Genomic DNA, 111,014 nt, shown 5'->3' on the forward strand with positions numbered 1-111,014 from the left:
GTGCCGTGCCAGGTGCGGAAGTCCTTGGCGGAGGCGTCCGGACCCACGACATCCTTGAGGTAGGTGTTGAGGTCGTCGCTGCCGACGTCGCGCCAGCGCCCGCCGTCGCGGTAGGCCAGCAGTTCCTCGCCGCCGCTGCGGCGACGGCGCAGAGTGCCTACCGCGTCGAGGATCTCGGCGTCCGTGAGCACCATCGTGCGCCGGTTGCCCGATTTGGCGGGGAAGTCGAAGGCGAGGGTGTCGCGGTCCAGCTGCACGTGCTCCTTGCGCAGGGTCGCGAGCCCGTAGCTGCCGTGCTCCTCCGCGTACTGCTCGCCGCCGATCCGGAACAGGCCCCGGTCCAGGAGCCGGAAGCCCACCGCCAGCGCGCGTTCCCGCGGCATGCCGGGCCGCGCCAGGTGGTCGCGCACCGTCCGGCGGGCGGCGGGCAGCCGGCGCGCGAATCCCAGCACCCGCTCATGCTTCTTCGTCGCCCGCTGCTCGCTCCAGGCCGGGTGGTAGAGGTACTGCCGTCGACCCGCCGCGTCCGTGCCGACCGCCTGCAGGTGCCCGTTCGGGAACGGGCACAACCAGACGTCCTGCCAGGCCGGTGGGATGACGAGATCACCCAGCCGGTCGAGGATCTCGGCGTCCTTGATCCGCCGGCCGTCGCCGTCGAGATAGATGAACCCGCGCCCGGCCCGGCGGCGCGTCCACCCGGGCTGGCTCGGCGAGGTACGGCGCAGCCTGGGCATCAGACGACCTCCGGTTCCACGCTAGGCAGGTCGTTCAGCAGGTCTCCCAACCCACCCTGGGCCCGGGCTCGGCATCGGGCACTGGTGCGCACCACGACGTCCACGACGCGGCGCACCGGCCATCCCCCGTCCTCCAGCAGCCCCAACAGCGCGTGCTCCTCGCCCACCCGCACGACCGGCCAGCCACCGACGGCGAGGTAGGCGTCGGAGCGGACAGCGAGGTTGGCGGCGTAGGCGTGCCCGTGGCTCACGCCGTGGATCCCGGCCGCCACCAGGTCGTCATAGACGTGGAGTGCCTGCGGCGACAGACCCGGCCGATCGTCGAGCTCGGTCAACCCGGCCACGGCGGCCACGCCGTCGTGGGCGTGCCCGAGAAGGCGCAGCGCCCAGTCGGCCGGCACGGTGGTGTCGGCGTCCGTGGACAGCAGCAGCACGGCGCCGTCGACCGGCAGCCGGCGCAGCGCCTCGGCCACCCCCCGGTGGCGCACGGCCCCCACCCGCTCGGCGTCGTCCTGCACGACGATTCCCCGGCGTTCGAGCACTCCGAGGGCCAGCAGCGCGGTGGCGTCCGTGCACCGGTTGGCGACCACGACGACGAGCGAGGGCAGGGACACCCGGTCAAGGGCCGCGAGCACCGAATGCAGGCACGGCACGATCAGCTCCTCCTCGTCCCGGGCCGGGACGACGACGGCCAGCGCCTCGATCATCTGCGGGTCAGGACGTCGAGCACGAAGTCCGCCTCCTCGTGCCGGACGACGGGTGCCCAGCCCGGCCGGTGCCGCACCTGGTCGTTCACGGTCTCCCCTGCGGCCCAGGCATCCTCGGGGTGATGCCGCCAATGGACGACGACCAGGTCACCACCGGGCTCGACCGCCGCCTCGGCGCGCTGCAGCGTCGCGTCCCGGTCGGACTCGTCGAGGTAGTAGAGGACCTCGGACAGCACCACGAGGTCATAGGAGGCGCCCGGCGGGCACGTGGGCAGTGCCGCTTGCTCGACCCGGACGTTGGGCAGGTCGGCCGTGCGCTGCCGCGCCGCGAACACCGCCGCCCGGCTGATGTCGCAGGCGTCGACGCGTTCGGCCCGCGCCGCCAGCAGCACGGTGAGTTCCCCGATGGAGCAGCCGGGTTCCCACACCGCCCGGTAGGCGGGTCTTGGCAGGCAGCTGACCGTGATCGCGTACTTGCGGCGCTCGTACCAGGAGTCCCGGTACCGCCAGGGGTCGGGCTCGACGTCGTACTTCGCGTCGAAATGCGCAGCGAGGTTCGAGAGTTCAACCATCGAGCGCCGCCCGCCCCAGCGCCGCCAGATCGCGTTCGGCGTGCTGCTGACGCACGTACACCTGCAGGTCGGCCAGGCGGTGCGCGAAGTCACCGTCGCGACACAGCGGGGTCGGCCCGGTCAGTCTCGGTGCGCGGGTGAGGACTTCGGTCACTGCGGCGTCGACGGCGGCCCGGCACAGGAGCGCCGCCGTCGCCGGATCTCCCGGCTCGTCCGCGGCGCGGGCCAGCACGGCGTCGGCCTGGGCGACGGCGACCGTCAGCGCTCCGAGGTGCGCGAGCTGGTGCGGGTCCGGCTCGAAGCGGCGCAGGCCGGCGGTGACGGCGTCGAGCACGCCGGCCGCCCCGCCCAGCCAGACGGCGGCGACACCTATCCCGCCGAGCGGGAAACCGGGCCGGTCGAGATAGAACCCCGGGCTGCCGACCCCATCGGCAAGGGACGCCGCTACGTCGACCTCGACGTCGAGGCTGTCGCTGAGGTCCATGCCGACGGCGCGCCACGTGCCGTCGAGCGGCTCCCAACCCTCGCCCACGGCGAGGTCGAGGAGCAGGACCTGAGCGGACGGCGTCCGTGCGGTCACGAGGACCCGATCGACCCAGCGGGCGCCGGTCGCGTAGCGCAGGGTGCCCGACACGTGGAAACCGCCGGCCACCGGTTCGGCGGTCAGGCCCGTCCCCCCGGAACCGGACGCCCAGACGCCGTAGACCGCGCCGGGGAACGGTTTCCGCCCCGCCTCGGCGAGGATTCCCACCGCGTCGACGTGCCCCTCGACCAGCCGGGCGAGCACCAGGTCGCGGCGGCCCAGGGCGGCCAGGTAGGCCCAGGTGGCCCGCCGTTCGTCACGCGGCCCGTCGAAACCCAACGCCTCCGACCGCGCCGCCGAGTGCACGCGCTCACGGTCGCCCATCGTCCCGCGGGCGAAACCCTCCGCAGTGTGCGGATCTTCGAGGAGGACCGACGTGGCGCCGAGAACGGTCAGGGGGTCGCCGAACGGGGTGAGCGCCATGCTCGACAAGAAATCACGACCTGTGAACCACGCAACTTCGCGGCCACCGTGGTCACAGACCGTCGCTCTCCTTGACGTGGCTGTCATCGCGCAGCTCGATGTACGGCTCCTGGTCGGCGGGGTGCCCGCGCAGGATCGCCCGGCCGCGTTCGAGTTCCGCGTTCAGCTCCGCCCCCAGCAGCAGGGCGATGTTCGAGATCCAGAGCCAGACCAGGAAGACGATGACCGCGGCCAGCGACCCGTAGGTCTTGTTGTACGACGCGAAATTGGCCACGTAGACGGCGAACCCGATCGAGGCGACCACCCACAGCAGGACGCCGACCACGCCGCCCGGGCTGACCCACCGGAACCCCTGCCGGGCGTTGGGCGAGGCCCAGTACAGCAGGGCGAACATGAAGGAGACGACCAGCAGGAGCACCGGCCACTTGGCGATGTTCCAGGCCGTGACGGCCGCGTCGCCCAGCCCGAGGAGGTCGCCGATGCGCTGGGCCAGGGAGCCGGTCACGACGACGGCCAGGGCACACGCCGCCAGCAGCACCATGATCAGCGCGGTCAGGCCGACGCGGATCGGCAACGTCTTCCAGATCGGGCGACCCTCGGGGACGTCGTAGATGGCGTTGGAGGCGCGCATGAACGCGGAGATGTAGCCCGACGCCGACCACAGCGCGGCCAGCAGCCCGACGATCGCCAGGAGGCCGGCCGACTGGCTGCTGTCCTGCAGGTTCTGGATCCCGGTGACGAGTACGGGCCGCAGGCTGCTCGGCGCGAGCCCGTTCACGTTCGAGATGAGGGTCTGGCTCGCGTCCTGGCCGAGCAGGCCGATGAGCGACAGGAGGACCAGCAGCGCCGGGAAGATGGACAGCACGCCGTAGTACGTGAGGGCCGCGGCCCAGTCGGTGAGGCCGTCGATGCTGAACTCCTTGACCGCGCGGCGCACCGCCCCGAACCAGGCCCGGGCCGGCAACCGGGTGGGCACCTCGGGGGCGGAGTCGGGCTCGACCCGCTCGTCGCGGCGAGCCTCATCGCGCCGGGCTTCCTCGCGCCGGGCTTCCTCGCGCCGGGCTTCCTCGCCCCGGGCTTCCTCGCGCCGGGCTTTGGGGTGGAGGAGACGGTCTCGCAGAGTGCTCATGAGCAGCGCCTTCCAGGCACGAGGGGCTGGGGCCGGCCGCCTTCTCGACGCCCTTCGACGCTAGGCGCGCGTCCCTCGGGCGCCAGTCCAGATGACCCCTCCGATGTGGCATGAACAACTTCTGAACAATTCGGCAGGCACGGTACGCAAACGGGATTTACCGTCCTCTCAGAACGAGCGAACCACCGGGTCACCCCGGTCGAGGCGGAGGAGAGTGCCATGACGATTCCCGCGAAGATCGGCAAGCTGATCTCACTCCCGTACCGCGCCGACGCGGCCCAGTCCGCGGCCGACGCCGCCGCGATGATGCGTTGCGACACCTGCGACCTGGTCGGTGGGCCCTTCGAACCGGCCGAGGCCAAGCACCTGCTCGGCATCCACAACCAGCTGCACCACGGGATCGCCGGCGCCGCCTGAGCATCTGAGATCGGCGACGCTGCCGCGTTTCAGTGAGTCTCGCTGGGCCGAATCCGGCGATGACGCCGATCTTCGGGTGGGTGTCACTCGACTCGACCGATCGGTCTCGGCGGCGACACTTCTGGCATGGCGTCGTACGAGGTCAACCCGAGAGGTGTCGAGCACGCCCGGCACCTGATCGCCCGACGGCAGTACGTGCTCGACAGCGACTGGGGGCAGGTCCAGCCGAACGCCGCCGCCCAGAACGCCTTTCTCGAGAAGCACGACTGGGACGAGTACTCCGGGTGGCACCTGGGCCTCACGGTGGGCGCGAACGACGGCACCAAGGCCCGGTACGCATTCGGGTACGGGGACTTCCGCCGCGTCCACCGCTCCGGGCTGATCGCCTGCGTGTACCGGGCGGCCGAGTGGCGGCACAAGGCCGTCGAGCGAGCCGCCTACGACCTGCTCCAGGCCCTGGACGAGCGAGCCGGCATCAGCTGAACGTCACCGGCGACCCTCGAGCAGGTATGCGAGCCGGTCCAGCGCCTCCTCGTTGCGCGGCACGATCCCGAGCTGCCGAAGCGGTTGGGGTACAAGCGTTCCCGGCCCACTCACGGCGTCCTCCTGCATCGTGATCACCGAACCGCCGCGCCCGTCGTCCTGGATCTCCAGGATCACGTGCGCCTCGCCGAACGGCCAGGCTCGCGCCTTCAGTTTCAGCAACCGCGGCCGGTGCGACTCCAGCACCTCGGTGGTGTCGTCGAGCAGCAACGGCCACGCGCCCACCGAGTGGTGCAGCCGGGTCCCGACCGCCGGCCACCCGTCGTCCACCTCCCGCATGCGCGACGCGCCTACCACCCACATCGGGTAGAGCCAGCCGTCGGACAGCACGTCGAAGACCTGCTGCGCCGAGACGTCCACGTGACGGGTCAATGCCTTCATCCGGCCATCCTGGGCCCGTCCGCCCGGCGTGCACCTCGAAGCGCCCCGGCCTACGGTGCGCACACCCGACAGCCAGGAGGTCACCATGTACGTCGTCGTCGCATCCGCCACCGCCCGCCCCGAGTCCCGGGCCGAGCTGGCGCAGCTCCTCGCGGGCGCGGCGGAGGCCTCACGGTCCGAGGACGGCTGCCTGAGCTACCACTTCACCGGTGACCTGGAAAACCCGGACGCCTTCTCCAGCTTCGAGATCTGGCGCGACCAGGCCGCCCTGCAGACTCACCTCGCCGGCCCGGGCGTCGCCGGGTTGTTGGCGAAGATCGGGCCCCTCGTCGCGGCGCCCCCGACCATCGTCGGCTACCAGGTCGAGGGCGTCCCCGACCAGCTCGCCTGAGGGCGGTCGCACCACCCGAAGTGCACCCCGCCCCGGGTCGCTCGACCATGGGCGCATGGCGGACGACGACGCGCTGGTCGAGGCGCTCGGTGCCCTCTCGGAGGCGCTCGAGAAGACCGAACGGGCCCGGGGGCACCTGTACGAGTTCCACCAGCTGACCGGCTCGGCCGACGGGTCGCTCGACGCGGTGATGGACGGACTGCGGAAAGCCGGCCACGCCGAGGCGGCCGACCGGCTGCAGCGCGAACTGGTCGGCCTGGACGTGCTCGAGGGCCGGTGGACCTACCAGGTGATCGAGGAGTACGACGACGGCTACTACGCCACCTTCAAGCGCCTGGAACGCGAGCTGCGCGACGAGCTCGGCGTCCCGCGGCACGAACACGAGCGACGGATGAAGCGCGACCGTCAGTCCTGACTTTCGGCAGTACCGCCAGGACGCCGGCCTCCGGCAGCCTGAGCGCATGATCCGGATGGAGCACCTGACCAAGCGCCACGGTGACGTCGTGGCCCTCGACGACCTGACGCTGACGATCCGCCCCGGCGCCGTGACCGGCCTGATCGGCCCCAACGGCGCCGGCAAGACCACGACCCTGCGCCTCATCGTCGGCCTCGACACACCCACCGGTGGCGCGGTCACCGTGGACGGCGTCCGGTACGCCGACCTTCCGCACCCGGCGCAGACTCTCGGCGCCCACCTCGACGTCCGCTCCGCCCACCCCGGCCGGACGGCCCGCAGCCACCTCCTCGGCCTGGCCCGGCACCTCGGCGTGGAACCCGAACGGGTGACCGAGGTGCTGGCCCGCACCGGCCTGGCCGGGGTCGCCCGACGACGGGTGGGCACCTTCTCCCTCGGCATGACCCAACGCCTGGGCATCGCGGGCGGCCTGCTCGGCGACCCCGAGGTGCTGGTGCTGGACGAACCGGTGAACGGCCTCGACACCGAAGGGGTCCGGTGGATCCGCGGCCTGCTGCGCGCGCTGGCCGCCGAGGGGCGGACCGTCCTCGTGTGCAGCCACCTGCTGGCGGAGCTCGAGCGCATCGCGGACCACGTCGTCGTCCTCGGCCGCGGCCGGCTGCTGGCCGACGCCCCGCTCGCCGCCTTCCTCCAGAACGGCACTCTCGAAGACGGTTACGTGCGCCTGGTGACGGGCCACGAAGAGTTCCGGACCGTGGCGTGAGCGCGCTCGGCGCCGAGTGGGGCAAGCTCTGGTCGGTGCCGGCGCCGGCCGCGGCGCTGCTCGGCGCGGGCGCGGTCGCGCTCGTCACCACGGCCTCGCTGGCCTCGGACTTCGTGGTGGACGTCGGGCGCGGCACCGTGCCGGCGAACGCACAGCTGCCGCTCGCCGACGCGCTCACCCCCGCGGTCCAGACGGCTCTGACCCTGGTTGCCACGTTCGCCCTGCTCCCGGTGACGGCCGAGTTCGCCAGCGGCAGCATCCGCAGCACGCTGTGGGCCCAGCCGCGCCGCGTCCGGGTCCTGAACGCGAAGGCGGCGGTCGTCGTGGCGACCGTCGTGCCGGCGGGGCTGCTCGCCGCCCTGACCTGCCGCGCGGCCGCCGTCGTCCTGCTCGCCGGGCATGTCTCCGGGGCCGAGCTGCGGCCGGCCGCCTGGGTACTCGACGCGCTCCGGACGACGGTCCTCTTCGCGGCAGCCGCTCTCCTCACGCTCGGGCTGGCGGCGCTGTTGCGCAGCACGGCGGGCACGCTGGGCGCGGCGGCCGGGCTGCTGATCGCGCCGGTGCTGCTGCCGGACGGTGCGTCGCGGTGGACCCCCGGTGGGGCGGGCGCGCAGTTCGTAGCCTGGTCGGGCCCCGACCCGACACTGTGCGGGGTGGTGCTGCTGGGCTGGGCCGCCGCGACGTACGCGGCGGGTCGGTGGTGGTTCGCGCACCGGGACGTGTGAGGAGGCGCCGTCGTGCTCGCGGAACTGACGTTCGTCGCGCTGGCTGTCGTCGTGCTCGCGGCGGGGGCCGCGCTCACGATCGGCTGGACGGTGCTACGCCGCCGCTACGTAGACGAGATCGCTGATCGGGCAGCCTCTTTCGAGCGCGCGCGGCTCGCCGAGGACCTGCACGACCTGATCGGCCACGACCTGGCGCTGATCGCGGTGCAGGCCGGGGCGCTGGAGGTGGGCGGGAACGGGGGCGCCGCGCAGATCAGGGCGGCCGCCCACCGGGCGACCCTCTCGTTGCGTGAGGTCACCGACGTCCTGGGCGCATCCGACGCGCGCCTGGACGTCGCCGGCGCCGGGGTCCAGGAGGTCGTGGCCGCGGCACGCGCCGCGGGGATGGAGGTGGAGGCGCGGATCGCGGATCTGACCGGTGCCACACTGCCGGTCCAGCTGACCGTCGCCGGCCTGGTGCGCGAGGCACTGACCAACGCGGCCCGGCACGCGCCGGGAGCCCCGGTGAGCGTGACCGTCGCAGCGGACGACCGGGTACGGGCCGAGCTGAGCAACCCGGCGGCCGCCGCCCCGCGACGGCCGGGCAGCGGCCTGGCGAGCCTGCGCCGACGGGTCGAACTCCTCGGCGGCTCGTTCGAGGCGACGCAGGAGGCGGGCGTCTTCACGGTGCGGGCCGAGCTGCCGACCGCTCCCCGGGTGCGGGCCACGACCGAGCCGCGGCACCCGCCGTCCCCGACCGTCCAGCTCGCCCGGCGGGCCTGGCCGGCCGCGACCGCGGCCACCGTCGTCGTCCTGGCGTTCTACACCTGGGCGACGTACGGCGCGACGCTGGAACCCGGGCCTCGCCGGCTGCTCTCGGTGGGTCAGCCCGAGGCGCAGGCCGGCGCCCTGCTGCCCCGACGGCAGGCGCCCGTGCGGCTGTACGCAGCCCCCGCCGTCCCGGCGGCCTGGTCGTGCCGGTCCTACACGGAGGGCAACTTCCCGCTCGGTCTGGCCACCGTCCGCGTCTGTTTCGACGAGGGGAAAGTCGTTGCGGTACAAGATCTCACGGTGAACGCACGATGATCCGGGTCCTGGTGGTGGACGACGAACCGCAGGTCCGCACGGCCCTGAGGGAGATCCTCGCCTCCGCCCCCGACCTGCGCGCCGAGGACGAGGCGGGCGACGGCGACGAGGCGGTCCGGGTGGCGATCGCGACGCGGCCCGACGTGGTGCTGATGGACGTGCGGATGCCTCGTCGGGACGGGTTGTGGGCGGCGGCGGAACTGCTGCGCCGGCCGCAGCCACCGGCCGTCGTCATGCTCACCACCTTCGGCGAACGGGCGTACGTCGACGTCGCCGTGGCGGCCGGGGTGAGCGGGTTCCTGCTGAAGACCGGCGGACCGGACGAGCTGATCGCCGCCGTGCGCTCGGTCGCTGCGGGCGGCGCCTGCCTCGACCCCGCGATCGCGGCCGACCTGCTGAGCGAGGTCCGGACCGCCCGGTCACGCGGTGCCGCCGCGCGCCGCGCTCGCGCAGGGCTGACCCCGCGCGAGCAGGAGATCCTGACCCTCCTGGCCGAGGGGTTGACCAACGCCGAACTCGCGCAGCGCCTGCACCTGAGCGAGGGCACCGTGAAGGGCTACGTGAGCACCCTGTTGGCCCGGCTCGGCGTGCGGAACCGGGTCGAGGCGGCAATCCTCGGACAGCAGGCTCAGGGCTGAGCTACAGATCGACGCCCCGGAAGCCGATCTGACGCGCGGACCATGTCGGACGCACGGCGCCGAGCCCCGGTGTAACCGGTGGATGAACACGAGATTCGCGCCTGTCCCGACGGGCGCGAGAGGTGGGATGATCGAGACCGTGACGGACCTGCCTGCACAGACGATCTCGTACCCGGCGGCCGGGGCGCGCGCCGGCCGTGGCGCCCCCGACGTGATCTCCCCACACGTCATCACCCTGTTCGGGGCGACCGGCGACCTCTCGCGGCGCAAGCTGCTGCCGGGTATGGCGCACCTGGCGTCATCGGCGCTGGCGCCGTCGATCCGGGTGGTCGCCACGTCTCTGGAGGACATGGACAGCGACGCGTTCCGCGCGTTCGCCAAACAGGCCGTGACCGAGTTCGGCCAGCACGCGCTGTCGACCGAGCAGCTCGAGGCGTTCGCCGAGAAGATCGTGTACGTACCGAGCAGCGCCGGCCCCGAGGCCCTGGCGGCCGCGGTCGCCGACGCCGAGGAGCAGCTCGGGCCCGAGGTGCGCCGGCTGCACTACCTGAGCGTCCCGCCCAAGGCCGCGCTCGCCGTCATCACGATGCTGCGCGACGCGAAGCTGGTCGAGAAGTCGCGCGTGGTCATGGAGAAGCCGTTCGGCACCGACCTGGCCAGCGCGATCGTGCTGAACGACCAGGTCCACGAGACGTTCCACGAGAGCCAGATCTTCCGCATCGACCACTTCCTGGGGAAGGAGGCCGCGCAGAACATCCTGGCGTTCCGGTTCGCGAACGGCCTCTTCGAGCCGATCTGGAACCGTAACTTCATCGACCACATCCAGATCGACATCCCCGAGACCCTCGGGCTGGACAAGCGGGCGTCGTTCTACGAGGCGACGGGGGCCTACAAGGACATGGTGGTCACCCACCTGCTCCAGGTGCTCGCGTTCGTCGCGATGGAACCGCCGACCGCCCTGGAACCGCGGGCCATCAGCGAGGAGAAGAACAAGGTCTTCCGTTCGATGCTGCCGATCGACCCGCGCGACGTCGTGCGCGGCCAGTACACGGGCTACCTCGACGAGGAGGGCGTGGCCCGCGACTCCGACACCGAGACGTTCATCGCGATGCGGGTCGGCCTGGACAACTGGCGCTGGGCCGGCGTCCCGTTCTACCTGCGGACTGGCAAGAAGATGGCCGAGGGCATGCGCATCATCTCGATCGCCTTCAAGGAGGCGCCGCGCACGATGTTCCCCGCCAACTCCGGCGTCGGGGCGAGCGGTCCGGACCATCTGACCTTCGACCTCGCCGAGGACTCGAAGGTCTCGCTGTCGTTCTACGGCAAGCGGCCAGGGCCGGGGATGAAGCTCGACAAGCTGTCGATGCAGTTCTCGACGCACGAGACCGAGCGCGCCGGAGACGTTCTCGAGGCCTATGAGCGGCTGATCCTCGACGCGATGCGGGGCGACCACACGCTGTTCACGACGGCCGAGGGCATCGAGTCCCTGTGGGAGCGCTCGGCGCCGCTGCTGGAGGACCCACCGCCGGTGAAGCCGTACGCACCCGGTACGTGGGGGCCGAACGCGATCCACCAGCTGATCGCGCCGCACGCCTGGCGACTGCCGTTCGAGCGGGTCTGGCGGCAGAAGAAGTAGCTGCTCGATTTGCGGTGATCGGTTCCGGGGCTAGTTTTCTGATCATGACTGACGTCGACCCGACCGTCCCGGTCGAACCCTCGCCGCCCGCCAGCGTGCGGGAAGCCGTTGCGGTGCAACGGGAGTCGTTCGGCGGCCTGCGCTGGGGCTGCGCCTTCTTCGGCTGGCTGTCGGCCAACGGGCTCGCCGTTCTGCTGGTCGCGGTGCTGTCCGTCGCGGGCGTTGCGATCGGCCTGACCCAGGGGGTCAGCAGCGCGACGATCCAGCGGCGGGCGTCACTGGCCGCCGACGGCAGCCTCGACCCGATCAGCGTCGCGGGTGCGTTGGCCCTCCTCGTCGCCCTCTTCGTCTCGTACTACGCCGGTGGCTACGTGGCCGGCCGGATGGCCCGTTTCGACGGCGCCCGGCAGGGCACCGGAGTGTGGCTGATCGGGCTGGCGGTGGTCGTCGTCCTCGCGGTGCTGGGCGCGGTGTTCGGCGCGCAGTACAACCTGTTCAACCAGCTCGACCTGCCGCGCATCCCGGTCGACGAGGGGCAGGCGACCGTCGGCGGCGTCACCGCCCTGGCCGCCGTCCTCGTCGTGACGTGGGTCGGTGCGGTGGTCGGCGGCAAGGCCGGGGAACACTTCCACCGGCGGGTCGACCGGCTCGCCTTCCGGCCGGTCCCGGCCCCGGAAGCCGTCGAACCCGTCGAACCGGTCGAACCGACGCGCTGAATCCGGATGTATCAGCGGGGCAGGGGCTAACCCCCACCCCGGAACGAGGGGCAGCACGGTAGGCCGCGGCGTCGCGCGTTCGTACGCTGGCGATCATGGATGCCCCGCGGTCGGTCATGGTCTTCCGGTCGTTGTTGGGCAACCGCCCGCTGACCCGCGTGGCCCTCGCGTACACGATCTTCATCCTCACCGAGTACGCCGTGTGGATCGCGATGATCGTCTACGCCTACCAGCGCGGCGGGGTGGGTGTGGCCGGCGCCGTGGTGCTGGCCCAGCTGATCCCGGCGGCCCTGTTCGCCCCGCTGGCCGCGGGCATCGCCGACCGCCGCTCACCGGTGCTGCTGCTGGGCGGCGGCTACGTCGTCCAGGCCCTCGGCACCGGGGCGACCGCGGCGGCCATGGCCGCCGACCTGCCCTGGGTGGCGTACGCGGCGGCGGCGGTGGCGTCGACCGCCGTCACCACCACCCGGCCGGCCCAGGCCGCGCTGCTGCCCGCGCTGGCCCGCACCCCCCAGCAGCTGACCGCCGCCAACGTCGCGCTGGGGTGGCTGGAGTCGGGGGCCCAGGTGCTGGCCGGAGTGCTGTGCGGGGTGCTGATCGGACTGACCGGTCCGGCCGGCGTGTTCGTCGCCTGCGCGGCCCTGCTCGCCCTGGGTCCACTGCTGGTCGGCACCCTGCGGCCCGTCGTCACCGGCGGGGAGTCGGACGCCGGGCAGCTGGCCGACCTGCTCGCCTCGGCGAGGCTCGTGACCGGCAATGCCGCGGTACGCCTGCTGGTCAGCCTGATCACCGCGGTCGGCGTCATCATCGGGGCCGTCGACCTGCTCTACGTGGTGGTCGCCGTGGACGTGCTCGGCCGGGGCGAGGAGTGGGCGGGCTACCTGAACACCGCGTTCGGCGTCGGGTCGATGCTGGCCGGGGTGGTCACGGCCCTCCTGGTCGGCCGCCGGCTCGGGCGGCCGATCGTGCTCGCGGCCCTGGTCGTCACCGCGGCCGTCGCGAGCCTGGGCGCGCACACCGGCCTGGTGCCGACCGTCGCCTACTTCGGGCTGATCGGCGGCGGGCTGGCCGTGCTGAACGTGACGGCGCGGACGCTGCTGCAGCGCACCGTGCCGGTGCACGAGACCGCGCGCGTGTTCGGCCTGCTGGAGGGCCTGTTCATGGCCGGGCTGGCCGTCGGCACCGCGCTCGTGTCGGGGTTGCAGACGGCGTTCGGGACGACGGGCACCTTCGTCGGTCTCGCCCTGCTGCTGCCGCTGGCCGGCCTGGCCGGAGGACGCGCCCTGTTCCGGCTGGACTCCGAGGCGCGGGTGCCCGTCGTCGAGATCGCCCTGCTGCGCTCCTTGCCCCTGTTCGCCGAACTGCCGCTGCCGACGGTGGAAGGGCTGGCCCAGACCGTGCGGGAGGAGCGGTTGAGCGCCGGCACGATCCTGCTGCGGGAGGGCGACGTGGGCGACGCCTACTACGCGATCGCGGACGGCGAGCTCGAGGTGTCCAAGCACGGCGTGGTGCTGCGGCACTGCCGGCGCGGCGACGGGGTCGGCGAGATCGGCCTGCTGCACGCCGTCCCCCGGACGGCGACCGTGACCGCCACGACCCCGAGCACGGTCTACGCGCTGGCCGCCGAGCCGTTCCTGGCGGCGGTGACCGGGCACGTGGCCACGGGCCGGCTGGCTCTCGAGATCGCGCAGAAGCGCCTGGAGACGGAGCCCTAGGACGCCGGGGCTCAGGCTCGGCGTCAGGCGCGACCGCGGGCCAGGTCGATCAGGCGGTCGAGCACCCGGGCCCCGTCGGCCCGGATCGCGTTGTGCAGGTACTCGTTGGTCAGCCAGGGCCGCAGGCCCCGGACCAGGCCGGCCGTCGCCATCGAGTGCTCCGCCAGGACGTACGGGTCGTCCGCGTACACCGCTGCGGCGCATGGGATCTCGTTGGAGCGCAGGACGTCCTCGTCGTACAGGCGGGGCCATTCCCGCCCGGCCAGCAGGTCGGCCGTCTCGCGCAGCGGGGCCAGCGCGCCGTAGTCGGTGAAGGCCCACGGGAAGAGGTGTTCGCCGAAGAACAGGGTGACGTCGTCGGCGTAGTCGGACGGCATCACCCGCTCGCTCGCCCATCCGGTCACGCCGCCGTCGGCGTAGGAGGCCTCGTGCACGAGCGCGTAGAGCGGGTTGCGCGCGAAGCCCATCCCGGCCTGCACGTCGTGCCGGAAAGCCGGTGAGGTGATGGGGAGTTCGAGCAGGTAGTGCAGCTGGTCGGGCCCGTCGCTCATCCCGAACCCGTGGCCGGCGGAGCGGAACCGGCGTGAGGTGAGCCGGTCACCGGTCGGCAGCAGCAGCGGTTCGGCGTCCAGGGCGGCGTGGATCCGGCGCACCCGGTCCCGGTCGCCCGGATAGCGGGCGTAGTAGCGCTCGTTGCGCTCGCGCTGCTTGGCGAACGTGGCCGAGTAGATGTCGTCGACGGGCATCCCCACGGGCGGGACGCCCCCCGTGAAGAACGCCTCGCGCAGGCTGTCCGGCGCCGTGGACAGATAGTGCAGCGTGCAGAACCCGCCGAACGACTGGCCCAGGACGCTCCACCGCGTGACCCCGAGCGCCTCCCGGACCAGTTCGGCGTCCCGCACGATCGAGTCGGCGCGGAAGTGGGACAGGTAGTCGGCCTGCTGCTGGGGGGTCAGCCCGGACGACGCGAGCTCGGGGCCGACCGGCGTGGAGCGTCCGGTGCCGCGCTGGTCGAGCAGGAGCACCCGGTAATCCTGCAGGGCCCGGCCGAGCCAGCCCGGGCCGAGCGGGTCACCCGTGGGCCGGGCCGCCTCGAACCCCGGCCCGCCCTGGAGGAAGAGCAGGTAGGGACGGTCGCGGCGGTCGGGGTCGGACACCTCGCGGGCGAACACCGTGATCGTGGCCCCGCCCGGGTCGGCGTGGTCGAGCGGGACCTCCACCTCGTGCTCGACGACGTACAGGCCGGGGGTGCGCACCGTGACCGCCATACGAGCACCCTGCCACGCGACCAGTCGTTGGGCCGGACGAGCGACGGGCTGCGCCGGGCGGGCGACCCTGCTAGTGCACTGGGTAGTGGATCTCTCACTCTGGGTGTTCCGCGACCGAGGAGAGAGTTCGTGACCCTTCGTGCTGCCCGCATCCGCCGCATCGTGTTCACCGGCCTCGCCGGCGTCTGCGCTGCGACCGCCCCGATCGCCCAGGCCGGCCTGAGCCAGGCCGCGGCCGACCCGACGGTGACGCTCGGCGCCTCGAGCGCGCGTCCCGGCGTCCCCTTCACCGTCTCCTCGTCGACGGGATGCCCGAGCGACATCGGAGTGCAGGACGTGGAGATCGGCTTCACCGACAAGACGGACACGTTCTACCTGCTCGCCTCGCTGACCACGGACGAGGACGGCGCGTGGGACGCCGCCTCCGTGAGCCTGCCGGTGGCCGGGGTCGACGAGGACGGCGGCTGGGCGGGTGACGCGGTCGCCCCCGGCCCGGGCGTCGTGCAGGTCACCTGCTCGGTGTCCGACGACTCGGGCGACGACTCGGGTGACGACTCGGGCGACGAGTTCGAGAACTCCTCGGTGAACGACAACGGCAACGACTTCGGTGACGACACCGGGGACGACACCGGGGACGACACCGGGGACGACGAGGAGGAGCCCGGCGACGACTCGGGCAGCTCGATGACCACGCAGACGTACGCCGACCAGGCGCTGACGGTGAGCGGCAAGGCCCCGCAGCTGAACCTGGACCCGGCGAGCGTCGTCCCGGGCACGACCCTCACCGTCACCCCGGCCGAGGCCTGCGTGAGCGGAGCCACGGGCGCCGAGCTCACGCTCGTCGACCTGACCACCGGCGACGTCCTCGACGAGACCAGCGCCACCGGCGCCGACTGGGCCTCGGCCTCGCTGACGCTGCCGGCCGATGTCGACCCGACCGACTACGCCGTGACCGCCACCTGCGTGAACGGCGACGGCGACACGGTCAGCAGCTACGACGGGGAACCGTTCGCGGCCGGCACCGTGACCCTGGGCGCCCCGACCTGCACGGCCGACTCGACGACGTTGCTCGGCGGCACGTACACCGGCGAGGTCGCCGCCACGGTCGGCAAGAAGGACGTCGAGCCGAACGGCAAGGGCAGGCTGCGCCTGACCGGTGACGGCCCCTGGAGGGTCACGGTCTCCTCGGCCACGACCGGGATCACGCTGGTCAGCAAGACCCTGACCTGCCCGCCGCAGAAGTACGACCTGGACGTGCCCCGGACCGGCCTGACCGGTGGCGGCAAGCCGCAGGTCAAGGTCTGCAACAGCGGCACGCGCAGCGCGCAGGCCCTGCTCCAGTTCGCCACCGGCAAGAAGTTCCGGACGGCGGACGACGAGAAGCTCGCCTCGGGCGACTGCACCACCCTGACCGGCGACCGGCTGGGCAAGGGTGACTCGGTCCGGGGCCGGGTGCTCCTCAACGCCCCGGGCCGCGGCGACGACGAGGTGAGCGCGTCCTTCACCCTGAAGCGACCGCGGCACTGAGTTCACGGAACGCCCCGCTCGCTGTGACTTGAGTCACAACGAGCGGGGCGTTCCTCATCCCGGACGCGGGTTCACCCGATAGAGGGCACAGCACCTCCCCGCCCTGCAGCAGCCAGGGCTGCCCCGTCGTCCGTGAAGCCCGAGGTGAACCGCATGCCAGGCAAGGCCCGCCTCGCCGGACCGGTCTGGTGGACCGCCGCCGGCGCGAGCGCCGTCCTGGTCGCGACGGTGCTGGCCATGCTGGCGCTGAAAGACGTCTACCCGCGGGGCTCGGTGATCGTCGACGACCTCGGCGAGACCGGCGCCGCGGCCTGGGGAGCCCTCGGCTGCGCCTGGGGGGCCTGGTTCTCGCGCGGCCGACACCGGGTGGCACTGGCCTTCCTGGCCGCCGCGGCCGCGTCGTGGGCCTGCGGACAGGCGGTTTGGTCCCTCTACGAGGTGGTGCTGAACCGGGCGTCACCGTTCCCGTCGATGGCCGACGTGGGTTACCTGCTCTTCCTCCCCCTGGCCGTGGTCGGCGTATGGCTGCTGCCCTCCCCCGCCCCGCTCCACCTGCGTCGCCGGCAGATGCTGGACGCCGCCATGGTGGCCGTCGCCGTCACCCTGCTGTCCTCGTCCACGACGCTGGGCGCCGTCATCCACGCGGGGGCCGACTCGCCGCTGGCCTTCGGCATCTCCATCGCCTACCCGATCGGCGACATCCTGCTGATCTCCGCGACGGTGCTCGCCCTGGGCTCGAGCACGACCCGGCGCCTGCAGCTCGGCATGGTCACGGGCGCGATGATCTCGATGACCCTGGCGGACAGCGCGTTCGCCTACCTCACCGCCACGTCCGACTACGGCACCGGCAGCCTGGTGGACGTCGGGTGGTGCGTCGCGTTCTGCACGCTGGGACTGGCCGGGATCACGGCCGAACCGGAGACGTCCGAGGCGCCCGACACCCCCGCGCGTCGCCTCACCACGGACCTCCTGCCCTACGCCCTGGCCGCCCTCGCCGGGGCGGGCGTGCTGTACCAGTACTTCAGCGACGCCGAGGTGAACACCGCCTCCGTGCTCCTGGCGACCGCGCAGATCTCCCTCGTGCTGTTCCGCCAGTACCTCGCGCTGGTCGACAACATGAAGCTGAACGAGGCGGTCGCCGAACGCGAGGAACAGTTGCGGCACCTGGCCTTCCACGACGACCTGACCGGGCTGGCCAACCGGCCGCTGTTCGTCGAACGGGTCACCGAGGCCCTCGCCCGGCATGCGGCCGACGAGGCGCCCAGCGTCGCCTTCATCGATCTTGACGGCTTCAAGTGGGTGAACGACACCCTCGGCCACGCGCACGGCGACGAACTGCTGGTCAGCGTGGCCCGGCGGCTGCAGGGCGCCCTGCAGCCGGGCGACACCCTGGCCCGACTGGGCGGTGACGAGTTCGCCGTCCTGTTCACGGGTTTCCACGAGCCCGAGATCTCCGCCGCGCAGCTGGTCGACGCCCTCCGCACACCGTTCCACGTCGCCGGCCAGCGGATGCGGGTCTCCGCCAGCGTCGGCGTGGCCCGGCTCGAGGAGGCCCACGACGGCGAACGCCCCGGCGCCGCCGAGGCGGGCACCCTGCTGCAGCGCGCCGACATCGCGATGTTCATGGTGAAACGCGCGGGCAAGAACAACTTCCAGCAGTACAGCCCCGGCATGGGGCTGGAGGCCGTCGACGACCTGACCCTGCAGCACGCCCTCACCCGGGCCATCGACGCGGGCGAGATCAGCGTCGCCTACCAGCCCGTGATGGACCTGGCCTCGGGCCGCCTGCACGGTCTCGAGGCCCTGGCCCGGTGGCAGTACGAGGGGATGGACGTCGCCCCCGACGTGTTCGTGCCGACCGCCGAACGGATCGGCCGGGCCGGCCAGCTCACCGCGCTCGTGCTGGACCAGGCCTGCTCCCAGATGGCCGTCTGGAACGGCCTTCTCGGGCACCGCAACCTCACGGTGGCGGTGAACATCAGCCCGGCCGAGCTGGCCGACCCGACCCTGCCCGCCCGGGTCGGCGCGACGTTGCACCGGCACGGCGTCGACGGGCGACAGCTCACGCTCGAGGTGACCGAGGCCGGTCTGCTCGGCGACCGGAAGTCGATCCACGACGTGCTGGCCACCCTGCGCGGCCTGAACGTGTCGCTGGCCCTCGACGACTTCGGTACCGGCTACAACACGCTCGCCCAGCTGCTCACCGTGCAACTGGACACCGTGAAGATCGACCGGCTCTTCGTGCAGGACATCGACCGCGACCCGCAGCGGCGGGCGTTCCTCGAGGCCATGTTCAGCCTGCTGTCCCGGCTCGGGGTGGTCACGGTCGCGGAGGGCGTGGAACGTCCGGAGCAGATCGAGGTGCTGCGCTCGATGGGCTGCACCATGGCCCAGGGTTTCCTGCTCGGCCGTCCCTACAGCGGCGAGGACATGACGCCGCTGGTCGTCGACATCGGCGCGCAGACCCCGCCGCGTCCGGCCCCGCAGCGGCTCGACGACGGCGCCGACGCCGAACGGGACAGGAACGCGGACGCGGACTCCCGCGAACGGGCCCTACCCGGCCAGCGCACCACCTGACGATCCGTGTGAGGATCGCGCGGTGACTGACGACCCGGTACGACTCTCCACCCCCGCCGGCCGTTGGGTGCTCCTCGCCGCGGTGCTCGGCAGCGGCGTGGTCAGCCTCGACGCGACCGTGGTGAACGTGGCCCTGCCCACCGTGGGCGTCGAGCTCGGCGCCGACCTGGCCGGGCTGACCTGGGTGGTGAACGGGTACGCGCTCACGCTCGCCGCGCTCATCCTGCTCGGCGGGTCGCTGGGCGACCGGTTCGGCCGGCGCCGCGTCTTCGTCGTGGGCGTGACCTGGTTCGGGGTCGCGTCGCTGCTGTGCGGGGTGGCACCGAACCTGACCCTGCTGACGGCCGGACGGGCGCTGCAGGGAGTCGGCGGGGCCCTGCTGACCCCCGGTTCGCTGGCCATGATCTCCGCGTCGTTCCACCCCGACGACCGGGCCCGGGCGATCGGCGCCTGGTCGGGGCTGGGCGGCATCGCCGGGGCGATCGGCCCCCTGGTCGGTGGGCTGCTGCTGAAGCTCGACTGGCGCCTGGTGTTCCTGGTCAACCTGCCGCTGTGCGCCGTGGTCGTGGCGATCGCGGTGCGGCACGTACCCGAGACACGCGACCCGCAGGCGGCCCGGAAGCTGGACGTCGGGGGGTCGCTCGCCGCCGCCGTCGGTCTCGCGGGGGTGACCTACGCGCTGATCGAGGCGCCGGCGCGGGGGCTCGGCGGCGTGCTGCCCGCCCTGGTCGTCGGGGTGCTGGCGCTGGCCGCGTTCGTCGAGGTCGAACGGCGCAGCTCACACCCGCTGGTGCCGCTGGACATCTTCACCAACCGGCAGTTCACCGCGGCCAACCTGGTCACGCTGGCGCTGTACGCCGCGCTCGGCGCGGTGTTCTTCATGCTCGCCCTGACCCTGCAGGTGGCGGTCGGGTTCAGCCCGCTGGCCGCGGGCGCGGCCCTGCTGCCGATCACCGCGATCATGCTGCTGCTGTCGGCCCGGGCCGGGGCCCTGGCCGGCCGGATCGGGCCGCGCCGGCCGATGACGTTCGGACCGCTCATCGTCACCTGCGCACTGCTGCTGATGCTGCGGATCGGGCCCGGCTCCGGCTACTGGACGGACGTGCTGCCCGTCATCGTCATCCTCGGGCTCGGTCTCTCGCTGACCGTGGCGCCCCTGACCGCGACGGTGCTGGCCGCGGTCGAGGACCGGCACGCGGGGGTGGCCTCGGGAGTGAACAACGCGGTGGCCCGGACGGCGGGGCTGCTGGCCGTCGCGGCCATTCCGGTGCTCACCGGGCTGAGCGGTGAGATGTACCGGCAGCCGGGCGAACTCGCCCACGGCTTCCACGTGGCGATGGCCTGGGCGGCCGGGCTGGTGGCCGTCTCCGCGGTGATCGCCTGGTTCGCCATCTCCGACCCGGCCCCGGATGCGCCCGTCGCGGAGGAGGCCGAGGAGCCCTGCTACAACTGTCCGGTCACGGTGCCCCCGCCGAGTGTCCGGCAGTCACTGGGCGCCCGCTAGAGCCGAAGCCCCGAAGCCCCGAACAACCGTTTACGAGTGACCTTCGGTTGGAAATAGCACGCGAGATTCACTCGTCGACGATTGTCCCGCCGCTGTCGAACGGGTCAGATCGGGACAGCCGCGCCGGTCACCCGGACGCGGGAGTCGCCGGGGGTCAGCTCCACCGCCAGCCGCGACGGCCGGCCCAGCTCGTCGCCCTGGCGCAGCAGCAGTCGGGCCTCGTCGCCGACCTTGCCCAGCGCCCGCAGGTAGGCGCCGAAGGCGGCGGCCGCCGCGCCCGTCGCCGGGTCCTCGACGACCCCGCCGACCGGGAACGGGTTGCGGACCCGGAACGTGGTCGGGTCCGACGGCCAGGCCAGAGTGACGGTGGTCAGGTCCGCCCCGCGCATGATGCGGGCCAGCCGGTCGAAGTCGTAGGCCAGCGCGGTGAGCCGCTCCCGGGTGCGCGTGACGAGCACCAGGTGCCGGGCCCCGGCGTAGGCGATGCGGGGCGGGTAGGCCGGATGCAGTTCGGAGCCTGACCAGCGCAGGGCGGCCAGGGTCTCGGCCAGGACGGCGGGCGCCGCCTCCTCGACGTAGGGCTCGACGCTGGTGAGGGTCACCAGCACCAGCTCCCCCTCGGCCTGGGTCTCGACCCGGACGTCCCCGGAGAGGGTGTGAAAGGTGAAGCGGCCCGGACCGATCCGCCGGGCCAGCGCGGCGGCGGTGGCCACGGTGGCGTGCCCGCAGAAGGGCACCTCGGCCACCGGCGAGAAGTAGCGCACCGTGTAGCCGCCCGGGGCCGCCAGGTCGGGCCCCTCGGGCACCTCCGTGGTGACGAACGCGCTCTCGGAGTAGCCCACGGCGGTGGCCACGCGCTGCATCTGGTCGTCGCTGAGGCCCGCCGCGTCGAGCACCACCCCGGCCGGGTTGCCGCCGAGCGGGTCGGCGCTGAAGGCGGTGTATCGCTGGAGCGTCGGCGCGGCCATGGGGACATTCTGCCGCGTGCGTCAGAAGGGCGCGAGGACGGGGAGCACGACGTTCCGGTCGGTGGTCAAACCGGCTGCCCCGGAGTCGAACCCGTGCCAGAAGACATTGCCGGCCAGCTCCCGGTGCAGCCCGGCCAGGTCGGCGGGCGTGTAGGCCGGCCCGTCGGCGGGCACGACCTCGCCCTCGTGGTCGAGCATCGTGCACGCGATGTGCAGCAGCCCGTCGCCCGCGTCGAGGAACTCGACCAGCCGGGCCTGACAGGGCCAGTCCATGATCGCGCACGTGGTGACCTCCCAGAACCCGCGGCCGGGGGCCCCGGGGCGCGGGTGCGCGCGGATGCCGTTCACGTGCGTGTGGCCGTTGAGCCACAGCACCACGTTGCCGAACCGGTGCAGCAGCCGCTCGAGTTCGGGGCCGCCGAACACCGGGTCGCCGTGCTCGTCGACCCAGCCGTCGCGGGTGTTGGTCAGCGTCGCCATCCCGTGGTGCGAGAACAGCACCACCAGGCGGTCCTCGTGCGTGGTGCGCTGCACCGACCCGTCCGCCGCCTCGTAGGTGGCATGCACCTCGATCAACCGGTCCGTCAGCCAGCGCAGCTGGTCGGCGTCCAGACAGCCGTCGGAGGCGCCCGCGTTCGCGGTGGTGTCCAGCCCGATGAACCGGACCGGCCCGTGATCGTAGGCGTAGTAGGCGGTTCCGTCGCGCCGGTTGACCTCGGTGAACCCGTGACCGAGCGGTGCGCCCCCGGCGAAGTGCGCGGCCACGAACTCGGCCCGACCGACCGGCCGGCGGTCGGCGTCGGCAGTGACCGTGACGTCGTCGCCGCCGAAGAACAGGTGCGCCTGCGCCGTGAAGACCTCGAGCGCGACATCCGGGTCGGCGTACTCGGCGCGCAGTGAGGTGGGCTTGCGAGCCCCGGTCATGGCCCGCGCCAGTTCCGGCGTCACCACACCGACGCCCTGCACCAGCGCCTCGTGGTTGCCGTAGCAGGCCAACCAGGGCACGTCGAGCGGCGCCGCCTCGAAGTCGGCCAGGGCGGCCTCGAGCAGGCCGGGGCGGTGACCGAAACCGCAGTCGTCGCACCAGAGGTCGGCCGGGTGGACGACCGACGGGCCGTCGGGGCACCAGAACACCCCGTCGGGCCAGGACGGCGACTGCACCCCCTCGTAGGCGGGGCCGCCCGAGCCGGGCCGCACCCGGCCGCCGTCCAGTAGTGCGAACCAGTTCTGGAGCTCGTTCCACTGCGCGTTGTCGATGGCGTCGCCCGTGGTCACGACCAGATCGAGCGGCAGCCCGGTCACCGGGGCCCCGGCGGCGTGCACGCGGTTCAGGGTGGCGACCATCGCCTGCATGGCCCGTGCCGTCAGGCTCTCCTGAGGCCGTTGCACCGGAACGAGTTTCGCGAATCGCGGGTCGGACAGCTCGCGGTTGAAGAACTCGAACCGCGCGGGCGACTGGACGTCGGGCAGCTGGAGGTCGGTCACGTGAGCGAAGGCGAACAGCGGCTTCGCACCGCCCCGCGCCGAGGCGAGACCCGCCGTCCCGCCGAGCAGTTCGTGCCGCACGACGTGCGGTTCGCCGTCCAGCAGGCCCATCCGCCGGTACGGGCGCACGGAGCCGCGCCGCAGCACCGGCCCCGGCCCGAGCCGGCGGTGGGTCGTCAGGACGGGGTGGTGACCGCTCACCGGGTGACGAGGACCGGATCCGGCCGCAGGCCGATCCGGGCCGCGCTGCCGATCGGGTACGCCGCCGCTTCGGACGTGGGGAGCTGCACGAGAACCGGCCCGGCGTCCCCGAGGTCGACGGTGATCCGGCTGATCGCGCCGAGGAAGGCGGTGGCCACGACCTGCCCGTCGAGCGGGGTCGTCGCCGCGCCCTCCGGGGTCGTCGTGATCGTGACCGCCTCGGGCCGGACCAGCGCCACGGCCTCGCCGTCGGCGGTCGTGGGGTCGACCAGCGGCAGCCGCACGCCGAGCACGTCGGCCTGGGCGCCGGACACGACGGCCGGGAGCTTGTTGCTGAGACCCACGAACTCGGCGACGAAGGGCGTGGCGGGCCGGTGGTAGACGTCGGCGGGCGGGGCCAGCTGCTCCAGCCGGCCGGCGTTCATCACCCCGACCCGGTCGGCGATGGCCAGCGCCTCCTCCTGGTCGTGCGTGACGAACAGCGTGGTGATGCCGACCTCCAGCTGCACGCGCCGGATCTCGTCGCGCAGCGCGGCCCGGACCTTCGCGTCCAGGGCCGACAGCGGTTCGTCCAGGAGGAGGACGGTGGGCTGGATGGCCAGGGCCCGGGCCAGCGCCACGCGCTGCTGCTGCCCGCCGGACATCTGGTGGGCGAACCGGTCGACCTGCTTGGAGAGACCGACCAGATCGAGCATCTCGGCCGCCTTGGCGTCCCGCTTCGCGGCGTCCACGCCGCGCAGCCGCAGGCCGAAGGCCACGTTCTGCCGGGCGGTCATGTTCGGGAACAGCGAGTAGGCCTGGAAGACCATGCCCATGTCACGCTTGTTGGTGGGCAGCCGGGTGACGTCCTTGCCGTCGACGACCACGCGCCCGCCGTCGGCGTCCTCCAGGCCGGCCAGCAGCCGCAGCGCGGTGGTCTTGCCGCAGCCGGAAGGGCCCAGCAGGGCGACGAACTCGCCCTTGTGCAGCGTGAGGTCGAGGCCGTCGAGCGCCGTCACGGCGCCGTAGCGACGGGTCAGGTTCTCGAGGCGCACCTCGACCCCGGCGCGGGCGGCGGCCTCGGTGGCAGCGGTGGTTTCCGTCATGGGACTCAGTCCTCCTCGACCCCGCCGCGGCGGCGACGTCCGACGAACGACAGGGCGAACAGCAGGAAGAACACCACGGCCAGCGACGCGGAGGCGACCGCCTCCGAGACGCCGGCCTGCGACTGGGCCACCTGGAACATGGCCACCTGGACGTTCACGTAGTTCAGCAGCGACGCGACCGTGTACTCGCCGAGCACCAGCGAGACACCCAGCAGCGAGGCGTTCAGCACCGCCGAGGCGATGTTGGGCACCACCACCCGGAACATCACCGTGAACCAGCCGGCCCCGAGGCTGCGGGCGGCCTCGGTCAGCGTCTGCACGTCGATGCCCTGCAGCCCGGCGTCCAGCGCCCGGTACATGTACGGCAGCACCAGGATCACGTAGGCGAAAGCCAGCGCCAGCGGCGAGGTCTGGTACTGCTCGGGGGTGAAGTAGTTGACCCACAGGTAGATCGGCGCCCAGCCCACCACGAGGACGATGGCCGGGATGGTCAGCGGCAGCAGGCACAGCCACTCGATCAGCCGGCCGAGCTTCGGCAGCCTCAGCCGGACCCAGACCATCGTGGGGACCAGCAGCAGCAACGAGACGACCGACGTGACCACGGCCAGTTCCGCCGACGCCCGGATCGCGTCGAGCAGGCCGGGCGCGTCGCCGATCGCCTTCCAGTAGTCGAGCGTGTGCCCACCGCTGAAATCCGAGGTCTTGCGGGTGCTGAACTCGACCAGCCCGATCAGCGGGACGACGAAGTAGACGGCGAACAGCAGGAGCAGCAGCCAGCGCCCCACCTGTCGGCGGCGGGCCGTGCGGGCCCGCAGCCCCAGGCCGCCGGAGCCGGACGGCCCACCCGGCTCGGTCAGTTCGGTGCTCACCGCAGCCATCGGGACGCCCTCCGTTGCAGCAGGGTGTAGGCACTCATCGCGATCGCCACCACGACGATCATGCCGAGGGCGAGCGCCTTGCCGACGTTCTCCTGCCCGGCCACGGTCTCACTGGTCAACGCGGTGCGGATCTGCAGCGGGATGATGATGCCGCCCTGGCTGATCAGCGCGGCCGCCGTGGCGTAGGCCGCGAAGGCGTTGGCGAACAGCAGCAGGACGCCACCCCAGAAGGGCGCGTTCAGCAGCGGGATGCCGATGTGGCGCCAGTACTGCCAACTGGTGCCGCCCAGGCTCTCGGACGCCTCCCGCCACTGTGGCTTGATCCCGTCCAGCGCCGGCAGGAAGACCAGCACCATGAGTGGGATCTGGAAGTAGGTGTAGACGACGATCAGGCCGGTCAGCTCCTGCAGCCAGGCGCCGCTGCTGTCCTGGAACAGCCCCAGGTGCTGCAGCAGGACGGTCACGATGCCGGTGCCGCCGACGCTGGACAGGAACGCGAAGGCCAGCGTGACGCCGCCGAACTGGGCCAGCACGCCGGAGGCGGAGGTGACCACCCGGCGGACCGCGCCGTCCGGGCGGCCGAGCACCACGACATAGGCGAGCACCGCCCCGAGCGCGCCGCCCAGCAGGGCGCTGACCGCGGAGAGCACGATGCTGTTGCGGAACGCCTCGAGGACGTTCGCCTCGCCCAGGGCGCGCACGTTGGCCAGGGTCGGCACCCCCTGCGGGGTGACGAACGCACCGACGACCACGATGCCGGTGGGCAGCAGCAGGAAGACGCCGACGTAGACCAGGAAGGGCAGGACGCCGAGCCAGTGGGTCGGCAGCCGACGGCCGGTCCGTCCGGACCGGCCGTCGACCGTCGCAGGGGTGTCACTCATGCGGTGCTCAGGTGACGACGAGGCCGACCGGGGTCAGCCGATCGCCTTCGCCCAGTTGGCGGCCAGGTACTCACTGGCCTTGGTCACCTGGGCCTGGGTCTGGAAGACCGGGGTGCCCTCGACCTTCGGGAGCTTGGCCACGGCGTCCTTGTCGATGGTTCCGGCCGTGGTCATGGCCTCCTGGCGGACCGGGTGCGCGCCCCCGGCGAGCCACAGGTTCTGTCCCTCGTCCGAGAAGAGGAACTCCTCCCAGAGCCGGGCGGCGGCCGGGTGCGGCGCGTTCTTGTTGATGGCCTGGTTGTAGTACCCGCCCAGGACCGCGTTCTCGGGGATGAAGACCTTCCACGCCTTCACGTCGGCCTGGTGCCCGACCTGCAGGTAGTCCCAGTCGAAGACGACGGGCGTCGACCCGCTCTTGACCGTGGCCGAGGTGGCCTGCGTCTTGCTGAAGTTCTTCAGGCCGTTGAGCTTCTTGAACCACTCGACGCCCTTGCTGATGTCGTCGAGCGAGCCACCCGTGGCCAGCGAGGCCATCTCGACCCCGTTGAGCGCCGCGTTGGCCTGCGTCGGGTCACCGTTCAGCGCGACCTTGCCCTTGAAGGCGGGCTTCTCGAGGTCGGTGATGGAGGTGACCGCCGGCAGCTTGGCGCTGTCGTAGCCGATGGACATGTAGCCGCCGTAGTCGTTCACCCAGAGGCCGGTGGCCTCCTTCTGGCTGTCCGGGATGTCGGCCCACGTCTGCACCTTGTACGGCGCGTAGAGGCTCTGGTTGGCGACCGTCACGGCGCCGCCCATGTCGAGCACGTCGGGGGCGCGGTTGGTCTTGCCCTGCTGCTTGACGGCGTTGATCTCGTCCTGGCTCGAGCCGTCGGGAGTGGCCGAGTTGATCTTGATCCCGTACTTGGCCGTGAACGCCTTGATGATGTTGCCGTAGTTGGCCCAGTCCGGCGGCAGCGCGATGACGTTCAGCTGGCCTTCCTTCTTGGCGGCGGCCACCAGACCGTCGAGGCCCCCGAAGTCGGCGACCGACGTGGCCGTGGCCGACGTGTCGGTGCCGCTGTCGCCACCCCCGTCGGACGGCGGCGCGCACGCGGCCGTCACGAGCATCGCCCCGATGACCAGCACGCCACCGATCCCGCGCAAGCTTGTCTTCACGTCCCGAGCCCTTCTCTCGACCCCATGAGTTGGGGAGCGAGACGGATGCTAAGGCTCTCAGACACCGTTGGCGGTTACTGTTTGAGGACAGTTCGGCAACCAGCAACTGTTGCGTGCTGAACCAGGGGTTGCGACAGGCGCAACAGCAGGCTTCCGGGCCCGTCCGGTCAGTGGCGGGCCGGAGCGGGCTGCGTCGTCATCAGCATCCCGAAGAACTCGTCGCGGTGCTCGCGCGCCCCCGAGGGGTAGTCCCCGGCCTCGTCCCAGAACCGGTCGACGAGTTCGCGCGCCGCCTCGGCCAGACGCTCCCCCTCGACGGTGTCGAGGTGGTCGCCGTAGGCGGCGACGGCCTCGGTCAGGCCCAGGAACATCTCGATCAGCGTGTCACTCGGATTCATGCTGGAACGGTCGGCGCCTGAAGGGCCCTACTTGACCGGCGATCTCCCAACTCTTCCCGGACGGCCGGTCTCGGCGCGGCTGGCGCCGGCCGACTGCATCGCCCGGCCGATCACCCGCAGCTGGTCGAGCTGCTCGGGCGTGAGGGCGTCGATCAACCCCGCCCGGACGGCGGCCACGTGCCCCGGAGCGGCGGCCGCCAGAGCCGCGCGCCCGGCGTCCGTCAGTTCGGCGTTCATCCCCCGGCGGTCGTCCTCGCACTCGACCCGGCGCACCCAGCCGGCCCGCTCGGCGCGGGTCACGGCCCGGGTCACCCCGGAGCGGGTGGCGAGCGTGGCGTCGGCCAGCTCACGCATCCGCAACCGGTTCTCGGGGGCCTCGGACAGTCGGACCAGCAGTTCGTAGTCGGTGAGCGTCAGGTCGGACTCGGTGGCCAGCTGCCGCTCGAGGGCGGTCAACAGCGTGCGGGTGCCGTCCAGCCAGGCCCGCCAGGCGGCCTGCTCGTCGGTACTGAGCCACTCGGTCATGCCATCCACGCTAGCAGGAATAGTTGACAGAGCAACGATATTCCTGAGAAGGTAGTTGCCGACGCAACGAAAGGAGCGGGCCGATGCCTGCCGTGACCGTCGAGAACATCCTGACCCTGCCGAAGGTCGCCCCGCCGCTGTCCGGGGCCGCCCGCGAGGTCGTCTCCGTGACCACCGCGCCGCGCGGTTTCGAGGGCGAGGGCTTCCCCGTCCGCCGGGCCTTCGCAGGGGTCGACCTGCGCGCCCTCGACCCCTTCATCCACATGGACCAGATGGGCGAGGTCGACTACCCGCCGGGCGAGCCGAAGGGCACGCCGTGGCACCCGCACCGCGGCTTCGAGACCGTCACCTACATGATCGACGGCGAGATGCGGCACCAGGACAGCAACGGTGGCGGCGGCCTCATCACCAACGGCGACACCCAGTGGATGACCGCCGGCGCCGGCATCCTGCACATCGAGACCCCGCCCGAACACCTGGTGGTCAGCGGCGGCCTCTTCCACGGCGTCCAGCTGTGGGTGAACCTGCCCAAGGCGCAGAAGTTCGCCGCCCCGCGCTACCAGGACATCACCTCGGGTCGGGTGGCCCTGCTGTCGAGCCCGGACGGCGGCGCGCTCGTGCGCGTCATCGCCGGCGAGGTCGCCGGTCACCACGGGCCCGGGGACACGTACACGCCGATCACGCTGGTCCACGCGACGCTCGCCCCGGGCGCGAGCCTGACCCTGCCCTGGCGGCCTGATTTCAACGCCCTCGCCTACGCGCTCGGCGGGTCCGGGACGGTGGGCGCCCCGGGGGGCAACGCCTTCCAGGCCGGGACGTCGGCCCGCCCGTTCGAGTCGGGCCAGCTGGCGGTCTTCGGGCCGGGTGACTCGATCACGCTGTCGGCGTCGAAGCGGCAGGACTCGCGCTCGGAGTCGCTGGAGGTCTTCATCCTCGGCGGCCGGCCGATCCGGGAGCCGGTGGCGATGTACGGGCCGTTCGTGATGAACACGAAGGCCGAGGTCCAGCAGGCGTTCGACGACTTCCAGGCCGGGCGCCTGGGATCCATCCCTGCCGCGCACGGTGGCGTCCAGGCGTCCACCGACGACGCCTGACCCGCTCAAGATCACCGCCAGGCGCGCATTCCTCCGGGTCCGACCCCGAGGATTGACGACCTGGCGGTGATCTTGGAGGGGCGACGTACCATCGCGCCGTGACATCGGTCTGCGTGGTCGGGGCGGGAGCGGTCGGCGGCACGATCGGCGCGCGCCTCGCCGCCGCCGGCCTTCCGACGTCGGCGCTGGCGCGCGGGGCCACCCTCACCGCCCTGCGCGAGCACGGCTGGCGGCTGCGCTCGGCCGACGGCGAGCTGGTCGCGCCCGTGCGGGCGTCGTCGGACCCGGATCAGCTCGGCGAGCACGACGTCGTCGTGATCGCCGTCAAGGGACAGTCCCTGGATGGGCTGGCCCCGACGCTCGGCCCGCTCGTCGGCCCGGACACCACCGTGCTGGCCGCGCTGAACGGAATCCCGTGGTGGTTCTTCGCCGGGATCGGCGATGCGGCACAGGGCATCTCGCTGCCGGCGGTCGACCCGACGGGTGCGATCGCCCAGGTGCTGCCGCCGGAGCGAACGGTCGGCGGCGTCGTCCATTTCTCCGCCTCGACCCCCGACCCCGGGGTGGCGGTGCTGAACGCGGGCAACCGACTGGTGGTCGGCGACGCCGTACCGGGCGGCGACCGGGCGGCGTCACTCGGGAGTCTGCTCGGCACGGCCGGTTTCGACACCGAGGTGGTGCCCCGCATCCACGACGCGGCCTGGTTCAAGTTGTGGGGCAACCTGACCATGAACCCGCTGTCGGTCATCACGGGCGCCACCTCCGACCGGATTCTCGACGACGAGCTCGTCGCGCAGTTCGTCCGTTCGGCGATGACCGAGGCGATGGCGATCGGGGACGCGATCGGGTGCCCCGTCGACCAGACCGTCGACGAGAGGTTCGCGGTCACCCGGCAACTGGGCGCCATGCGGACGTCGATGCTGCAGGACGCCGCGGCCGGTCGTTCGATCGAGCTCGACCCGCTGGTCACCGCCGTCGCCCAGCTCGGCCGCCGGATGAACGTGCCGACCCCGACGATCGACGCGTTGCTGGGCCTGGCCCGGCTCTGGGGCCGCGTGCACGGCGCCTACCCCGACTGACGCTTCCTCAGCTGCCCGAGTCGCCGGACGATGAGCCAGACGACGATCGCGATGGAGAAGGCCGTTCCGGGCCACGCCCGAAAGCCTTCTAGGCCGCGAGCTTTCGCGGAGTCAGGACGACCGGCAGGTGGTCGTAGCCACGCAGGGTGCGGGTCGGGCGCAGCACCGGTTCACCCGCCAGCTCCAGGTCGGGGAAGCGGTCGAACAGCGTCTGCAGACCGATGCGCCCCTCGGTGCGGGCCAGCGAGGCACCGATGCAGTAGTGGACGCCCGCCGAGAAGGCCAGGTGGTCGCGGGCGTTGGGCCGGGCCACGTCGAACCGCTCCGGGTCCTCGAACACGCCTCCGTCGCGGTTCGCGGCCGCGATCATCACGTTCACGAACGTGCCCTTCGCGATCTTCACACCGGCGATCTCGGTGTCGACGGCGGCCAGCCGGGCGGTCTGCTGCACCGGCGACTCGTAGCGCAGCAACTCGTCGACCGCGTTGGCCCACAGCGTGGGGTCCTCGCGCAGGACGGCCAGCTGGTCCGGGTTTTCGAGCAGCACCTTCGTACCGCTGCCGAGCAGGTTCACCGTCGTCTCGAAACCGGCGGCCATCAGGAGCCCGGCGGTGGCCACCAGCTCCAGGTCGGTCAGGCGGCCCTGGTCGTCCTCGACGGCGATCAGCTGGGAGAGCAGGTCCTCACCCGGGTCGCGGCGCAGGCGTTCGATGTGCGCGTACATCCACTCGTTGAAGTCGTAGATGCCCTGCTCGCAGGCCACCCAGTCGCGATAGCTGAGCCCGATGTCCAGGCTCGGGGCGGCGGCATGGCCCCAGCGCAGGAAGTCGTCGCGCGCCGACGCCGGGACACCCAGGATCTCCGCGATCACGGTGACCGGCAGCAGGCCCGCGTACTCGACCGCGATGTCGACGGTCTCCCCGGCCGCGGCCCGGGTCTCGAGGTCGTCCAGCAGTTCGTCGGCGACCGCCTGGACGCGCGGCTCGAGCGCGGCGATGGCCCGCGGGGTGAACACCTTGGCCACCAGTTTGCGGTAGCGGGTGTGGTCGGGTGGGTTGAGCGCCAACAGGGACGGCGGGTCGATCGGGCCGATGATCCGGCCGTCGCTGCGCATCAGCGCCCCGCGCATCAGCCGCGGCACCGCCTCGACGTCCAGCCCCACCTTGAAGGCGTCGCTGCGCAGGATGGCCGAGACCGAGGCGTGGTGGGGAGCGACCTTGGCCAGCCGGCCCTGCCAGACCGGGCCCTGCTCACGGCACCAGGCGTAGATCCGGTACGGGTTCTTACGGGCCCGCTCGTCGGCCGACAGCCGCGCTATCACCTCGCCACGCCAGGCGGCGTAGTGCAACACCCCCCGGATGATCCCGTGGCGGACCAGCCATTTCACGCGGCTCCGGGTGGCAGGCATGAGCCGACCCTACGCCCGAGTAGCAGAAGGGGGTACTGCTCGGGCGCGGGCCGGCTCACAGGGTGGTGACGACCGCGTCTCAGGCGAGGGCGGCGTCCAGGGTGATCTTCGTGCCCGCGAGCGCCTTGCCCACGGGGCACGTGTCCTTCGCCGTCTGGGCCAGCTCGGCGAAGCGGTCGGCGTCGACGCCGGGCAGCGCGGCCCGCACGATCAGCTCGATCCCGCTGATCGAGGCCCCGTCGGCGCCGACGCTGAACGTCGCCTCGGCGCTCACGTCGATGGACTCGGCCGTCAGGCCCTCGCGCTGCAACGTCCCCGAGAGGTTCATCGCCATGCACGAGGACAGCGCCGCGGCGAGCAGCTCCTCGGGACTGGTCTGCCCCTCCGGGTCACCCGTCCGGCGGGGGAACGACACCTGGAACTCCCCGAGACCCGAGGAGTCGAGGCTGACGGTCCCACTTCCGGAGTTGAGGTCGCCGGTCCAGCGAGTGGTCGCTTCGCGAGTGGTCATCGGTTCCGAACCTTCCCGGCTCAGTGCTTGAAGGCGTCCTTGATGTTCTCGCCGGCCTTCTTGACGTCGGCCTTGACCTGGTCACCCTTGCCCTGGGCCTCGAGCTCGTGGTCGTCCGTGCCCTTGCCGACCGCCTCCTTCAGCTTGCCCTTGGCGTCCTCGGTGGCGTTGTCGATCTTGTCGCCCGTGCTCATGGCCGGTCTCCTTCCGGTGACGAATGTTCCTGCACTCCCCACCTTCGCCGAGCTGGCCGGGCTCGCACGCCGAGATGCGCCCACCGTGGTGACCCGCGGGTAGCCGGTATCGGCCGCACGGTGGAGATGACGGCTCGATCGCAGGTCAGCGCGGTTCGGGCGAATTGCCCATTCTGTGCGCAGAGTCTCCACGGACCGCTGGCCACCGACGTAACGTCACTATCTGTCAGCAAGTCACCACGGGGTTTTCAGGATGAGGAGGGCCATGACCACGCACTGGCGCCTGAACCCCCCGCCGAACTGGCCGGTCCCGGCGGACGCCGAACTGGCCCTGGACTGGCGCCCGGACCCCGCGTGGGGCCCACCCCCCGTCGGCTGGCAGCTCTGGAAGCGCCGGCGCCACCTGCCGCTGCCCCGGCTGCCGCACCTACCCAGCCTGGGGGCAGCCGTGACCACCGGCCTGCTGGCCACCGCGATGCTGGGCGCCGCCGCCTACGGGGCCGAGCCCTCGCAGCACCGGGCGGACCCGACCACGCAGATCAGCCCTGTCGACGTGAGCCGACCCGCGCACCGCTGAGGGCGCCGACAGCCCCGCCCGCCGAGTGTGATGCCTGGGCACCGCACTCGGCGTCCTGGGCGGGAATCCGGTGCACCGAGCCGACACTCGGCGAATCAGGTGGACTGACCGGGGCTGCCGAAGCCGCCCGGACCACCGAAGCCCGGCCCACCGCCGGAGCCGTCGCCGCCCCGCCCCGGGAAGCCCTGGCCCGGCTGGAACTGGCCGGTGCCCGGCTGCCCGCTGTCCGCCGTCCCGCGGCCGACCGCGAAGCCGGCGCCGAACACGGCCCCGGCGACCACGACACCGCCGGCCACCGCGATCACCGCCGGGCCCCGGAACCGTTCCATCAGAGAGGGTTTCACCGACGGGGGCGGCGCGGCCGAGCCGCCCGCCACCTCGAAACCGGCGGTCGCGGGCCCGAGTTGGGGCGCGGTCGGGCCGGACGGCGGATAGCCGGGCCCGGCCTGCGCCTCGGGCGGCGCGTCCGGCCGGGACACGGTGGACGACGGGGGGTCCTGGACGGCGGTCGCCGCACCTCCTGAGGCGGTCGGCGCCGGCGAACCGGCGGGGACGGCCCACGGAGTCGGCTGCGCGCCGGCGGGAGCGACGGGCGGCTGGGGCGGCACCGGTGCCGCGCTGCGGTCGTTGTCTGTCATGGTTAGCAGCGTGCGGTCGCCAGATGCGGGCAGGCTGCGGTAGTCCTGTTAACTTCCTGAGGGTCCCGTGCCCACCGTCGAACCCGAGGAGGTCGGATGAGCCAGCAGCAGCCGGTCATCGACCTGTCCCCGGCCAGCCTGGTGGAACTCGTGGTCTCGCGGCTGCGCGGGGAGATCCTCGGTGGGGACCTGGAACCGGGCGAACGGCTCGTCGAGGAGCAGGTCACGCGCCGGTTCGGGATCAGCCGGGCCCCGCTGCGCGAGGCGATGCGGCTGCTGGCCCAGCAGGGCCTGGTCGAGCACCTGCCCCGGCGCGGCGCCCGCGTCGCCACGCTGTCGGACCAGGACGCGGACGAGCTGTTCGAGATCCGGGACGTGCTGGAGCGGTTCGCCATGCAGCGGGCCCTCCCCCTGACCGACGCCGACCTGGGCCCGATGCGCGAGGAGCTGGCCGCGATGCGGCGGGCCGCCGTGAAGGGCGACCAGCTGGAGCTGGCCGATGCCCACCGCCGGTTCCACATCGCACTGGTGGCCACCGCCGGGCACCGCCAGCTGATCGAGGCCTACGAACCGATCCTGCTGAAGCTGCAGATGCACATGGCGCTGAACCTGCGCCGCGAGAAGGAGCGGGCCGCCCCGCTCGACGGGGTGCGCCGCCACGCGGTCCTGCTCGACGCCGTCGCGACCAACGACCTGGAGACGGTTCTGGCGGCGCTGTCGGCGCACGGCACGCACGCCTACCTCCGCTAGGACGAGGGAGCGTCACGCGCCGCCGGGGTCGCCGGCCGGGAAACCGGCTGGAAACTTTGCGGCAGACCGGTCGACACACATTCGGTCGACAATCGACAACATGACGTCCCCAGAGCCCGGGACAGCACTGTCCCGACTACGGTCGGCCTACGCGCAGGCAAAGACAACCCCTGCCGCCGAGGCCGAGCGCTCGCTCGCCGCGATCGAGGCCACCTCTCGTAACCACGCATTCATCACCGTGGCGACGCCGGAGCAGGTCGAGCGCAGCCTGGAGAACCTCGACAAGCTGGCCACCAGGGCCGGCGGCCCGCAGTCGCTGCCGTTGTACGGCGTGCCGATGGCGGTCAAGGACAACATCGACGTCCAGGGCTTTCCCACCACCAACGCCTGCCCCGCGTTCGCCTACGAGCCCGAGGAGTCGGCCCACGCGGTCGAGCAGATCGTCGAGGCCGGGGCGATCGTGATGGGCAAGACCAACCTGGACCAGTTCGCCACCGGCCTGGTGGGAGTCCGCTCCCCGTACGGCTTCTCCGAGAGTGTCTACGGGCAGGGCATCGTGTCCGGCGGGTCCAGCTCGGGCTCGGCGCTCGCGGTGGCGACCGGTGTCGTGCCCGTCGCGCTGGCCACCGACACCGCCGGGTCCGGCCGGGTCCCGGCCGCGCTGAACGGGATCGTCGGCATCAAGCCGACCCTCGGCCTGGTCAGCACGCGCGGGCTGCTGCCCGCCTGCCGCAGCATCGACGGCATCACCGTGATGTCCACGTCCGTCGAGGACGGCCTGACCGTGCTGCGCACGATCGTCGGCCCCGACCCGCGCAACCCCTGGGGCCGCACGCCGGCCCAGCTCGCGCCGTCCCAGCTGGACGCCGGGTGGCGGGCGCCGCGCATCGGCCTCCCGGCCGAGTCCGCGCTGGAGTTCTTCGGGGACGACGCGATGCGCGCCGCGCACCTGGCCGCCCGCGGCAGCGCCGTCGAGACCCTCTCGGCGACAACGGTTCCCGTCGACCTGGAGCCCTTCCTGGAGGCCGGCGCACTGCTCTACGCGGGCGCCTGGGTGGCCGAGCGGCTGGCCGACATGGGCGAGTTCTTCGCGGCCCACGCCGACGAGGTGCACCCCGTCGTCCGGGAGATCATCGAGGGCGGCGCGCAGTACTCGGCCGCCGACGGTTTCCGCACCCAGCACAAGCTCCGCAGCCTGCGGCACGCGGTGCGACCGGTGTGGGACGACGTGGACGCGCTGCTGATCCCGACCATCGGCACCACGGTCACGATGGATGAGATCGCCGCCGAACCGTTCGCGAAGAACGCGACGCTGGGCCACTACACGCACTTCGGCAACCTGCTCGACCTCGCCGCGATCGCCATCCCCGCGGGCACGACCAGCGACGGGCGGCCCTGCTCGTTGATGCTCGTCGGCCCGCCCTACTCCGACCTCACCCTTGCGTCCATCGCCGCACGCCTGATGCCCGCCAACTGAATCCCGCTCCGCGAAATCACCTACGGGAGAGCCGATGTCCGAGACCATCACCGTCCCCGCGAAGCCGTATCCCTTCGAGTTCTCGATCGACCAGACCGCCCTGGTCATCATCGACATGCAGCGCGACTTCGTCGAACCCGGTGGGTTCGGCGAGACGTTGGGCAACGACGTCGAGGAACTGCGCGGCGTCATCCCCGTCCTGGCCGACTTCCTCGCCGTGGCCCGCTCCGTGGGCATGACCGTCATCCACACCCGCGAGGGCCATCTGCCCGACCTGTCGGACTGCCCGCCCGCCAAGCTGAACCGCGGGGCGCCGTCCATGCGGATCGGGGACCCCGGGCCCAACGGCCGCATCCTGATCCGCGGCGAGAAGGGCCACGACATCATCGAAGAGCTCTACCCGATCGAGGGTGAGCCGGTCGTCGACAAGCCCGGCAAGGGCGCCTTCTACGCCACCGAGTTCGGCGACCTGCTCGTCGGCCGGGGCATCACCAAGCTGCTGGTCGCGGGCGTCACCACCGAGGTCTGCGTGCACACCACCGTGCGCGAGGCCAACGACCGCGGCTACGAGTGCCTCGTGCTGTCCGACTGCGTCGGCTCCTACTTCCCGAAGTTCCAGGAGGTCGGGCTGGAGATGGTGTCCGCCCAGGGCGGCATCTTCGGCTGGACCGCCCCCTCCACCGCCATCACCCCGCTGCTCACCGAGGCGGCCGCGGCGACGCCCGCCTGAGCCGGCTCCAGCGTCCATCGAAAGTCCTTTCCTTACCACTGCTTTGCCAAAACTGAGGAGTCCCCATGTCCACTGCAACGCCTGAGGCGCCGGTCGAGCCGACGCAGCCCGGCGCCAGACTGCCCTTCTGGGTCGCCGGCGACACCAACGCCTTCTTCGGCCTCGGCTTCAACGTCCTGGTCAACGTGCTCGTGCTGGTCGGCCTGCTGATCGGGGTCGTGAACATCCCGGCCGCCGACGTGTTCGGCATCGTCCTGCCGGCGCTCGGCATCGCCCTGGTGATCGGCAACGTCTACTACACCTACCTCGGGCGGCGGTTGGCCGCGAAGACCGGCCGGGACGACGTCACGGCCATGCCGTACGGCCCGAGCGTGCCGCACATGTTCATCGTCGTCTTCGTCATCATGCTGCCGATCTACCTGAAGACGAAGGACCCCGTGCAGGCCTGGCAGGCCGGTCTGGCCTGGGCGTTCATCATCGGCGTGATCATCCTGATCGGCGCCTTCGTCGGCCCGTACATCCGCAAGTACACGCCCCGGGCCGCCCTGCTCGGTGCCCTGGCCGGTGTCTCCATCGCGTTCATCTCGATGCGTCCGGCGGGCCAGATGTTCGAGGCGGCGTGGATCGCGCTGCCGGTCTTCCTGCTGATCATGGTCGGGTTCATGGCCGGCGTGAAGCTGCCGTACAACATCCCGATGGGCCTGGCCGCGCTGCTGCTCGGCACGGCGATCGGCTGGATCGGCGGCTACATGCACCCGGCCGACGTCTCGGCGGCCGCCGGCGACATCGCGTTCGCGTTCCCGCACCTGAAGCTGGACCTGCTGATCAACGGCCTGAAGGACATCTCGCCGCTGCTGGCCACCGCGATCCCGCTGGGCGTCTACAACTTCACCGAGGCGATGACCAACGTCGAGTCGGCCGCCGCGGCCGGTGACGAGTACAACCTGCGCGCGGTGCTGCTGGCCGACGGATTCGGGGCGATCATCGGCTCGGCCCTCGGTTCGCCGTTCCCGCCCGCCGTCTACATCGGCCAGCCCGGCTGGAAGAAGGCCGGCGGTCGCACCGGCTACTCGATGGCCACCGGCGTCGTGATCGCCGTCCTGTGCTTCTCCGGCGTCTTCGGCCTGATCGCGGCCCTGCTGCCGACCCCGGCCATCGTGCCGATCCTGCTGTTCATCGGCCTGAGCATCGGCGCGCAGGCGTTCCAGGTGTCGCCGAAGCTGCACTACGCGGCGATCGTGGCCGCCCTGCTGCCGAACGTCGCCAACTGGGCCCAGGGGTTGATGGACAACGTGCTGTCGGCCGCCGGGACCAGTGCGACCGAGGTCGGCTACGACAAGATCGCCCAGGCCGGCGTCGTCTACGAGGGCCTGAAGACCTTCGGGGAGGGCGCGATCCTGGCCGGTCTGGTGCTCGGCGCCATCGTGGCGTTCGTCCTCAACCGCGACTTCTTCCAGGCCGGCATCTTCGCGGCCGTCGGCTCGGCACTGTCGTGGATCGGGCTGATCCACGGCGAGAAGATCGAATGGGGTGCGAACGGCCAGGTGGCGCTCGGCTACCTGTTCGTGGCCGTCATGTGCTTCGGGCTGATGACCCTGAAGCTGCCGGTCATCGAGCCTGAAATGCCCAGCGAACTCGAAGAAGACGCAGTGGTCGAGCCGAAGGCTCCGGCCATCGTCGACTGAGAGTCGCCGGTGGTCGTGATCATGGAAAGTTCTACTGGAGGCGCCCCGGCGCCGTAAGTAGAAGTTTCCATGATCACGACCAGTTCTACTTCACTTCGCGCTTCAGCGTACGCACGAGCCCGAGCACCCCCGGCAGGACGACCCAGAACGCCACGCTCGCGACGACGTGGCCGTAGGGGGCCGACTGGTCGGAGTTCAGCAGCTGGCTGGCGTTCCCGTTCAGGTCGATCCAGGCCAGCGCCGACCCCACCGTGTCGAAGTTCTGCTTCAGGACCCCGAAGATGATGGGCAGGACGAAGTACAGGACGAGGTAGGCGACGATCGCCAGGGGCGAGTTCTGGAACAGCATCCCGAAGGCGATCCCGACCAGGATGAAGATCAGCTCGTAGGCCGCGCTGGCCAGGAGCACCTCAGGCGACAGGCTCCAGTCCACCGGGTGGGCCCGGTCGAGGAGCACGGCGACGCCGTAGCCGACCGCCGCCAGGGCCAGGCCCAGGAGCACCGACAGAATGGTGTAACCCACCCCGGCCAGGACCTTCGCGGCCGCGACCCGGCCCCGCTGCGGCACCAGGGTGAAGGTCGACATCACCGTGCGCTGCGACCACTCGGTGGTGACCATCAGGATGCCGAGCAGCGGGAGAAACACGGAGGCGGGTATGACGGTGAACTGGAAGATGCCCTCGTAGGCGAAGTTGGCGTCCGGGCCGAGGATCACGGCGAGCGCGACCCCACCCACGGTGATCAGGGCGATGACCAGGAGCAGCCAGAACCCCGACCGGGTGTCGACCATCTTGCGCATCTCGAGGCGGGTCAGCGTGAGCAGACCGGGCCGGTACATCGTCGAACGGTCCCGCGCGGTGCGAGACCTCACGGACGCGGTCGTGGCGCTCATCGGGTCACCGCCGGGGCACTCGTGATCTTGAAGAACAGGTCCTCGAGGCCGGCGTCCCCCGGCCTCAGCTCCGTGAGCACCAGCCCGGCGGCCGCCGCGGCCCGCCCGACGACGAGGGGTTCGGCGTCGACCCGGAAGTGGTCGGTGGTGGGCGTGACGACCAGCCCCGCCGCGCGCAAACCCTCGCCGAGCGCGACCGGATCCTCGCCCTTGACGATCGAGCCACTGCCCTTGAGCAGGTCGTGCTTGGCGCCGTCGGCGGCGATCCGCCCGTTGCCGATCATCACCAGGTGGTCGGCGACGGCCTGCACCTCGTGCAGCAGGTGCGACGAGAGCAGCACCGTGCCGCCCTCGGCCGCGAAGCCGGCCAGCAGGGTGCGCATCCAGGCGATGCCCTCGGGGTCGAGGCCGTTGGCGGGTTCGTCGAGCACGAGCACGCTCGGGTCGCCGAGCAGGGCCTGCCCGATGCCGAGCCGCTGCCGCATGCCGAGCGAGTAGTTGCCGACCCGCTTCTTCTCGGCCCCGGCCAGGCCGACCCGCTCGAGCATCGCGGTGACCTTGGACTTGCTCACCCCGAGGGTGCCCGCGGCCAGGCCGAGGACCTCGCGGCCCGTGCGGCCGGGGTGCTGGGCCGAGGCGTCGAGCAGGACGCCGACCTCCAGCCCGGGGTTCGGCAGCTTCGCGAAGGGCACCCCGTTCACGGTGGCCCGCCCGGACGTCGGCGCGGTCAGCCCGCACAGCACCCGCATGGTCGTGGACTTTCCGGCCCCGTTCGGGCCGAGGAAGCCGGTCACGGTGCCCGGCTCACAGGTGAAGCTCACGTCGTCGACGGCGACCTGGCCGCCGTAGCGCTTGGTGACATGTTCGACGGTGATCACGTCGCCCACCCTTCCGCTATTGCCCCGCTTCGGCCAACTTTCGCCCGGCTTTCGGCGTGGCCACTGCGGAGAGCACGTTCTTCGTCACTCGGACGGCGAAGCGCTGCGCCTGAGCCGGCACGCCGCCCGAACACGTCCGGTTCACCGTGCACGCCCAGGCGCCGGTCCCGGCGCTGAACACCACCGCGCCCGAGCCGAGCACGCTGTACGTCGCGGCCTGGGTCGAGGCCTGGGCGCCGCAGCCGACCCAGGTGCCGGCGACCGTGGTCCGCTGTCGAGCACTGCCCGCCGCGATCGCAGCTCGGTCGCTGCCGCCGGCGACCAACCCCGGCACCAGGAGGCCGGGATAGACGGTGAGCCCCTGGTAGCCCCACCACCCGGCGTCACGCACCACCCAGTCGGCCCGCACGGACGACGTCGGCCGGCAGGCGGGGGACTGTCCGGTCAGGCGGGTGGTCGCCCCGTCGCCGGTGCCCGCACCGAAGAAGGCGAGGTTCGTGCCCGTGCGGGCGGCGGCCCGCACGGCGGCCGCCAGACCCGCGGGCCAGTCCCGGCTGCTGCCGGTGACCACGGCGGCGGCCCCCTTGAGGAGCGCGGGGTGCGCGGCGACGTCCGCCTCCGTCGCGTACGCCAGCGGCGCGCCGTACCGCTCGGCGACCTGGACGACGCCGAGCTCACCGCGCAGGAAGCCGCCGGGGGTGCGCCAGGTGGCCGGGGAACTCATCACCAGGACCCGGCCGCGGGCGTCGGCGCTGCGCACGGCGAGGGTCCCGTACCGGGTGGCCGGGCCGGAGTCGGCGCGGATCAGGTAGGTGCCGGCGGGCCAGCCGGTGGTGTCGATCCGGCCGCTCGGCGGGGACGTCCCCCGCCAGACCTCCCGGGCGCCCGCGCCGCCGTACCAGCCGATCCGCAGCGCGCTCAGGGTCACCGGCTGCTCGCTCGCGGCGGTGACGGCGAAACCCTCACCCGGCGCGACGGACGTCGCGGCGACGGTCAACCTCAGGCCCGCGGCCGAGGTGCGGGCCGCCGGGACGCGCCAGCCCGCGAACCCGGGGCGCGCGTTCTCGGCCGCGACGTCGAGGGGCTGGGCCGGGACGCTCGAGGCGACCGGCGTGGACGAGGGGGTGGCCGCGGCCGCCGCGCTCCCGTCGTCCGGCTGCGTGGCCGCCGCGCCGATGCCTGCGGTCACGGCGCCGAGCCCTGCCAGCAGCAGGACGGCGGTGAGGCGGGCACGGGGCACGGTGACCGATTCTGTCGTCCGTGCGGACGGAGGCGAAATCCAACCCGCCGCCCGCGAGGCATGCGTCACGCGGGCCGGCGGACGACGCAGGGTCGGGGCGGCGGCTCACGACCGGGCCGGCCCGGGTGGAGTCCGAAGCGGGCCAGGCCCCGCTGAGCCGAGCGGGCGCATGACCCCTGTCTGACCTGCATGATCTTGGATTTTGCAGAAAGTTGAGGCGTCTGCACTTGCGCAACCTACGGGGACGTAAGTTATGGTTTCGGAACCGTAACCTACGAGACCGTAGGTTGAGCAACGTATGACCAACTTCACCTCCCGGCCGAACTCCCTGACGCCGACCACGGAAGGACCTGGTCCATGACCGCAACCACCAACACCGCCGCCGAGCTCGGCGACGAGGCGCCGCGCCGGCCGAAGCCGAAGCGCGAGATCGCCCCTCTGACCTACGGCCGCAAGGGCAACATCGAGATCTTCTTCCTCTGGGTGTTCGTCCTCGCCCCCTGGGTGGCGCTGGCCGCCGGCATCTACCTGACCGCCAACACCCCGTGGGCGATGAACTGGACGCAGGCTGCGCTGTTCGTCGTCTTCTACGTCTTCACCGGCCTCGGGATCACGATCGGCTTCCACCGCTACCTGACCCACGGCGCGTTCAAGGCCAAGCGCCCGCTGAAGATCATGCTGACGCTGGCCGGCACGATGGCCATCGAGGGTGGGCCGATCCGCTGGGTCGCCGACCACCGGCGGCACCACCAGTTCTCCGACGAGGAGAACGACCCGCACTCGCCGTGGCGTTTCGGCCACAGCCTGGGCGGCCTGACCAAGGGCCTGATCTGGGCCCACACCGGCTGGCTGTTCACCCGTGAGAACACGAACTCGCGACGGTTCGCCCCCGACCTGATCGCCGACCCGGACATCCGGTTCTTCCAGAAGAAGTTCGTCTACGTGCTGCTGTTCAGCCTGCTCCTGCCGACCGCCCTCGGCGGCCTGCTGACCTGGTCGTGGCAGGGTGCGGTGGCCGGGTACATCTGGGCCGGTCTGGTCCGCATCGCGCTGGTGCACCACGTGACCTGGTCCGTGAACTCGGTCTGCCACGTGTTCGGCGAGCGGCCGTTCACCACCACCGACAAGGCCTCGAACGTGTGGTGGCTGGCCATCCTGAGCTTCGGCGAGTCGTGGCACAACCTGCACCACGCCGACCCGACCTCGGCCCGGCACGGTGTCGACAAGGGCCAGATCGACATCTCGGCCCGCACCATCTGGCTGTTCGAGAAGGCCGGCTGGGCGTACAACGTGCGCTGGCCGAAGGCCTCCCGTCTCGACGCCAAGCGCAAGGACCAGGCGCTCGCCGCCTGACGCCCTGTAGCGGGAGGGGCCCGTCACCGGCAACGGTGGCGGGCCCTTCTGCGTGCCCTCAGGCGGGCTTGCCGTCGGGGGTGATGGCCGCGAAACCCGCATAGGGAACGAGCTTCTCGGGTAGCACGATCGAGCCGTCGGCCCGCTGCCCCTGCTCGAGCACCGCGGCGAGGGTGCGGCCGATCGGCAGCCCCGAACCGTTCAACGTGGCCACGAACGTCCGCTTGCCCCCCGCATCCTTCGTCCGGATGTTCGCCCGCCGGGCCTGGAACGTGCCGAAGTCGGAGCAGGACGAGATCTCCCGGTACTTGCCCTGACCCGGCAGCCACACCTCGATGTCGTAGGTCTTCTGGGCGCTGAACCCGGTGTCCCCGGCGGCCAGCACGACCACGCGGTACGCGAGACCCAGCTCCTGGAGCGCCTTCTCGGCATGCCCGACGAGCTCCTCCAGCTGCGCCGCCGACTCCTCCGCCGGGCAGAACCGGACCAGTTCGACCTTGGCGAACTGGTGCACGCGGATCAGCCCGCGGGTGTCGCGACCGTAGGAACCCGCCTCCGAGCGGAAGCACGGCGTCCACGCGGTGTAGGCCAGCGGCAGCTGCGCCGGTTCGAGCACCTCGTCGGCGTGCAGGTTCGTCAGCGGCACCTCGGCGGTCGGGATCAGGTACAGATCACGCGTCCCCGTCCCCGTCTTGAACAGGTCCTCCTCGAACTTGGGCAGCTGCCCGGTGCCGACCAGCGCGGTCGGCTGCACGAGGTACGGCACGGAGAACTCGGTGTAGCCGTTCTCGCCCGTGTGCAGGTCGAGCAGGAAGCCGGCCAGGGCCCGTTCGAGCCGGGCGCCCAGCCCCTTGCTGACCACGAACCGCGGGCCGGAAAGCTTGGTGGCGCGGGCGAAGTCGAAGATCCCGGTGCGCTCGCCGAGGTCGACGTGGTCGAGCGGTTCGAAGTCGAAGTCCTGCGGGGTGCCCCACCGGCGCAGCTCGACCGCGTCGTCCTCCCCGCCGTCCGGCAGGTCGTCGAGCGGCAGGTTGGGGACGGCGAGCATCAGGTCGCGCAGCTCCTGCGCGGCGGCGTCGTGCTCGAGTTCGGCCTCGCGGACCTGCTCCTTCAGCAGCCGCGCGCGCTCCTTCAACTCCTCCAGCGCCGCCGGGTCGCCACCCGCCTTGGCCGAGCGACCCACCTCACCGGCCACGCGCTTGGACTCCGCGCGCAGTTCGTCACCGGTGCGGATGGCGGCGTTGCGCCGGGCCTGGAGCGCCTCGATCGCCTCGACGTCGAGCGTGTAGCCGCGGCGCGCGAGCTTGCGCACCGCGTCGTTCGCGGGGTCGAGCAGGGCGCGGACATCGTGCATGCACTGACCGTAGCAATCTGCGGTCAGGTGGCGAAAAGCAATACCAGGCCGGTGCAGGTGAGTCCCACCATGAGCACCAGGAGGGGCACCTGCCCCAGCACCGCGGCCCGGCGCGGGAACAACCGGATCGCCCGGTCGTGGGCCAGCACCACGCCGAGCACGTGCCCGAGCACCACCGCGAGCACCTGGACGACGACCACCACGTTGGGGTCGGCCGGCGCCGACCACACCGAGACGGAGCCGACCGGGACGTCGCCGCGCGGGTGCAGGAGGTGGGGCAGGCCGCGCTGCCCCTCGATGACGAGCAGCGAGTAGTAGTGGGCCACGACGTAGCCCAGCGCCACCGGCACGACGGAGTGCGCGAAGGCCACCGGCATCGACTCGCCGCCCGGCCCCCGGCGCACCCCGGCGACCAGCCCGGCGAGCTCGGTGCAGGCCACGTACAGCCCCGACAGCAGCAGGATCGTCCCGAGCAGCCCCACCGTGGGCAGCAGGTACACCGGCAGCGTCGACTGCTGCACCCAGCCCGCCCAGTGCGGCGACCCGGACAACCCGTCGTAGGCCGTGGAGCCGAGCATCACCATGACGACCGCGACCAGCCCCGGGGCGGGGCGCAACGCGTCGAGCCCCGCCAGCGGCGAGCGCAGCACCACCTCCGCGCCCCGGCCGGCGGACCGCCGTCCGAGCACCGCGAACCGGCCGAACAGGCCCGACCAGGCCTCGAACGCGTCCGCCCGGTCGAACCACACCGACCCGTAGAGCATCGCCGCGAACAGGTGCACGACCGCGTACACGCCGATCACCCACCGGAACACGGGCAGCTCGGAGTTGTCCGGGTAGATCAGCTCCAGCCAGGTGAAGCAGAACAGGCCGACAGCCGCGGGCCAGTAGCCGATCCGCGCGGGCAGCGGGTAGGCGCCCTCGCGTGGGTCGAGCCGGGCCAACCCCAGCAGGCCACGGTGGATCAGCCGCAGCGGGTTGAGCCGCCGCCACACGTTGCCGAGCAGCACCGAGACGGGCACCAGGCCGACCCAGAAGTAGACGTAGACCAGCCACGGCATCGGGTTGTTGCCGGAGTCGACGCCGGTCAGCGCGAGCAGCAGGTAGACCAGCAGCAACCCCGCCAGCACGGTGACCGCGAGCCGGGCCCCGCGGGAGGAGACCAGGCGGGTCAGGCCGGGCAGGGGGCGCCCGGCGTCCCGCCCCTCGATCCGCGGTTCGCGCCACAGCAGCCCCAGCGCCAGGAACGAGACGACCACCGCGGCGGCGGCGCCGGCCACCGCCCAGCCGAACGGGAGCGGAAGGTCCTGACGGCCGCCGATACCGTGCGCCAGTAAGGCAGTCCTCACGGGCCAGAACGTACCCTGGTGGCGTGACCGACCACGCCCACCCCCACCCGCAGGGGTCGGGCCACGGGCACGCCCACACCATCTCGGCGGACGCGGACGGCCGGCTGCTGCGCGTGGCCCTCGGCCTGCTGGTCACCTTCATGGCCGGCGAGGTGCTGGTCGGGATCGCGGCCCGCTCCCTGGCCCTGATCTCCGACGCCGCACACATGCTCACCGACGCCGCGGCGATCGTCCTGGCGCTGGCCGCGGCCCGGCTGGCCCGACGGCCCGCGACGGGACGGATGACGTACGGCTGGCGCCGCGTGGAGATCCTGGCCGCGCAGGCCAACGGGTTGACGCTCCTGCTGCTGTCCGTCTGGCTGGCCTACGAGTCGGTGCGCCGGTTGATCGACCCGCCCGAGGTCGAGGGCGGCCTGGTGCTCGGGACGGCGGTCGTCGGGGTGGCGGTGAACGTGGCCGCCACCTGGGTGCTGGCCCAGGCCGACCGCACCAGCCTGAACGTCGAGGGCGCCTTCCAGCACGTGCTGACCGACCTCTACGCGTTCATCGCGACGGCGGTCGCGGGGGCCCTCGTCCTGACCACGGGCTGGAACCGGCTCGACCCCGTCGCGTCGCTCGTCGTCGTCGCGCTGATGACCCGCTCGGGGCTGCGGCTGGTGCGCGAGTCGGGGCGGATCTTCCTCGAGGCCGCGCCGGCGGGGCTCTCGCCGCAGGCCATCGGCGCGTCGCTGGCCGCGGTTCGGCTGGTGCACGAGGTGCATGACCTGCACGTCTGGGAGATCACGTCGGGACAGCCCGCCTTGAGCGCGCATGTGCTGGTCGAGCCCGGTGCCGACTGCCATGCTCTGCGGCTGGACCTGGAGTCGATGCTGACCCGGGACTACGCGATCGGGCACACCACCCTGCAGGTCGACCACGCACCCGCGACCACGTTGCGGATCGGCCCGCCGCCCAGCGCCCACCCGCCGCACGGCTGACCGTCCGGCCGGCCCGCCCAGGAGGAGACCGCATGTCCTGCACGCCGGTCACGGTGACCGCCCCCGACGGGGCCGCGCTGACCGCGTGCACGCACGGCGGCCACGTCCTGGGCTGGGTGCCGGTCGGCGGCGCGCAGCGGCTGTGGTTGTCGCCGACGGCGGAGTGCGGGCCGGGGCGCGCGATCCGCGGCGGCGTCCCGGTGATCTTCCCGCAGTTCGCGGGGCGCGGCCCGTTGCCCAAGCACGGGTTCGCGCGCGACCGCGCCTGGCAGCGGGTCGACGGCTGTCCCGCGGGGACGTGGGCGGCGACGTTGCGGGACGACGAGCAGACGCGCGCGCTCTGGCCGTACGCCTTCGAACTGCGCCTGACCGCGACCGTCGCCGCACAGGAGCTGACCATCGACCTCGAGGTGCGCAACGACGGCGCGCAGCCGTTCGAGTTCACCGCCGCGCTGCACGGCTACCTCGTGGTCCGCGACCCGCACGCCGAACTGGCCGGGCTGGGCGGGCTGCACGCGCAGGACAACGCGCGCCCGGAGCCGGCGGACGACGGCGACCCGGTGTGGCTCGGTGCCCCCGGGGAGTCGGTGCCGGCGCTGCAGCCGCGCGACGTGTCCCTGCTGGGGGCGACCGACCCGGTGGACCTGGTCGACGGCACGCTCGGCCGGCTCACGCTCACCGCCGAGGCGTTCACCGACCGGGTCGTCTGGAACCCCGGTCCGGGGCATGGCCTGGCCGACGTCCCGGCCGGCGCCGAGGCCGGTTTCGTGTGCGTCGAGGCCGCGCGCCTGACGCCGGTCACGTTGCCCGCGGGGGCGACGTGGACCGGACGCCAGACGCTGCGTGCCGAACCGTCAGTTGCCCTGTAGAAGAACACCTTTGACCGGCGCGTAGGGTAACGCCGAAGTGGCCGTGACCAGCACCTTTGACCGCTCGACGTCACACAGCGTAATGGGGCTTTGCGCTTGTGCAGTCGGCATGGCAATATCTCTCACGCACCGGCGCCAAGAGCGCCGGTGCACCAGTTTGGGCGGGTTCGAGGGCCGGGCCAGGAGCAGACCCGGTCTAGGCCGCCGCCGCCAGGTACTCCTCCCACTGCGGGTCGCGCACGTCGGCGCCGCGCACCACCCACTGCGGGCCCCGGGGGACGCCGGGCCGCACCCGCAGAGTCCAGCCCTTCTCCTCCGGGGTGCGGTTGCCCTTCACGTTGTTGCACCGCACGCAGCAGGCGACGAGGTTCTCCCACGTGTCCCGGCCCCCGCGGCTGCGGGGCAGGACGTGGTCGATGGTCGTGGCGTGCAGGCCGCAGTACGCGCACCGGTGGTCGTCGCGGCGCAGGACCCCGCGCCGGCTCACCGGCACCGACCGGCCGTGCGGGACGCGCACGTAGCGGCCGAGCACGATGACCGAGGGCCGGGGCAGGATGACGCTCCCGCTGACGACCGGGACCGGCCCGTCGGCGATGACCGTCGCCTTGCCCGCCAGCACGAGCACCAGGGCCCGCCGGAACGAGACGACCGCGAGTGGCTCGTACCCCGCATTGAGAACCAGAGTGCGCATCACGCCTCCCCTGCCGACAACGTGCCGCAGGCGATTGCGGTGGCCGCCGTTCCACGGTGAGGCCGTGTGATCGGCCTCGGGACGACGAAAGGCGCCGTTCCCAACGGAACGACGCCCTGGCTCGCGCGCGGCTGGACCACCGGTAGTAGTGGTACCACCGGTAACCGGACACTCGTACTCGCCAGGGCGGCAATGACACTGCGCAGCGCGTCAGGCATCACGACCTCCTCAGCTCGCACAACACCCGATGGACTCTTCGCAGAGTAAGCGCATCGACCCCACGAATCACTTCTTTTCTACCGAGGCGAGTCGTGCTAGTGGTGACGGCCGGGAAAACTCTGTCGGCAAAAAGCGATCGGCACCGGCCCCTGCGGAGGGGGTCGGTGCCGATCGTCGAAGCTGTGTCGCGGAGTTGAAGCCGTACTGCGGAGTTTCGGTCTCGCTCAGAACCGGCCGAAGACGACCGAGCTGCTGTAGATCTCGCGCTTGGAGGTGACGTGGCCGGTGCTGCCGGCGTCGATCATCATGTTGTCGCCCGCGTAGATGCCCACGTGGTACGCGCGGCCCCCGCTCAAGAAGAAGACCAGGTCGCCGGGGACGGCCTGGTCGCGGGAGATGCGCGTGCTGGCGATCAACTGCTCGTTCGCCGTGCGCGGGAGGTTGATGCCGGCGAGGCGGTACACGTAGCCGGTCAGGCCCGAGCAGTCCCAGCCGTTCGGCGTGGTGCCGCCGTAGACGTACTTGACGCCCAGGTAGCGCGAGGCGATGGCCACGATCGAGGCGCCCTTCGAGCTGCCGAAGCTGCCGAGGTCGAACGACGGACCCTGGCTCTTCGGAACGGCCTTGAAGGCGCCGGTCTCGAAGGTGACCGCGGCGGCCGCGGGGGCGGTCAGCTCGGTGGCCGAGGAGTCGGTGGCGCCGACCGCCGACAGCAGGCCGCTCTGCAGGGCCATGCCGGGCTGGACGGCGATCGGGGCGGTGGCGGGCGCAGCGGCCTCGGCACCGGAGGTGGCCGCGTTCGCGGGAAGGCCCATCGTGGCCACGAGCCCGCTGGACATGGCCAGCACGACACCGCCACGACCGAGTGTTCCCACGTGGTCGGTGACGGCGTTGGATAACGACGTAAGGGGCGTACTAGGTCGAACTGTCGCGCGGTGACGCGACGTTGCTCGAGTAGTCACTTTCAGCCTTCTCCGTACGCCTTCGAGGTGAGCTGTCGGGTTCGGGTGGGAGATCACCCGGCCGGAAGGTTCCCGGCTTCACCCCAAGGACCGCAGGGAGCACGGCCCGAAAGTGGTTCCCCCGCCTCTGCCATGCGGTGTTGTAGCTGGCCCCGGAGCCAGTGGCAGAGCTCGGCGTCCGACCCGGGGGCTTCTCGGAGGGAGAGAAGCGATCGAGAACGTATCCCATGCCCCGGGGGGATGTCACGTCTGTGTCACGGTGACATCCGATTTCTTTACGTTGAGTTACCAAGATCCTACGTTCTGCCTAGGACTCACTCGCTCAGACATGGCGAAACCGGACAGACGGTAACTGGTTGAAAGCCGGACAGAGAGCCCGGCCCGGCTGAGGCCGCGGAGGCGGCGCGGAGGCCGCTCAGACGACCGTCAGACGGGCGCTCAGACGACCGTCAGACGGCCTGGACGAACACGTGCCGGGCGACGTCCGGCAGCAGCTGCACGGAGCCCGCCGAGCCCGCCGAGCCCGCCGAGCCCGCCACGCCGGCTTCGGGCGCGACGTCCAGCGAGTACCCCGACGACGTGCGGGAGGCGACCACGACGCTGCCCGGCTTCAGCCCGGCCTCGGCGAAGCGATGCATCACGTCGTTGTCGATCTGCAGCCGCTCACCGAGCCGCCGGACCAGCAGCGAGGCCCCGTCGGCGACCAGCGCGTCCGGCAGGCTCAGCACGCCCTCGCGGAACGCGTCGGGCGAGCTCGCCGCGCCGCCCAGCTCCTCCAGCCCCGGGATCGGGTTGCCGTAGGGGCTCTCGAGCGTGTCGCCGAGCATGGCGAGCAGCTTCTCCTCGACGTGGTCGCTCATCACGTGCTCCCACCGGCAGGCCTCTTCGTGGACCAGCTCCCACTCCAGCCCGATGACGTCGACCAGCAGTCGCTCGGCGAGCCGGTGCTTGCGCATGACGCGGGTGGCCTTGGCCCGGCCCAGGTCGGTCAGCTCGAGGTGCCGGTCGCCGGAGACGTGCAACAGTCCGTCCCGTTCCATCCGGGCGACCGTCTGCGACACCGTCGGCCCGGAGTGGCCGAGACGCTCGGCGATGCGGGCGCGCAGGGGGACGACGCCCTCCTCCTCGAGCTCGAAGATCGTCCGGAGGTACATCTCGGTGGTGTCGATGAGGTCGCTCACGTGCGCATTCTCCTTCACGCGGAGGCTGTCGCGCACCCATGACGCTGTGTTCTCCGCCGTAGGCTGAACGCTCGATGCCCCCCTCTGCTTCCGGCCCCGGATCCCGCACGGTCCTGTGGTTCCGCCGCGACCTGCGCGTGCAGGACCATCCGGCCCTGGTGCGGGCCGCCGCCGACGGGGCCCACGTCGTCCCGCTGTTCGTCCTCGACCCCGCCCTGCTCGAGCCCGCGGGCGAGCCGCGCCGCGCGTGGCTGGCCCGCTCACTCGCCGCGCTCGACGCGACCCTCCAGTCTTCGGGGGGCCACCTGGTGGTCCGGACCGGGAAACCCGAGGACGTCGTCCCCGAGGTCGCCCGGGAGGCGGGCGCCGAGCAGGTGTTCGTCACCGCGGACGCCGGGCCGTACGGCCGGGCGCGCGACGCGCGGGTCGCCCGGGCGCTCGAGGACGGCGGCCGCCGGCTGCGCGCCGTCGGCTCCCCCTACGCCGTGGGCCCGGGATCGCTGCTCACCGGCGGCGGGACGCCGTACCAGGTGTTCACCCCGTTCAGCCGGGCCTGGCTGGAGCACGGCTGGCCCGAACCGGCCGGGCGGCCCCGGCCGCACTGGGCGGACGCGGCCGGCGACGGAACTGGCATATCAGTTCCCGACCAGTCCCTCGGGGGCGTGGAGCCCGGTGAGGCGGCCGCGCGGCGCCGGTGGCGGGAGTTCCTCGAGGACGGCCTGGCGGACTACGCGGACCGCCGCGACCGCCCCGACCTGTTCGGTACCTCGCAGCTGTCGGCGGCCCTGAAGTTCGGCGAGATCCACCCGCGCACCCTGCTGCACGACCTCCGGGAGGTGAGCTCCCGGCGTCCCACCCTCGCGGCGGGCGCCGAGGCCTTCCGGGCCGAACTGTGCTGGCGCGAGTTCTACGCCGACGTCCTGTGGCACCGGCCCGAGACGGCCCGCGAGTACCTGCGCCCGCAGTACGCGCGGATGCGCTACGACGAGCCGGGCGCGGCGTTCGAGGCGTGGACGCAGGGTCGCACCGGGTTCCCGCTGGTCGACGCCGGGATGCGCCAGCTGCTGGCCGACGCCTGGATGCACAACCGGGTCCGGATGCTGGTGGCCAGCTTCCTGGTCAAGGACCTGCACGTGGAGTGGCAGCACGGCGCCCGCTGGTTCATGCAGCACCTGCGCGACGGCGACCTGGCCAGCAACCAGCACGGCTGGCAGTGGGTGGCCGGCTGCGGCACCGACGCGGCGCCCTACTTCCGCGTGTTCAACCCGGTCACGCAGGGGAAGAAGTTCGACCCGGACGGCGCGTACGTGCGCAGGTACGTGCCGGAACTCGCGCACCTGCCGGGCGGCGCGGCCCACGAACCGTGGAAGCACCCCGAGGGCTACGCCCACGGATACCCGGAACCGGTGGTCGACCACGGGGCCGAACGGGTGGAAGCGTTGAGCCGCTACGACGAGGTGCGCTGAGGCTGCCGGCGACTCACCGGCCCCGGCGAGCAGACAGCCCGCAGGGTCGCCTTCGCCCCTCGCACTCGGGCGGGGAGAGTCGGCCGCCGTGCCGGACGAGCACGGCCCCTGCGGGCTGCGGTGACTGCTGGTTTTCGCTGAGAGATGAGTTACCGCCCTAGCGGGCAGCCACCTCACGCGTCCGATGTGAAATCACTTTCCGGACCACCTCCTTTCCCGTGTACCCAGGACGCTAGGCCGGGCCGGAGCCGTTCGCAACGGGGTTTTCGGCCGGTCGGGTCGGGGTGACTTTCGCCGTCGAATTGACCACTAAACCGCCCAACGGGGCATCATCGTGGCGATGGCCGGCAGTCCCGACGACATCTGGCAGGCGCTTCAGGCAGCTGACGCCCTGCCGCCCGGGCGTGCCCGGACGGAGCGGCTCGAGCAATTGGTCGAGCAGGCGGACATCGACGGCGACGCCGAACGGGCCACCGCCGCCCGCCTGTCGCTGGCGCCCGCGCTGCTGCACGGCGGCCGGCACCGCGAGATCGGGCCGGTCCTGGCCTGGCTGCTGGCCCGCTACGAGGAGCAGCAGAGCTGGCTCGGGCCGTGGGAGCGGCAGAGCATCCTGTTCAGCTTCACGTGGGCGACGTCGGCGCTGCTGCCGCACCCCGACGTCCCGCTGGCCCAGATCGAGGCCGCGCTCGCCGACATGACCGCGCGCTACCGGGCCGCGGGCGAGTCGCTCACGCCGGTGCTGAAGGTCCGGTACGACCTGGCCGTGCACCGGCACGGGTACGCGGAGGCCGAGGAGGCCTACGAGGCCTGGGTCGAGGCCTCGCGCAGCGACCTGTCCGACTGCGCGTCCTGCGAGCAGGCCGACCACATCCGGCACCTGACGGCGACCGGGCGCCACCAGGCCGCGGCCGCGCTGGCCATGCCCCTGCTCGACGAGCCGCCGGAGTGCCGCGGCCAGCCGTACCAGACCATCGCCGCGGCCATGGAGTCGCTGCTGGTGGTGGGCGAGACCGAGCGCGCGGCGTTCGAGCACATGCGCGGGGTTCGGCTGCTGCGCATGCACGAGGACGACGAGGTCGGTGACCCCGGCGACGCGCTGCATCCCGACCAGGTGCACGGCCCGGTGTCGGCGATCCCGGGGCGCGCCGAGCACCTCATGGTCTGCGCCCGCTCGGGCCGGCTCGACCGCGGGCTCGACCTGCTGCAGTACTGGATGCCGTGGCTCGCCTCGGGGTCGGCGCCCGCCTACCAGGTGATGGTCACGACGGCGGCCGGCGGCCGGTTGCTGCGCGGCGTCACCGAGGCCGGCGGCGGCGACCTGCAGATCACCACCGGTCGCTGGGGTGACGTGAGCGCCGAACGGCTGGGCAGCCGGTTGGCCGGGCGGGCCCGCGACCTGGCCGCCCGGTTCGACGCCCGCAACGGAACGGACGCGATCGGCAGGCTGGTCGCCTCGATGCTCGACGCCCCGGACGACCTGCCGGACCTGCCGCTCGACTTCGTCGCCCGGGCCCCGCAGTCGATGCGGTTGCCGCGCCGCGAGCCGCTGACCGCGCCCGTGCGAGCGACCGGGCGGCGCGGTCGCCGGGTCGCCCAGGACGAGGGCCCGCAGGCCCTGGCCGACGCCGGTGACCTGGCCGGGCTGGCCCAGGCCTTCCGTGATGCGGCCACGGCCGACTCCGCCGAACGCCGGGCGGCCGTGCTGTCGGCCTGGCGCTCGGCCCGGGACATCTACCTCGACCTGCCCGAGGACGACTTCGAGGGCAGTCGGTCGGCGGCCCGGCTCGACGCCTGGCTGGCGCTGGCCGACCTGGAGCGCGCGGCGGACAACCCGCTGGTCGGCGCGCACGAGGCGGAGGAGCTGCGGATCGCCGCGGCCGCGGCGGCCGACCGGTTGCGCCGGGCGGGCCTGTCGGCCGAGGCGCTGCTGCACGAGCAGAGCTGCGTGATGGCGACCGCGCGGGCCGGGCGGATCGACGCCGCCGAGGCGATGACCCGGGTCGGCAAGACGGCCGCCCAGGTCAGCGCCGAGGGCACCCCCGGGCAGGTCGGTCTCGCCTACTGCCGGCTGGCGCTGGCCCGCGAGGCCGTGGCCCGGGCCGGCCTGTCGGAACCGGCCCTCGACCTGGGCGAGCTGGGCGCCGACCTGCGCGAGCACGACCCCGTCGACCAGTCGATCGCCGCCCTCACGTCGGTGTACCCGACCGAGCTCGACTCGCAGCAGATGCGCGCCCTGTGCCGGATGCTGCGGCTGCGCGCCGTCGACGAACCGCCGGAGCAGGCCGTGGCCTCGCTGCGGGCCGCGATCGACGCCCTGCCCGACGGGGTCCGCCCCGTGGAGCGCGCGATGGCCCACGCCGACCTCGCGGCCAAGCTGATCGACGTCGACCCGCACGCCTCGCTGGACGCCTGGAACCGGGCGGTGCGCGACGCGCTGGCCGCCGACGCCGCCCCGGTCCTCGGCAACCTGCTGGCCGCCGCCGCCACGGTGCAGCACGGGATGGGCGACCCCGAGGGCGCCGCCGACCGGCTGGCCCAGGCGGTGCCGCTGCTCGACCGGCACTCCCCCGGCCCGCTGGCCGCGCAGGCCCGGTTCGACCTGGCCCGCGCGCTGCTGGACTGCGGCCGGGCGATCGAGGCCGCCGAGCTGGCCGAGGCCGCGCTGGCCGACCTGACCGCGGGCGTGGAACGGCTGGAGCAGCTGGCCCCGCTCGAGTACGACGACGGCGACCCCGAGCTGGGTGAGCTGATCCACCTGACGGGCGCCGCGGCGTTCGTGGTGGCCGAGACCCTCGCCGTGCTGGGCGACGTGGCCGGGGCCCGGGCCGCCGCCGCGCGCAGCGCCGCCTGGCACCGGCGCAACGGCAACCTCGTCGCGCAGTCCGAGGCCTGGCAGCTCGCCGCCCGGGTCGGCGGCCCGCCCAGCCAGGTCGTGGCCGACCTGCAGCGGGCGATCGAGCTGGCCGAGGAGGCCGGCGACTGGGACGGCGCGGCCACCTGCCGGCGCGAGCGGATCGCCGCGATCCAGGAGGCGATGGGCCCCGAGGCCGCGCTGGAGGCGCTGATCGAGGCCGACGAGGTGCTGCAGGCCCTGCGCGATGCGTCGACCGGGCAGCTGCCCATCGCTTCGGGCGCCCACATGGCCCCGGCGCGACCCGTCGGGCTGACGCTGAGCGGTGGGCACCGGTTGGCCTGGCACCGGGTGGCCCTGGCCGAGCAGCGGGCCCGCCTGCTGGCCCTGGTCGGCCGCTATCCGGAGGCGCTGAAGCAGGTCGAGGGCCTGGACGAGGGGTACCGGACGCTGGGCGACGACCGCGCGGCCCGCGACCTGCTCGGGCTACGGGGTCAGCTGCGCGCCGAGCTGGGCGACCTGGACGGCGCGCTCGTCGACCTGCGCGGGGCGGCACTGGAGGCCGAGGCGGCCGCCGACGCGACGCAGGCGCACGGGCTCGGGCAGCGGTTGGCGCAGGTGCTGGACGACGCCGGGCGGCCCGACGAGGCGGAGGACGCCTGGGTTCGGTTCTGCGCCGCGCACGAGGGCGTCGACCTGTTCGGCGAGGACGACGAGGACCAGCTGCAGCCGGACGCGGCGAGCACCGGCGAGGGTGAGGGGCCCGGGGAGGCGGCGGACGCCGTCCGTCCGGAGCCTCCGGCCGGTCCGGACGCCCCGGACGCCCCCGAGGTCGCCGAGACTGCCGAGACTGCCGAGACTGCCGAGGCCCCCGAGGAGCCTCAGGGCGATCTGCGCACCACCGACCAGGCGGAGGCGTCGGCCAGCGACGGCGGCTCACCGGCGGACCCAGCGGCGGACCCGCTGTCGGACCCGCTCCCCGACCCGCTGTCGGACCCGCTCCCCGAACCGCTGCGCAGCACGTAGACCAGCCGGTCGTGCAGCCGCGACGGGCGGCCCTGCCAGAACTCGACCTCCGTCGGGCGGACCAGGTAGCCACCCCAGTGGTCGGGCACGGGCACGTCGTCGGGGCGGCCGGTGTCGGGCCAGCGGGCGGACAGCTCGGCGTAGCGGGCTTCGAGTTCGCCGTGCGTCGTGGGCTGCGACTGGTGGCTGACCCAGGCCCCGATCCGCGAGCCGTAGGGCCGGGACCGGAAGTACTCGGCGACCACCGGGCGGGGCAGGAGCTCGACCCGGCCGCGCACGCTCACCTGCCGGTTCAGCGCCAGCCAGGGCAGCACGAGCGCCGCCGCCCGGGTCACGCCCAGCTCCTGCCCCTTGCGCGACATGAGGTTCGTGAAGAACGAAAAGCCTTCCGGCTCGGCGTCCTTCAGCAGCACGGTGCGGGCGGTGGGCCCCCCGTCGAGGCCGACCGTGGCGAGCGTCATCGCGTTCGGCTCCCGCACGCCCGCGGCCCGCGCGGCGGCGTACCAGTCGCGGAACTGAGCCAGTGGATCAGGCCTCAGGTCGGCCTCCAGGAAGGCCGAGGAGTCGTAGGACTCGCGCTGCTGGCTCAGCGTCGGATCAAGCATGTGGCAAGTGTCTCGCTGCAACCACGGGCAGGCATGGCAATCTGCACTCGACACATTTCACAGGCACTGCGTGCCAGCGGGCCACCAGCCCGTGCGGCAGCCAGGATGACCGGGGACCGGAACAAGCCGATCCCCGGACTCGAGGGAGACCCAGATGTCCGACTTCGTACCCGGCCTCGAAGGCGTGATCGCCTTCGAGTCCACCATCGCCGAGCCCGACCGCGCGGGCGGCGCGCTGCGATATCGGGGTGTGGACATCAACGACCTGGTCGGCCGCGTCTCGTACGGCCACGTCTGGGGCCTGCTGGTCGACAACGCCTTCAACCCGGGCCTGCCGCCCGCCGAGCCGTTCCCGCTGCCGGTGCACACCGGTGACGTCCGGGTCGACGTGCAGAGCGCGCTCGCGCAGCTGGCCCCGCTGTGGGGCTTCCGCCCGCTGCTGGACATCGACGTCGAGCAGGCCCGTGAGGACCTGGCCCGCGCCTCGGTGATGGCCCTGTCGTTCGTCGCGCAGTCCGCCCGTGGGCAGAACGCGCCGATGGTGCCGCAGCGCGAGGTCGACAAGGGCTCGACCATCGCCGAGCGGTTCATGATCCGCTGGCGGGGCGAGCCCGACCCGGCGCACGTGGCCGCCGTCGACGCCTACTGGGTGTCGGCCGCCGAGCACGGCATGAACGCCTCGACCTTCACCGCCCGGGTGATCGCCTCGACCGGGGCCGACGTCGCGGCGTCGCTGTCCGGGGCGGTCGGCGCGATGAGCGGCCCGCTGCACGGCGGCGCACCCTCGCGCGTGCTGCACATGCTGGAGGCCGTCGAGCAGGGTGGCGACGCGCTGGCCTACGTGAAGTCGGTCCTGGACGCCGGCGACCGGCTGATGGGTTTCGGCCACCGCGTGTACCGCGCGGAGGACCCGCGGGCCAAGGTGCTGCGGGACACGGCCGAGCGGCTCGGCGCCCCGCGCTTCGAGGTGGCCAAGGCGCTGGAGACCGCCGCCCTGGACGAGCTGCACGCCCGCCGCCCCGACCGGGTGCTGGCCACCAACGTCGAGTTCTGGGCGGCCGTCGTCCTCGACTTCGCCCAGGTGCCCGCGAACATGTTCACGCCGATGTTCTCGTGCGCGCGCACGGCCGGGTGGTCGGCGCACATCCTCGAGCAGAAGGCCACCGGCCGGCTGATCCGTCCGTCGTCGCGCTACATCGGCGAGGGCCCGCGGCCGGTCGAGGCCGTCGAGGGCTGGGACGCCTCGCGCGCCGGGCTGAACTGAGCTCCGGCCGCGCGGCATAGCCGCGCGGCGGGCGGGCGTCTGTCCGGGTGGAGGTGGGGGAATGCACCCGGACGACGAAGCGTCCTTCCGAGCGTTCGTGGCCGAGCGCTCGGGGTCGCTGCTGCACACGGCCCGCCTGCTCACCGGTGACCTGACCGGTGCGGCGGGTACGGCGGAGGACCTGCTGCAGGAGGCCCTGTCCCGGGTCGTGCCCCGATGGGGTGCGCTCGACAACCCCGAGGCGTACACCCGCACGGTGCTGCACCGGCTGCAGATCAGCCGGTGGCGGCGCCGGCGGTTCCACGAGGTGCCGCTGCCGCTCGACCTCGACGGGTTCGCCACGCCGGACCCGGCCCGGGCCGTCGACGACCGGTTGCTGCTGCAGCGGGCGTTGCTGGCGCTGACGCCGCGACAGCGGTCGGTGCTGGTCTGCCGGTACCTGGAGGACCTGGACGAGCGGCAGACGTCGGAGCGCCTCGGCATCGGCATCGGGTCGGTGCGCTCGATCGGCTCGCGCTCGCTGGCCCGGCTGCGCGACGTCCTCCCGCCCACGCTGCTGACGGAGGTCAACCGATGAGCGATCTGCAGAGTCGGGTGCGCGCGCTGGCCGCGGGCCCGTACCCCGAACCGCCCGCGGGCCTCGCCGACGCCGCGCTGCACCGGGCCCGTCGCCGGACGACCCGGCGCCGGGCGGGCATGGTCGGCGGGACGGCGGTGCTCGCCGCCGTGCTCGTGGTGGCCGTGAACGTCGTGACCGGAGCGTTGTCCGGGGCGCCCGCCCCGGGGCCCGCGACGCCGTCCGGGCTGTTCGCGAAGGCCCGCGAGAACGTACTGATCATCGGCAGCGACGAGGGCCCGCAGCGGGTCGGGACGCGCCCGGACACGATCATTTTGGCCAGTATCGACACGAGAACCGGCGCCACGTCGCTGTTCTCGTTCCCGCGCAACCTGGGGCACGCGCCGTTCGCGGCCGGCTCGCCGGGGGCCGAGGCGTTCCCGGACGGGTTCACCTGCGGGAAGAGCATCACGACCGACACCTGCATGCTGAACGCGGTCTGGACCTGGGCCGAGTCGAGCGAGGCCTACTCCGGGGTGTCCGAGCCCGGACTGGCGGCGACCACGGACGCGGTGGAGGGGATCAGTGGGCTGAGCGTCGACGACACGGTGGTCGTGACCATCCAGGGCCTGGTCGACCTCGTGGACGCCGTCGGCGGGGTCACCGTGGACGTCCACGAGCGGTTGCCCCGCGGGGGCCACGCCGACGCGACACCGGCCCAGGGCACCTACTACCGCGAGGCCACCCAGGGGTACATCGAGCCCGGGCGGCGGCGGCTCAACGGCTTCGACGCCATGTGGTTCGCCCGGTCGCGCCGCACGACCGACGACTACGACCGGATGCGCCGGCAGCGCTGCCTGACCGCGGCCCTGGTGGAGCAGGTCGACTCGGCGTCCGCCGCGATGCACTGGCCGCAGATCGCGAAGGCGCTCGGGTCGAACCTGCGGACCAGCATCGGCCGCGACGAGCTCGCCGACTGGGCGAGGCTGACCGGGCGGATGAGGTCGGCTCCGCTGAATTCGGTGGTGTTCGACAACAAAGAGTTGGACAACGACCTCTGGCGGCCCGACGTCGAGCAGATCCGGAACACCGTCCGGGCGCTCCTCGCGGCGTCCGCCGCGCCCCCGCCGTCCACCAGCCCGTCCACCAGCCCGTCCACCAGCCCGTCGGCGACGACAGGCGCGGACGGCGACCCCTGCTAAAGCTAGAGCTGGAGGTGCAGGCGCAGGGCGTTGTCGAGCTGGGTGAGCGAGGCGGGCGGGAGCGTGCCGACCACCCGGCCGACACGCTCGACGGCCACGGAGCGCACCTGCTCGGCCTGGGCCTTGGAATCGTGCGGCAGGCCGGACGCGATGGACGTGACCAGGACCTGGAACGGGTAGACCCGCTGCACGTTGGTCGTCACCGGGACGACCGTGACCACCCCGCGCTTCAGCCGGGTCGCGGTCTCGTTGGCCACGTCGTTGCTCACGACGACGGCGGGCCGGACCTTCGCGGCCTCGGACCCGCGGGCCGGGTCGAGATCGACCAGGCGGATCTCGCCGCGCTTCACCGGGCGGTCTCGAGGCCGTCCGCCACGACGGCGTCCCACGCGGCGTCGTCACCCTCGGCCTGCCACTCGGCCCACGAACTCTCGTAGGCCTCGGCGAGCTGTTCGGCGCGCAGCAGGTCGACCGCCCGCTGCACCACGGCCGACCGGGAGTCGACGCCGTGTCGGCGGGCGTACTCGTCGAGGAAGCCGACCGTGTCCGCCGGCAGGCTCACACTGAGTTTCACACCATGATGCTACCTCGGGTAGCAAAGAGGTAGCAATCCCTGGTGCGGAGGCCGGGTGCCGGGATGACACACTGGCGTGCGTGACCACTGGCACGGGCCCGAACAGCACGATCACCATCCCGGCCGACCTGCTGCCGGTCGACGGCCGGTTCGGCTCGGGGCCGAGCAAGGTGCGCCGGGAGCAGGTCGAGAACCTGCTCCGGCTGGGCACGTCGGTGCTGGGCACGTCGCACCGGCAGGCGCCCGTCCGCTCTCTCGTCGGGCGGGTCCGGCGCGGCCTGGCCGACCTGTTCTCGCTGCCCGACGGCTACGAGGTCGTGCTCGGCAACGGCGGTTCGACGGCGTTCTGGGACGCCGCCGCCTTCCACCTGGTCTCGCACCGGGCGCAGCACCTGGTCTTCGGCGAGTTCTCGTCCAAGTTCGCCTCGATCACCGAGCGGGCCCCGTTCCTCGGCGCCCCGAGCGTGGTCCGGGCGGAACCGGGTTCGGCGCCGGCCGCGGTCGCCGAGGAGGGCGTCGACGCCTACGCCTGGGCGCACAACGAGACGTCCACGGGGGTCATGGTTCCCGTGCGCCGGGTCGCGGGCGCGGATGGCGGTGCGCTCGTCCTGGTGGACGGCACGTCGGGCGCGGGCGGGCTCCCCGTCGACGTCTCCGAGACCGACGTCTACTACTTCGCTCCCCAGAAGGGCTTCGCCTCGGACGGCGGGCTGTGGCTGGCGCTGATGTCTCCCGCCGCCCTGGAACGGGTCTCGGCGATCTCCGCCGCGGGTCGGTGGATCCCCGAGTTCTTCGACCTGTCGATCGCCGTCGAGAACTCGCGCAAGGACCAGACCTACAACACCCCGGCCGTGGCCACCCTCGCGATGCTGGCCGACCAGGTGGAGTGGATGAACGCCCAGGGCGGCCTGGCCTGGACGTCGGCGCGTACGGCCGACTCGTCGTCCCGGCTCTACGAGTGGGCCGAGAAGACTTCGTACACGGCGCCTTTCGTGACCGATCCGGCGTTGCGCAGCCAGGTCGTCGGGACGGTCGACTTCGACCCGTCGGTGGACGCCGCACAGGTGGCGGCGGTGCTGCGGGCCAACGGCGTCCTCGACACCGAGCCGTACCGCAAGCTCGGCCGTAACCAGCTGCGGATCGGCATGTTCCCGGCCGTCGACCCCGAGGACGTGTCGGCCCTGACCCGGTGCATCGAGTACGTGGTGGAGCATCTCGCCCCGTGAGCTCTGACTCCCCCGTCCGGCTGAGCCGGGACGGGGTCACCCTCACCGGTTACCTGGTGCTCGCCCTGTGGGGCTGGTTCCTCTACGGTTTCGGCTCCCTGCTGGCGCAACTGGGCCGCGACCAGGGGATCAGCGCGACCGTCACGAGCCTGCACAGCGTGCTGCTCGCGGCCGGGGCGCTGATCGCCGGGTTCGGGTTCGTCCCGCTGGTGCGGCGGGTCCGGCGGCGGGGGGTGCTGCGCCTGGCCGCCACGATGGTGCTGACCGGCAGCGTCATGTTCGTCGCGGGTGGCGCCTGGACCGCCGTCACCCTGCCCGCGATCCTGTTCATCGGCACCGGCGGGTCGCTGCTGGTGAACGCCGTCAACCCGCTGTTGAACGAGCACCACGCACCGCGCGGCGAAGGGCACAGCGCGGCCGCCCTGGCCGAGGGCAACGCCGTGGCCGCGGCCTGCGGCCTGGTCGCCCCGCTGGCCGTCGGGGCCGGCGTGGCGCTCGGATTGTCCTGGCGCCCGGCGATTCTCGTCACCGTACCCCTGGCGCTGGCCACCCTGTGGATGGTGGCCCGGCAGCCGGCCGGCGTGCTCGCCCTGGACGACGACTCCACGGGGGCGCCGGGCGCCCGCCGCCCCATGCCGGTCGGCTTCTGGCCAGTGCTCGGCATGATGATGGGCCTGATCGGCGTGGAGTTCTGCATGACCGCGTGGAGCGCCGAACTGCTGCGCACCCGCACCGACCTCTCCTCCGGGGCGGCCGCCGCCGGGGTCAGCGCGGTGATCGGCGGGATGATGCTGGGTCGGGTGCTGCTCGGCCGCATGGCGCTGCGCCGCCCGGCGAAACCGCTTCTCGTCGTGGCGATCCTGGTCTGCCTGGCGGGCTGGGCCGTGACCTGGACGACGACCGTGGCCACCGTTGCCCTGCTCGGGCTGCTGATCACCGGCCTGGGGATGGCCGCGCACTACCCGTTGGGCGCCTCGCTGGGGATGGCGGCGGCCGGCGACCAGCGCGACCGGGCCTCGGGGCTGCTGTCCCTGGGCATCGGAGTGGCCGCAGGGGGCGGTCCGTTCGCGATCGGCGCGCTGTCGGACGCGACAAGCACGCATGCGGCGTTCCTCGTCGTCCCGGTGCTGCTGGTACTGGGGCTGGGGCTCTTGCTGCTGACCGGCCCGGTCACCAGTCGGCGACCACGCTGACCACCTTCTCGCCGAGGACCTCCAGTGCCCACGGCTCGCTCACGTCCGCGAGCGTGCCGTGCGCCTCCTGGATGCCGAGATCGGCCAGCGCGCGGAGCTGTTCGAGCATCGCGGGGACGTTCCCGCCGTCGCGCCCGACGTCGAAGCGCATCGTGACCGTCTTCTCGATCTCGCCGTAGTCGCGCCCGACGTCCGCGCAGTGCCGGCGCAGCACGTCGAGCTTGTGCGGCAGCTCGGGGCCCGGGAACAGGTTGGTGGCGTCGGCGTACTGCGCGACCAGGCGCAGGGTCTTCTTCTCGCCCCCGCCACCGATCAGGATCGGCGGGTGCGGCCGGGCCAGCGGCTGGGGCGAGTTGAGGGTGCGGCCGAGGTGGTAGTGCTTGCCGTGGAAGGGCTCTTCGGAGTCGCTCCACATCTGGCGGACGATCTGCAAGGTCTCCGCGAGCCGTTCGAACCGCTCGGCGGTGGGCGGGAAGAACAGGCCCAGACCCTCGGACTCCTCGCCGTTCCAGGCCGCCCCGATGCCGAGCATGGCGCGGCCGTGGGAGAGCACGTCGAGGGTCGTGACGATCTTCGCGAGCAGGCCGGGCTCGCGGTAGGTGACGCCGGTGACCATCGTGAGCAGCTTCAGCCGCTGCGTGTGGGCGGCCAGGTAGCCGAGAGTGGTGTACGCCTCGAGCATCTCCAGCTCGGGCGGGCCGAAGACGCCGATCTGCCAGACGTGGTCCATGACGCTGATCCGGTCGAGCCCCGCGTCCTCGGCCCGGCGGGCGATGGCCGCCAGGTCGTCGGACAGGGTGGCCGGGCCGCCGGGGAAGGTCTGCTGGGAGATGTGGACACCGATCTTCACGGATCCCACGCTACGACCGGCGGGGGTTGGCGGCGAGTCATCATTGCTATAAAGTTCACCAGCTCGATCAACAAGACCAAATCGCTGACAAGTGGTATCCGCGCCGCTGACCAGCCCCGATGACGGGAGCACGACCGATGAACCCCAACCGCGCACGAGCAGGTCGCTTCGGCACCGCGCTGGCAGTGATGCTGGCCGCCGCCCTGGGCCTGAGCGCCTGCGGCGGCGGCTCCTCGGCCGGATCGGCCGGTGAGGACTCGAAGCTGAACGTCGTCGGCTTCAGCGTCATCAAGTCCGCCTACGACGACCTGGGCGAGCAGTTCGCCAAGACCACCGAGGGCAGCGGCACCACGTTCGCCTCCTCCTACGGCGCTTCCGGCGCGCAGAGTCGCGCCGTCATCGCCGGCCAGAAGGCCGACGTCGTGGCCTTCTCCCTGGAGCCCGACCTGACCGCCGTCGTCGACGCGGGCAAGGTCGCCGCGGGCTGGAACAGCGGCCCGACCAAGGGCATCGCCTCCAGCTCGGTCGTGGTCATCGCCTTCCGCAAGGGCAACCCCAAGGGCATCAAGGGCTGGGCCGACATCGTGAAGCCAGGCGTCAAGATCGTCACCGCCGATCCCGGCACCTCGGGCGCCGCGAAGTGGAACCTGCTGGCCGCCTATACCCAGGCCGCGCAGGGCGAGAAGGACCCGGCCGCCGGCGCCGCCTACACGACCGCCTTCGCCAAGAACGTCGTGACGTGGGCGGAGAGCGGCCGCGTCGCCACCGACACCTTCGCCAAGGGCACCGGTGACGTGCTGATCTCCTACGAGAACGAGGCCATCGCCGCCCGCGCGGCCGGCACCGAGCTCGACTACATCGTCCCGGACACCTCGTTCCTGATCCAGAACCCGGCCGCCGTCACCACCACGGCCCCGGCGAAGGCCAAGGCCTTCCTCGATTACGTGGAGAGCGCTGACGGCCAGAAGATCCTGGCCGGCCACGGCTTCCGGCCGGTCGTCGACGGCGTCACCCCCGGCACCGTCGAGGGCGCCAACGACCCCGCCGACCCCTTCCCGACGGTGAAGAACCTGATCACCATCGACGACCTGGGCGGCTGGTCGGTGGCCAACAAGAAGTACTTCGACAAGGCCGACGGGATCATCACGAAGATCCGGGCGGCATGACCGTCGCCCCTCCCGCCGACGCCGCGCCGACCACCCCCGCTGGTCCGGCGCGGCGTCCGCGTTCCGCCACGTCCGGAGCCCTGACGCCGGCCGCCACCCTGAACCTCGGCGTGTGCGTCCTGTGGCTCTCGTTGATCGTCCTGCTGCCGATCGCCGCCGTGCTCTTCGACTCGGTGTCCGACGGCTGGGGCGCGTTCTGGGCCGCGGTCACCGACCCGCTGGCCCGCTCGGCCATCACGCTGACCGTCGGCTCGGCGCTGCTCGTCACCGTGATCAACGCGGTGATGGGCACGCTCATCGCCTGGATCCTGGTCCGGGACAGCTTCCCCGGCCGCCGGCTGGTCGAGGTCGTCATCGACATCCCGTTCGCGCTGCCGACGATCGTCGCGGGCCTGATCCTGGTCTCGCTGTACGGTCCGGGCGGCCCGTTCGGTGTCAACCTGGTGGGCACCAAGGGCGGCGTCGTCCTGGCCATGCTGTTCGTGACGCTGCCGTTCGTCGTCCGCTCGGTGCAGCCGGTGCTGATCGAGATGGATGTGGACGTCGAGGAGGCGGCCGCCTCGCTGGGCGCCTCCGGGTTCACCACGTTCCGCCGCATCGTGCTGCCGACGATCCTGCCCGCCGTGCTGGCCGGGTCGGCCCTGGCCTTCGCCCGGGCGCTCGGGGAGTACGGGTCGATCATCCTGATCTCGGCGAACATCCAGGGCGAGACCGAGGTCGCCAGCGCCCGGATGCTCGCCCTGCTCGAGTCCGGCGACCAGGCCGGCGCCGCGGCGGTGGCGAGCATCCTGCTCGTGGTGGCGATCGTCGTCCTGCTCCTGATGGACCTCCTCCGACGCTGGGCGGGTCGCCGTGGCTGACACCCTCGAAAGGCCCGCCGCACAACCGGACCGGCCCAGGGCGTCGCCGCGGCGCATCCGCCGCCGGCGTGGAAACCCGTTGATCCGCTGGACGTTACGGCTCGTCGCCGTCGTCTACGTGGCCGCGCTGGTCGCGCTGCCCGTCTTCACCGTGACCAAGGAGACGTTCGGCAACGGGCTCGACCCCGTGCTGGAGGCCGTCTCCTCCCCCGACTTCGTCGCGGCCGTCAAGCTGACGCTGCTGGTGGCCGGGCTCGCCGTCCTGCTGAACACCGTCTTCGGGCTCGCGGTCTCGTACCTGCTGGTCCGGTACCGGTTCCCCGGCCGGGGCCTGCTGAACACGGTCATCGACCTGCCGGTCTCGATCTCGCCGGTCGTCGTCGGCCTGGCGCTGATCCTGGTCTACGGCACCACCGGCTGGTTCGGGACGGACCTGGAGTCGGTGGGTATCCAGATCATCTTCAGCACGCCGGGCATGGTGATCGCCACGGTCGTGGTGGCGCTGCCGCTCGTGGTGCGGGAGATCATCCCGGTGCTCGAGGAGGCCGGGCTCGACCAGGACCAGGCGGCCCAGTCGTTGGGGGCCAACGCCGTCCAGCGGTTCCTGCGGATCACGTTGCCGACCATCAAGTGGGCCCTGGCCTACGGCGTGGTGCTCAGCCTGGCCCGCTCGCTGGGCGAGTTCGGCGCCGTCCGGGTGGTCAGCTCCAGCATCGCCCAGGAGTCGCAGACCGTCACCCTCTACATCAACGACCAGTACCAGGAGTTCGGGCCCAAGCCCGAGCAGGCCGCGTTCGCGGCGGCGTTCACGCTGATGATCACGGCCATCGTGTTCATCGCGATCATCGCCGCGCTGCGACCCAAGGACAAGTAGGAGATCGGCTCATGGGCATCGTCGCAACGGACGTGCGCAAGAACTTCGGTGACTTCGTCGCCCTCGACGGCGTCGACCTGAACGTGCCGAGCGGGCGGCTGACCGCGCTGCTCGGCCCCAGCGGCGGCGGCAAGTCGACGCTGCTGCGGATCATCGCCGGGCTGGAGTACCCCGACTCCGGCACGGTGCTGATCGACGACCACGACGCCACCTGGGCCCCGCCGCAGAAGCGCAGCGTCGGCTTCGTCTTCCAGCACTACGCGGCGTTCAAGCACCTGTCGGTGTTCCGGAACGTGGCGTTCGGGCTGGAGATCCGGCGCCGGCCGAAGGCCGAGATCCGCTCCCGCGTGATGGAACTGCTGGAGCTCGTGCACCTGGAGCAGTTCGCCGACCGGCTGCCCTCGCAGCTGTCCGGCGGGCAGCGGCAGCGGATGGCGCTGGCCCGGGCGCTGGCCGTCCAGCCGCAGGTGCTGCTGCTGGACGAACCGTTCGGCGCACTCGACACCCAGGTCCGCAAGGAGCTGCGCGACTGGCTCCGGCGACTGCACGACGAGGTGCACGTGACAACGGTCTTCGTCACCCACGACCAGGAGGAGGCCCTCGAGGTCTCCGACGAGCTGGTGGTCATCAACCACGGCCGGATCGAGCAGGTCGGCACCCCGACCGAGCTGTACGACAACCCGGCCAACGACTTCGTGATGCGGTTCATCGGCCCGGTCACCCACCTCGGCGGGCAACTGGTGCGCCCGCACGACATCGAGGTGTTCACCGAGGCGACGGGCGGCACGATCGAGGCCCGGGTCGCGCGGCTGCTGCGGGTCGGGTTCGAGGTCAAGGCCGAACTCGCCGTGGGTGACGCGACCCCGGGCCCCGACGAGGCGACCTGGCTGCAGCTCACCCGGGGGCAGGCCGACCACCTCGACCTCGAGGTCGGCGACACGGTCTGGGTGCGCCCGGCCCACCACGCATCGACGATCGCGGTGGCCTGAGCGGGCGATCGGGCCGGATCGGGCGTTGACTGGGGGCATGCGCTACGCCTCCGTCCCCACCACCAGACGCGTCTCCAAGATCGGCCTCGGCACGTGGCAGTTCGGCTCCCGCGAATGGGGGTACGGCGACGACTACGCCGGCCAGGCCGAGGCCATCGTGCGGCGGGCGCTCGACTGCGGCATCACGCTGTTCGACACGGCGGAGGCCTACGCGTTCGGCACCAGTGAACGGCTGCTGGGGGCCGCCCTGCACTCGGCCGGGGCGCTCGACGTCGCCTTCGTCGCCACCAAGCTCTTCCCCGTGCTGCCGCTGGCCCCGGTCGTGCTGCAGCGGGCCCGGGCCAGCGCGTCCCGCCTCGGTGTGCCCCGCCTCGACCTGTACCAGGTGCACCAGCCCAACCCGGTGGTGCCCGACGGCCCGACGATGACGGGCATGCAGCAGCTGCAGGACTCGGGCCTGGTGGAGAACGTCGGGGTCAGCAACTACTCGCTGCAACGGTGGCGCGCGGCCGAGGGGGCGCTGGGGCGGCCCGTGCTGTCGAACCAGGTGCAGTACAGCCTCGCGCACCGTTCCCCCGAGGACGACCTGCTGCCGTACGCGGCCGAGGCGGGCCGGCTGGTGATCGCGTACAGCCCTCTGGCCCAAGGCTTCCTGTCGGGTCGTTACTCGGCCGAGAAGCCGCCCTCGGGAGCCGTCCGGGCGCTCAACCCCCTGTTCCTGCCCGAGAACCTGGGTCGCGCCGAGGAACTGCTCGGCACGTTGAGGGAGGTCGCCGACGCCCATGACGTGACCCCGTCCCAGGCGGCCCTCGCCTACGTCATCCACCGACCGGAGGTGGTCGCGATCCCGGGCGCCTCGAGCGTCGAGCAGGTCGAGAAGAACGCCGCCGCAGCCGATATCGAACTCGCGGACGACGAGTACGCGGCGCTGCGCGAGGCCGCGGCGCGGTTCGCCCCGGTGACCGGGCTGAGCGCAGTCCCCAAGATCGTCGCCCAGCAGGCGCCGTCCTGGCTGAACCCGAACTCCTGGATGCGCCGCAGCGGGTGAGGCACCCGGCCGGTCGGCGTCAGACCGGGGGCCCACCCCGCACCTCGGCAACGATCCGCTCGAGCGTGTCGATGTAGGCGGCGAAGGCGGCCCGGCCGGCGTCGCTCATCCGGATGACGGTCCGACGTCGCGGTCGCGACTCCTTGCGCAGTTCGACGTACCCCACGTCCTCCAGGGCGGCGACCTGCTTCGACAGTGCCGAGTCGGTGGTCTCCAGCGAGTCACGCAGGAATCCGAAGTCCACCCACTCCGCCGGGGCCAGCAGCGCCATCAGACTCAGCCGCGCAGGTTGGTGCAGGAACGCATCAATGGTGGGACGGCGGGCGCCGACGGTCGGGTTCTCCGTCACCACGGCACCTTCGTGCCCGCGCGGCGCTCGATCCGTCGCCTCGCGAGGGGCGCCGCGGCCAGGACGACCAGACCGGCCGCGGTCATGCCGGCGGTGTACGGGAAGGGCAGATCGGCCAGGCGCCAAGGGATCTGGCTGAGAACGAGGGCGGCGAGCGACAGGGCGAGCAGCACGGCGGTGAAGGTCCACCCGGGGCCGGTCCGGACGCGCTCGCGGACCCGCACCCGGTGGCCGGCGAGCAGCGCCGACAGGGCGATGCCGATGGTGACCACACCCGGGTTCTCCACGTCGAGGCCCACGCCCATGAGCAGCAGGGCCAGGCAGAGCAGGGCCAGGGAACGCGCCGACCAGTCCTGGTTGGCGGCGGCCGTCGCCTGCCCCCGGCGGCGGGCCACCTCGTCGAGCGCCGCGGCCGGCGTGAGCTGCGGTTCGGTGGCGTGCGTCTTCTCGTGCGTCATGACGGGCCTCCTCAGGCGTCGCTCGGCATCGTTCTTTCCTGACAGGAAAGTAGGCCGGACTTGCCTGACAGGCAAGTCCACGGGTCTAGAGGCGGCGGGTGAGCGCGAGGGCCAGGCCGGCCAGGACGACGAACACGACACCGGCGGCCAGGGCCAGCTTGCCGAGGGAGCCGTCGAAGGCAGTGAGCTCCGGGGTCGCCGTGACCGACGGCGACGCGGACGGGATGGCCCCGAACTGCTCGGAGGGGTCGTAGCCCGCGACCGGCAGCGGGACCCGCAGCACGGCCTGGCGCGACCCCTCGGAGCCGATCAGCGCCTGCTTCCCGTCAGCGGTCAGGGTGAGCGACTCACCCTGCTGTTGGAACGGCAATGTCCGGACGGCGTTCGCGCGCAACGTCTTTCCGCCCGACTCGGGGGCGGGGAACCGGGAGAGTGAGCCGTACCCGCGCAACAGGAACTCACCGTCGGGCAGGAACACGCCGTCGGTCACCACCGTGGCGTCGACCCGCTGCACGTCCTGCAGGGTGAATTCGGTCTTCCCGCTCGACCGCGCCGGCCACTGCGCATCGGGGACCATGTACATCCGGGCGGTGAGCAACGTCTTGCTGACCAGGAACAGGTGCGACGTGCCGGGCTGCGCGAGCAGCGCCTCGACGTCCGGCACGGAACCACCCGGGTAGTGGAACCGCAACGTGCGCACCGGTTTCACGGTCTCGTCGGCCGACAGCGTCTTCGGCTCGGCGACCAGCAGGATCTCGGCCCACTCGCGGCCGCCCCCGTTGTTGCCGGTGTCCGCGACCGCGATCAGGGGCCGGCCGTCGGGGCCGCGCAGCGTGGCCATCGCCTCCCAGTCGGTGTCGTACGGGGTGTCCACGGTGACGACGCCCGCCGTGCGCCCGTCCGTGCCGATCGCGTAGAGCCGGGGTGGATTCCCGGAGTCGTTGTGCGTCCACAGCACCCCGGGGTGCAGGAGACTGCGCGCCAGGCCGGAGGATTCGGTGATCCGGCTGTCCTTGACCACGCGGTCGGTCGGCGACTCGTCCGTGGGGCTGCCGCCCGGCGTGGGGGCCGCCCCGAGGCACAGGAAGGCGCCCACCAGAACCGCGGCCAGCCCCCTCACCCGAGCACCTTCGCAACCTCGTCGGAGAGTCGCTGCGCCAGAGCGGGTTCCAGGTGCCAGGCCGAGACCAGGTCGACGTACTCGGACACCCGGCGCGGGGTCGGCACCGCCCCCGTGTACGCGGCCCGGATCATCGCGTTGCGCGGCGTGTGCTTCGAGTCGACGAACTCCACGACGTCGACCCGGTAGCCGAGCAACCGCAACAGGTCGGCGCGCACGGCGTCGGTGAGCACGTCGGCGAACCGTTCCTTCAGGATCGGCTGACGGGTCAGGGCGGCGTACGGGTGCGGCGCGTCGGCGCGGTGCTCGTCGAGCTGGCGTTGCACGTCGTGGTGGCAGCAGGGCGCCGCCAGGATGGCCCGCGCGCCCTGCCGCACGGCGAGGGCCAGCGCGTCGTCCGTGGCGGTGTCGCAGGCGTGCAGCGCGAGGACGAGGTCGGGGGCGGCCAGCTCGGGCGAGTCGGCGTTCGCGGCGATCTCCCCCGCCACGAAGGACATCCCGTCCAGCCCGAGCTCGGCGGCCAGGGCGGAGTTCCGCGTGGCCATCGACTCCCGCTGGTCGACGCCGACGGTGCGCACGGCGTGCCCGGCCGCGGTCAGGTACGAGTGCGCGGCCATCGTGAGATAGGCGTTGCCGCACCCGAGGTCGAGGACACGCAGCGGGCGCCCGTCGACGGCCAACCGGCGCACCACCGGGTCGACCTGGCGCAGGAAGGCGTCCACCTGGCGGCGTTTCGCCGCGTCGGCGCCCAGCGCGGTGAACAGGGGCGCGTCCGGCGGCAACAGGTGCTGCGCCGCCCGGTCGTGCGTGAGGGCTTCGGCGACAGCCAGTTCCGTGTGCACCTGGGCCTCACCGCGCTTGGTCACCCGCAACTGCACCACCCGGTCGGCCGCCTGCACGTGCCACGACCCGAACGGCTCGGCGAGCAGGGCGTCGACGACCCGGCTCACGTCGTCCGGCCCCACCGGCCGGGTCACCGGCGCCGAACCCGGCGCGGTGAGCACCTCCTGCACGACGTCCCCCCGGCCCGAGGACACGACCCTCAGCTCGGCGCGCGACCACGCCGGGACGCCCGTGCGGCGGCGCCCGGTGGCGACGGCCCGGACCAGGCCCGGTGAGGTCATCAGCGTGCGCAGCGCATCCAGTGCGGGGGCGAGCGGCTCAGGCATCAGTGCAGGTGCTCCCCGAAGAACGCCTCGATCCGCCGCCAGGCGTCGGCGGCCTGTTCCGGCCGCGGGCCGATGCCCATGATGCGCACGTACGGGCGCAACAGCCGGGGCGCGTTGTCGGCGTCGTTGAGGAAGGAGTGCCCGGCGCCCGGGTACTCCTTCACGTCGTGCGGCACGTCCAGCCGGGTGAGCACGGCCTCGATCTTGGCGGCGGCCCCCTTCAGCGACGGGTCCGCCGCGCCGTAGCTGGCCACCACCGGGCAGGCGCCGGCCAGTTCGGCGTCGAGGCCCTTGCGCTGCAGGGGACCGTAGTTCACCGCGGCCGCGTCGAACCCGGCGTTCGCGGTGGCCAGCGCGAACCCGCCGCCCATGCAGAACCCGATGGACCCCACCGCGCCCGTGCACCGCGGCGAGGCCACCAGCCACCGCCGGGCCGCCTCGATGTCGGCGTAGGCCCGGCCCGAGCCGGAGAACATCGAGCGCAGCGTGCCGAGCATGCAGCGCCGGGGCCCGCCCTGCGCGTACAGGTCGGGCATCAGGGTCAGGTAGCCGGCCGCCGCCATCCGCTGGGCGTGCCGGTGCATCACGTCGTCCGCGCCGAACACCTCGAACAGCAGCACCACCCCGGGCCAGGGCCCCTCGCCGGCCGGGGTGTACAGGACACCGTCGAGCCCGCGGGAGATCCCGCTCACACCGACACGGGTCAGATCGACGGTCGTGCTCGGGGGGGTCATCTCCCCAGTCTCCACCACGGCCGCCGGTAACGTGGGCGTGACCGGCCCGCACCCCGCGCGTCACACGCGCTGGGCACCGTAAGGGGGCCCTGGAACCGGGGCACCGACGGACGGGTGAGAGGGACGGGAGGTGGCGGTGACTGCCGCATCGGTCGCTGCCTTCAACGCACTCCCCGAGGGCGAGGCCCTGGCCGCCCTGCAGACCTGCCTGCACTCCACCGACTGGGCGTCCGCCGTCCTGGGCGGGCGGCCCTACCCCGACCGGGAGAGCCTGCTGGCCACGGCCTACCGCTTCGGCCTGGCCCTCGACGACGCCGGTCTGGAGTCGGCGTTGTCCAAGCACCCGCGGATCGGCGAACGGCCCACCGGCGCGAGCGCGGACGCCGAGCACAGCCGCCGCGAGCAGGGCGGGGTGGACGCCGCCGACGCCGAGCTGACCGAGGCGTTGCTCGCCGGGAACGTGGCCTACGAGGAGCGGTTCGGCCGGGTGTTCCTGATCCGGGCGGCGGGCCGGTCGGGGCACGACATCCTCGAGGCGCTCCACCAGCGCCTGACCCACGACGACGAGTCCGAGGCGGTCGTCGTCCGCGACCAGCTGGCCCAGATCGCCCAGCTGCGCCTGGAGGCCCTGCTGAAAGAGCTGGACCACCCCATCGAGGAGGCCCGATGACGAGCCTGTCGACCCACGTCCTGGACGCCGTGACCGGCACCCCCGCCCGCGGGATGAGCGTGCAGCTGGACGGCGGTGAGCAGGGGGTGACCGACGACGACGGCCGGTACCGGTTCGACACGCCGCCGGCGCCGGGCCCGCACCGCCTGAGCTTCGCCACCGGCGACTGGTTCGCCGCCGCCGGGCGGGAGTGCTTCTACCCGGAGGTCGTGATCACGTTCACCGCCGGCGAAGGGCACCACCACGTGCCGCTGCTGCTGTCGCCGTTCGCCTATTCCACCTACCGAGGGAGCTGACCGCATGGGAATCGTCCTGGGCGCCAACCAGTACGGGAAGGCCGAGGTGCGGATGGTGCACGTCGACAAGTCGACGCCCACCCACGTCATCACCGACCTGAACGTCACCACCCAGCTGCGCGGCGACCTCGCGGCGGCCCACCTGGTCGGCGACAACTCGGCCGTGCTCCCCACGGACACCCAGAAGAACACGGTGTACGCCTTCGCCCGGCAGTACGGCGTGGGCACCCCCGAGGACTTCGCCCTGCTGCTGGGCCGGCACTTCGTGAACTCGGTGCCGGAGATCACCGGCGCCCGGATCGCGATCGACGCCTACAGCTGGGACCGGATCACGGTCGGCGGCGTGGAGCAGCCGACCTCGTTCGTCCGGGGCAGCGGGGAGCGGCGGACGACGATCGTGCAGCTGGACGGCGACGACTTCTGGGTCGTGTCGGGGCTTTCCGACCTGGTGGTGCTGAAGACCGACGGCTCCGAGTTCGTCGGCTTCCCCAAGGACCAGTACACGACATTGCCCGAGGAGACCGAACGGATCCTGGCCACGTCGGTCACCGCGCGCTGGCGCTACAGCGACGAGGCGGCGTACTCCGAGATCTACGCGCCGATCCGCAAGACGCTGATCGAGACGTTCTCGACCACGTACAGCAAGGCACTGCAGCAGACCCTGTACGCGATGGGAAGTGCGGTACTGGAGCAGTTCTCCGAGGTGGCGGAGATCCGGTTGTCGATGCCGAACAAGCACCACTACGTGTGGAACATGGAGCCCTACGGGCTGGACAACCCGTACATCGTGTTCCAGGCGGGTGACCGGCCCTACGGCCTGATCGAGGCCGTGGTCTCGAAGGACGACGCCCCGCCCGCCGGGCGCGCGTGGGACGGCGTGCCCGGGTTCGTGTAGTCAGGCACCCTCGACCAGCGGCACCGCGGGCCGTTCGCCGATGGCCGTGCGGTAGTGCCCGATCAGCTCGTCCCCCAACGCTTCCCAGCTGCGGTGCTCGACGCCGGAGCGGGCGGCCAGGGACATCCGGGCCCGCAGCAGCGGGTCACCGGCGATCGTCGCGACGGCTGCGGCGAGCCCCGCGTCGTCCTCGGGTTCGTAGAGCAGTCCGTTGACGCCGGGGCGGACGAGATCGAGCGGGCCACCGCAGCCCGGGGCCACCACCGGCAGCCCGGAAGCCTGTGCCTCCTGGAGGGTCTGGCCGAAGGTCTCCTCGGTTCCGGTGTGCACGAACACGTCGAGCAGCGCGTAGGCGTCGGCCAGCCGGTCGCCGTCGAGCCAGCCGAGGAACGTGGCGTCCTGCCGGCGCAGCGCCCGTTCGACCGTCGCGCGGGCCGGGCCGTCCCCACCGACCACGAGCTTGACACCGGGGACGTCGGCCAGGGCCGCCAGCCGCTCGACGCGCTTCTCCGGCGCCACCCGGCCGATGTACCCGACGATCGTCTCTCCGTGGGGCGCCATCGCCTTTCGCGCGGCCACCACCCCGGGCGCCACGCGCCGCCCGGGCCGGAAGCGGTCGCCGTCCACCCCGCGGGCCCAGTGCCGCAGCCGCGGCACGGCGTGCGACTCCAGCGCCGACAGCGTCGCGGTGGAGGGGGCCAACGTGAGGTCGGCTGTCGCGTGGATGCGCCGGACCCAGCGCCAGGCCAGCCCCGACAGGGCACCCAGGTGGTAGGTCTTCGCGAAACCGGCCACGTCGGTCTGGAACACCGCCACCGCAGGCAGTTCCAGCCGGGCGGCGGCGCGCGCCCCGCGGGCGCCGAGGACGAACGGGGAGGCGAGGTGGACGACGTCGGGCGCGAACGAGCGCAGGGTGCGGCGCAGCGCGGGCGTGGGCAGGCCCACCGGGAACTGCCGGAACCGCACCGCCGGAACCGTGACCACCGGTGCCCCGGCGTAACTCTCGGGCGCCGGGCCCGGACAGACCACGACGGCGTCGTGGCCGCGGGCCCGCAGGTGTTCGAGCACCCGGCACACGCTGGTGGTGACGCCGTTGCGGGTGGGGAGGAAGGACTCGGTGACCACCGCGACCCGCAGCCGCCGGCCCGGGGCGAGGTTCTGGACGTCGTCGCGTCGCATGGGCCCAGGTTCTCCAGCCCCGGTGACACGCGGGTGGCGCCTGGGCCAGAGGTGGACGACGACTCGGTGCGCGGCGGTGACCGGGGTGTGAACGGCTCGTCGCGAGACCTTTCTCGGCACCTGGAACGGGCCTATCCTCGTGACTGTCTGCAGCAGCACGGGCGCCCGTCGACACCGCGAACCCCGATGGCGAGGTCCCGATGGCCGTTGACTCGAGTTACTTCGTGGACCACTCGTCCACCGCACTGAACCCGACCCTGCGCAAGGCGCTCGAGAACCTGCTCGTCGCCGTCGACGCGGCCGGTCTGGGCGACCACCCGGGCCTCGCGTTCCGGGTCACCGCCGTGCAGGCCGAGCTCACCCGCACCGGCCCGGCGTCGTTCCGGACCCGGCAGGAACTGGCCCGACTGGCCCGCTACACGGCCCGGCTGGCCGGTGACGTGCCCGGCCTGCAGGCCGTGGCGAGCGCGTCGCGGCGTCTCGAGCAGCGGTGCAGCCCAGGCTGATCACCCGTGCGGACGGGTCTCGGATCGACAACGGGCTCGGCCCGAGCCTGCAGCCGAAACCTGGGTAGGGAACAATCTGTGAGGTCCGGGTCGGGCCTCGAGATTGGTGTGAATCCGTGAGCAGCGGTACTGCGGTGGACGGGGTCCACGTGGCCGGGCCGGCCGTCGAGGGCGAGGAACTCGTCCTCACGGACGGGGCCCTGGCCTTCGTGGCCGACCTCGTGCGGACGTTCCGCCCCCGGCGCGACGAGCTGCTCGCGCTGCGGACGGTCCGGCGCGAGGAGTACTCCGCGGCGGGCGGTCCCAACTTCCTGACCGAGACCGAGGGCGTGCGCCAGGACCCGTCGTGGCGATGCGCGGAGGCGCCCGCCGCACTGCGCGACCGGCGCGTCGAGATCACCGGCCCGACCGACGCCAAGATGGCCGTCAACGCGCTGAACGCCGGTGCGAAGGTGTGGCTGGCCGACCTGGAGGACGCGAACACCCCGCACTGGCGCAACGTCGTCGGCGGGCAGGTCACGCTGTGGCACGTCGCGCGCCGGTCGCTGGAGTTCACCCAGGCCGACGGCAAGCACTACGCCCTGAACCCGGAATCGGCGACGACGACCGTCGTCCGGCCGCGCGGCTGGCACCTCGACGAACGGCACGTGCAGGTGGACGGCGCCCCCGCCGTGGGGGCGCTGGTCGACTTCGGGCTGCACTTCTTCCACAACGCGCACCAGCTCGTCGAGCGCGAGGCGGGCCCTTACTACTACCTGCCGAAGATGGAGAGCTATCTCGAAGCCCGGCTCTGGGACGAGGTTTTCACGTACGCGCAGGAAAAGCTCGGCATCCCGGTCGGGACGGTCCGGGCCACCGTGCTGATCGAGACGCTGCCCGCCGTGTTCCAGATGGAGGAGATCCTCTACGAACTGCGCCGGCACATCAGCGGGCTGAACGCGGGCCGCTGGGACTACCTGTTCTCGGCCATCAAGACGCTGCGCGACGCCGGCCCGCGGTTCGTGCTGCCCGACCGCGCCTCGGTGTCGATGACGGCGCCGTTCATGCGCGCGTACACGGAACTGCTGGTCTCGACCTGTCACCGGCGGGGTGCGTTCGCGATGGGCGGCATGGCGGCGTTCATCCCCAGCCGCCGCGACGCGGAGGTGAACGAGCGGGCCTTCGCCCAGGTGCGGGCCGACAAGGAGCGCGAGGCCGGCGACGGGTTCGACGGTTCCTGGGTCGCGCACCCCGACCTGGTGCCCGTGGCGCTGGCGGTCTTCGACGCGCAGCTCGGCGAGAGGCCCAACCAGCTGGACCGGCTGCGCGACGACGTCTGGGTCGAGCGTGACGACCTGCTGAACTTCGCCGCCACCCCGGGCGAGGTGACCGAGGCCGGGCTGCGGGTCAACGTGTCGGTGGCTCTGCAGTACCTGGGCGCGTGGCTCGACGGGCTGGGCGCGGTGGCCATCCACAACCTGATGGAGGACGCCGCCACCGCCGAGATCAGCCGGTCCCAGCTGTGGCAGTGGCTGCGCTACGGCACGGTGCTCGACTCGGGCGCGGTCGTCACCCAGGAGCTGGTGGAGAAGGTCCTGGCCCAGGAGGCGGCAGCGCTGACCGGCACCACCCCGCACCTGGAGGAGGCCCGGGCCCTGTTCGCCAAGGTCGCCCTGGACGAGGAGTTCGCCGACTTCCTCACCCTGCCCGCCTACGACCTGATCGACTGACAGCCCCCACGGATATACGAGGGCGTTTACCGGGCCGTGACCACGGTGGGCGACAATCGCAGGCGTGCCCCTGGACGACGCCTTCCTCGCCGAACTGGCCGACGTCCTCGCGCCCGCCGACGCCCGGGCGGCCCGGTTCACGGGTGAGGCGCCGACCCGGCAACCGGTCCACACGCTGTACGTCCCGGCCGACCTGTTCCGCGCGGGCACCCCGGCGAAGTACGGCGAGCTGGCCTCGGCGCTGCTCGACGAGCACGAGACGTCGCTGGCCGACGCGCTCGCGCTGAGCCCGTCCGAGCTGGTCGAGGTGGTCCCCCGGGTCCGGCACAAGCTGACCTTCCAGCCGGTCGAGGACCTGCGGGTCGACTTCGAGGACGGGTACGGCCTCCGCCCGGACGACGAGGAGGACGCCGCGGCGACCGCGGCGGGCCGCGCGCTGGCCGAGATGGCCGCACCCGCCGTCCCGGAGACCCCCGACGGGCCGTTCACGGCCCCGCCGCTGCTGACCGGGGTCCGGGTCAAGGGACTGCAGCGGGCGACCCGAGACCGGGGGCTGCGCACCCTCGACCTGGTGATCGGCGCGGCCCAGGAGGCCGGCGGCCTGCCGGACCGGTTCGTCGTCACGCTGCCCAAGGTGGGCCACGTCGCGGAGGCGGAGGCCGGCGCGCGCCTGGCCGAGAAGCTGGAGCAGGTGCACGGGCTGCGGGCGGGCGCCGTCCGGCTCGAGTTCCAGATCGAGGTGCCGCAGGCGATCGTCGCCCCCGACGGCACGGCCGAGGTGGCCAAGCTCGTGCACGCGGCCCGGGGCCGGTGCGAGGGGTTGCACTACGGGACGTATGACTTCAGCGCGGCCGCCGGGGTGGTCGCGGGTGAGCAGAGCCTCGAGCACCCGCTGGCCGACCACGCCAAGGCGGTCATGCAGCTGGCCGCCGCGCAGACCGGGGTGCGGGTCAGCGACGGCTCGACGAACGTCGTCCCGACCGGTTCGCCGGACGACGTGGCCGCGGCCTGGGCGCTACACGCACGCCTGGTCGACCGCGGGCTGCGGCGCGGGCTGTACCAGGGCTGGGACCTGCACCCGGGCCACCTGGTCACCCGGTACGCGGCCACCTACGCCTTCTACCGCGAGCAGCTGCGGACGAGCGCCGCCCGGCTGAGGGCGTACACGACCAAGGCGAGCGCCGGCGTCCTGGACGAGCCGGCGACCGCGCAGGCGCTCAGTTCCGCGGTGCTGCGGGGGCTCGACTGCGGGGCCTGCGATGCCGAAGAGGTCTCCGAGGCGACGGGACTGGACCGGGCGGCGCTGCTCGGCCTGGCCCGCCGCGTCGTGTAGGAACAGAAGGAGAGGCCCATGCTCGACCTGGTCTTCAAGGCCCCGCGGGTGATCACCGTCGTCGGTGAGGTCGCGCGCAGCATCGGCGTGCAGGACGGGAAGATCGTCGCGATCGAACCGCTCGAGGCCGGGCTCGAGGCGGAGCAGGTCGTGCAGCTGCGCGACGACGAGGTGCTGCTGCCCGGCCTGGTCGACACGCACGTGCACATCAACGAGCCGGGCCGCACCGAGTGGGAGGGCTTCCACTCGGCGACCCGGGCGGCGGCCGCCGGTGGCGTCACGACGGTCATCGACATGCCCCTGAACAGCATCCCACCGACCACGACGGTCGAGGCGCTGGCGGTCAAGCGGCAGGCCGCCGAGGGAAACGTGTTCGTGGACACGGGTTTCTGGGGTGGCGCCGTACCGGACAACCTCGATCAGCTGCGGCCGTTGCACGACGCGGGCGTGTTCGGGTTCAAGTGCTTCCTGCTGCACTCGGGCGTCGACGAGTTCCCCCATCTGAACACCAAGCAGATGGAGGAGGCCCTGCAGCACATGCACGACTTCGGCGCGCTGATGATCGTGCACGCCGAGAACTCCGACGCGATCGACCGGGCGCCGTCCGCCGAGGGCGAGCGGTACCGGAAGTTCCTGGCCTCCCGGCCGCGCGGGGCCGAGAACATGGCGATCGCCGAGGTGATCGAGGCCGCCCGGTACACCCGGGCCCGCGTGCACGTGCTGCACCTGTCGAGCTCGGACGCGCTGCCCATGCTCGCGAGCGCGCGCCGGGACGGCGTGCTGATCACCGTCGAGACGTGCCCGCACTACCTGAGCTTCTCGTCGGAGCTGATCCCCGACGGCGCGACGCAGTTCAAGTGCTGCCCGCCGATCCGCGAGTCGGGCAACCGGGACCTGCTCTGGCAGGGGCTGAAGGACGGGATCATCGACTGCATCGTGTCCGACCACTCGCCGTCCACGCCCGACCTGAAGCGGTTCGACATCGGCGATTTCGGGGTGGCCTGGGGCGGGATCAGCTCGCTTCAGCTGGGCCTGCCGGCGATCTGGACGCAGGCCAAGGTGCGCGGGTTCTCGCTGGTCGACGTCACCGAGTGGATGGCCGCCCGGACGGCGCGGCTGGCCGGCCTGGCTCGCAAGGGCCGGATCGCGCTCGGCTACGACGCCGACTTCTGCCTGTTCGCCCCCGACGAGGCGTCGGTGGTCGACGCGAGCAAGCTGTACCACCGGCACGCCGTCACGCCCTACGAGGGGCTGCCCCTGGCCGGGGTGGTCCGCCGCACCTGGCTGCGTGGGGAACCGCTCGACCTGACCGAGGGTGCCGTGCCGCGCGGCCGCCTGCTGAGCCGAGGAGACGCATGAGCTCGCCCCTGTCCGAACCGATCGACCTGGCCTCCAGCGCGATCGGGGGCCGCGTCGTCTACGCCAACGACGAGCTGTTCGCCGACCGGCGGCACCTGATCCGCCCCGAGCCGTCGGCCTGGCAGCCGGACACCTACGGCCCGGACGGCAAGATCTACGACGGCTGGGAGACCCGGCGCCGCAGAGACGGCGGGGAGCGCGACTTCGCCATCGTCCGGCTGGGGGCGCCCGGGGTGCTGCGCTCGGTGGTCGTCGACACCGCGCACTTCCGCGGCAACTACCCGCCCTACGCGTCGCTCGAAGGGCTGGCCGGCGAGGGCCACCCGATCGCGCAGGAGGCGCCGGAGGGCGCCTGGACGACGCTGGTGGAGAAGTCGGCGCTGAAGGGCGACAGCGAGAACTCGTTCGACGTCGTCAACCAGAACCGCTGGTCGCACGTGCGGCTGTCGATCTACCCCGACGGCGGCGTGGCCCGGTTGCGGGTGCTGGGCGACGTCGTCCCCGACCCGCGGCTGCTGACCGGCACCGTCGACCTGGCCGCGCTGTGGCACGGCGGGCGGGTCGTGGGCGCGTCGAACATGTTCTACGGCTCGGCGGGGAACCTGATCCGCCCGGGTGAGACCCGCACCATCGGGGAGGGCTGGGAGACGGCCCGGCGGCGGGACGGCGGGCACGACTGGGTGCTGTTCCAGCTCAGCGGCGCGGGCCGCATCCGGCGCGCGGAGATCGATACGACGCACTTCACGGGCAACGCGCCGGGCGAGGTGCGGCTGGTCGGCGTCGACGGCCGGGTCAACGCGCTGGAGGACGCGTCGGCGTGGCACGAGCTGATGCCGCGTACGCGGCTGCGGCCCGACACGCTGCACCGGTTCGTCATCCGGTCGGAGGCCGTGACGCACGTGCGGATGGAGGTGTTCCCCGACGGCGGCATGTCGCGCGTGCGGTTGTTCGGCGAACTCGAACCCGACGCCCTCGAAGGCGTGATGCTGCAGTGGTTGCGCACCGTCCCGTCGTCGCAGCTCAACGAGGTGCTCGGCGCCGTCACGGGGTTGACGGACGAGGAGAACGCGGCGATGCGTCACCGCCGACCGTTCCCTCCCTCAAGCGGCGTGCCCGCAGCTGTGCGAAGCTACCTCCTCGACTGAACGCATGCGGGGACGGCGAGGCCACGGATGAGCATCGAGCCCGACACCAAGGACTGGACCTGGGTCCTCGAACGCCCTTGCGCCGAATGCGGTTTCGACGCTATGAAGCTGCGGCGCGACTGGATGGCGTCGGATGTGCGCCGCTACGCCGCGGACTGGCAGCTGGTGCTGATCCGCCCTGACGTGCGCAGACGCCCGATGCCCGAGACCTGGTCGGCACTCGAGTACGGCTGCCACGTGCGGGACGTGTTCCGCGTCTTCGGTGCGCGCACCGAGATGATGCTGACCGAGCACGACCCCACGTTCCCCAACTGGGACCAGGACGAGACGGCGATCAAGGACCGCTACCCGATCCAGGACCCGGTGGACGTGGCCCGCGAGCTGCTCGAGGCCGCGCAGGTGCTCGCGCACCGGCTGTCCGGGGTCACCGGTGCGCAGTGGTCGCGGACCGGGCGGCGGTCGAACGGCTCGCAGTTCACGGTCGACACCCTGACCCGGTACATGCTGCACGACGTCGAGCACCACCTCTGGGACGTCGGCCGTCCCTGACCTTCCCGGGCTCCGGAGGCCTGTGGATAACTTCGGGAAGGCTCCGTGGGAGCCCCTACCGTGGAACGCATGAGCTTCCTACGGGTGGACACCGAGTCGGTGCTGGGTCTGGTCGCCGCGCTGCGCGCGGCCCAGGCGGAGGCGCGCGCCGTGGCGCGCTCGCCGCAGTTGCTGTGCGACTCGTTCACGGCGGCGGGGGCCGGGCCCGAGGGCGGGGCGGTAGCGGGCGCTGGGGCCGCCTTCGTCGCGGCCTGGGGCGAGGCGCTGGACGACGCCACGCACCAGCTCGAGTGGGTCGCCTCGGCCTTCGAGCTGGTCGTGCAGGCCTACGAGGGTGTCGAGTCCGCGGTGACCGACAGCCTCGTCGGTCGGTCCGTGGGCGCGACGGGCTGAACCCGATGACCACGGGGGGCGTCGCGGCGCACGATGCGGCGGCGGTCGGTGCGCAGGTCGCGCAGCTACGGGTGCAGCTGCAGCGGGCGGCGAACGCGACCGAGAGCATCGCGGCCCACCTGCACACGCTGTCCACCGGCACCGCCCGGGCCGCCGAGGCCGTGCCGAAGGTCGCCGGCGAGTGGCAGGGCCCCGCGGCGAGGGCGGCCTTCGGCCAACTGGTCAGCCTGCGCGACGACCTCGAACGGGTGGCGGGGGCGACGGCCCTGGCCGGCACGGCGGCCCGCCGGCACGCCACGGGTTTGGTCTGGGCGTCGGCCGCACTGCCGGACCTCGAGGCAGGCGCCGACCCGGCGGCGGCGCAGGTGGCCCTCACCCGGGCGCAGGGCATCGCGGCGGAGTCGGCGACCCGCTGCGCGGCGACCCTGCGCACGCTGGCCGGCGGGGCACCCCCGCACCGAGCCGGCCTGCAGGCCGCGATGCACCGGGTGGAGCTGTGGCGGGCCTCGATCGCGCTCGGGGCGACCGAGTCGCTCGTCGGGCTCGGGCTCACGGCGCTGCTCCTCTCTCCGGTCCCCGGGCTGACCGGCCCGAACCTCGCGGGACAGTTGGCCGAGACGAACCCCGGCGAGCTGTTCGACGCCGTGACCGACCGGAAGTCGTGGCAGAGCGACCCGGCCCGAGCCGTCGGTCACCTACTGCCTGACCTGATCGCCGCGGCCTTCAGCGGTGGGGCGTCCGGAGCGGCCAGCGCGGCCACCCGCACCCGGACGATCGTCCGGCTCGAGGCCCAGGCGGGCGCCGAGGCCGCGCTCCGGCAGAAGGCGCAGGACGTCGCGCTGGCCACGCTCAAGGCGGAGGCCGGCAGCGCCCGCAAGCAGCTCGTCGACGAGGCGGCGGACGCGGCCGATCGGCGCGTGCTGGCCCAGCCCGGGAAGGCGTGGCGCGGCGACGGCGAGCTGAACCTCGACCCGCTGGAGAACGCCCGGGTGGACGTCCTCTACGCGCGGATGCAGGCGATCGAACCGCAGGTCACGGCCCGGCTCCAACAGATCGAGAAGCAGGTCGACGCCCACCTCGTGGGCCTGGAGAACCGGGTGAAGGAGGCCGAGTCGCTGCGGCGTAAGGTCGCCACCTGGGGTGGCTCGGTCGATGCGTTGCGGGGGGTCAACGACATCCTGCGCTACACGTTCATCCTGCCCGAGGGTAGCTACGTGGCCGAGGCCGGCCAGGTGGCGAAGTTGTTGAGCGAGAGCGGCTATCACCTCGAGAAGGCCCCCTCGACATGGCTGGGGTCCGGCTACAAGGGAGTCAATTCGACCTGGGTCGACGCGGGCACCGGAGCGAAGTTCGAGGTGCAGTTCCACACCAGGGCGGGTCACCTGGCCAACCTGGCGACGCACCCCTGGTACGAGAGGATCCGCCTGCCCTCGACTCCGCCCGCCGAGAAGGCGCTCCTCCAGGCCAGGTCGGACGCGGTGTACGAGCTGATCGACCGGCCACCGGGTGTTGAGGTCCTCGGCCCGAAGAAGACCGGTCCGGGGCTCACGGTCCCGAAGCCCCAGCCCGAGCCCGTCGTCCCGCCCGTGGACACCGCCCTGTCCGACGCCGTCCTCGCCGGTGCGGCGGCCGGTGCGGCGACCGCGACTACCGCCAATGCCGCCTCGACCGGCGCTGACCGATGAGCGCCGAGCCGGTATACCAGCGGTATACTCCTGACGTGGCGGATACGACGATCAAGGTGGACAAGGCCGTACGCGACCGGCTGGCGATCCTCGCTGCTGAGCGCGGCACCACCATCCGTGATCTGGTCGCCGAACTGGCGGGAGTCACGCCGACGGAGGCGGAGAACCAGGCCCGCTACGAGAAGGCGGTCGCCTACGTGCGCGCGCACCTGTACCCCGGCTTCAACGAGGAGGACGCGCGGGCAGGAGACGAGATGTGGGCGATGCTCGACCAGATGGCCGAAGATCGGGCCCGACGATTGGCGATCGAACGGCAGCCTGGTCCGTGACCGCCTGGACGCAGCCACCAGCCCGACCCGTAATCCTGGACGACACAGCCCTTCTCGCGCTGGGCGCCGGGCATCAGCTTCTGTCCGGAGTGGTCGCGCGGGCGCATCTGGACGTCGGCCACGTCGTGTACGCGCCGGCCATGTGTGTGTTCGCCGCGACGTCGTCCCGACCCGCTCTGGGCGACCACATCGGCGGTCTCGTCGCCATCAGGATCATGGATCTCGGTCTCGCCGACGCACTCGGTGCCGCCGCGGCCGTCGCCGCCGGAGTGCCCTGGGAGCGGGCGCATGCCCTGACAGCTGCGCGCCCCAGCGCGCAGTGGCCGGAGGGCCTGACCGTCCTCAGCCACGATCCGGTCCCCTACCGCCGCTTCGGTCTCGAGGTCGTCGACATCGGCTGATGCTTCGCTCCCAGGTGGGGCGCCTAGAGTGCCGGGCGATGGACACGAGCGTGATCGAGCCCCGGCGCCTGAAGCAGGAGATCTGGCTGGTCCTCGGGCTGAGCCTGGGCCAGTCGGCGGTCTACTCGATCATCAGCCTGAGCGCGAAGCTGACCGCCGGGAAGCCGCTGGCCCAGCAGATGTCAACACTGAACAGCTCGCAGAGCGTCCGCCCCTACCTCGACCTGACCTACCAGCTGACCGGGATCGTGTTCACGATCGTCCCGGCCCTGCTGGCCATCTGGCTGCTGGCCGCGCAGGTCCCCAACGTCCGCGCGGCGCTCGGCCTCGACGGCCGGCAGCCCGGGTACGACGTCCTGGCCGCGCTGGGGCTGACGGCGCTGATCGGCATCCCCGGCCTCGGTCTCTACTACGTGGGGCGGGCGCTCGACCTGACCACGACGATCGTCCCGGCGAACCTGAACGACTACTGGTGGACGGTCCCCGTGCTGATCCTCCAGGCGGTCAAGAACGCCTTCCTCGAGGAGGTCGTGGCGGTCGGCTACCTGGTCACCCGGCTGAAGCAGCTGAACTGGCCGCCGGCCGCGCAGGTCGCGGCGAGCGCGCTCCTGCGCGGCAGCTACCACCTGTACCAGGGCATCGGGCCGTTCGTCGGCAACGCGGTGATGGGCGTCGTCTTCGCCGAGTGGTTCCGGCGCCGTCAACGGGTGATGCCGTTGTTCCTGGCCCACACCCTGCTCGACGTGTTCGCCTTCGTCGGCTACGCCGCGCTGCGTCACCTCGGGCTGCTGGACACCCTCGGGCTCACCTGAGCGTCCGTGGTCAGGGCCGGTTCGAGGTCGACGGGCACCTCGCCCGAGGGGACGGCGGCGGCGGCCGGGTCGACGTCGTCCACCACCTGCTGCGGGTCGGGCACCCGCCCGCTGCGCAGCAGCGTGAGCGCCACGGCGGCGGTGAGCAACGAGGTCAGGCCACCGAAACCGATCGTCCACCGGGCCCCGAAGGTCTCGCCGATCCACCCGATGATCGGGGCGCCGATCGGCGTCCCGCCCATGAAGATCGCCATGTAGAGCGCCATCACGCGCCCGCGCAGCTCGGGCGCGACCGACAGCTGGACGGTGGCGTTGGCCGCGGTCATCACGGTCAGCGCCGACAGTCCGACCGGCACCAGCAGGACGGCGAAGCTCCAGTAGGTCGGCATCACCGACGCGACGAGGGCCGAGACGCCCAGCGCGACAGCGGCTCCGGCGACGAGGTGGATGCTGGGCTTGGACCGCCGGGCCGCCAGCAGGGCCCCGGACAGCGAGCCGATCGCCATCACCGAGCCGAGCAGCCCGTACTGGCCGGACCCCTTGTCGAACACGAGGCGGGCCATCAGCGCGGTCGTCACCTGGAAGTTCATCGTGAACGTGCCGATCATCCCGACGATGCCGAGCAGCAGCAGGATGTCGGAGCGGTGCCGCACGTAGGCGAGCCCGTCGCGCACCGAGCCACGTTTACGAGAGGCGTTGGGCGACAGCAGGAGCCGGTCGAGGTCCATCCGCGACAGCTGGATCACGACGGCCGCGAAGCTGACGGCGTTGATCAGGAAGACCGGGCCGGTGCCGCCCAGCCAGTGGATCAGCAGGCCCGCGACGGCCGGGCCGATCAGCCGGCCGCCGTTGAACGACGCGCTGTTCAGGCCGACGGCGTTGGGCAGGTCCTCGCGGGGGACGAGCTCGGACACGAAGGTCTGGCGGGCCGGGCCGTCGAGGGCGGCGACCGTCCCGAGGCCGAACGCGAGCGCGTAGACCATCCACAGCTGAGCCATGTCGGTGACCACCAGCACCCCGAGCAGGGCGGCCAGCAGGCCCATCCCGACCTGGGTGCCGATCAGGATGCGGCGCCGCGAGAACCGGTCGACGACCGATCCGGCGAACGGCGCGAAGAGCAGCATCGGCGCGAACTGCAGGCCGGTGGTGATGCCGACGGCCACGCCGGAGTTGTCGGTCAGGACGGTCAGGACCAACCAGTCCTGGGCGACTCGCTGCATCCAGGTGCCGACGTTCGACACCACGGAGCCGGCGAGCCAGAGCCGGTAGTTCGGGTGGTTCAGAGCCTTGAAGGTGGGGCTCACTCGGTGGCGATCCTCCTCATGATCTCGGTCGCGTCGGCGAGCACCGCGCGTTCGCGGTCGTCGAGGGCGGCCAGTCGCATGCCCAGCCAGGCGTCACGGCGACGCCGGGTCTCGTCGACGGCCGCGTGCCCGGCCGCGGTCAGCTCGACGAACGCCTGCCGCCCGTCGTCCGGGTCCCGGCTGCGCGTCACCAGCCCGCGGTCGACCAGATGGGCGACCGTCTTGGTCATCGACGGCGGCTGCACGCGCTCGAACTCGGCCAGCGCCTTCAGCGTCGCCCGCCCCCGCCGGTCGAGCGCCGCCAGCAGGCTGAACTGGGTGTCCGTCAGCTCGGAGTCGGCCTTCTCGGCCCTGACCCGCCTGGCCAGCCGCAGCAACGCGACCCTCAGGTCGGCCGCCGTCAACTCGTTCACGGTAACCCGAACTAATTAGCCTGTCTAACTATTTCCCGCGGCCCGGGGGGCAGCGGTTACGCGCCGTGGGAGGGTGGGCCCATGGCGCTGACGTGGGAGCAGGTCCTGGCCTGGCGCACCGAGCGGCAGTTCCTCACCCGGCTGGACGGCGCCGACGCCACCGCGGTCGCCCGTCGCCTGGCCGGGCTCCAGGCCCAGGTGCCGACGTCCGCGGCGCTGCAGGTCGCCGTCCGGCAGGCCACGCCCGACCTGCAGGCCGCAGCGGCCGGCCTCGCTGACCGCAGCCTGATCCGGACGTGGGTGATGCGCGGCACCCTGCACCTGCTGCCCACCGTCGTCGCCCCCGCCTACCTCAGCCTGCTGGCGCACGCCCGCAGCTGGCACAAGGGGTCGTGGCAGAAGACGTTCGTCCGGGTCGACCAGGTCGACACGCTGGCCGCGGCGGTGACGGACGCGCTGGCCGGCGGCGCCGCGCTGACCCGCGACGAGCTGGTGGCCCACGTGCAGGAGTCGACCGGTGACGCCGACCTGGTCGAACACCTCGCCTCGGGCTGGGGCACGATCCTCAAACCGCTCGCCTGGCAGGGCATCCTGTGCAACGGCCCGTCGGACGGCGGGCGCGTCACCTTCACGGCGCCCCGCACCTGGTCCCCCGCCTGGACCGGGCTGCCGGCGCCCGGCGACGCCGCGCCCGTCGTCATCGACGCCTACCTGGGTGCCTACGGGCCCGCGTCGCCGGAGTCGTTCGACCAGTGGCTGATCCGCGGCGTGACGCCGAAGAAGGCTCTGCGGGGCTGGTTCTCGCGGTTGCAGGACGCCGGCACCCTGGTCGAGGTCGACGTGGAGGGCCAGCGGCTGCTCGCCCGGGCCCACGACGTCGACGCGTTGCAGGCCGCTCGGCCGCACGGCACGGTCCGGCTGCTGCCCGGTTTCGACCCGACCGTACTCGGCCCGGGTACCTCCGATCCGCACGTCGTCCCCGTCGACCACCGCGCCGACGTGAGCCTGGCCGGCGGCTGGATCGCCCCGACCGTGCTGCGCGACGGCGCCGTGGTCGGCACCTGGACCCTCGGCCCGCTCGGGGTCCGACCGTTCGCCCCGTTCAACAAGGCGGACAAGGCGGCGCTGAGGGCCGAGACCGACCGGGTCGCCGCGATCATCGGCTGAGCTCTCAGATCAAGATCATGTCTCACTGAGCGTCGGTCGGCCCCGCTCCCGGTGACCGGAATCCGACGCCGGGCGAGACATGAACCTGACCTCGGCTCACCGCTGGGTAGTCTGACGTCGTGACCTCCACCCCGAGCGACCCCCGTGGCGAGGCCCCGCTGCCCGGGGTGAAGACCGCCCCCGTCGACGGGTCGCTGCCCTACTCCGCCCAGCGCCCGCCGGTCGCCGTGGGCACGCTGATCTGGCTGGTCCTGCTGGTGGTCACGTTCCTCGACCGCGAGAACCTGAGGCACGACGGCCACGGCTGGTGGGTCTGGACGTGCCTGGCCGGGGTGGTCCTCGGAGTGGTCGGCTTCGCCATGGTCCACAACATGACCCGCGACGACCGCGCCTGACTCAGCCGAACGCCTCGTCGAGCAGGGCCGCGTTGGCGGTGGCCGGGTCGACCAGCGCCTCCTCGACGACGCCGCGCAACGCCCAAGCCCCGGACACCCAGCACAGGCCGCGGGCCAGACCGCCCAGGGTGGCGGCGTGCACCACGGAATCGCTGACCCACCAGTCGACCTCGTGCCCGTCGACCACCAGTGCGTCGTGCTCGCACCACGTGGCGGGGCCCCCGGGCAGGAGGTGGGTGACGCCGGGCGGGACCGGCTGCTTCACCCCGGAGGAGGAGACCACTCCGGGCACCAGCTCACCGACCAACGGCAGGTCGAACAGTTCGGCCAGCGCGCCGGCCGAGTCGGCCGGCGCGGGCAGGCCGCAGCCGACGTCGGGACGTTGCAGGTACATCGGCGACTCGAGCACGACGGCCTCGTCGGCGTCGACGACCTGGGTACCGGCGATGTCGGGTCGCGGGTCGAGGCCGCGCACCCGGGGCGGTGGCGCGGGCCAGCGCAGACCGGCGTCGGCCAGCTCGGCGAACCGGCGCAGGAGGCGGAGCAACAGAGGCAGGGGTACGTACCGGGCGGGGTCGGCCAGCCGGTCGAAAACGGTTGAGGCGACGCCCGCATCGACGTCGGACAGACCGGTCACCACGCCCAGCGCCGACTGGGCGGGGCGGTCCAGCGCGGCCAGCCAGGCGGGGGCGGGCGGCAGCAGCTCGGCCAGCCCGTCGGTGGCCCCCTCGGCAGCCACGACCCCACCACCGTCGGGGGAGGAGAACCGGTCCCGCAGCCACCAGGCCGTATAGGGCAGGACGTCGACCGCCACCCCTGCGGCCACCGCGCGGCACCGGCCGACCAGCGCCGCACGCGTCGCGGGCTCGGCGGCCACCGCGGCGACCACCTCGGGCAACGCGTCCGGGGCCACCGCGTCGAGGTCGCGCACGGCCAGCAGCTCGGGCACGCTGACCGGGCCGACGTCCGGGTGACCACCCTGCGTGCCGGCCGCCCGCACCCGGTCGAGCACGTACTCGCACCAGTCGTCCCAGCCCTCGAGCAGGTCCGCGGGCGAGCCCGCCTCGACGGGCGCGTCCGGTTCGACCGGGACGTCGGCCGCCCGGACCAGGGCCGGCCCGTCGAGCACGCCGACCGCCGCCAGAACGTCTGCACCCCAACGACCCTCGACCTCGGCTGCGACCAGGCCGATCTCGTCCGGGTCGAACCAACGCGCCGCACGGCTGCCCGGCCGGGCCAGGGCCCCGGCCGGGGCGGGTTCGCCCTCGGAGTCGGTCAGGGCCAGGTCCGCCAGCCACGGCAGCTCCCCCGGGGTCAGCTCCCCGGCCGAGACGGCTCCCTGCACCAGGGTCAGGACCGCGTCGGCCAGCGGCAGGCGCGGCTCGAGCGGGTCGAACGGCTCGTCCTCGTCGTCGGCCGACGCCTCGACCGCCGTGCGGACGACGTCCAGCTCCAGCAACGCCCGCGGGCCGGCCGGCACCGCACCCAACCGCTCCAACAGGGGGTGGGCCGCCTCCGGGTGCACGACCCGCGCGCCGAGCCGGGCCAGCGCCGCCGACACCTCATCCGTACCGGCGGCCAGCACCAAACCTCTTGCCCCCCGGGCGATCTCGCCCCCCGCCAGCGGGACCGGCAGTGACCCGAGCGCCTCCCGCACCAGCGGGTCCACGGCCAGCGGGTCGAGCGCCGCGTACAGCTCACGCCAGCGACCCGGGTCCGGATCGGCGGGCAGCGCGTCGACCACGTCGGACAGCTCCAGTTCGCGGACCCCGACCTGCCGGAGCACGACGCGCGCGGGCCGCGACGCCGGCACCAGCCCGGCCAGCCGCGGCGCCAGCACCCGGGTCAGCGTCTCGTCCGCTCCGGCCGCCCCGGCGATCGTGACCGCGTCCCGCGGGGCCAGCGGGGCGCCGTCCTCGACGGCGGTGAGCAGCTTCGTCCCGGGCAGGACGCGGTCGAGGGCGGCCCGCAGGGTGCCGTCGACCGCACCGGCGGGCAACCCGGTCGGCACGTAACGCCAGGCGGGATAGCCGTTCTCGGCCAACTCGGCGAGCAGCTCGGCGTACGCCGCCGCGGCCTCCCCCAGCACGGCGTCGGTCAGCGGACCGGGCGCGACGTGCCGCCGCGACGGCTCCAGCGGGACGGTCGCCACCAGCAGCGCGGGCCACGGCAGCGGCTCCTCGCACGGCGTCGGTGCGTGCAGCACCGGTGGGACGCTCGGGAACGGCTCGGCGCCCGGCTCTCTCGGTACCGCCCAGGCGACCTGCCAGCCCGTCCGGGCCCGCTCCTCGACGGGCCGGTCGACCAGCAGTTCCGGCGCCAGCACCCCCTCGCGACGCAGGACCCGCCAGCGTGACTCGACGTCCGACAGGTCACGCGGCGGCTCACCGTCGACCTCGACCCGCACGGAACCCAGCGCCGGCAGCGCGAGCAGCAGGGCGTCGTCCAGCTCCGCGAGCTGCCGGGCGACCAGATCGGCCGCCACCCCGTCGCGCAACGGCAGCACGACCACCGTGTCGTAGCCCGCCGGGACCGCGGCCGAGGCCGGGAACGGCAGCCGCAGCACCGGGACGTGTCCCTCGCGCCGGCGCACCTCGTCGGCGAGCCCGGCATCCCCGGTCGCCTCCACCAGCGCCCGCGTGTCGGCCGCCGAGAACCGCACTCCCCCGGCCCGTCCCACCACCGCGGGCTCGTCGCTGACCGCCAGCACGGCGGCGAAACCCACGCCGAACCGGCCGACGGTCGGCTCCGCGTCGCGCTTCGCGGACGCGCGCAGCGTGGCCAGCGCCGAGACGCCGGCCGCGTCGAGCGGTGTGCCCGAGTTGGCGGCCACGAGGACCGGCCCGGTGTCGTCGCGGGTCAGCCTCAGCAGCAGCCGGCCGGGCTCACCGGCGCGGGCGGCGGCGTCGGCGGCGTTCTGGGCCAGTTCCACCAGGACCCGGTCCCGGTAGCCACCGGTGACCAGGTCCTCCTCGGCGTTCGCGTCCTCCCGGAACCGGGCCGGCGACGCGGCCCAGGCCGCGAGGACCCGCTCCCGCAGGTCACCCGTGTCGAACGGGTCCTCGGTCACGACTCCGGCGACTGATCAGCCTCGGCGATGCCGGGCTCCGGGGTGGGCAGCACGGGCGGAGCCGGCGGCTCGTCGGGCTCCGGCAGGCCGGGGACGTCCGGGCCGGGCTCGACCGGCGTCGGCTCGTCCGGCACCGGGACGACGGGTTCCGGGATGTCGGGCCCCGGCTGGACCGGAGGCTGGGTCGCCTCCGGGACGACGGCCTGCGCGACCTCCGCCTCGACGACCTCCGCCTCGGCGACCTCCGCCTCGGCGATGTCGGCTTCGATCTCGGCGACGGGCTCGACGGCCAGCACGGCCTCCGCCTCGGCGATCTCGGCGACGGGCTCGTCCAGCGGTTCCAGGTCGGCCGCAGTCACCTCGTCGATCAGGCTCTCGTCCAGGATCACGGGGGGCAGCGGCTCGGGGACGGGAAGCTGCAGGTCGGTCTCGCTGTGGGCGCCACACCCGTGGTCGGCAGTGACGACCCGGCCGTCCGACGGCGACCACTCGTTCGCGCAGACCCCGAAGTCCTGCCGCAACAGGCCGCTCAGGGACACGAAATACCCGCAGCTCACGCAGGGCGCGCTGGCCTGGATGGCCACGTCCGAGGTCGGCCCGCCGGCCGAGGCGTGCCAGCGTTCGGCGGCCGCCCGCACACCCTCGGGGCCCAGTACCCGCTCCCGGCCGAGGCCGAGCTCCCAGAACAGCTGCTGCTCGTCGTCCGTCAGCTCGGCGTCGTCGGTGACCTCGTAGCCGGGCACCAGGTACGGGTCGTCGGGCTTGTAGGGCAGCTCGTCGCCGGGGCCCAGGTCGCCGGGGGCCAGCCGGTCGGACCACGGCACCCACTCGGGGGCCAGCACGGCCTCGGCCTGCGGCAGCAGCACGACCTCGCAGACCGTGGGGTACTCCTGCCCCGCGGGCCGGGCCAGCGATACGGCCCAGCCCCAGCCGCGGTACCCGGGCATCAGGGCCGCGAAGGTGTGCACGGCCAGGCCGCCGGCCTCGACCGAGACGCCCGTGTGCTCCCCGACGGCCTCGGCGCCGGCGGTCTCGACCGCCGCCTCCCGGGCCAGATCCACGGCCGCGGCGCTCACGTCGTCCAGCACCGGCGCAGCCGCAGGCTCCTCGGGCTCGACGGCGGGCTCGACGGCGGCCTCGACGTCAGGCTCGACGACCGCCTCGGGCGAGGCGACCGCCGCTACGGGCGGGGCGTCGCCGACCGGGGTCTGCTGTTCGGGCACCTGGACAGGTTCGACCTGCTCAGGAGCCTCCTGAACCGTTTCCGGGGCGTCGCTGCTGGAAGACACGTCACCGATTCTCCCCCATCTCCGGGCGAGTCCGAACCACGAGCGGCGGCGTGCCGGGTCGCCGCTCAGGCTTCCAGGTTGTCGGCCACGGCGCGCAGCACCGTGGCGACCTTCGAGGCCTGCGACCGATCGGGGTAGCGACCGCGCCGGAGGCTGTTGCTCACGCCGTCCAGCAGCTTGATCACGTCCTCGATGACGACGGTCATCTCCTCCGGCGGGCGCCGCGTGGCCTTGGCGACGGAGGGCAGGGGGTCGAGGACGCGCACGGAGAGGGCCTGCAGGCCGCGACGACCCTCGGCCACGCCGAACTCGATCTTCGCACCGGGCTTGAGCGTCTCGGTGCCCGCCGGCAGCGCCGAGGCGTGCACGAACACCTCACCACCGTCGTCGTTCGAGGCGAACCCGAACCCGCGCTCGGCGTCGAACCACTTGACCTTGCCTGTAGGCACGTCCGTTCCCCTGTCTGGGCTTCACACACTGCTGCTGAACCACACGGCGTACCTCAGCAGTACCCAGCGTATCGCTCCCCCACCGCGCGTCGCCTGCCCGTTATGCAGGGAAAGTGCTCGCAAGCCAGCTCGGGAAGGCGGTCAGGTCGGGCAGGACGACGTCCGCCCCGGCCTCGTGGAGGGCCTGCGAGGACGTGGGGCCGGTGGCGACGGCGACCGCCAGGGCGCTCGCCACGCGCGCGGCCTCGACGTCCCCAGGGTGGTCGCCGACGTACACCGTGGCGTCCTCCAGTTTCAGCCGCACGCCCTTGGCGCCCGCGAACAGGTCGCCGACCACCAGGTCGGGCGCGTGCGGACCGGCGTGGAGACCGACCGTCGTCAGGACCTCCTCGACCCCCGCCTGCGTCTTGGCCGAGATCACCAGTACGCGACCACCGGCGGACCGGACCGCCGCGATCGCGTCGAGGGCACCGGGCAGCAGCTGGACCATCCGGGCGCCCAGGGTCGGGTACACCGTGCGGTAGTGGGCCACGGCCTCGTCGGCGTCGAGCTGCGGGGCGAGCGCCTCGACGGTCGCGCGCAGCGGGATGCCGATGTAGGGCCAGACGTCGTCCCGGGTGAGCGCGGGCGCACCGGGGATCTCGGCGAACGCGGCCTGGAAGGTCGCGACGATCCCTGCGGCGGAGTCGACCAGGGTCATGTCCAGGTCGAAACCGACGGTCAGGGGCGCGGACATACGCCCAGCATCGCAGTCCGGCCGCGAGTGGAACGTTCTGCCCCGTTACGGGCGCTGAAGCACCTCTTACGGGGCAGAACGTTCCACTCGGCGAACAAGGCCGAGTCAGGCCCCCGTCAGCTCGTCGTAGTCGACCTCACCGCGGCGCAGCTGGGGTGACGTGGCGTAGGTGACGCCCCACAGCACGACCCCGATCAGGAGCAGGACGCCGGCGATGACGTACTGCTCCGTCGCCCGCGGGGTCAGCGGCGAGGCCAGGAACGCGCAGCTGAGAGCGCCCAGCACGGCGACCGGGGTCGGAGTGCGGAAGTGGTCGTGCTCCACCGGGTCGCGGCGCAGCACGAGCACGGCCACGTTGACCACGGTGAACACGAGCAGCAACAGGAGTGACGTCGTCCCGCCGAGCTCGCTCAGCTCGCCGACGAAGGTGACCAGGCCGAGAGCGAGGAGGGTCGTCACACCGATCGCCACCCAGGGTGTGCGGCGGCCGGGGTGGACGCGACCGAGGACGGCGGGCAGCACCCGCTCGCGGGCCATGCCGTAGAGCAGGCGGCTGGCCATCAGCATGTTGATCAGGGCCGTGTTGGCCACCGCGAACATGGCGATGACAGCGAACAGACCGAGCGGGAAGTCCGGGGCGCCGGCCTCGACCACCTTCAGCAGCGGGGTGTCGCCCTCCCCGAGCTCGTCGAGCGGGACGAGGGCGACCGAGGTGACGGCTACGACCAGGTAGATCACCCCGGTCAGGGCGATGCCGGCGATCAGGATGCGCGGGAAGGTCCGCGTCGGCTCGCGGGTCTCCTCGGCCATGTTCACGGCGTCCTCGAAGCCGATCATGGCGAACAGCGCGATAGCCGTGGCGGCCAGGACCGCGCCGAGCACCGACTCGTCGCCGGCCAGGTCGAAACTCAGGGCCCGCGACCAGTCGCCGTTGCCCCCGCCCAGCGCCCAGGCCCCGATCATGATGACGATCAACAGGCCACTGAGCTCGACGCAAGTGAGCACGACGTTCGCCTTCACACTCTCCCCGACCCCCCGGAAGTTGACCGCGGCGACCAGCGCGATGAAGGCGAGCGCGACCAGGGTGATGCCGATCCCGTCGGCGAGGTCGAGGTCGAACGCCTCGGCGAGGTTCGCGGCGAACGCCCGGGCGGCGGTGGACGCCGAGGTGATGCCCGAGGACATCACGGCGAACGCGACGACGAAGGTCAGGAAGTGCACGCCGAACGCCCGGTGCGTGTACAGCGCGGCGCCCGCCGCCCGCGGGTACTTGGTGACGAGCTCCAGGTAGCTGAGCGCGGTCACCATCGCGACCGAGAACGCGGCCAGGAAGGGCGCCCAGGCCGCGCCGCCCACCTCGCCGGCGATCCGGCCGGTGAGCGCGTAGATACCGGTACCGAGGATGTCGCCGACGACGAAGAGCAGCAGCAGCTTGGGCCCGATCACCCGATTCAGCTCGGTCCCGCCCCCGGGTTCCTGCGTCGTCCCCTGCTCGGTCGATGACATCGGCGGCCTCCTGCTCGGGCGAACGGCTCGGGGAACGGATGTCACTCCAGGGTGACGAGGAACCTCACGACCGGCCAGCGGAGCCACCGTCCGCCTGGCAGCCCGTGATCAGGGGCTGGTGAGCCCGCGACGTTCCAGCAGCGGCTCGATCCGCGGCGGGCGGCCCCGGACGGCGGCGAACGCCTCCATCGGGTCCACCGCACCACCGCGACTGAGCAGCTCGGCCGCGAACTTCGCGCCGAGTTCCCGCCTCAGGCCGCCGTTCTCGACGAACCAGTCGACGGTGTCGGCGTCCAGCACCTCGCTCCAGATGTAGGAGTAGTAGCCCGCGCTGTAGCCGCCGGCGAAGATGTGGGCGAAGTAGGTGCTGCCGTAGCGGGGCGGCAGCTCGGGCAGGCAGACCCCGTAGGCGGCCAGCGACTCGGCCTCGAACGCGGCCACGTCGTCGGGGCCGATCGGGTCGTCGTCCACCGTGCGCTGGTGCCAGGCCTGGTCGAGCAGCATCGCCCCGAGGATCTCCGTGGTGGCGAACGCCTGCCCGGCCTGTTCGGCGGCCACCAGCGCGTCGAGCACCCCCTCCGGCAGCGGCTCACCGGTCTCGTGGTGGCGGGCGTAGGAGTTCGCGAGCGCCGGCCACAGCGACCACATCTCGTTGACCTGCGAGGGGAACTCGACGACGTCGCGCGGGACGCTGGTGCCCGACAGGCGCCGGTAGGTCACGTCGGACAGCACCCCGTGCAGCACGTGCCCGAACTCGTGGAACGTGGTGTTCAGCTCGTCGAGGGTGAGCAGCGTGGGGCTGCCCGTGGGCGGGCGTGGGATGTTCAGGTTCAGCGTGGCCACGGGCCGCGTGCCGAGCAGGTGCGACTGGTCGACGAACGTGTTCATCCACGCCCCACCGCGCTTGCTGGGCCGCGCGTACCAGTCGACCAGGAACAGGGCGATGCCCGCGCCGGTCTCGTCGAACACCTCGTACACGTCGACGTCCGGGTGGTAGCCGCGCAGGTCGGGGCGCCGCTCGAAGGTCAGCCCGTACAACCCGGTGGCGGCCGCGAACACGCCGTCGTGCAGCACCCGGTTCAGCTCGAACCAGGGGCGCAGCCCGGCGGTGTCGATCGAGAACCGCTGCTCGGCGAGGATTCTCGCGTAGTAGGGCCAGTCCCAGGGCTGCAGCGGCCCGTCGTGCCCGTCGGCGTGCAGCAGGTCGGTGAGGGCGTCACGTTCGGCGCGGGCGTTGTCCATCGCGGGGGTGACCATGGCCTGCAGGGTGGTCATCACGTCCTCGACCGACGGTGCGGTCTGGTCGGCGACCACGTAGTCGGCGTGGTGCCGGTACCCGAGCAGCCGGGCCCGTTCGGCGCGCAGCGCGACCGTCCGGGTCAGGGTGGCCCGGGTGTCGTGCTCGTTGCCGCGCCCGCCGCGCGACACGGACGCCTCGAAGACGCGCCGGCGCAGGTCGCGGTTCGTCAGCGAGGCGGTGGCGGGCTGGGCGGTGAACAGGCTCAGGGTGAGCACGTAGCCGTCGAGGCCGCGGTCGACGGCGGACGACCGGGCGGCGGCGATCGCGTCCTCGGGGAGGCCGTCCAGCTCGCCGACGTCGGTGACGTGCACGGCCAGGGCGTTGGTGTCGGCCTGCAGCTTGTTCCGGAAGTCGCTGCCCAGGACGCTCAGCTCGGCGTTGATCTCGGCCAGCCGGGCCCGACCGGCCGCATCCAGCCCGGCCCCGGCCCGCTGCATGTCGAGGTACCAGCGGCGCACCAGGCGCACCTGTTCCGTCGTCCAGGAGGCCTCGGGCGCCGCGTGCAGGGCCGCGACCCGCGCGAACAGCGCCTGGTCGGTGAGGACGGCGTCGAAGTGGGCGGTGAGCTGCGGCAGCACCTCCGCCTCGACGGCCCGCAGCTCGTCGCTGCTGTCGGTGGAGATCAGGTTCTCGAAGACCCCCTCGACCCGGGCCAGCAGCGTCCCGGCCCGCTCGAGGGGTTCCATCGTGTTCTCGAAGGTGACCGGTTCACCGCCGATCGCGGCGATCTCGGCGCGGTGCTGCGCGATACCGGCCGCGAACGCGGGCCGGTAGTCTCCCGACCCGATCCGGTCGAACGGGGGCAATCCGTACGGGAGGTCGCTGGTCCTTGCGAACGGGCTGTCTCCGTCGAACGGGTTTCCCACCGGCATGTGCTCTCCTGTCCGAACCTCGCTGGCGAAGGGGCCACCACGATGCTGTCCCGGCTCGGCCGTTGGCTCGCAAGCGCGGTCGGCACGGTGGTGGTGATCTGCCTCGGGGGGCTGATCGTCGCCTCGATCGGCATCTTTGCGTACGTGACCCTCTCCGACGACTCGCCCCCCGGCGTCAGCGCCCCCGCCGAGAACCTGCTCGACCTGCCGTACGCCCGCGACTCGGCGCAGCAGCGGCTCGACCTGTACCTGCCGGAGCGCACGGGGAAGGCGGTCCCGCTGGTCATCGACATCCACGGCGGCGCGTACGCCGGCGGCGACAAGCGCGACGAGACGCAGAACGTGCAGCGCCTGGTCGCGGACGGTTTCGCGGTCGCGGCGATCGACTACCGGCTCAGCGGGGAGGCGAAGTTCCCGGCCTCGTTACGGGACGCGCGGGCCGCCGTCCGCTGGCTGCGCGCCAACGCGCACGAGTACGGCCTGGACGGCGACCGCTTCGGCGTGTGGGGCTTCTCGGCGGGTGGGTGGTTGGGTTCCCTGCTCGCCGTCACGGCCGACGCGCGCACGCTGTCGGACGGGACGGTGCTGGACGACGGGACCGACCCGAACCGCGCCACGAGCGTCGCCGTCCAGGCCGTCGTGGCCTGGTACGCGCCCAGCGACTTCCTGACCATGGACGAGCAGTGGAAGGACCCGGGCGGCTGCCCCGGGACGCCGCAGTTGCACGACCCCGAGGGCTCCCCCGAGTCGATGCTGATGGGCGCCCCCATCCGCTCGGTCGTGGAGTTGGTCCGCGCGGCCGCCCCCGCGTCGTACGCGCAGGCCGGGCTGCCGCCGTTCCTCCTGGTGCACGGCGCCGCCGACTGCGTGGTGCCGAAGGGCCAGTCGCTGCAGTTCCAGGCCGCGCTGGCGGCCGCCGGGGTAGACGTGACCCTGCACCTCGTCGAGGGCGGCGGGCACGCCGACGGGAAGGTCTACGGGGACCAGCTGGGCCCGTCGATCGCGTGGATCGAGGAGCAGCTCAGGGCTTAGGGGCAGCGGTGGCGCTGATCGCGTCGAGGGTGTCCATCACCGCGATGGTCTCGGCCAGCGGCAGCACCGGGCTCTCCCGCAGGCCCGCGGCCACGCAGCGCCCCACCTCGGCGGCCTGGAACCGCAGGCCCTTCGCCTCGCGGCCGCCCGCGCCGGGGCCGGTGACCGGCGGCCCGTCGTAGCGCCACGGCTCACCGTCGCGCGGGATCACGGTGAAACCGCCTCCCGCGTACCAGGTCCGGTCGATCTCGACGCGGCCCTCGTCGCCCGCGACCCACGCGGTGACCGGCGTCCGGGCCCCGGACGTGCAGGTCAGGACGGCGTGCGCCCCGGTCGCGTAGGTGAGCAGCGCCGAGGTGGTCAGGTCGACGCCCGTGAACGCCGGGGTCGCCGCGGCCTGCACCTGGGCCGGCGGGCCGAGCACCATCGAGGCGAACGAGACGGGGTAGACGCCCAGGTCGAGCAGCGCGCCGCCGCCGAGATCCGGCGCGAAGAGCCGGTGTTCGGGGTCCGAGGCGAACCACTGCCCGTGGTCCGCGTACAGGGCGCGCACCTCCCCGAGCACGCCCTCACCGAGCAGGCGGCGCAGCTCGACCATGGTCGGCAGGAACCGGGTCCACATCGCCTCCATGCAGAACACGTCGGCCGCCCGGGCCGCGTCGACCAGCGTGCGCGCCTGCGAACCGGTCATGGTGAAGGGCTTCTCGACCAGTACGGCCTTGCCGGCCTCGATCGCCAGCAGCGCGTGCTCGAGGTGGAACGGGTGCGGCGAGGCGACGTACACGGCGTCCACCTCGGGGTCCTCACACAGGGCCCGGTAGTCGCCGTAGGCCCGGGTGACGCCGTACTGCTGCGCGATCTCCTCGGCACGAGTCGCGTCCCGCGACGCGATGGCGTGGACCGTGGCGTCCTCCAGCTGGGCCAGGTCGGCCACGAAACGGGTCCCGATGTTCCCGGTTCCCAACACACCCCAACGGATCTCGGTCATCGGTCCTCCTCGACGGGGTTGAGCAGCGGTTCACCGGCCGCGAAGCGGCGCAGCTGTTCGGCGACGTAGGCGCGGGCCCGCGGTTCGAAGGTGGCCGAGCCACCGCCGATGTGCGGGGTGAGGATCATGCCGGGCGCCGTCCACAGCGGGTGCCCGGGTGGGAACGGCTCGGGGTCGACGACGTCCAACGCGGCGCGGACCCGGCCCTTCTCGGCCAGCAGGGCCTCGGTGTCGACGGCCGTCCCGCGGCCCACGTTGACCAGCAGCGCGCCGTCGGCCAGCAGCGCGAGCTCGGTCGCCCCGATCAGGCCCCGGGTGCGCGCCGTGTCCGGCACCGCGAGCACCACCACGTCGGCGCCCGGCAGCAGGTCGGGCAGCTCGTCGATGCCGTGTATCGCGCCCCGCGCGTCGGACCAGGCGCGGGAGGCGACGCGGACGACGTCCACCTCGAACGGCGCCAGGCGCGCCTCGAGCGCCCGGCCGATCCCGCCGTACCCGACCAGCAGCACCCGCGAACCGGCCAGGCTGCGGGTGAGGTGCCGGTCCCAGTGAGCGGCGGCGCGCCCGAGGATCCACTCGTCGAGGTCGCGCTGCGCGGCCAGGATCAGGGTCATCGCCAGCTCGGCCGTGCTCGCGTCGTGCAGGCCCGCGCCGTTGTGCAGGGCGACACCGGGCGGCAGGTGGGGCAGCACGTGCTCGTAGCCGGCGGTGAGCAGGACGACGGCGCGCAGGGCGGGCAGGTCGGCCAGCAGGTCGACCGCGTCGGCCCGGTTGTAGGGGACGACGTACAGCTCGACGGCGTCCAGGTGCTCGGGCGGTGCGTGGTCGGCGTCGTAGACCGCGACGGCCAGGCCCGGCGGGGCGGCGGCCGCGTCGTCCTCGCTCGGGACCAGGGCCACGGGATGCGCGCTCACGGTCGGACCCTACGCAGGATCGGGTGGATCCGCGCCCGCCGGGGCAGGCGCGGATCCACCCGGTACTCGCACTCAGACCTGGGCGGGCAGGAGGTGCTCCCCGGTCTTGTCCTGGCTGAGGCACAGCGAGCAGACGACGGCGTCGTGCGTCTCGCACTTCGCGACGTCCGGCCGCTCGATCCCCTCACCGCAGACGTGGCACTCCAGCACCACACCGGAGGGGTTGCCGTACTCGTCGAACATCGGCTCATCGATCCCGTCGTCGGTGCGGCGCAGGTAGTAGCGACCGCCGGTGGCCAGGGCCAGGACCGGCGGCAGCACCAGCGCCAGGACGATCGCGACCAGCGGCGAGTACGGCTTGAGCGTCTCCCCGAGGCCGCCGAAGAAGGCCACGATCGACACCCCGGCGGAGACCACCATCGAACCGAACCCGACCGGGTTGACCGCGTAGAGCATGCCCCGGCGGAACTCCGGCTGCTTCGGTGAGATCTTCAGCAGGTACTTGTTGATCACGATGTCCGAGGCCACCACGACCACCCACGACATCCCGCAGTTGGCGTAGAAGCCGAGGATCGTGTTGAGGAAGTCGAACATGTTCGCCTCCATCAGCACGAGCGCGACCGCCAGGTTGAACCCGAGGAAGACCAACCGGCCCGGGTAGGTCTTGGTGACCCGGGTGAAGGAGTTGGTCCAGGCCAGCGAGCCGGAGTAGGCGTTGGTGACGTTGATCTTGATCTGGCTGATCACGACGAGCCCGACGGCCAGCAGCAGCGCCGCCCAGTGCGGGACGATGTCCTCGTAGATCTCCAGGAACTGGTGCACCGGCTGGTTCGCGACGCCGGCGCCGTCGGCCACGTTGCCGATGATGTAGACGGCCAAAAACAGCCCGACGACCTGCTTGATCGCCCCGAAGATGACCCAGCCCGGGCCGGCCAGGACGACGGCGCTCCACCAGCGGCGGGAGTTCTCCGGGGTCTTGGGCGGCATGAACCGCAGGTAGTCGATCTGCTCCGCGATCTGCGCGATCAGGCTCAGACAGACGCCGGCGGCCAGGAACACCGAGCCGAGGCTGAACGCGCCGTTGCCGTCCTCGCCGCGGTAGGCGAAGAAGTCCGACACCGAGTCGGGGTGGCTGACCAGCAGGTAGACGAACGGCGCGACCATCAGCACCAGCCACAGCGGCGTCGTCCACAGCTGCAGCTTCGACAGCAACGACATGCCGTACATCACCAGCGGGAAGATGATGATGGTGGAGGTCGCGTAGCCGAGCCAGAGGGGCACGTTCAGGCCGAGTTTCAACCCCTGGGCCATGATCGAGCCCTCGAGCGCGAAGAAGATGAACGTGAAGCTCGCGAAGATCACGTTGGTGACCACCGAGCCGTAGTAGCCGAAGCCGCTGCCCCGGGTGATCAGGTCGAGGTCGAGGTTGTAGCGGGCCGCGTAGAGGGCCAGCGGGAAGCCGGTCGCGAAGATGACGACGGCGAACACGGCGATGCCCCACAGGGCGTTGGTCGTGCCGTAGGCGATGCCGATGTTGGCGCCGATGGCGAAGTCCGCCAGGTAGGCGATGCCGCCCAGGGCGGAGATCGCCACCATGCCGGTGCCCCACCGGCGGTAGTGCCGCGGGGCGAACCGCAGCGTGTAGTCCTCGAGGGTCTCGTTGGCGGCGGAGTGCGTGCCGGGCGACTCGACCCGGGGATCGAGCAGCGTCTCGTGGTCCTTCTCGATGGTCATCGCGGGGCCCTCCCGGGTTCGCGTGCTGGCCTGCTGGGTGGTCGGGGACGGCGGTGGCCCCATCTGCCCTCCAGGGAAGACGGCCCCGCTAAACGACCGCCAAGTGCCGGCCAAATGCGGCGCGGAGCACCGTGGGCTCTCAGAGCAGCCGGCGCAGCGCGGCGGCCACCCGCTCGTGCTCGAGCGCCACGCGGTCGACCAGCTCGACCGTCCCGCCGCCGGTCTCGGCCTGCTCGCAGAGCCGGGCCATCGCGGTCGCCCCGAACGTGTCGCCCAGGCCTTTGAGCGTGTGGGCGGTGCGCAGCGCCTCGTCCCCGTCGCCCCGGGCCACCGCGGCCCGCAGCGCCTGGACCAGGTCGGGGGCCTCGGCCAGGAAGTCGGCCACCAGGCCGGACAGCTGGGCCGGGTCGTCGCCCAGCAGCTCGTGCAGCTGCTCGAGCGCGGCCGGGTTCAGCACCGTCGGGTCCGGCCCCGGTCCGGACGGCTGGACGGCGGCCAGAGCCACCGAGAGATCCTGCGCCACCAGCGGTTTGGTCAGGAAGTCGGACATCCCCGCCGCCCGGCACACGTCCCGGGTGGCCCGCTGGGGGTCGGCCGTGAGCGCGATGACGTACGGCGCTGCGTCACCGTGCTCGGCGCGGATCAGCCGCGCGGCGCCCGGCCCGTCGAGTTCCGGCATCCGGACGTCCATCAGCACCACGTCGTAGCGCCGCCGGCGGACGGCGGTGACCGCCTCGAGGCCGTCGCTGACGACGTCGGCGTGGTGCCCGAGCCGGGCCAGCAGCACCATCACCAGCCGCTGGTTGACCGGGTGGTCGTCGGCCACGAGGACCCGCAGCGGAGCCTGGTGCCGGACGTCGACGGCGCCCCCGGCGAGGGCGGCGGCCAGCGCCCGGTACAGCGGCGCGGCCTTCACCGGCCGGGTCACCGCCCGGACCGTGCCGGCCCCCGGCGGGCCGGCGCCGGGCGGCCCGGCGACGGGCGACCCGACGGGTGTGGTGGCGACCACGGGGACGGCGCCGAACCCGGCCGGATCCGTCACGAGTTCCGCATCCACCAGGGCGACGTCGAAGGGACGGCCGGCCGTGAGCCAGCCCTGCGCGACGGCGACGGAGTCGGTGCCGACGACCTCCATCCCCCACGACTCGGCTCGGCGCCGCGCCGCGGTCCGGGCCGCCGGACGCGCCCCGACGAGGAGCAGCCGGCGACCGGTCAGCGTCGTGCCCCCGTCGGGCAGCGGATCACGCCGGGACGGCGACGCGGCCGGCGCGGGGAACGTCACCGTCATCACCGTGCCCCCGCCGGGGGCGGCGGCGGCCGTCACGTCGCCACCCATCAGCGTGCTCAGCCGGCGACAGATGGCCAGGCCGAGCCCGGTCCCGCCGTAGCGGCGCGCGATCGAGGGGTCGGCCTGGGTGAACGACTCGAAGACCGAATCGAGCCGGTCGGGCGGGATGCCGATTCCCGTGTCGCGCACCGTGAACCGCCAGTCGTGGCGGCCGTCCGGGCGCGGCCGCGCCCCGACCCGGACCGAGACCTCGCCACGGTCGGTGAACTTCACCGCGTTGCCCAGCAGGTTCAGCAGGATCTGCCGGACCCGGGTCACGTCGCCGACCAGCCCGGCCGGGCAACCCGGGTCGACCTGGGCGAGCAGCTCCAGACCCTTGGCCGCGGCCTGCGCCGAGACGAGGTCCAGCGCCCCCTCGACGCACTCCTCGACGTGGAAGGCCTTCCGCTCCATGTCGAGCGCGCCCGCCTCGATCTTGGAGAAGTCGAGGATGTCGTTGATCAGCAGCAGCAACGACTGGGCGCTGTCCCGCACGATCTCGGCGAACTGCCGCTGCCCGGGGGCCAGGTCGGTGTCGAGCAGCAACCCGGACATGCCGATCACGGCGTTCATCGGGGTGCGGATCTCGTGGCTCATCGTGGCCAGGAAGGCGCTCTTGGCCCGGTTGGCGCTCTCGGCCACCTCGGCGGCGGCGCGCAGCGTCTCGGTGTCGGCCTTCACCCGCTCGAGGACCGCGCGCCGGGTGACCACGATGAACACCGCCAGCCCGGCGAGCAGCAGCAGCGCCACCAAGACGGCGGCCACCGACCAGGCCCGGGCCCGCTCACCGGCCCGCGCGGTCTCGGCCGCCGTCCGGCTGTCGACGGAGCCGAGGACCTGCCCGATCGGCGCCATGATCTGGGCCTTGGCGTGCAGGTAGGTGGCGTCGTAGAGCAGTGCGTTGGCGCGGGCCGGGTCCCGGCCGACGAGCCCGAAGGCGCGCTCCTCGATCCCGGCCAGCGCGTCGGAACGGGCCTGGGCCGTGGCCAGCAGCGCCAGCTCGTGGTCGCTGAAACCGGCCCGGGCGGCCAGGGTCTCGAAGGCGACCGGCCGCTCGAAGGGCGTCGGGCGCCGCCCGGTGTCGGTGACGACGTCCCAGTAGATGCCGTCGTAGTCGGCGGGCCGTGGCGCGGTGCCGGCCCGGATGGCCAGGATCTCGTGGAACCAGTCGCGGTAGCGGGGGTCCCCCGTGGCCACGTAGCTGCGGGCCATCCGGGTCAGGTCGTCCGAGGTCTGGCGCAGCTCGTAGGCCAGGCGCAGGGACCCGGTGCGCCGGGCCTCCGCGTCGCCGGCGGTCTGCACGCTGCGTTCGGCGGCGAGGCTGACCAGCAGCAGGGCCGCCAGGAGTACGACCGCGCTCACCACGCCCCCGGTGACCAGTCGCCGCAGGGACAGCCGGGCACCCCGGGGCGGGGACGTCGTCCCGCCCCCGCTCACGCGGGACCGCCCCCGCGCGCTCCCCCGCGGGCGTGGTCGACCTCGGCCCGCAGGGCCGCGATCTCGGCCTGCAGCGCCGCTTCTCGCTCCGCGACCACGATCTCCAGGTGCCGCAGCTGGTCCCGCTCGGCGTCCCGCAACCGCTTGGCCGCCAGCGACGCCCGCAGCCGGGCCCGCAGGACGTCGGCGCTGAACGGTTTGGGCAGGTAGTCGGTGGCCCCCAGCTCGATGCACCGCACGACGCTGGACAGTTCGGGCACGGCCGAGACCATGATCACCGGAAGGTGGTCGAGCTCGGGGTCGGCCTTCAGCTCGGCCAGCGTGGCGAACCCGTCCAGCACGGGCATCATCAGGTCGAGCAGGACGACGTCGAAGTCGCCGGCGCGCAGCAGGTCCACCGCGCGGCGACCGTTGTCGGCGACCTGCACCTCGTGTCCGAGGCCGGTGACCGCCGCAGCGAGCAGGCGCCGGTTCACCCCGCTGTCGTCGACCACGAGGACCCGGCCCGACTCCTCCGCCGACGCGGCCGGCTCCGGCGCCGGCTGCGCGGCCGGGGCGGCGGGCAGGACGACGGGCGCCGGCGGCTCCCAGTCCAGTTCGGGGTCCTGCCGCAGCACGGCCAGCTCCAGCTCGCGCAGCGGGGCGCCCGGCTCCACGCCGAGCTCCTCCCGCAGCAGCCGGCTGCCCTCCCGGTAGACCCGCAGCGCGTCGGCCTGCCGGTCACACCGGTACAGCGCGCGCATCAGCTGGGCCCGGGAGCGTTCCCGCATCGGGTGCCGGCCGACCCGCTGCTCGAGTTCGGCCACGACCGTGGCGTGCCGACCCAGGGCCAGCTCGGCGTCGGCGCGGTCCTCCTCCGCGCCCAGTCTCAGCTCCTCCAGCCGGGTCGCCTCGGACCGGGCGAAGGGTTCGGAGAGGTCGGCCAGGGCCGGCCCGTGCCACAGGTCGGCAGCCGCACCGAGCAGCTCGACGGCGCGTTCGGGGTCGTCGTCCCGGGCGGCCCGCCCGTCGGCTGCCAGCCCGGCGAACCGGACGGCGTCCACCCGGGCCGGGTCCACGACCAGCCGGTAGCCCGGGGCGGCGGTGACCAGCACGGACGCCGCCGCGCCACGGGGACGGTCCGGCTCCAGGGCCCGGCGCAGGTTGGACACGAAGACCTGGACGGTGGCCGCGGCCCGGGCGGGCGGGTGGTCGGGCCACAGGTCGTCGACCAGCCGGTCCAGCGGGACGACGCGACCGGCGCGCAGCAGCAGGGCGGCCAGCAGGGCCCGCTGCTTGGGACCGCCCAGCTCGACCCGGACCCCGTCGCGCCGCAGCTCGACCTGGCCGAGGAGGCGGAACTCGTCCACGCCTCAGCCGCTCGGGGGGAGGTCTCGGACGACGGCGGCCATGAGCCGATGCTGCGGCGCGCGTGTATGCGGGAGGTTAGGCGCGTGTGACGTTCAGGTCGCACGACCGGCCGGCGACGGTGCGCGTACGCTCGCACCGTCGAGCCGGAGTGAGGAGACAGAGCATGGTCACCGCGTTCGTCCTGCTGGAGGTCGCCCCCGACCGGATCCCCGAGACCGCGGCCGAGGCGGCCACCGTCGCGGGCGTGCGGGAGGTGCACTCGGTGACCGGGGACGTCGACCTGATCGCCGTCGTCCAGGTGGGGGCCCACGACGAGCTCGCCGAGGTGATCACCAACCACCTGAGCAAGGTGCCGGGCGTGCGCGGCACCCGCACCTACCTGGCCTTCCGGCAGTACTCCGGGACGGAGCTGGAGACGGCCTTCGACCTCGGGCTCGACGGCGACTGAAGCCGGCCGGTGGTCCAGGCATGAATTCAGGCATGAAGCGGATGAAGTGGCACTGGTCGGAGCTCAAGGCAGTCCTGCGGGCCAAGACTCCGACCCACCAGATGCTGCGGGAGCGGTTGACGTCGCTGGCGGTGGCCACGCTCGTCCTCGACGGGCTGCTGACGCTGGGCGTGTGGGTCTCGGAGGCGGGCGCGAAAGGCTCGCAGATCTACGGCTTCTGGGACGCCCTGTGGTGGACCACGTGCCAGATGTTGACGGTCTCGTCGAACCTCGCGGCCCCCGTCACGGCGTTCGGCCGGGTGCTCGACGTGGTGGCCGAACTGTGGGCGATCACCGTGGTGGCCACGCTGACCGGGTCCATCGGCGGGTTCCTGCACCGGCGCGGGATGGAGCGGCACCCCATGGCGGATCCGCGATGACCCACCCTCCTGAGGATCCACGGGTCCGGCGCACGCTGCAGCATCTCGCGGACGGCCGCGAGATCGTGTTCTTCGACCGGCCCGGCGCCCCCGAACGCGTCGTCGACGACCCGCGGCCGCTGAGCGCGTTGCACCCGGCCGTCGACATCCGGATCGACCCGGTGCTCGACGAGCCCGTGGTGATCGCCTCGCACCGGCAGGGGCGCACCTACCACCCGCCCGTCGACGAGTGCCCGCTGTGCCCCTCGACCGACGGCCGGCACACCGAGGTGCCCACCGACAGCTACCAGGTCGCGGTGTTCGAGAACCAGTTCCCGTCGCTGTGGCACCACGGGCGCTGCGAGGTGGTCTGCTTCTCCAGCCGGCACGACGGCCGGTTCGCCGACCTCTCCCCCGATCAGGTCGACCTGGTGATGTCGGCCTGGATCGACCGTACCGTCGCGCTGGGAGGAGCGCCCGAGGTGCAACAGGTCTTCCTCTTCGAGAACCGCGGCGCGGAGATCGGCGTGACCCTCGGGCACCCGCACGGGCAGATCTACGCCTACCCGTACCTCACCCCGCGGACCGCGCGGATGCTCGAGGTCGCGCGCCGGCACCACGACGAGAACGGTTCGGTGCTGGCCGATTCCGTCGTGGCGCGCGAACTGGCCGACAACGTGCGCATCGTCGCCCGGAACGAGCACTGGGTGGCGTTCGTGCCGTACGCGGCGCGCTGGCCCGTCGAGGTGCACCTGCACCCGCGGCAGCGGGTTCCGGGGTTGCCGGAGCTGTCGCAGGCGCAACGCGAGGCGTTCCCCGCGCTCTACCTCGACGTGCTCGGGCGCCTCGACCGGATGTACAACGCGCCCCTGCCGTACATCGCCGCCTGGCACCAGGCGCCCGTGCGGGAGGGCCGCGACCTGCTCGGGCTGCACCTCGAACTGTTCTCGATCCGGCGCACCGCGACCAAACTGAAGTTCCTGGCCGGGTCCGAGTCGGCGATGGGTGCGTTCATCAGCGACGTGACGCCCGAGCAGGTGGCCCAGCGCCTGCGCGACCTGGCCCGACCATGAACCGGCAGGATCCGGCCGCCCTGGCCGCCCTCTTCGCCGAGGGGGTGGGGCGCAGCCCGGAGGGCATCTGGCTGGCCCCCGGACGGGTCAACGTGATCGGTGAACACACCGACTACAGCGACGGTTTCGTGCTGCCCATGGCCCTGCCGCAGGCCTGCCGGGTCGCGGTCGCGCGCCGGGCGGACGCCGTGGTGCGGGTGGCGTCGCGCCAGGCCGGGGACGAGTGGCTGGAGTTCCCGCTGAACACCGGCCCCGGGGACGTCGAGGGGTGGGCCGGGTACGTCGTCGGCGTGCTGTGGGCGCTGCGCTCGGGCGGGCACGAGCCGACCGGCCTCGACCTGCTGCTGGACTCGGACGTACCCCTCGGCGCCGGCCTGTCCTCGTCGGCCGCGGTGGGCTGCGCGGTCGCCCTCGCCGCGAACGACCTGTTCGGCCTCGACCTGACGCGGCTGGAACTGGCTGCGGTGGCGCGACTCTCGGAGAACGAGTTCGTCGGCGCCCCGACCGGCGCGATGGACCAGGCGATCTCCCTGCTCGGCGAGCGCGACCACCTGCTGTTCCTCGACACCCGCGACATGACCTACCGGCAGGTGCCGTGCGCCCTGGCCGACGCCGGGCTGACCCTGCTGGTGATCGACAGCCGCACCCGGCACGAGCTCAACGACGGCGGCGGGTACGCGGGCATCCGCAGGGCCGTCGAGGCCGGCGCCGCCGCGCTCGGCGTGCCTGTGCTGCGGGACGTCGGCACCGACGGGCTGGCGCAGCGGCTGGCCGGGCTCGCGCCCGACGTGGCACCGAAGGTCCGGCACGTGGTGACCGAGAACGCCCGGGTGCTGGAGGTCGTCGACCTGCTGGAGGACGGCGGCGACCCGCGCCGGATCGGCCCGGTGCTGCTGGCCGGGCACGCGTCGCTGCGCGACGACTTCGGAATCTCCACGCCCGAACTCGACACCGCGGTGGAGGCGAGCATGGCGGCCGGGGCGGTCGGGGCGCGGATGACCGGCGGCGGGTTCGGCGGCAGCGCCGTCGCCCTGGTCGACACCGACGCGGTTCCCACGGTCCGCCGGGCGGTCCAGACCGCCTACGCCAAGCAGGGTTTCGAGCGGCCGGAGTTCCTCACCGCCGTCCCGTCGGCGGGTGCGCACCGGTCAGACGGCTGAGAACCGCCACTCGGTCACGCTGTCGAACACCTGGCCCGGGTCGAGCCGGGTGCTCGGGAAGTGCTCCTGGTTGGGGGCGTCCGGGTAGTGCTGCGTCTCCAGGCACACCCCGGACGCCGGGCCGATCGGCACGGCCCCCTTCCCGATCCACGGCCCTTCCTGGGCGCTGGCCGTGAACACCTGCACCGCAGGCTGGTTCGTGAACACGTCGAGCCGGCGCCCGCTGCCCGGCGCCGACAGCGTGCCGGCGGGGCGCAGGGTGCCGGTCGCGGGCAGGGTGGGCCCGAGCACGAAGTTGTGGTCGACCCCGCCCGGTCGCCCGACCGCCTCGAGCGCCTTCACCACGTCACCGATGCGGCGGGCCTGGCGCAGGTCGAGCGGTGTGCCCTCGACGGACTCGATGGTTCCCGTGGGGATCTGTCCCGGCCCGGTCGGTGTGTACGCGCGGGCCGGCACCTGCAGCAGGTGCTCCTCGTTCGAGTCCGGGCCGTGCTCACCGGTGCCGTCGAGCGCGAAGTAGGTGTGCTGGGTGAGGTTCAGGACCGTCGGCCGGTCGGACGTCGCGCGGTAGTCGATGCGCACCCGCCGTCCGGGCAGCAGTTCGTACGTGACCTCGACGGTGAGCTCGCCCGGGAAGCCCTGGTCGCCGTCCGGGCTGATCAGGACGCAGCGCAGGCCGGCCTCGCCGAACCCCTCGACGTTCCACATCCGCCGGTGGAACCCGTCGCGCCCCCCGTGCAGCACGTTGGGGCCCTCGTTGGGCGGGATCTCGTAGGTGCGACCGTCGACGGCGAAGACGCCGTCGGCGATCCGGTTGGCGTACCGGCCCACCACGGCGCCCGCGTACATCGGCGGCTCGGTGAGGTAGCCGGCCGGGCTGTCGAAGCCGACGACCACGTCCGCGCGCACGCCGTTGCGGTCGGGCACCTCGAGGGTGTGCACGATCGCCCCCAGGTCCAGGACGCCGATCGCCAGCTCTCCGTCGTCCAGCCTCCAGCGGTGGACGGCCTGACCGGCCTCCGTGTGCCCGAACAGCTCAGCGCCGACAGTGGCCATGCGATGACCCTACGTCGTCAGCAGCTCGGTGCGCAGTTCGTGATGTCCCTCGGGCAGCCGAGCCTCGTACCAGACTCGATACCCGCCGCCGGGGCGACTGAGCACGCTCAGGTAGCGCGCGTCGAAGCCCGGGGCATCACCCTGTGGGAGCAGCCCGGGCCCTGCTCCGTCCGGGTGAGCCACCCCGAGCTGCTCGAACCAGTTCGCCTCGGCGGTCGGCCGGCCGTCGTAGGCCGCGCGCCCGTCGTCCAGCACCGCCGTGACCCGCGCCCCGCGCGCGTCCCAGAACCCCTCGCGGCCCCTCAGCACGGTGCCGTGGTCCGTCCAGTCCAGGCCGTCGGCGCTGGTGGCGTACGTCGTGGACATCCGGTCCTCGTGGCCCGGCAGGTCGAGCGGGTGCCGGCACAGCCAGGCGTGCCAGCGACCACCCGCGCGCAGCACCACCGGGTCCTTGAACCCGGCGGTCTCGTGACCGGGGAACGCCGCTCGCAGGTCGGCGCCCGGCAGCTCCTCGGGGGTGGCCGCCTCGAGCAGCCCGACCCACCAGTGCTTGCTGTGCGGCGTGGCCAGCGAGACGTGCATCCGCCACCGCCCGTCGTCGGTGCGGGTCAGCGCGGGGCGCTCGACCATCGCCACGCCGAG

The 111,014-nt window shown here is 72.7% G+C and carries 108 protein-coding genes and 1 riboswitch (2 of these 109 running past the window's edge); of the genes, 56 read left to right on the forward strand and 52 right to left on the reverse strand.

Annotation, left to right across the window (positions count from 1 at the left end; all coding sequences use genetic code 11):
- The 5 genes in view from ACIB24_RS00555 to ACIB24_RS00575 are tightly spaced (at most 52 nt apart) and all read right to left on the reverse strand, a layout consistent with a single transcriptional unit that may run on beyond the window.
- A protein-coding gene (locus ACIB24_RS00555) for a DNA topoisomerase IB (RefSeq protein WP_398273601.1) crosses the window boundary here: on the reverse strand, positions 1 to 734 show its 5' portion. Its footprint begins 289 nt before the window's first position; the window shows 734 of its 1,023 coding nt (coding positions 1-734); it begins with the start codon at positions 732 to 734; its stop codon lies off the left edge, out of view.
- Entirely contained in the window at positions 734 to 1,441 is a 708-nt protein-coding gene (locus tag ACIB24_RS00560) for a glycosyltransferase (protein ID WP_398273604.1), read from the reverse strand. Before ACIB24_RS00560 ends, ACIB24_RS00555 begins: the two co-directional genes overlap by 1 nt.
- On the reverse strand, positions 1,438 to 2,013 hold the full coding sequence (locus ACIB24_RS00565; RefSeq protein WP_398273607.1) for a class I SAM-dependent methyltransferase: 576 nt from the start codon (positions 2,011 to 2,013) through the stop codon (positions 1,438 to 1,440). Before ACIB24_RS00565 ends, ACIB24_RS00560 begins: the two co-directional genes overlap by 4 nt.
- Entirely contained in the window at positions 2,006 to 3,019 is a 1,014-nt protein-coding gene (locus tag ACIB24_RS00570; protein WP_398273610.1) for an acyl-CoA dehydrogenase, read from the reverse strand. The genes ACIB24_RS00565 and ACIB24_RS00570 overlap by 8 nt, the downstream gene beginning before the upstream one ends.
- Positions 3,020 to 3,071: 52 nt before the next feature.
- The gene (locus tag ACIB24_RS00575) at positions 3,072 to 4,148 is read right to left on the reverse strand and encodes a YihY/virulence factor BrkB family protein (RefSeq protein WP_398273613.1); all 1,077 of its coding nucleotides are present in this window, start codon (positions 4,146 to 4,148) and stop codon (positions 3,072 to 3,074) included.
- 219 nt (positions 4,149 to 4,367) lie between these two features.
- Between ACIB24_RS00575 and ACIB24_RS00580 the strand changes: the two genes are divergently transcribed.
- Together ACIB24_RS00580 and ACIB24_RS00585 are read left to right on the forward strand one after the other, a co-directional pair.
- Complete coding sequence (locus ACIB24_RS00580) at positions 4,368 to 4,565, forward strand: hypothetical protein (protein WP_398273616.1); 198 nt, start codon at positions 4,368 to 4,370, stop codon at positions 4,563 to 4,565.
- A 126-nt stretch (positions 4,566 to 4,691) separates the two neighbouring features.
- Positions 4,692 to 5,048: a hypothetical protein gene (locus ACIB24_RS00585; RefSeq protein ID WP_398273619.1), complete on the forward strand. Its 357-nt coding sequence runs from the start codon at positions 4,692 to 4,694 to the stop codon at positions 5,046 to 5,048.
- A 3-nt stretch (positions 5,049 to 5,051) separates the two neighbouring features.
- Here ACIB24_RS00585 and ACIB24_RS00590 read toward each other — a convergent pair whose 3' ends face one another.
- On the reverse strand, positions 5,052 to 5,489 hold the full coding sequence (locus tag ACIB24_RS00590; RefSeq protein ID WP_398273622.1) for an SRPBCC family protein: 438 nt from the start codon (positions 5,487 to 5,489) through the stop codon (positions 5,052 to 5,054).
- Positions 5,490 to 5,544: 55 nt separating this feature from the next.
- Between ACIB24_RS00590 and ACIB24_RS00595 the strand changes: the two genes are divergently transcribed.
- From ACIB24_RS00595 to ACIB24_RS00635, 9 genes are all read left to right on the forward strand, one after another.
- Positions 5,545 to 5,880, forward strand: coding sequence for a putative quinol monooxygenase (locus tag ACIB24_RS00595; RefSeq protein WP_398273625.1), 336 nt, complete (start codon positions 5,545 to 5,547; stop codon positions 5,878 to 5,880).
- A gap of 55 nt (positions 5,881 to 5,935) precedes the next feature.
- A complete protein-coding gene (locus ACIB24_RS00600) occupies positions 5,936 to 6,295 on the forward strand; it encodes a hypothetical protein (protein WP_398273628.1) in 360 nt (119 codons plus the stop codon).
- 46 nt (positions 6,296 to 6,341) lie between these two features.
- On the forward strand, positions 6,342 to 7,058 hold the full coding sequence (locus ACIB24_RS00605; protein WP_398273631.1) for an ABC transporter ATP-binding protein: 717 nt from the start codon (positions 6,342 to 6,344) through the stop codon (positions 7,056 to 7,058).
- Positions 7,055 to 7,783, forward strand: a complete 729-nt coding sequence (locus tag ACIB24_RS00610) for a hypothetical protein (protein WP_398273634.1) — start codon at positions 7,055 to 7,057, stop codon at positions 7,781 to 7,783. Before ACIB24_RS00605 ends, ACIB24_RS00610 begins: the two co-directional genes overlap by 4 nt.
- 12 nt (positions 7,784 to 7,795) lie before the next feature.
- Positions 7,796 to 8,848 (forward strand): sensor histidine kinase, encoded by a 1,053-nt coding sequence (locus ACIB24_RS00615; RefSeq protein WP_398273637.1) that lies wholly within the window; start codon positions 7,796 to 7,798, stop codon positions 8,846 to 8,848.
- The gene (locus ACIB24_RS00620) at positions 8,845 to 9,486 is read left to right on the forward strand and encodes a response regulator (RefSeq protein ID WP_398273640.1); all 642 of its coding nucleotides are present in this window, start codon (positions 8,845 to 8,847) and stop codon (positions 9,484 to 9,486) included. Before ACIB24_RS00615 ends, ACIB24_RS00620 begins: the two co-directional genes overlap by 4 nt.
- A 139-nt stretch (positions 9,487 to 9,625) precedes the next feature.
- Positions 9,626 to 11,122 (forward strand): glucose-6-phosphate dehydrogenase, encoded by a 1,497-nt coding sequence (gene zwf, locus ACIB24_RS00625; RefSeq protein WP_398273643.1) that lies wholly within the window; start codon positions 9,626 to 9,628, stop codon positions 11,120 to 11,122.
- A gap of 44 nt (positions 11,123 to 11,166) precedes the next feature.
- Positions 11,167 to 11,838, forward strand: a complete 672-nt coding sequence (locus tag ACIB24_RS00630) for a hypothetical protein (RefSeq protein WP_398273646.1) — start codon at positions 11,167 to 11,169, stop codon at positions 11,836 to 11,838.
- Positions 11,839 to 11,933: 95 nt separating this feature from the next.
- Positions 11,934 to 13,553 carry a cyclic nucleotide-binding domain-containing protein gene (locus tag ACIB24_RS00635; RefSeq protein WP_398273649.1) on the forward strand — a complete coding sequence of 540 codons (1,620 nt, stop codon included), beginning with the start codon at positions 11,934 to 11,936 and terminating at the stop codon, positions 13,551 to 13,553.
- 23 nt (positions 13,554 to 13,576) lie between these two features.
- Here ACIB24_RS00635 and ACIB24_RS00640 read toward each other — a convergent pair whose 3' ends face one another.
- Positions 13,577 to 14,821 carry an alpha/beta fold hydrolase gene (locus ACIB24_RS00640; protein ID WP_398273652.1) on the reverse strand — a complete coding sequence of 415 codons (1,245 nt, stop codon included), beginning with the start codon at positions 14,819 to 14,821 and terminating at the stop codon, positions 13,577 to 13,579.
- A gap of 129 nt (positions 14,822 to 14,950) precedes the next feature.
- Between ACIB24_RS00640 and ACIB24_RS00645 the strand changes: the two genes are divergently transcribed.
- The 3 genes from ACIB24_RS00645 (at position 14,951) to ACIB24_RS00655 (ending at position 20,429) form a co-directional block, all read left to right on the forward strand.
- Positions 14,951 to 16,348 carry a hypothetical protein gene (locus ACIB24_RS00645; RefSeq protein WP_398273654.1) on the forward strand — a complete coding sequence of 466 codons (1,398 nt, stop codon included), beginning with the start codon at positions 14,951 to 14,953 and terminating at the stop codon, positions 16,346 to 16,348.
- Between the two features lie 153 nt (positions 16,349 to 16,501).
- Positions 16,502 to 18,925, forward strand: coding sequence for a putative bifunctional diguanylate cyclase/phosphodiesterase (locus ACIB24_RS00650; protein WP_398273657.1), 2,424 nt, complete (start codon positions 16,502 to 16,504; stop codon positions 18,923 to 18,925).
- Between the two features lie 22 nt (positions 18,926 to 18,947).
- Positions 18,948 to 20,429, forward strand: coding sequence for an MFS transporter (locus ACIB24_RS00655; protein ID WP_398273660.1), 1,482 nt, complete (start codon positions 18,948 to 18,950; stop codon positions 20,427 to 20,429).
- Positions 20,430 to 20,533: 104 nt separating this feature from the next.
- Here the strand turns inward: ACIB24_RS00655 and ACIB24_RS00660 are convergent, their stop codons facing one another.
- The 8 genes from ACIB24_RS00660 to ACIB24_RS00695 form a co-directional block, all read right to left on the reverse strand.
- Positions 20,534 to 21,397, reverse strand: a complete 864-nt coding sequence (locus ACIB24_RS00660) for a PhzF family phenazine biosynthesis protein (protein ID WP_398273663.1) — start codon at positions 21,395 to 21,397, stop codon at positions 20,534 to 20,536.
- 21 nt (positions 21,398 to 21,418) lie between these two features.
- Positions 21,419 to 23,083: a TIGR03767 family metallophosphoesterase gene (locus tag ACIB24_RS00665; RefSeq protein WP_398273666.1), complete on the reverse strand. Its 1,665-nt coding sequence runs from the start codon at positions 23,081 to 23,083 to the stop codon at positions 21,419 to 21,421.
- Complete coding sequence (locus ACIB24_RS00670) at positions 23,080 to 24,168, reverse strand: ABC transporter ATP-binding protein (RefSeq protein WP_398273668.1); 1,089 nt, start codon at positions 24,166 to 24,168, stop codon at positions 23,080 to 23,082. The genes ACIB24_RS00665 and ACIB24_RS00670 overlap by 4 nt, the downstream gene beginning before the upstream one ends.
- A gap of 5 nt (positions 24,169 to 24,173) precedes the next feature.
- The gene (locus ACIB24_RS00675; protein ID WP_398273670.1) at positions 24,174 to 25,046 is read right to left on the reverse strand and encodes an ABC transporter permease; all 873 of its coding nucleotides are present in this window, start codon (positions 25,044 to 25,046) and stop codon (positions 24,174 to 24,176) included.
- On the reverse strand, positions 25,034 to 25,927 hold the full coding sequence (locus ACIB24_RS00680) for an ABC transporter permease (RefSeq protein ID WP_398273673.1): 894 nt from the start codon (positions 25,925 to 25,927) through the stop codon (positions 25,034 to 25,036). Before ACIB24_RS00680 ends, ACIB24_RS00675 begins: the two co-directional genes overlap by 13 nt.
- 33 nt (positions 25,928 to 25,960) lie before the next feature.
- Positions 25,961 to 27,034, reverse strand: a complete 1,074-nt coding sequence (locus ACIB24_RS00685) for an ABC transporter substrate-binding protein (RefSeq protein WP_398276676.1) — start codon at positions 27,032 to 27,034, stop codon at positions 25,961 to 25,963.
- Positions 27,035 to 27,249: 215 nt separating this feature from the next.
- Positions 27,250 to 27,480, reverse strand: coding sequence for a hypothetical protein (locus ACIB24_RS00690; protein ID WP_398273676.1), 231 nt, complete (start codon positions 27,478 to 27,480; stop codon positions 27,250 to 27,252).
- 27 nt (positions 27,481 to 27,507) lie between these two features.
- Complete coding sequence (locus tag ACIB24_RS00695; RefSeq protein WP_398273679.1) at positions 27,508 to 28,005, reverse strand: MarR family winged helix-turn-helix transcriptional regulator; 498 nt, start codon at positions 28,003 to 28,005, stop codon at positions 27,508 to 27,510.
- Positions 28,006 to 28,088: 83 nt separating this feature from the next.
- On the opposite strand from ACIB24_RS00695, the gene ACIB24_RS00700 reads away from it, so the two are divergent.
- Both ACIB24_RS00700 and ACIB24_RS00705 read left to right on the forward strand, forming a co-directional pair.
- Positions 28,089 to 29,099, forward strand: a complete 1,011-nt coding sequence (locus ACIB24_RS00700) for a pirin family protein (protein WP_398273682.1) — start codon at positions 28,089 to 28,091, stop codon at positions 29,097 to 29,099.
- A 98-nt stretch (positions 29,100 to 29,197) separates the two neighbouring features.
- Complete coding sequence (locus ACIB24_RS00705; protein ID WP_398273685.1) at positions 29,198 to 30,178, forward strand: 2-dehydropantoate 2-reductase; 981 nt, start codon at positions 29,198 to 29,200, stop codon at positions 30,176 to 30,178.
- A gap of 88 nt (positions 30,179 to 30,266) precedes the next feature.
- Here ACIB24_RS00705 and ACIB24_RS00710 read toward each other — a convergent pair whose 3' ends face one another.
- The 3 genes from ACIB24_RS00710 to ACIB24_RS00720 all read right to left on the reverse strand — a co-directional run bounded on the left by ACIB24_RS00710 (position 30,267) and on the right by ACIB24_RS00720 (position 32,291).
- The gene (locus tag ACIB24_RS00710; protein ID WP_398273688.1) at positions 30,267 to 31,586 is read right to left on the reverse strand and encodes a cytochrome P450; all 1,320 of its coding nucleotides are present in this window, start codon (positions 31,584 to 31,586) and stop codon (positions 30,267 to 30,269) included.
- A 79-nt stretch (positions 31,587 to 31,665) separates the two neighbouring features.
- Entirely contained in the window at positions 31,666 to 32,097 is a 432-nt protein-coding gene (locus ACIB24_RS00715) for an OsmC family peroxiredoxin (RefSeq protein WP_398273691.1), read from the reverse strand.
- 20 nt (positions 32,098 to 32,117) lie between these two features.
- Positions 32,118 to 32,291 (reverse strand): CsbD family protein, encoded by a 174-nt coding sequence (locus ACIB24_RS00720; protein WP_398273694.1) that lies wholly within the window; start codon positions 32,289 to 32,291, stop codon positions 32,118 to 32,120.
- A gap of 265 nt (positions 32,292 to 32,556) precedes the next feature.
- Here ACIB24_RS00720 and ACIB24_RS00725 point away from each other — a divergent pair, with 265 nt between their 5' ends.
- Entirely contained in the window at positions 32,557 to 32,868 is a 312-nt protein-coding gene (locus ACIB24_RS00725) for a hypothetical protein (protein ID WP_398273697.1), read from the forward strand.
- 95 nt (positions 32,869 to 32,963) lie between these two features.
- On the opposite strand, the gene ACIB24_RS00730 is transcribed toward ACIB24_RS00725, so the two are convergent.
- Complete coding sequence (locus tag ACIB24_RS00730; protein ID WP_398273700.1) at positions 32,964 to 33,506, reverse strand: hypothetical protein; 543 nt, start codon at positions 33,504 to 33,506, stop codon at positions 32,964 to 32,966.
- A gap of 96 nt (positions 33,507 to 33,602) precedes the next feature.
- Here ACIB24_RS00730 and ACIB24_RS00735 point away from each other — a divergent pair, with 96 nt between their 5' ends.
- From ACIB24_RS00735 to ACIB24_RS00750, 4 genes are all read left to right on the forward strand, one after another.
- Complete coding sequence (locus tag ACIB24_RS00735) at positions 33,603 to 34,256, forward strand: GntR family transcriptional regulator (protein ID WP_398273702.1); 654 nt, start codon at positions 33,603 to 33,605, stop codon at positions 34,254 to 34,256.
- Between the two features lie 100 nt (positions 34,257 to 34,356).
- A complete protein-coding gene (gene atzF, locus ACIB24_RS00740) occupies positions 34,357 to 35,733 on the forward strand; it encodes an allophanate hydrolase (protein WP_398273705.1) in 1,377 nt (458 codons plus the stop codon).
- A 34-nt stretch (positions 35,734 to 35,767) separates the two neighbouring features.
- The gene (locus tag ACIB24_RS00745) at positions 35,768 to 36,463 is read left to right on the forward strand and encodes a cysteine hydrolase family protein (protein WP_398273708.1); all 696 of its coding nucleotides are present in this window, start codon (positions 35,768 to 35,770) and stop codon (positions 36,461 to 36,463) included.
- A gap of 65 nt (positions 36,464 to 36,528) precedes the next feature.
- On the forward strand, positions 36,529 to 38,148 hold the full coding sequence (locus tag ACIB24_RS00750) for a regulator (RefSeq protein WP_398273711.1): 1,620 nt from the start codon (positions 36,529 to 36,531) through the stop codon (positions 38,146 to 38,148).
- An 85-nt stretch (positions 38,149 to 38,233) separates the two neighbouring features.
- Here ACIB24_RS00750 and ACIB24_RS00755 read toward each other — a convergent pair whose 3' ends face one another.
- Genes ACIB24_RS00755 through ACIB24_RS00765 form a run of 3 tightly spaced genes read right to left on the reverse strand, consistent with a single transcriptional unit; the run spans position 38,234 to position 41,158 of the window.
- Positions 38,234 to 39,040 carry an ABC transporter permease gene (locus tag ACIB24_RS00755; RefSeq protein WP_398273714.1) on the reverse strand — a complete coding sequence of 269 codons (807 nt, stop codon included), beginning with the start codon at positions 39,038 to 39,040 and terminating at the stop codon, positions 38,234 to 38,236.
- Entirely contained in the window at positions 39,037 to 39,918 is an 882-nt protein-coding gene (locus tag ACIB24_RS00760; RefSeq protein ID WP_398273717.1) for an ABC transporter ATP-binding protein, read from the reverse strand. Before ACIB24_RS00760 ends, ACIB24_RS00755 begins: the two co-directional genes overlap by 4 nt.
- Before the next feature lie 16 nt (positions 39,919 to 39,934).
- Complete coding sequence (locus tag ACIB24_RS00765) at positions 39,935 to 41,158, reverse strand: hypothetical protein (protein ID WP_398273720.1); 1,224 nt, start codon at positions 41,156 to 41,158, stop codon at positions 39,935 to 39,937.
- Positions 41,159 to 41,515: 357 nt separating this feature from the next.
- On the opposite strand from ACIB24_RS00765, the gene ACIB24_RS00770 reads away from it, so the two are divergent.
- Complete coding sequence (locus ACIB24_RS00770; RefSeq protein WP_398273723.1) at positions 41,516 to 42,511, forward strand: acyl-CoA desaturase; 996 nt, start codon at positions 41,516 to 41,518, stop codon at positions 42,509 to 42,511.
- A 58-nt stretch (positions 42,512 to 42,569) separates the two neighbouring features.
- On the opposite strand, the gene serS is transcribed toward ACIB24_RS00770, so the two are convergent.
- Both serS and ACIB24_RS00780 read right to left on the reverse strand, forming a co-directional pair.
- Positions 42,570 to 43,865 carry a serine--tRNA ligase gene (serS, locus tag ACIB24_RS00775; RefSeq protein ID WP_398273726.1) on the reverse strand — a complete coding sequence of 432 codons (1,296 nt, stop codon included), beginning with the start codon at positions 43,863 to 43,865 and terminating at the stop codon, positions 42,570 to 42,572.
- Between the two features lie 23 nt (positions 43,866 to 43,888).
- The gene (locus ACIB24_RS00780) at positions 43,889 to 45,214 is read right to left on the reverse strand and encodes a hypothetical protein (protein ID WP_398273729.1); all 1,326 of its coding nucleotides are present in this window, start codon (positions 45,212 to 45,214) and stop codon (positions 43,889 to 43,891) included.
- 23 nt (positions 45,215 to 45,237) lie between these two features.
- On the opposite strand from ACIB24_RS00780, the gene ACIB24_RS00785 reads away from it, so the two are divergent.
- Together ACIB24_RS00785 and ACIB24_RS00790 are read left to right on the forward strand one after the other, a co-directional pair.
- The gene (locus ACIB24_RS00785) at positions 45,238 to 46,191 is read left to right on the forward strand and encodes a cation diffusion facilitator family transporter (RefSeq protein WP_398273732.1); all 954 of its coding nucleotides are present in this window, start codon (positions 45,238 to 45,240) and stop codon (positions 46,189 to 46,191) included.
- A gap of 32 nt (positions 46,192 to 46,223) precedes the next feature.
- Complete coding sequence (locus tag ACIB24_RS00790) at positions 46,224 to 47,060, forward strand: aldose epimerase family protein (protein ID WP_398273735.1); 837 nt, start codon at positions 46,224 to 46,226, stop codon at positions 47,058 to 47,060.
- Between the two features lie 196 nt (positions 47,061 to 47,256).
- Here the strand turns inward: ACIB24_RS00790 and ACIB24_RS00795 are convergent, their stop codons facing one another.
- From ACIB24_RS00795 to ACIB24_RS00805, 3 genes are all read right to left on the reverse strand, one after another.
- On the reverse strand, positions 47,257 to 47,751 hold the full coding sequence (locus ACIB24_RS00795) for an HNH endonuclease (protein WP_398273739.1): 495 nt from the start codon (positions 47,749 to 47,751) through the stop codon (positions 47,257 to 47,259).
- A gap of 443 nt (positions 47,752 to 48,194) precedes the next feature.
- Positions 48,195 to 48,809, reverse strand: a complete 615-nt coding sequence (locus tag ACIB24_RS00800) for a C40 family peptidase (RefSeq protein WP_398273742.1) — start codon at positions 48,807 to 48,809, stop codon at positions 48,195 to 48,197.
- 125 nt (positions 48,810 to 48,934) lie between these two features.
- A riboswitch (cyclic di-AMP (ydaO/yuaA leader) is annotated at positions 48,935 to 49,082 on the reverse strand.
- A gap of 299 nt (positions 49,083 to 49,381) precedes the next feature.
- Complete coding sequence (locus ACIB24_RS00805; RefSeq protein WP_398273745.1) at positions 49,382 to 50,113, reverse strand: metal-dependent transcriptional regulator; 732 nt, start codon at positions 50,111 to 50,113, stop codon at positions 49,382 to 49,384.
- A 74-nt stretch (positions 50,114 to 50,187) separates the two neighbouring features.
- On the opposite strand from ACIB24_RS00805, the gene ACIB24_RS00810 reads away from it, so the two are divergent.
- Positions 50,188 to 51,579: a cryptochrome/photolyase family protein gene (locus ACIB24_RS00810; protein ID WP_398273748.1), complete on the forward strand. Its 1,392-nt coding sequence runs from the start codon at positions 50,188 to 50,190 to the stop codon at positions 51,577 to 51,579.
- Between the two features lie 3,732 nt (positions 51,580 to 55,311).
- Here the strand turns inward: ACIB24_RS00810 and pdxH are convergent.
- A complete protein-coding gene (gene pdxH / locus ACIB24_RS00815) occupies positions 55,312 to 56,061 on the reverse strand; it encodes a pyridoxamine 5'-phosphate oxidase (RefSeq protein WP_398273751.1) in 750 nt (249 codons plus the stop codon).
- A gap of 154 nt (positions 56,062 to 56,215) precedes the next feature.
- Here pdxH and ACIB24_RS00820 point away from each other — a divergent pair, with 154 nt between their 5' ends.
- The 3 genes from ACIB24_RS00820 (at position 56,216) to ACIB24_RS00830 (ending at position 59,083) form a co-directional block, all read left to right on the forward strand.
- A complete protein-coding gene (locus ACIB24_RS00820) occupies positions 56,216 to 57,325 on the forward strand; it encodes a citrate synthase 2 (RefSeq protein ID WP_398273754.1) in 1,110 nt (369 codons plus the stop codon).
- Between the two features lie 61 nt (positions 57,326 to 57,386).
- Positions 57,387 to 57,902: a SigE family RNA polymerase sigma factor gene (locus ACIB24_RS00825; protein ID WP_398273757.1), complete on the forward strand. Its 516-nt coding sequence runs from the start codon at positions 57,387 to 57,389 to the stop codon at positions 57,900 to 57,902.
- Positions 57,899 to 59,083 carry an LCP family protein gene (locus ACIB24_RS00830; protein WP_398273760.1) on the forward strand — a complete coding sequence of 395 codons (1,185 nt, stop codon included), beginning with the start codon at positions 57,899 to 57,901 and terminating at the stop codon, positions 59,081 to 59,083. The genes ACIB24_RS00825 and ACIB24_RS00830 overlap by 4 nt, the downstream gene beginning before the upstream one ends.
- A 2-nt stretch (positions 59,084 to 59,085) precedes the next feature.
- Here ACIB24_RS00830 and ACIB24_RS00835 read toward each other — a convergent pair whose 3' ends face one another.
- Complete coding sequence (locus ACIB24_RS00835; RefSeq protein WP_398273763.1) at positions 59,086 to 59,433, reverse strand: type II toxin-antitoxin system PemK/MazF family toxin; 348 nt, start codon at positions 59,431 to 59,433, stop codon at positions 59,086 to 59,088.
- A complete protein-coding gene (locus ACIB24_RS00840) occupies positions 59,430 to 59,657 on the reverse strand; it encodes a ribbon-helix-helix domain-containing protein (protein WP_398273766.1) in 228 nt (75 codons plus the stop codon). Before ACIB24_RS00840 ends, ACIB24_RS00835 begins: the two co-directional genes overlap by 4 nt.
- 80 nt (positions 59,658 to 59,737) lie before the next feature.
- On the opposite strand from ACIB24_RS00840, the gene serC reads away from it, so the two are divergent.
- Complete coding sequence (serC, locus tag ACIB24_RS00845; RefSeq protein WP_398273769.1) at positions 59,738 to 60,883, forward strand: phosphoserine transaminase; 1,146 nt, start codon at positions 59,738 to 59,740, stop codon at positions 60,881 to 60,883.
- On the forward strand, positions 60,880 to 62,076 hold the full coding sequence (locus ACIB24_RS00850) for an MFS transporter (RefSeq protein WP_398273772.1): 1,197 nt from the start codon (positions 60,880 to 60,882) through the stop codon (positions 62,074 to 62,076). The genes serC and ACIB24_RS00850 overlap by 4 nt, the downstream gene beginning before the upstream one ends.
- On the opposite strand, the gene ACIB24_RS00855 is transcribed toward ACIB24_RS00850, so the two are convergent.
- Positions 62,054 to 62,926, reverse strand: a complete 873-nt coding sequence (locus ACIB24_RS00855) for an LLM class F420-dependent oxidoreductase (RefSeq protein ID WP_398273775.1) — start codon at positions 62,924 to 62,926, stop codon at positions 62,054 to 62,056. The two genes, ACIB24_RS00850 and ACIB24_RS00855, sit on opposite strands and share 23 nt — an antisense overlap.
- A gap of 137 nt (positions 62,927 to 63,063) precedes the next feature.
- Here ACIB24_RS00855 and ACIB24_RS00860 point away from each other — a divergent pair, with 137 nt between their 5' ends.
- The 5 genes from ACIB24_RS00860 to ACIB24_RS00880 are packed head-to-tail and all read left to right on the forward strand — an operon-like array spanning position 63,064 to position 67,863.
- On the forward strand, positions 63,064 to 64,092 hold the full coding sequence (locus ACIB24_RS00860) for a sulfate ABC transporter substrate-binding protein (RefSeq protein ID WP_398273778.1): 1,029 nt from the start codon (positions 63,064 to 63,066) through the stop codon (positions 64,090 to 64,092).
- The gene (cysT, locus tag ACIB24_RS00865; RefSeq protein ID WP_398273781.1) at positions 64,089 to 64,952 is read left to right on the forward strand and encodes a sulfate ABC transporter permease subunit CysT; all 864 of its coding nucleotides are present in this window, start codon (positions 64,089 to 64,091) and stop codon (positions 64,950 to 64,952) included. The genes ACIB24_RS00860 and cysT overlap by 4 nt, the downstream gene beginning before the upstream one ends.
- Entirely contained in the window at positions 64,945 to 65,826 is an 882-nt protein-coding gene (locus ACIB24_RS00870; RefSeq protein ID WP_398273784.1) for a sulfate ABC transporter permease subunit, read from the forward strand. Before cysT ends, ACIB24_RS00870 begins: the two co-directional genes overlap by 8 nt.
- Positions 65,827 to 65,837: 11 nt before the next feature.
- Positions 65,838 to 66,815: a sulfate/molybdate ABC transporter ATP-binding protein gene (locus ACIB24_RS00875; protein WP_398273786.1), complete on the forward strand. Its 978-nt coding sequence runs from the start codon at positions 65,838 to 65,840 to the stop codon at positions 66,813 to 66,815.
- Positions 66,816 to 66,852: 37 nt separating this feature from the next.
- The gene (locus ACIB24_RS00880; RefSeq protein WP_398273789.1) at positions 66,853 to 67,863 is read left to right on the forward strand and encodes an aldo/keto reductase; all 1,011 of its coding nucleotides are present in this window, start codon (positions 66,853 to 66,855) and stop codon (positions 67,861 to 67,863) included.
- A gap of 19 nt (positions 67,864 to 67,882) precedes the next feature.
- Here ACIB24_RS00880 and ACIB24_RS00885 read toward each other — a convergent pair whose 3' ends face one another.
- The 5 genes from ACIB24_RS00885 to ACIB24_RS00905 all read right to left on the reverse strand — a co-directional run bounded on the left by ACIB24_RS00885 (position 67,883) and on the right by ACIB24_RS00905 (position 71,693).
- Entirely contained in the window at positions 67,883 to 68,212 is a 330-nt protein-coding gene (locus tag ACIB24_RS00885; protein ID WP_398273791.1) for a winged helix-turn-helix domain-containing protein, read from the reverse strand.
- Positions 68,209 to 68,670 carry a hypothetical protein gene (locus tag ACIB24_RS00890; protein WP_398273794.1) on the reverse strand — a complete coding sequence of 154 codons (462 nt, stop codon included), beginning with the start codon at positions 68,668 to 68,670 and terminating at the stop codon, positions 68,209 to 68,211. The genes ACIB24_RS00885 and ACIB24_RS00890 overlap by 4 nt, the downstream gene beginning before the upstream one ends.
- An 85-nt stretch (positions 68,671 to 68,755) precedes the next feature.
- Entirely contained in the window at positions 68,756 to 69,790 is a 1,035-nt protein-coding gene (locus tag ACIB24_RS00895; protein ID WP_398273796.1) for a hypothetical protein, read from the reverse strand.
- Positions 69,787 to 70,959: a class I SAM-dependent methyltransferase gene (locus ACIB24_RS00900; protein ID WP_398273799.1), complete on the reverse strand. Its 1,173-nt coding sequence runs from the start codon at positions 70,957 to 70,959 to the stop codon at positions 69,787 to 69,789. The genes ACIB24_RS00895 and ACIB24_RS00900 overlap by 4 nt, the downstream gene beginning before the upstream one ends.
- A complete protein-coding gene (locus tag ACIB24_RS00905) occupies positions 70,959 to 71,693 on the reverse strand; it encodes a dienelactone hydrolase family protein (RefSeq protein ID WP_398273802.1) in 735 nt (244 codons plus the stop codon). The genes ACIB24_RS00900 and ACIB24_RS00905 overlap by 1 nt, the downstream gene beginning before the upstream one ends.
- A gap of 136 nt (positions 71,694 to 71,829) precedes the next feature.
- Between ACIB24_RS00905 and uraD the strand changes: the two genes are divergently transcribed.
- From uraD to pucL, 3 genes are read left to right on the forward strand one after another with little or no spacing between them, the layout of a single operon-like run.
- Positions 71,830 to 72,363 carry a 2-oxo-4-hydroxy-4-carboxy-5-ureidoimidazoline decarboxylase gene (gene uraD / locus ACIB24_RS00910; RefSeq protein WP_398273804.1) on the forward strand — a complete coding sequence of 178 codons (534 nt, stop codon included), beginning with the start codon at positions 71,830 to 71,832 and terminating at the stop codon, positions 72,361 to 72,363.
- Entirely contained in the window at positions 72,360 to 72,659 is a 300-nt protein-coding gene (uraH, locus tag ACIB24_RS00915) for a hydroxyisourate hydrolase (RefSeq protein WP_398273807.1), read from the forward strand. Before uraD ends, uraH begins: the two co-directional genes overlap by 4 nt.
- Before the next feature lie 4 nt (positions 72,660 to 72,663).
- Positions 72,664 to 73,554: a factor-independent urate hydroxylase gene (pucL, locus tag ACIB24_RS00920; RefSeq protein WP_398273810.1), complete on the forward strand. Its 891-nt coding sequence runs from the start codon at positions 72,664 to 72,666 to the stop codon at positions 73,552 to 73,554.
- On the opposite strand, the gene ACIB24_RS00925 is transcribed toward pucL, so the two are convergent.
- A complete protein-coding gene (locus tag ACIB24_RS00925) occupies positions 73,555 to 74,733 on the reverse strand; it encodes a glycosyltransferase family 4 protein (RefSeq protein WP_398273813.1) in 1,179 nt (392 codons plus the stop codon).
- 200 nt (positions 74,734 to 74,933) lie between these two features.
- Here ACIB24_RS00925 and ACIB24_RS00930 point away from each other — a divergent pair, with 200 nt between their 5' ends.
- The 11 genes from ACIB24_RS00930 (at position 74,934) to ACIB24_RS00980 (ending at position 84,954) form a co-directional block, all read left to right on the forward strand.
- Positions 74,934 to 75,239 (forward strand): hypothetical protein, encoded by a 306-nt coding sequence (locus ACIB24_RS00930; protein ID WP_398273816.1) that lies wholly within the window; start codon positions 74,934 to 74,936, stop codon positions 75,237 to 75,239.
- A 134-nt stretch (positions 75,240 to 75,373) separates the two neighbouring features.
- Positions 75,374 to 76,948 carry a malate synthase A gene (gene aceB / locus ACIB24_RS00935; RefSeq protein ID WP_398276679.1) on the forward strand — a complete coding sequence of 525 codons (1,575 nt, stop codon included), beginning with the start codon at positions 75,374 to 75,376 and terminating at the stop codon, positions 76,946 to 76,948.
- 64 nt (positions 76,949 to 77,012) lie between these two features.
- The gene (locus ACIB24_RS00940) at positions 77,013 to 78,281 is read left to right on the forward strand and encodes a DUF6986 family protein (protein WP_398273818.1); all 1,269 of its coding nucleotides are present in this window, start codon (positions 77,013 to 77,015) and stop codon (positions 78,279 to 78,281) included.
- Positions 78,282 to 78,299: 18 nt separating this feature from the next.
- Entirely contained in the window at positions 78,300 to 79,640 is a 1,341-nt protein-coding gene (gene allB, locus ACIB24_RS00945; RefSeq protein ID WP_398273821.1) for an allantoinase AllB, read from the forward strand.
- Positions 79,637 to 80,785, forward strand: coding sequence for an allantoicase (gene alc / locus ACIB24_RS00950; RefSeq protein ID WP_398273824.1), 1,149 nt, complete (start codon positions 79,637 to 79,639; stop codon positions 80,783 to 80,785). The genes allB and alc overlap by 4 nt, the downstream gene beginning before the upstream one ends.
- A gap of 27 nt (positions 80,786 to 80,812) precedes the next feature.
- Positions 80,813 to 81,334, forward strand: a complete 522-nt coding sequence (locus tag ACIB24_RS00955) for a DinB family protein (protein WP_398273827.1) — start codon at positions 80,813 to 80,815, stop codon at positions 81,332 to 81,334.
- Between the two features lie 69 nt (positions 81,335 to 81,403).
- Positions 81,404 to 81,727 (forward strand): hypothetical protein, encoded by a 324-nt coding sequence (locus tag ACIB24_RS00960; protein WP_398273830.1) that lies wholly within the window; start codon positions 81,404 to 81,406, stop codon positions 81,725 to 81,727.
- A gap of 5 nt (positions 81,728 to 81,732) precedes the next feature.
- Positions 81,733 to 83,412 (forward strand): hypothetical protein, encoded by a 1,680-nt coding sequence (locus tag ACIB24_RS00965; protein ID WP_398273833.1) that lies wholly within the window; start codon positions 81,733 to 81,735, stop codon positions 83,410 to 83,412.
- Positions 83,413 to 83,447: 35 nt separating this feature from the next.
- The gene (locus tag ACIB24_RS00970) at positions 83,448 to 83,741 is read left to right on the forward strand and encodes a hypothetical protein (protein WP_398273836.1); all 294 of its coding nucleotides are present in this window, start codon (positions 83,448 to 83,450) and stop codon (positions 83,739 to 83,741) included.
- Positions 83,738 to 84,142 carry a hypothetical protein gene (locus ACIB24_RS00975; protein WP_398273839.1) on the forward strand — a complete coding sequence of 135 codons (405 nt, stop codon included), beginning with the start codon at positions 83,738 to 83,740 and terminating at the stop codon, positions 84,140 to 84,142. The genes ACIB24_RS00970 and ACIB24_RS00975 overlap by 4 nt, the downstream gene beginning before the upstream one ends.
- A 38-nt stretch (positions 84,143 to 84,180) precedes the next feature.
- Complete coding sequence (locus ACIB24_RS00980; RefSeq protein ID WP_398273842.1) at positions 84,181 to 84,954, forward strand: CPBP family intramembrane glutamic endopeptidase; 774 nt, start codon at positions 84,181 to 84,183, stop codon at positions 84,952 to 84,954.
- On the opposite strand, the gene ACIB24_RS00985 is transcribed toward ACIB24_RS00980, so the two are convergent.
- A complete protein-coding gene (locus ACIB24_RS00985) occupies positions 84,918 to 86,258 on the reverse strand; it encodes an MFS transporter (protein ID WP_398273845.1) in 1,341 nt (446 codons plus the stop codon). The two genes, ACIB24_RS00980 and ACIB24_RS00985, sit on opposite strands and share 37 nt — an antisense overlap.
- Positions 86,255 to 86,671 carry a MarR family winged helix-turn-helix transcriptional regulator gene (locus tag ACIB24_RS00990; protein WP_398273848.1) on the reverse strand — a complete coding sequence of 139 codons (417 nt, stop codon included), beginning with the start codon at positions 86,669 to 86,671 and terminating at the stop codon, positions 86,255 to 86,257. The genes ACIB24_RS00985 and ACIB24_RS00990 overlap by 4 nt, the downstream gene beginning before the upstream one ends.
- An 81-nt stretch (positions 86,672 to 86,752) precedes the next feature.
- Here ACIB24_RS00990 and ACIB24_RS00995 point away from each other — a divergent pair, with 81 nt between their 5' ends.
- Complete coding sequence (locus tag ACIB24_RS00995) at positions 86,753 to 87,838, forward strand: winged helix DNA-binding domain-containing protein (RefSeq protein WP_398273851.1); 1,086 nt, start codon at positions 86,753 to 86,755, stop codon at positions 87,836 to 87,838.
- A gap of 119 nt (positions 87,839 to 87,957) precedes the next feature.
- Positions 87,958 to 88,233: a DUF2530 domain-containing protein gene (locus ACIB24_RS01000; protein ID WP_398273854.1), complete on the forward strand. Its 276-nt coding sequence runs from the start codon at positions 87,958 to 87,960 to the stop codon at positions 88,231 to 88,233.
- 1 nt (position 88,234) lies between these two features.
- Here the strand turns inward: ACIB24_RS01000 and ACIB24_RS01005 are convergent, their stop codons facing one another.
- The 6 genes from ACIB24_RS01005 to ACIB24_RS01030 all read right to left on the reverse strand — a co-directional run bounded on the left by ACIB24_RS01005 (position 88,235) and on the right by ACIB24_RS01030 (position 97,455).
- The gene (locus tag ACIB24_RS01005; protein WP_398273857.1) at positions 88,235 to 91,303 is read right to left on the reverse strand and encodes a sacsin N-terminal ATP-binding-like domain-containing protein; all 3,069 of its coding nucleotides are present in this window, start codon (positions 91,301 to 91,303) and stop codon (positions 88,235 to 88,237) included.
- Complete coding sequence (locus tag ACIB24_RS01010; protein ID WP_398273860.1) at positions 91,300 to 92,526, reverse strand: DUF3027 domain-containing protein; 1,227 nt, start codon at positions 92,524 to 92,526, stop codon at positions 91,300 to 91,302. Before ACIB24_RS01010 ends, ACIB24_RS01005 begins: the two co-directional genes overlap by 4 nt.
- Positions 92,527 to 92,657: 131 nt before the next feature.
- The gene (locus tag ACIB24_RS01015) at positions 92,658 to 93,041 is read right to left on the reverse strand and encodes a cold-shock protein (protein WP_398273863.1); all 384 of its coding nucleotides are present in this window, start codon (positions 93,039 to 93,041) and stop codon (positions 92,658 to 92,660) included.
- 100 nt (positions 93,042 to 93,141) lie between these two features.
- Positions 93,142 to 93,777: an HAD family hydrolase gene (locus ACIB24_RS01020; RefSeq protein WP_398273866.1), complete on the reverse strand. Its 636-nt coding sequence runs from the start codon at positions 93,775 to 93,777 to the stop codon at positions 93,142 to 93,144.
- A gap of 105 nt (positions 93,778 to 93,882) precedes the next feature.
- Positions 93,883 to 95,283, reverse strand: a complete 1,401-nt coding sequence (locus tag ACIB24_RS01025; RefSeq protein ID WP_398273869.1) for an APC family permease — start codon at positions 95,281 to 95,283, stop codon at positions 93,883 to 93,885.
- A gap of 108 nt (positions 95,284 to 95,391) precedes the next feature.
- A complete protein-coding gene (locus ACIB24_RS01030; protein ID WP_398273872.1) occupies positions 95,392 to 97,455 on the reverse strand; it encodes a M3 family metallopeptidase in 2,064 nt (687 codons plus the stop codon).
- Positions 97,456 to 97,497: 42 nt separating this feature from the next.
- On the opposite strand from ACIB24_RS01030, the gene ACIB24_RS01035 reads away from it, so the two are divergent.
- On the forward strand, positions 97,498 to 98,487 hold the full coding sequence (locus tag ACIB24_RS01035; protein WP_398273874.1) for an alpha/beta fold hydrolase: 990 nt from the start codon (positions 97,498 to 97,500) through the stop codon (positions 98,485 to 98,487).
- On the opposite strand, the gene ACIB24_RS01040 is transcribed toward ACIB24_RS01035, so the two are convergent.
- The 5 genes from ACIB24_RS01040 to ACIB24_RS01060 all read right to left on the reverse strand — a co-directional run bounded on the left by ACIB24_RS01040 (position 98,477) and on the right by ACIB24_RS01060 (position 106,236).
- Complete coding sequence (locus tag ACIB24_RS01040) at positions 98,477 to 99,475, reverse strand: Gfo/Idh/MocA family protein (RefSeq protein ID WP_398273876.1); 999 nt, start codon at positions 99,473 to 99,475, stop codon at positions 98,477 to 98,479. The genes ACIB24_RS01035 and ACIB24_RS01040 overlap by 11 nt on opposite strands.
- Complete coding sequence (locus ACIB24_RS01045) at positions 99,472 to 100,389, reverse strand: 2-hydroxyacid dehydrogenase (RefSeq protein ID WP_398273879.1); 918 nt, start codon at positions 100,387 to 100,389, stop codon at positions 99,472 to 99,474. The genes ACIB24_RS01040 and ACIB24_RS01045 overlap by 4 nt, the downstream gene beginning before the upstream one ends.
- Positions 100,390 to 100,461: 72 nt before the next feature.
- Entirely contained in the window at positions 100,462 to 102,123 is a 1,662-nt protein-coding gene (locus ACIB24_RS01050; RefSeq protein ID WP_398276682.1) for a purine-cytosine permease family protein, read from the reverse strand.
- 139 nt (positions 102,124 to 102,262) lie between these two features.
- Positions 102,263 to 104,887, reverse strand: coding sequence for a hybrid sensor histidine kinase/response regulator (locus ACIB24_RS01055; protein WP_398273882.1), 2,625 nt, complete (start codon positions 104,885 to 104,887; stop codon positions 102,263 to 102,265).
- On the reverse strand, positions 104,884 to 106,236 hold the full coding sequence (locus ACIB24_RS01060) for a BTAD domain-containing putative transcriptional regulator (RefSeq protein ID WP_398273885.1): 1,353 nt from the start codon (positions 106,234 to 106,236) through the stop codon (positions 104,884 to 104,886). The genes ACIB24_RS01055 and ACIB24_RS01060 overlap by 4 nt, the downstream gene beginning before the upstream one ends.
- Before the next feature lie 164 nt (positions 106,237 to 106,400).
- Between ACIB24_RS01060 and ACIB24_RS01065 the strand changes: the two genes are divergently transcribed.
- Genes ACIB24_RS01065 through galK form a run of 4 tightly spaced genes read left to right on the forward strand, consistent with a single transcriptional unit; the run spans position 106,401 to position 109,316 of the window.
- Complete coding sequence (locus ACIB24_RS01065; protein ID WP_398273888.1) at positions 106,401 to 106,685, forward strand: Lrp/AsnC ligand binding domain-containing protein; 285 nt, start codon at positions 106,401 to 106,403, stop codon at positions 106,683 to 106,685.
- A 32-nt stretch (positions 106,686 to 106,717) separates the two neighbouring features.
- The gene (locus ACIB24_RS01070) at positions 106,718 to 107,104 is read left to right on the forward strand and encodes a hypothetical protein (RefSeq protein WP_398273891.1); all 387 of its coding nucleotides are present in this window, start codon (positions 106,718 to 106,720) and stop codon (positions 107,102 to 107,104) included.
- Positions 107,101 to 108,156: a galactose-1-phosphate uridylyltransferase gene (galT, locus tag ACIB24_RS01075; protein ID WP_398273894.1), complete on the forward strand. Its 1,056-nt coding sequence runs from the start codon at positions 107,101 to 107,103 to the stop codon at positions 108,154 to 108,156. Before ACIB24_RS01070 ends, galT begins: the two co-directional genes overlap by 4 nt.
- Positions 108,153 to 109,316, forward strand: coding sequence for a galactokinase (gene galK / locus ACIB24_RS01080; protein ID WP_398273897.1), 1,164 nt, complete (start codon positions 108,153 to 108,155; stop codon positions 109,314 to 109,316). Before galT ends, galK begins: the two co-directional genes overlap by 4 nt.
- Here galK and ACIB24_RS01085 read toward each other — a convergent pair.
- Together ACIB24_RS01085 and ACIB24_RS01090 are read right to left on the reverse strand one after the other, a co-directional pair.
- On the reverse strand, positions 109,305 to 110,372 hold the full coding sequence (locus tag ACIB24_RS01085) for an aldose epimerase family protein (RefSeq protein WP_398273901.1): 1,068 nt from the start codon (positions 110,370 to 110,372) through the stop codon (positions 109,305 to 109,307). The genes galK and ACIB24_RS01085 overlap by 12 nt on opposite strands.
- A 9-nt stretch (positions 110,373 to 110,381) precedes the next feature.
- Positions 110,382 to 111,014, reverse strand: partial view of a hypothetical protein gene (locus ACIB24_RS01090; protein WP_398273904.1) — the 3' portion only. 246 nt of this gene lie beyond the right edge of the window; 633 of the gene's 879 nt are visible here — the last part of the coding sequence; its start codon lies off the right edge, out of view; its stop codon occupies positions 110,382 to 110,384.

This window comes from Spongisporangium articulatum (assembly GCF_044465595.1).
GTDB lineage: Bacteria > Actinomycetota > Actinomycetes > Actinomycetales > Kineosporiaceae > Spongisporangium > Spongisporangium articulatum.

What these genes read in the sequence shown, in the direction of transcription:
- ACIB24_RS00560 (WP_398273604.1), bottom strand. Translation starts at nt 1,441, where the DNA reads ATGATCGAGGCGCTGGCCGTCGTCGTCCCGGCCCGGGACGAGGAGGAG.
- ACIB24_RS00565 (WP_398273607.1), bottom strand. Translation starts at nt 2,013, where the DNA reads ATGGTTGAACTCTCGAACCTCGCTGCGCATTTCGACGCGAAGTACGAC.
- ACIB24_RS00570 (WP_398273610.1), bottom strand. Translation starts at nt 3,019, where the DNA reads ATGGCGCTCACCCCGTTCGGCGACCCCCTGACCGTTCTCGGCGCCACG.
- ACIB24_RS00575 (WP_398273613.1), bottom strand. Translation starts at nt 4,148, where the DNA reads ATGAGCACTCTGCGAGACCGTCTCCTCCACCCCAAAGCCCGGCGCGAG.
- ACIB24_RS00580 (WP_398273616.1), top strand. Translation starts at nt 4,368, where the DNA reads ATGACGATTCCCGCGAAGATCGGCAAGCTGATCTCACTCCCGTACCGC.
- ACIB24_RS00585 (WP_398273619.1), top strand. Translation starts at nt 4,692, where the DNA reads ATGGCGTCGTACGAGGTCAACCCGAGAGGTGTCGAGCACGCCCGGCAC.
- ACIB24_RS00590 (WP_398273622.1), bottom strand. Translation starts at nt 5,489, where the DNA reads ATGAAGGCATTGACCCGTCACGTGGACGTCTCGGCGCAGCAGGTCTTC.
- ACIB24_RS00600 (WP_398273628.1), top strand. Translation starts at nt 5,936, where the DNA reads ATGGCGGACGACGACGCGCTGGTCGAGGCGCTCGGTGCCCTCTCGGAG.
- ACIB24_RS00605 (WP_398273631.1), top strand. Translation starts at nt 6,342, where the DNA reads ATGATCCGGATGGAGCACCTGACCAAGCGCCACGGTGACGTCGTGGCC.
- ACIB24_RS00620 (WP_398273640.1), top strand. Translation starts at nt 8,845, where the DNA reads ATGATCCGGGTCCTGGTGGTGGACGACGAACCGCAGGTCCGCACGGCC.
- ACIB24_RS00630 (WP_398273646.1), top strand. Translation starts at nt 11,167, where the DNA reads ATGACTGACGTCGACCCGACCGTCCCGGTCGAACCCTCGCCGCCCGCC.
- ACIB24_RS00635 (WP_398273649.1), top strand. Translation starts at nt 11,934, where the DNA reads ATGGATGCCCCGCGGTCGGTCATGGTCTTCCGGTCGTTGTTGGGCAAC.
- ACIB24_RS00640 (WP_398273652.1), bottom strand. Translation starts at nt 14,821, where the DNA reads ATGGCGGTCACGGTGCGCACCCCCGGCCTGTACGTCGTCGAGCACGAG.
- ACIB24_RS00650 (WP_398273657.1), top strand. Translation starts at nt 16,502, where the DNA reads ATGCCAGGCAAGGCCCGCCTCGCCGGACCGGTCTGGTGGACCGCCGCC.
- ACIB24_RS00660 (WP_398273663.1), bottom strand. Translation starts at nt 21,397, where the DNA reads ATGGCCGCGCCGACGCTCCAGCGATACACCGCCTTCAGCGCCGACCCG.
- ACIB24_RS00670 (WP_398273668.1), bottom strand. Translation starts at nt 24,168, where the DNA reads ATGACGGAAACCACCGCTGCCACCGAGGCCGCCGCCCGCGCCGGGGTC.
- ACIB24_RS00675 (WP_398273670.1), bottom strand. Translation starts at nt 25,046, where the DNA reads ATGGCTGCGGTGAGCACCGAACTGACCGAGCCGGGTGGGCCGTCCGGC.
- ACIB24_RS00680 (WP_398273673.1), bottom strand. Translation starts at nt 25,927, where the DNA reads ATGAGTGACACCCCTGCGACGGTCGACGGCCGGTCCGGACGGACCGGC.
- ACIB24_RS00685 (WP_398276676.1), bottom strand. Translation starts at nt 27,034, where the DNA reads ATGCTCGTGACGGCCGCGTGCGCGCCGCCGTCCGACGGGGGTGGCGAC.
- ACIB24_RS00690 (WP_398273676.1), bottom strand. Translation starts at nt 27,480, where the DNA reads ATGAATCCGAGTGACACGCTGATCGAGATGTTCCTGGGCCTGACCGAG.
- ACIB24_RS00695 (WP_398273679.1), bottom strand. Translation starts at nt 28,005, where the DNA reads ATGACCGAGTGGCTCAGTACCGACGAGCAGGCCGCCTGGCGGGCCTGG.
- ACIB24_RS00700 (WP_398273682.1), top strand. Translation starts at nt 28,089, where the DNA reads ATGCCTGCCGTGACCGTCGAGAACATCCTGACCCTGCCGAAGGTCGCC.
- ACIB24_RS00710 (WP_398273688.1), bottom strand. Translation starts at nt 31,586, where the DNA reads ATGCCTGCCACCCGGAGCCGCGTGAAATGGCTGGTCCGCCACGGGATC.
- ACIB24_RS00715 (WP_398273691.1), bottom strand. Translation starts at nt 32,097, where the DNA reads ATGACCACTCGCGAAGCGACCACTCGCTGGACCGGCGACCTCAACTCC.
- ACIB24_RS00720 (WP_398273694.1), bottom strand. Translation starts at nt 32,291, where the DNA reads ATGAGCACGGGCGACAAGATCGACAACGCCACCGAGGACGCCAAGGGC.
- ACIB24_RS00725 (WP_398273697.1), top strand. Translation starts at nt 32,557, where the DNA reads ATGACCACGCACTGGCGCCTGAACCCCCCGCCGAACTGGCCGGTCCCG.
- ACIB24_RS00730 (WP_398273700.1), bottom strand. Translation starts at nt 33,506, where the DNA reads ATGACAGACAACGACCGCAGCGCGGCACCGGTGCCGCCCCAGCCGCCC.
- ACIB24_RS00735 (WP_398273702.1), top strand. Translation starts at nt 33,603, where the DNA reads ATGAGCCAGCAGCAGCCGGTCATCGACCTGTCCCCGGCCAGCCTGGTG.
- atzF (WP_398273705.1), top strand. Translation starts at nt 34,357, where the DNA reads ATGACGTCCCCAGAGCCCGGGACAGCACTGTCCCGACTACGGTCGGCC.
- ACIB24_RS00745 (WP_398273708.1), top strand. Translation starts at nt 35,768, where the DNA reads ATGTCCGAGACCATCACCGTCCCCGCGAAGCCGTATCCCTTCGAGTTC.
- ACIB24_RS00750 (WP_398273711.1), top strand. Translation starts at nt 36,529, where the DNA reads ATGTCCACTGCAACGCCTGAGGCGCCGGTCGAGCCGACGCAGCCCGGC.
- ACIB24_RS00755 (WP_398273714.1), bottom strand. Translation starts at nt 39,040, where the DNA reads ATGAGCGCCACGACCGCGTCCGTGAGGTCTCGCACCGCGCGGGACCGT.
- ACIB24_RS00770 (WP_398273723.1), top strand. Translation starts at nt 41,516, where the DNA reads ATGACCGCAACCACCAACACCGCCGCCGAGCTCGGCGACGAGGCGCCG.
- serS (WP_398273726.1), bottom strand. Translation starts at nt 43,865, where the DNA reads ATGCACGATGTCCGCGCCCTGCTCGACCCCGCGAACGACGCGGTGCGC.
- ACIB24_RS00790 (WP_398273735.1), top strand. Translation starts at nt 46,224, where the DNA reads ATGTCCTGCACGCCGGTCACGGTGACCGCCCCCGACGGGGCCGCGCTG.
- ACIB24_RS00795 (WP_398273739.1), bottom strand. Translation starts at nt 47,751, where the DNA reads ATGCGCACTCTGGTTCTCAATGCGGGGTACGAGCCACTCGCGGTCGTC.
- ACIB24_RS00800 (WP_398273742.1), bottom strand. Translation starts at nt 48,809, where the DNA reads ATGTCCAGCGGGCTCGTGGCCACGATGGGCCTTCCCGCGAACGCGGCC.
- ACIB24_RS00810 (WP_398273748.1), top strand. Translation starts at nt 50,188, where the DNA reads ATGCCCCCCTCTGCTTCCGGCCCCGGATCCCGCACGGTCCTGTGGTTC.
- pdxH (WP_398273751.1), bottom strand. Translation starts at nt 56,061, where the DNA reads ATGCTTGATCCGACGCTGAGCCAGCAGCGCGAGTCCTACGACTCCTCG.
- ACIB24_RS00820 (WP_398273754.1), top strand. Translation starts at nt 56,216, where the DNA reads ATGTCCGACTTCGTACCCGGCCTCGAAGGCGTGATCGCCTTCGAGTCC.
- ACIB24_RS00825 (WP_398273757.1), top strand. Translation starts at nt 57,387, where the DNA reads ATGCACCCGGACGACGAAGCGTCCTTCCGAGCGTTCGTGGCCGAGCGC.
- ACIB24_RS00830 (WP_398273760.1), top strand. Translation starts at nt 57,899, where the DNA reads ATGAGCGATCTGCAGAGTCGGGTGCGCGCGCTGGCCGCGGGCCCGTAC.
- ACIB24_RS00860 (WP_398273778.1), top strand. Translation starts at nt 63,064, where the DNA reads ATGAACCCCAACCGCGCACGAGCAGGTCGCTTCGGCACCGCGCTGGCA.
- cysT (WP_398273781.1), top strand. Translation starts at nt 64,089, where the DNA reads ATGACCGTCGCCCCTCCCGCCGACGCCGCGCCGACCACCCCCGCTGGT.
- ACIB24_RS00875 (WP_398273786.1), top strand. Translation starts at nt 65,838, where the DNA reads ATGGGCATCGTCGCAACGGACGTGCGCAAGAACTTCGGTGACTTCGTC.
- ACIB24_RS00880 (WP_398273789.1), top strand. Translation starts at nt 66,853, where the DNA reads ATGCGCTACGCCTCCGTCCCCACCACCAGACGCGTCTCCAAGATCGGC.
- ACIB24_RS00890 (WP_398273794.1), bottom strand. Translation starts at nt 68,670, where the DNA reads ATGACGCACGAGAAGACGCACGCCACCGAACCGCAGCTCACGCCGGCC.
- ACIB24_RS00900 (WP_398273799.1), bottom strand. Translation starts at nt 70,959, where the DNA reads ATGCCTGAGCCGCTCGCCCCCGCACTGGATGCGCTGCGCACGCTGATG.
- ACIB24_RS00905 (WP_398273802.1), bottom strand. Translation starts at nt 71,693, where the DNA reads ATGACCCCCCCGAGCACGACCGTCGATCTGACCCGTGTCGGTGTGAGC.
- uraH (WP_398273807.1), top strand. Translation starts at nt 72,360, where the DNA reads ATGACGAGCCTGTCGACCCACGTCCTGGACGCCGTGACCGGCACCCCC.
- pucL (WP_398273810.1), top strand. Translation starts at nt 72,664, where the DNA reads ATGGGAATCGTCCTGGGCGCCAACCAGTACGGGAAGGCCGAGGTGCGG.
- ACIB24_RS00925 (WP_398273813.1), bottom strand. Translation starts at nt 74,733, where the DNA reads ATGCGACGCGACGACGTCCAGAACCTCGCCCCGGGCCGGCGGCTGCGG.
- ACIB24_RS00930 (WP_398273816.1), top strand. Translation starts at nt 74,934, where the DNA reads ATGGCCGTTGACTCGAGTTACTTCGTGGACCACTCGTCCACCGCACTG.
- allB (WP_398273821.1), top strand. Translation starts at nt 78,300, where the DNA reads ATGCTCGACCTGGTCTTCAAGGCCCCGCGGGTGATCACCGTCGTCGGT.
- alc (WP_398273824.1), top strand. Translation starts at nt 79,637, where the DNA reads ATGAGCTCGCCCCTGTCCGAACCGATCGACCTGGCCTCCAGCGCGATC.
- ACIB24_RS00955 (WP_398273827.1), top strand. Translation starts at nt 80,813, where the DNA reads ATGAGCATCGAGCCCGACACCAAGGACTGGACCTGGGTCCTCGAACGC.
- ACIB24_RS00960 (WP_398273830.1), top strand. Translation starts at nt 81,404, where the DNA reads ATGAGCTTCCTACGGGTGGACACCGAGTCGGTGCTGGGTCTGGTCGCC.
- ACIB24_RS00965 (WP_398273833.1), top strand. Translation starts at nt 81,733, where the DNA reads ATGACCACGGGGGGCGTCGCGGCGCACGATGCGGCGGCGGTCGGTGCG.
- ACIB24_RS00980 (WP_398273842.1), top strand. Translation starts at nt 84,181, where the DNA reads ATGGACACGAGCGTGATCGAGCCCCGGCGCCTGAAGCAGGAGATCTGG.
- ACIB24_RS00995 (WP_398273851.1), top strand. Translation starts at nt 86,753, where the DNA reads ATGGCGCTGACGTGGGAGCAGGTCCTGGCCTGGCGCACCGAGCGGCAG.
- ACIB24_RS01020 (WP_398273866.1), bottom strand. Translation starts at nt 93,777, where the DNA reads ATGTCCGCGCCCCTGACCGTCGGTTTCGACCTGGACATGACCCTGGTC.
- ACIB24_RS01025 (WP_398273869.1), bottom strand. Translation starts at nt 95,283, where the DNA reads ATGTCATCGACCGAGCAGGGGACGACGCAGGAACCCGGGGGCGGGACC.
- ACIB24_RS01030 (WP_398273872.1), bottom strand. Translation starts at nt 97,455, where the DNA reads ATGCCGGTGGGAAACCCGTTCGACGGAGACAGCCCGTTCGCAAGGACC.
- ACIB24_RS01035 (WP_398273874.1), top strand. Translation starts at nt 97,498, where the DNA reads ATGCTGTCCCGGCTCGGCCGTTGGCTCGCAAGCGCGGTCGGCACGGTG.
- ACIB24_RS01040 (WP_398273876.1), bottom strand. Translation starts at nt 99,475, where the DNA reads ATGACCGAGATCCGTTGGGGTGTGTTGGGAACCGGGAACATCGGGACC.
- ACIB24_RS01050 (WP_398276682.1), bottom strand. Translation starts at nt 102,123, where the DNA reads ATGACCATCGAGAAGGACCACGAGACGCTGCTCGATCCCCGGGTCGAG.
- ACIB24_RS01065 (WP_398273888.1), top strand. Translation starts at nt 106,401, where the DNA reads ATGGTCACCGCGTTCGTCCTGCTGGAGGTCGCCCCCGACCGGATCCCC.
- ACIB24_RS01070 (WP_398273891.1), top strand. Translation starts at nt 106,718, where the DNA reads ATGAAGCGGATGAAGTGGCACTGGTCGGAGCTCAAGGCAGTCCTGCGG.
- galT (WP_398273894.1), top strand. Translation starts at nt 107,101, where the DNA reads ATGACCCACCCTCCTGAGGATCCACGGGTCCGGCGCACGCTGCAGCAT.
- galK (WP_398273897.1), top strand. Translation starts at nt 108,153, where the DNA reads ATGAACCGGCAGGATCCGGCCGCCCTGGCCGCCCTCTTCGCCGAGGGG.
- ACIB24_RS01085 (WP_398273901.1), bottom strand. Translation starts at nt 110,372, where the DNA reads ATGGCCACTGTCGGCGCTGAGCTGTTCGGGCACACGGAGGCCGGTCAG.